Origin of the sequence: Bacillus sp. AFS053548, assembly GCF_002575105.1 — a bacterium.
Taxonomy (GTDB): Bacteria; Bacillota; Bacilli; order Bacillales; family Bacillaceae_G; genus Gottfriedia.
This window is the reverse complement of sequence record NZ_NUHI01000009.1, coordinates 1-94,582: the sequence shown is the minus strand read 5'-3', so window position 1 is coordinate 94,582 and position 94,582 is coordinate 1. Positions and strand designations below refer to the sequence as shown.

The following is a 94,582-nucleotide window of genomic DNA, read 5'->3' as shown; positions in this document are numbered from 1 at the left end:
TTATCAACAGGGTGGCGGACGTGTAGATATTTCGAAAGCATTAGATGCTAACGTCTATAGCAGTCCTGCAGTTGTCAGTATGGGAGTGGGGTTTGCTAATACTCAGCCTATCGTAAAGACATATAAGTATGTCAACCCATCCGACAGTGCTATCACATTGAATCTCGCAATGACAGCCTTGGCAGAGGATTTAACAGCAGCTCCTTCTGGAATGTTTAAACTCAGCCAGTCAGTGGTCACTGTCCCAGCACATGGTAGCAGTGCGATGAATGTAACATTTAATCCAGCACTTGGCGTTAAAAGTGGCGATTATCAAGCAGTGGTTAAAGCTACTTCAAGTGACGGTAAAATCATTAACACGACCATTGGTGCAACAATACAAGATTTAGTTGATTTAAATATTAATGAGATCGATCGCAACGGAAAACCGGCTGGAGGCGATTTAGTGTGGTTCAACCTTGACACGATGGCTGGTAAACAGGTCACTCCTAGTATCAGCGGGATGACCAAATTATCCTTGCAGCCGGGACGTTACGCTGTAATTAGTACACTATACACAAATGACAAGGCCGGAATAGCTCAGAACTATACCCTAGCCTCAGTGCCTATGATCGAGCTAAAGAGTAAGGAGAACCAAGAGATCACGTTTGATGCTCGATTAGCCAAGGAGGTAAAAGTTACAACGCCTAAGGAGTCCGAAAAGCACGCTTGGAAATTCGGAGTCCGCGAGCGGATTGACTCAAACCACGGCGGAGTTGACTACATGAGGAATTTTAATGGCGAAACTCCCGCCTACGTGTTGCCAGTCAAGGCGCCAAATAATGTTGGTCAGTTCGAGTTCAACTTTCATTCTCGTAACTACGCCCCTGCAATCAAGGCAACCTATGATAACAATAAGAACGAGTCGATTCCGCTTGTGCCAGTGACCTTTGCGCATAAGTTGGACGGCGATAAGACACTCCAAGCGGTCAACGTCGGCGTGGCACTGCCTGCGGATCTCAGCGGCATAGACATCCATGGCAAGCTAGCGGTCGTCACCCGCGATTTGAAACAGAATCCGAGAGACCAAGTAAAAGCAGTGATGAATGCTGGCGCAGCGGGAGTGATCGTCGTCAATAACAATGGGGAGAGGTACATTCTAGGTGTATTTACAATTGACAATGTTGTCATCCCGGCCTATACTCTTGGCCAAAACGACGGAGAAGAGCTCCTCAACAGAATCGCCAATGGTCCTACCTGGATCAAGCTGCATGGAATCGCCAGCAGTCCGTACTTGTACAATTATGCGTCGATGATTAATGGCGAAATTCCGGATAACCCTGTCGACGCGGTGACAGAAGAAAACTCTACCGTAGTGAAGGCTCACTACCGCATGCCAAATGGCTGGCTGAAGACTGGCGACTGGGCCGTGGCATTACGTAAGGACGAAGGTGGCTTCGTGGCGGTCTTGGATAAATTTGAGAAACAAACACCGGACCGAGAAGATTGGTACTCCACAGGCAACAAAACCGATATGAAGATTATGAGATGGGCCCATCAGTACTATCCAGACGTTACTGATATTTCACGTAACATGAAGGACGCATATCGCATCTACTCGCCGGGCGACAAGAAAGAAGAGACTTGGATGGGCGCGGCGAACGCTCCATCTGGACCGGAGAATACCTGGGCGTATCGCGAGGGAGACATCTTAAACCTTAACATGAGTGATAACGGTGATAGTGAGCCGGGGCACTACGGCTTGTTTACAAATGGGAAAGACTTGATCACTTGGCGGATGTATCAAGACGGGAAACTCCTTTCTCAGTCATCGGCCCAAAATCATAGTATGTTTGAGGTCAGCTCAAACCCGGCAACCTATAAGATCACGGCGGACACATCGCACCCAGAATGGTTCGGGTTCTCTCTGGCTACAACGACCAGCACAGCTTGGACATTCAAGTCCCAGCGACCAACAGATGGGCAAGAAAACCTTGCGCTATTGTGGCCGAGGTATGACATTGGCCTGGATAATGAAAACAAGGCAAAAGGTGGCATTACTGATCACTTCGATCTATCATTCGTAACTCAATCAGGTGCTACCGCAGACATTAAAGGGGTCGAGGTCGCAGTATCCACTGACGACGGCAGCACTTGGAGCAACACAAAGGTAGATGACAGGAAAGATGGCCATTACAAAGTGTGGGTGAAAAACCCAGCTTCTGGCTACGTTTCGCTTCGCATCAAAGCATGGGACGCTAATGGCAGCCAGATCGAACAAACTATTATTAAGACCTACGCTGTACGCTAACAGTCGCTTTATATAAAAAGCTACTATGTAAATAACCCTTTATTCCATTTGGAATAAAGGGTTATTTTTTTAAACAAATAATATAAAATACTCCTTAAATTTTATCTAATTTACATTTATTTTTAGGGGATTGAACAAAAACTCGTTAGAATTTCTATGGAATTTCTCCCATTTGACAATAACTATAATGTTCGTTAGGTTGATGACTTTATAGATTTTGTATCACAGTACATATTGACTGGTAAAAACTATGTATCTCCTACTCTTAATCCTACACTGACTTCAACTTTGAAAAATACCCCAAAGAGAGCTACTAAATAAAAATATTGAAAAAATATTTTATACTAAATCAACAGTATTTAATAGTAATGTGCAATAATCCCCCAAATTTAGACTCCCTTCATTCATCACTTTTTGACAAAATATGTAACGTAATATTGGCGTTTAATTGAAAAGTCTACATAAAATGCATCTTAACGACAATTTTTTTTAAAAAAACTGATGAGAAAAAGCGAATTTTGAATCATGTATTTAGGATAATTTCCCCAATTTACACGACTCCAAATCTCTTTAATAATTGTAAGTACTTATGTAATTGTAATAAATCAATGAAAATAAATGAATTCTAAATAAATACTTAAAACCGATTAGAATCATTGTTTCGTAATTCATTGCACTACATTTGTAATAAAAAGACAGAGACTTGGAGGAAGAAAATGGGGAAAAAAGCAAACAACAATAGTAAGGTCGTGAAAAGCTTAGCTGTATTTGCTCTATCATCTAGTTTTATTTTAGGTTCACTTGGACATGTATCAAATGTTACCAAAGCAGTTGGAAATACGAATGTTGAAAGTTTACTTGCTAATTTAACACCAGAACAAAGAGCAGCACTCAACCAGATGACTACAAATGAATCAACAGGACTTCAAATTTCTTCAGATACAGATTTAAATTCTACGAAACAAACATCCGTCATTATTGAGTTTGTAAATAAGCCTGTCAAAGTCGCACAAATTGAAGCAAATGTAGAGGGTCAACAATTATCTGAGAAAGATGCATCGAATTTAATTGATCAAGATCATACTACATTCAATACAGATGTCAAACAATTATTAACAGACGACAATAATATAAAAGTAGACTATAAGATTAATCGATCCTATAAAAATGCCTTTAATGGTGTTTCAATGAGTCTGCCAGCTAATCAAATTAAAAACCTATTAAAATCAAAAGTAGTAAAATCAGTTTGGAGCAATACAACTTTTTCGATTGATCCGCCTGCTAGTGATAATGACCAATTAAAAAAGGATGAAGCAAATGTTGCGAATTATACACCGTATGATGGTCTAGATCGTTTACATGCAGAAGGATTTACAGGAAAAGGAATTAAAGTAGGGATAATAGATACAGGAATGGATTACCATCATCCAGACTTAAAGGATGCCTTTAAAGGTGGATATGATTTTGTAGGTAATGATAATGATCCAATGGAGACGACCTACGCTGATTGGAAAAAATCAGGTAAACCTGAAACTAGTAATGGAAGTGCATACTATACAGAACATGGTACACATGTAGCAGGAATTATCGGTGGGCGTGGGGTTGCAGATAGTGAGTTTAAAACCGTTGGAGCGGCACCTGAAGCAGATCTATACTCATATCGAGCGCTTGGACCATACGGTTCTGGATCAACGGAAAACATTATTGCTGCAATTGATCGAGCTGTGAAGGATGGCATGGATGTTATTAATATGTCTCTAGGCAATACACTTAATGATCCATTATATGCAACTTCAATTGCTGTAAACAATGCAGTATTAAGTGGAGTAACAACTGTTGTTGCAGCGGGGAATAGTGGCGATAAAAGTTATACGCTAGGTTCACCAGCTGCTGCAGCTTTAGCACTAACTGTTGGTGCATCATCAATCTCACTTGATATTTATCAATATGCAGGTGTACAAAATGGTATGAATTATTCATTAAGGCAATTGGCAAGAAACTATTCAGATGATTTAACAACATTAAAAGGGAAAACATATCAACTTGTTGATGTTGGACTAGCTAATCCAGCTGATTTCAATGGGAAAGATGTAAACGGAAAAATCGCATTCATAAAACGTGGATCCATTGGATTAATTGACAAAATCAAAAATGCAAAAGCAAAAGGTGCGATTGGAGTCATTATGTATAATGACGAGACAAACGCAGCTGAAGGAGCTATTCAGTCATTCTTAGGTGAATCAGTTGATGCAGTCCCAGCATTTTCAGTATCAAACACAGATGGAAAAGCAATCCTAACAGCTATGAAAGCTGGTCAAACAAGCTTCACGTTTGGTGATTTTACAAAGTTAAAAACAGCTGCGGACGAATTAGCTAGTTTTAGTTCAAGAGGACCTTCTCGTGTTAATTTTGATATTAAACCAGAGGTTGTCGCACCTGGAGTATCAATCCTTTCAACCGTTCCATTTTATATAAATAATAAAACGGTTGATGGATCAAAAGCGGAAGACTACAAGTATGCTTATGAACGCTTATCAGGTACATCGATGGCAACACCTTATGTGGCAGGTGTTTCAGCATTACTATTACAATCCAATAAGAGCCTCCAGCCTGAAGACATTAAATCAATTTTAATGAATACAGCTGATCCACTTTCAAAAAATTATAGTGTATTTGAAATGGGTAGTGGGCGAGTTGATGCATATGAGGCAATTCATTCGAATGTCGAATTTGAAGTAGTGGATAAAACACCTACAATTATCAATGGAAAACAAAAGTTAATCAAAGAATTAACGGGTGGAATCAGTTTTGGTTCATATGGATTTGATGACCAAGATATTTATGATTCACGTAATATTACATTGAAAAATAGAAGTGAAAAAGCAAAAACATTTAGTGTAAATGTTAAATTCCAAACAGGATTAAGAGGTTCTAAAGATGCAGCTCAAAATGGAGTGACCTTAACAGGTCCAACTTCGGTTAAATTAAACGGAATTAGTCAAAAATCAATTAAATTTGACTTGAACATTCCGAAAACAGCCGAAAAAGGAACATATGAGGGATATATCGTCTTTACAAATAATGCAGATCCAACCGAAACGTATCAAATTCCATTTGGCGGACGTGTTATTAATGAAGGGATTGATACACTTACAGTGCGATATCAAATGTATTCTGGTGATACAACGTGGCCAGAAAAAGCCTTTCCATACCAAGGTTATCAATTCTCATTAAAGTCTTTTATGAAGACTTTAGATGTAGTATTACAAGATTCAACAGGTCAAGATATTGGTTTCTTAGGGTCTTATGATCCTCGAACATTGAATGAAAACACAGTTTATGCTAATGCTGCTGGATTCACTGGGGGTTATTATCCGTTGACAGGTGATCCGAAAAATCCGATTAGCAGTGATTATGTTTATGCAAAAACAGGTAACTATAAATTAAAACTGATTGGAACAAATGATCAGGGGAAAGTATTTACAAAAGTAGCGGATTTCATCTTTGAAAAAGACAAACCAACAATGACTTCGAGTTTTGATTCGTTAGATCAAAAAGTTATTGAATATGATGATAGTCAATTCGATTCAAATGGAGAATATTTATATGATTTCAATATTAATGTAAATGACCCAGAAGTGGCTGATGCTAATCGTCTTGGATTTCCAATTGATCAATCAAGCAATGCAGTGGTTTCGTTTTACGATAGTCCACTATCAAATCCAGCTATTAACACTGATAAAAATGGAGATTATAACGATCAAATACTAGTACAAAAAAGGTCTACACCTTTAAAAGTTCAGTTTTATGCTTATGATGCTGCAAGAAACTTCACTTCAGGTTCTTCGTCAATGCTAAGGGTAGCTTTTGTTTCTAATACTTACCCTTACTATTACTTAAAAGCAAATAAACAAGTCGCTTCAACCGGAGATACTATAAATTATTCGATTCGTTCAAATAATATTAAAAACCTAAAAACATCAAAGATTACAATTCCAGTTTTAAAAGACAATGGTGACTTAGCTACAATTAATAATGTTGTTGTAAGTGATGCAGTTAAACAATATGGGGATGCACAAGTATCTGTAACATCAACATCTGATGATGTTTATACGAAATATACAATTACTTTTAATTATTTAGGAAATAAAGCATTGCCAGAAGATATACAATTAGTTAATTTCGATTTAAATACAGCTAAACATTATGCACCAAAGTCAGCTTTCCCTGTCTACTGGTATGGAATGGAAATGGCTGGAACTACAATTGATCAATCAAATGCAGTAACAAATAATGTATATACTTATATGGATAGTGTTAATATGAAAAACACATATTCAAGGATAAAGGGTAACTTGAATTTAGAAGGAACGATGGATCCTTTAACAGGCCAACAGAATTTCGCGTTTGATAATTCCAAAATTGGTGCAAAAGTATCCGTAACGTCATATGATGGTAAAACTGTTTTTGAGGCTACGCCAGAAAAAAATGGAAACTACATTGTAGATGGAATGAAAGTTGATAAAAATGCTTATACACTAAAAGTAGATGCACCAGGTCATTTTACGATGTATAAGACGTTTGTGCTATCAGATGACGCTCGTGGAGAATTAATCGGAGTGGACAGAACTTTTTCCACTCAACCTAAAGCTGGGGATGTAAATAAAGATAATGTAATTGATATAATGGATGCATTATCTCTACAAACTTATTGGGGAACTAATAAATCAGGTGCAGATTTGAACTTCGATGGAGTTGTTGATAAAAAGGATATGAATCTTCTTATTAAGAACTATGGATTACAAAATAGTACAGTTCCAAATCCACCTAAAGCGAAAACTTCATATAAAGGTGCTTCATTGGATACTGTATTAAGTGAGTTAGGATTAAAATAATCCTAATCTAGTTTCTATAATCAAATGAAGAACCATTTTATGGATTAATTCAGTAAATAAATAGTAATTAAATAGGATTTTAGTAGCCTTGGCCCTGTATTTTATTGGGTTAAGGTTTTTTTTATTACTTTTGAAATCAATCGCTCTGGGTTCAAACAGCATCAGTATAGCATCTGATCAGCGATTGATAGGTTGATGAATGACTAAATAAATGTTTCTACATTATTCTTCTTAAACCACTTTTAATAGTGATTGTCCATTTTCATAGAGAGTATATTCTGAATCGAGTGCGATTATTTGGAAAGCGTATCGTTTTTCAGGCGTACATTCGATTCAAAAACCTTCTTATTTTTAATTATATCAATTATGATATTAGTATTTATCATTAAACATAAAGATAATGGACTAATAAAAAATAAAGAAAATACAGCTCAATCATCAACTGAAAATAGAATGAGAGTAAATACATCTTCTGCGAAGATATTAGCTGGTAAAACAATTGTCATTGATGCAGGTCATGGTGGAAGAGATATAGGTGCAAGTGGACAAAACGGAACGAATGAAAATGATGTAACATTAACAATGGCCAAAAATATACAAAATGAGCTAGAGAATCGTACTGACGCTAAAGTTATTTTAACGCGTAATGATGATGTAAAAATATCACTTGAGGATCGAGTGGAAATTGCTGAAGAAAGTAATGCAGACCTATTTGTTAGTATCCATTTTGATGCCTTTTTTACGAATGAAGTCGAAGGTATTACAACTTATTATAATAAAATAGTGGACGAGCCAATAGCTAGATTAATGCATAATCATATTTTTACTAATGGTTTGGATGCACGAGATCGAGGGGGAAGTTTTGGTGATTACTATGTATTAAGAGAAAACCCGAGACCAAGCATCTTACTTGAACTTGGATATATTTCGAATTCAACCGATGAAGCACGAATGAATTCAGAAGAATTTCAAACAAAGACAACAAACTCAATCGTTGATGGGATGGTCGATTATTTAAACTAGAAAAAATCGTAATCAGGACAGAGAAAAATAAAAAGATGGAAAGAAATCAATTAGCACATACGAGGAAAATAATATATGCTATTTTGTTTTTCTAGTAAGTTATGAACGAAAAAGATTAAAATCAAAATCTATTCTAAAATAATTAATCACGATTGTAAATTGACAATATAACTTTTAACTATCTTATTTAGCGAATTCCCCCAAGTTTAAAATGGAATTTTTTTTATTTATATTCTATCCACTTCGAAATTCTACATTTTCTTTTGATTTTCTACATTTTAATACAAAATTCTCGCATGGAACTGGAGCTTTGTTGGTCTATTCTTTAAATAATTATTTCAGTAAAGAAAAATTAACCCCAATTTACAGCAAATATAAGCCTAAGTACAATAAAATCAACAAATTTAATTATTGAGAAAATTCTTAATAATTAAATTTATAACTTGGATTTAGAATGATCAAGTGAACTTCACTAATAGATTGTTCAGTCAATGGGGGAGGAAATATGAAGTATAGAAAAAGATTGTTGAAAAAAATGTCGTATATGGCTGTCTTCGGCCTTGTCATGTCAAACATGAATTTTGTATTTGCTGAGGAAAATAGTCATAAAAATCCATTCACAGCAAAAGAATCCAAACCAAAATCAGGAATATTTGTTACGAATGGTAAAGGTAGCTTAAATTCAGCTAATTTGTCTCAAAAAGATCTGGATGCTTTGAATGAGAAAGGTAAAAAGAGTATTGAGGCTGCAGTTGAAAGGGATAAGAAAAAAAAACTAGCAGATATGGCGAAATTGTCGAACCTAGAAGCGCATAAGCCAGATGAAAAGGTTTCGGTCATTGTTCAGCTTAAAGGTCAAACGGTTTCAGAGTTGACAGCAGCTGATCATGTTGGAGTCAATAAAACGTCTGTGACCAATGCTGCAATTAGTGTTCAAGAAGATATTAAAACGACCAAAAACCAAATCATGAGTGAATTATCAAATAGTAAAACGAAGAGTAGTAATAAACTAGAGTTTAAGCACGAATTTGAAAATATATTTAAAGGGTTTAGTATTGATAATATCAAATTCGAAGATATAGATTATATTAAATCATTACCAGATGTTCAAGCTGTTACATTACAACAAACATTTACACCAGCTGTTAATCAACAGCATGATTTGACAGGAATTAAAAATCTTTGGAATGGTTCTTCTTTAGGAAAACCGATTGGTTATAAAGGAGAAGGGATGGTCATTGCAGTAGTTGATACGGGCGTTGACTATACGCATGAAGCATTCCCAGATCCGAAAGATATGAGTAAAGCAAGAATTAAAAAGGGGAAATTTAAACGTCTAGATGGCACAACTTCACTAAAAGTAGTAGACGGCTACAATTGGGCTGATCAAAATGATGACATCATTCCACGAGTGGAAGATCCAAATAATGCAACAAGCTCACATGGTGTCCACGTGGCAGGAATTGCAGCTGGATCTGGCCCAGTTATACAAGGTGTTGCACCAGAAGCACAAATTATTGCTGAAAAAGTGTTCTCTGATCATCAAGCCGGTGCATTAACAGAAGATATTATTAAAGGAATCGACCATGCTTCTGCATTAGGAGCAGATGTGATTAACATGAGTTTAGGTTCATCTTCTTCTTTCGATACAAGAGACCCTAACGATCCATTAGGAATTGCGATTCGAAATGCAACAGATGAGGGACATGTTGTCGTTGTTGCAGCTGGAAATGCATCTAATGCATACTCAGACCGATCTGGTGGTCTGGGTGAAACAATAAAAATTGGACAAACTCCTGATTTAAATAAGATTGGTAATCCAGGTGTTTATTCAGATTCATTTACAGTTGCAGCTGCAAATAATATTGTATCGAAACATACGTATAAATTTCATACAGACGAAGTTGATAATGATATTTCTGGGCAAGGTCTAGATGACTGGAATTGGCCAGCAGACAAAAACAAAGAGTATACATTAGTTTCGCTAGGAAAAGACAGTAGTGGAAATGAACGTATTGGTGTACCATCAGATTACAATGGTATAGATGTGACTGGTAAAGTTGTTTTAATAAAGCGCGGAACAATAAGTTTTGCAGAAAAAGTAGCAAATGCGAAACAAAAAGGTGCTGCTGGAGTAATCGTTTATAACGGAAGTTCTTCTCAACCAGCACCAGATCCACAAGGATTCGGAACAATTCCATTTTCATTTATTAGTTATGAAGATGGAAAGGCATTAGACGATATACTTTCATGTGGTGGCGGTGATGGCCCTGTTATTGGTCCACTTAGCACATGTGGAGGTGGACCAGTTATTGGACCACTTGATGCAACAACTCAGAAGTCAATCAAGTTTAGAATTAATGATGAGAAAGTAAGCTCTGCATTCGTTGAATCGAACCCAGGACAACCAACGGATTTCACATCTTGGGGGACAACTAGTGATTTATTATTAAAACCAGAAGTAATGGCTCCTGGTCATGCGATTGTATCATCAGTTAGAACTGCTGATACGAATAAACACAATGCTTATGAGAGCGAAGATGGAACTTCTATGGCAGCTCCATACGTAGCTGGTGCAGTTGCAGATGTAATGCAAGCTTTAATTGATAAAGGATATAAACCGGGAACAAGAGCTTTTGCGGGGTTATCGAAGAATTTAATTATGAATACGTCGATTCCAGCAAAAAGAGATTATGTCAATGGTAATAATTCAATTGACCGAAGTGACTATATGACTGAATATCAGCCTAGAAGACAGGGCGCAGGGATGATTCGCCCAGACCTTGCTGTAAAAACACCTGTGGTTGTTACCGGCTCAACTGGTACTGGCAGTATTAGTTTGAAAGAAATAGGCAAAGATACAACATTTACACTAACTGCTTCAAATCTTTCAGATAAAGCTGTAACTTACAAATTAAATGGAACTGTGATGACGGATGTTTTAAAAGACGAGCTTAAGACAAATTCGGATAACATTCGTAGCCGATATTTAGATGATGCAAAATTATTATTTGATTTAAAAGAAATTACAATTCCAGCAAATTCAACTAAGCGAGTAACTGTTACTTTATCTTTAACAGATGCTACAGTAAAAAATACATTTGTTGAGGGCTATATATATTTAACTCCGACAGATTCAAATAACCCAACATTAAACGTTCCATATAATGGTTTTTTCGGGAAATGGGATGAGCCAAAAGTCATCGATACACCAGATACTACAGATGTGTGGACTCAGTCAGGATTTGGGACACAATTAGCAATTCAAACAGGTCCTTTTTATTTTGGGTACGAGGAGGTATTCGGTAAACCACATACACCGGCTCAAATCGCGTTAGGTGACAAGTTTTATGCTTTTGGTCCTGAATTCTCCCCAGTACCTGCGCTTGCTTTACTCCGAAGCGCACGTAACTTGAAAATTGATGTTGTCGATAAAGAACATAATCTTGTGACTCATTTGGCAGATGATGAATGGAATGTCAAAAATGATCCATATTCAGGTGGTTTACCTTCTCAGATTTCAGCAAACTGGGTTTGGTATGCATATAATCAAGGACTACCTGTTCCTGATGGTCAGTATTACTTTGCGGTTACGGCAACAGCGGATGCACCGAATGCTAAACCACAACCGACTGTTTATATACCGATGTATAAGGATTCAACTGCACCAACTTTAAATTTATTAAGATCAGCGGATTATGATGAAAAAACACATCCTGAAGTGACAAATACAGATAGCTATACAGTGCGATGGACGGTGGATGATGGAGATGCTGGTGAAGTTGACGGTAGTGTATATCTAGCCGTGAATGGAAGCGAGCCATTTACTAATTATAAATCTGATGTTAAACAAAATGCAGAAGGGACATATGAATTAAAAGTACCTGGATTAAATGAAGGACTAAACATCATCAATATTGCACCAATCGATAAAGTTGGCAATTTGGGTGAAACTCGTACTGTTATCGTTAATAAAACTAGTAACCATGTTTGGATTGATTTATATTCAGCTACTTTAGGCGACAACGTTCCAAGTATGTACTGGACTGCTAACGTAAAACCTGGAGACAATTTTAGTTTGAATTTTAAAGCAGTTGGACGTACAGGTGCTGTGAAAAAAATTCAAGCGGTCCTTTTAAAAGATTATTCCGATAATAATTCGATTGTAGGAGATCCTATCGATCTTGATCTAAATCAAGTGATGACGGAAAAACCAGCATATGGAGAATACAGTGAGTACTCGATTAAAGGACAATATACCGTTCCGAAAGATTTACCTGCAGGAGAGTATGTTGTGAAGTATGTATGTTTAGCTGAGGGAGAAAAATGGAATGATGCAGAAATTCCAGCAATTGGTATTGAGACATATGTAGATACTGTGGCACCAACGATTTCAGTGAATACGGATAAAATGAAAGCTTTTGTAGAAAAGAGCGGAGATCCAGTTTCTCTAATGTTAAATACGACAGTGAAAGATGAAATAGCAAATTCAAGAGGCTATAAAGTAGAAGTTGCTGTTGATGGTGGAACTAAAAAATCGATGGGAAGTATTACAACTTTTGATAGATCTGAACAAACGTTCCGATATCCAGTTGTGTTAGCAAATGGTGATCACTCAGTCGAACTGACAACTACTGATTATATGGGAAATGCAAGTACAACTACATTTAATGTAAGTGTTACAGCAGATAAAGTAATAGTTAAAAATGGTGAAACAAATACTGAACTTCCGATTGAGGTTGTTCCATATAAAGATGCAAGTAGAAATCCAGAAATAAAACTTCAATACAATAATACTTACCATGTAGAAAGTTTCGATCCATGGGTTGGAGGCTATCTTGTAACGCCTTATGGAAATAATAAAACATGGTCAGCGAATCCGGATTTAGCACCGATTTTATTAGTTGGAAATCAACAAAGAAAAGCGGCAACATCTTATTACCCTAATGCTATACCAGAGTGGGACTTGCCATTAGGAGATGTATATACCTTTAATAGTCCTGTTGGATATAATGATCCGGGCAGTATACCAGAAGGTGAAAGTACATTCCCGGTAACGATGATTGACTATTTAGGTCACGAAACAACGATTCAAGTACCTGTCATCAAAAATCCGTATATACCAAAAGTGCAATTTGATAACGCGATTATTGATTCAACAGGTACTGCAACATTCTTTACTTATGATTCAACATATGATGTAAAAGGGTCGGTAACTGCGGTTGGAATGAATTTCTACGCTGAATGGGCTGACTGGAATCGAAGATATGGGGGAGAAGATAACTTCTTTAAAAATTTATTTGATCCAACGTCAGAATGGAGAAATAGTCCGTATGACGATGGGTTAAACGAAGAAACTGGAGGAAATATCCCAGAAGGATATAACAATGAACCTGGTGTGAAATCATTCAGTATGCCAACGGGTGAGTTAAAACCTGGAGCAAACTTTTTTGAAATAGATGGTGGAAGTACAATTGGTGAGAACCCTAGTCACCCATTTGCAGGGAATCATCCATTAGTTTTCAATGTGGTAGTCTATCGATTGGGAGCAGCAGAGGGTGCAGATCAACCTTTAGCATCAAAAGTAGCGGAACAGTTGAATTGGGACAAAATAAAAGGTGGTAACACAGATCAAACGAACGTGATGACTAATTTAGTGCTACCTTTCGTTGATAAAAATAATCAAGCAGAAATTAGCTGGGAAAGCAGTGATCCGACCATCATCACAAACGATGGGAAGGTATATCGAGCAGATAAAGATACGAATATTACACTTGCAGCTACAGCTACTGTAGGCGGTGCTACTGCTGTTAAGAAGTTTAGCGTGACAGTAAAAGCTAAAAATCCAGAAGACTCATTAGCAGTTGCTGAAGATTCTTCAAGAGTTACTTGGGATGTTATACGAGAAGGAAATACTGACCAAGGTAATATATCACAATCGTTATCATTACCAACTAGAGGATCAAATGGTTCAGTAATTACATGGACTTCTGATGATCAAAAGCATATTACAAATCAAGGTCGCGTGTACCTACCGTTATTTGACGAAGATGATGCACACGTAGAGCTTGTTGCAAAAATCACACGAAACAGCAGTACAATATACAAAACGTTCCATCTAACAGTCCTAAGAGATACACAACACGCAGAACGAACAAAAGTACTACGCGTGTATCAAGGATTAACAACTGACAAATTACTTGGCGAAAACACAAGTGATTTGGACGTGACAAAGGATTTAAACTTCCCGACAACTTTTGGAAATGACGGTGTCGAAATTCGATGGGAATCGGACATGCCAGACGTTATTGCAAATGATGGAAAAGTGACAAGACCTGCTCAAAATCAGTATATTTCAGTATTCGCTTATATTAAATTAGGTGATGCTAGACTTGGAAAAACGTTCTATTTCTTTGTAAGAAGTCAAAATACGAATGATGAACCAGCAGTTTTGGCAGCAAAATCATCAGTCGTTTGGAATTTAATTAAGAACGATAATACAGATCAAAATACTGTAACATCTAACTTGTATTTACCAACAAAAGGGACGAATGACACAACAATTAGTTGGTCTTCAAGTAATCCTTCTTTTATTAAAAATGATGGAACAGTAACAAGACCTAAATTTGAACTTGGTGATCGTCCTGTTACGTTAACTGCAACTATTAAGAAAGGAAATGCGAGCACGACGAGAGAATTTTATCTGACAGTATTAAGACAAAATTATGAAGAACCTCCAGTATCAATAATCAACACAATTGATGACAATGACACAAGTATTTCAGGAACTACGCAAGCGAATGCAGATATTATTGTGAAAAATAAAGAACTTGTAGTAGGCACTGGAAAAACAAAAGCAGATGGAAAATTTTTCATAAAGATTAGCCCACAAAAAGCAGGTACAGTTTTAACCGTATATGTCCAAGGTCAACAAAGTAAATCAGTAATCGTATTAGATCGTACAGCACCTAATGCACCAAGGATTTATCCAGTTGATGACAATGATACATCAATTTCAGGTAGTACCGAAGCAAACGCATCGGTTACGATTAGCGTACAAAATAAAGTACTAGCAACAGGAAAAGCAGATTCAAAAGGGGCATATCGAATTAAAATAAGTAAACAAAAAGCTGGTACTGCATTAATCGCATATGCAAAAGATCAAGCGGGAAATAAAAGCGCAGCATCAAAAGTGACAGTATTAGACCGTACGGCACCTAATGCTCCAAGGATTAATCAGATTGATAACAACGATACATCAATATCAGGTACGAGCGAAGCAAACGCATCTATTATTGTTAAAAATCAAAACAAGATAATTGCAACTGGAAAAGCAGATGCAAAGGGAGCATACCGAATTAAGGTAAGTAAACAAAAAGCAGGCACAATTCTAACAGTCTATGCAAAAGACCTTGCAGGTAATCAGAGCGCTGCATCTAAAACAAAAGTGTTAGATCGTACAGCTCCAAATACACCGGTCATCTCAAGCTTGAGTGTAAGTTCCAAATATGGTGTGGAAATTAAAGGTAAAGCAGAAGCTTATTCAACAATTGTTGTAACAATAGGGAATAAAACTGTTGCAAAAGCAAAAGTATCAAGTAAGGGTACATTTTATGTGAAATTACCAAAACAAAGTAAAGGTACAAAAACTATTACTCTATACGCATTTGATAATGCTGGTAATAAAAGTCATTCTGTAAAACGAACTATAAAAGTTAAGTAAAGGTAGTTCAATGTAATTAAAAAAAAGAAGAAGTCTCAAATGATTCGTATCATTTGAGACTTCTTTTCATTTTATTAGCATTATACAATTTTAGATTGTGAATTAGCTATGAATATGAAGTCGAATCTTAATTTATATAATATTGTAATTCAGATTTAATAAACCGAGTTAAGTGTTCCTCAATTTTTGTAAGAGTTCTATTCTTCGTTTGAATAATGCCAAGCGTTACATTAATTGGTTCATAATTGATAATATCAATTTCAACGATTTTACCTTCCATAACATAAGGGTTACTTTTAGTAGCAAAATCTGGGGCAAATCCAATTGCTATTCCATTTGAGATTAAACGTGATAGTACTTCCGTTTGATTTGATGACAATAAAATATTCAATTTTCCAAAAGTACATTGAAAATTATTGATAAACCATTTAATATAATCGCCATTATATAAGACTACAGTCTGTTGAATGATTTCCTCTGGTGTTATTTTTTTCTTTTTAGCGAAAGGAGAATCACTACTTACATAAACCTTTAATGTTCCCTCAGAGATACTTTCAAATTTTAAATGCTCAATATTTTTAAAAATATCTTCATATATACAGATCAGTCCGATATCAGCTTTATTCTGTTGAACTGATTCAACTGTCAGTTCAGTTATATTTTCTGAAATCTCTATCGTTAAATTTGAATATAAATTCTTAAACTCCATTAATGGTTTCAATAAATAAGTAATAAAAGCAGGTATTGTAGACACTCTGAGATTTCCAGAATGTATATCCAAAATTTTTCTAGCCTCTTCGATCAGCTCTTCATATTTTAACAAAACTTCATTTGCTTTTTTTACAATTTTAGTTCCCTCATATGATTGAACAACCCCATAACGAGTGCGATCGAAAATTTTTATACCTAATTCATCTTCTATTTTTTTAATATCCTGACTAATACCAGATTGACTTATATGAAGATTCTGACCAGCTATAGAAAAAGAGCCCGTTTTAGCAACTTCAGAAAGAATCTTTAGTTTTTGTATGTGCATAGGATGACCACCTTAGTATATAGATTACTATATTAGAAATTCGATTTGAGAATAATAAAATCCTCTAAATTTAGATATTAGTAATTGTGAACCAGGTATTACAAACCTTAATTTTACTAAGTAATTGTGACGTTATACAATTAATTCAGATAATTCTTAATTTTTAAATTTAATTAAAATTCTAAAAAAACTTTCATCTGATTTTATATTCTAAAAATTTTTATGTGTTTTTGCAAGCGTTTTCTTGGTTATAAACAGTCTGTGGAACCAGGTCATTTTAATTTATCTTAATTCATTTAAAAAGGGGAAAGAACATGATCCATGACCTAATATCGTTATACCCTAATGATCTACCATTTTTTCTAAATAAGAGGTAAGGCCAATTCGAAGGAAAAGGTGTTACTATAAATCCTATTTATCTAATAATAATAAAACTATTTTTAGGAGGTTTTTAAATGCAAACGACTGTAAAAGTATTAGAATTTCCGCTTTATATTGATGGTAAATGGACACCAGCAAAAAGTGGTGAAACGTTTAGTGTGAAAAATCCAGCAACTGGAGAAGTAGTCGCTCTGGTAGCTAAAGCTGGAAGAGAAGATACTGAAGCAGCTATAACTTCAGCTCGTAATGCTTTTGATTCAGGAATTTGGTCAAAAAAATCACCAAAAGAAAGAGCTCAGATCTTAGTTAATTTTGGGAATAAGATTGTCGAACATTCTGAAGAACTTGCATTCTTAGAAGCTATTAGCTCAGGTGCAACTGTAAGACGAATTTCAAATTTAGATATTTTATATTTAGTAGATTTACTTCAGCAGACAGCCAAATTTACTATTGAGTATCCATTTGTTGAGTCACTGCCGGTACTGCCTTTTCCAGGACCAAGCAATAATCAAGTATGGCGTGAAGGGATTGGTGTTGTAGCTGCGATTACACCTTGGAATCTTCCAATGCTCTTAGCAATGTGGAAAATTGCACCTGCCCTAGCAATGGGGAATTCTATCGTTATTAAACCAGCTTCAAATACACCTCTTTCTACTTTAAAATTAGCAGAATTAGCTACTGAAGCTGGAATTCCGGCTGGAGTTTTCAATGTTGTTTCTGGACCTGGAGCTACTGTTGGTGAAGTGCTAGCAACTCATCCACATGTAGATAAGGTAGCATTTACGGGATCTACTGAAGTAGGAAGACGGATTATGGAGTTAGCAGCTGGAACAGTTAAAAGAGTCACTCTAGAATTAGGAGGAAAATCACCTTCTATCGTTTTACCAGACGCTGATTTAGATATTACAATTCCAGGTAGCTTATTTGGATTCTGTCTACATTCTGGACAACTTTGCGAATCTGGGACTCGCCTTTTAGTTCATGATTCGATTTATGATGAAATTGTTGATCGCTTAGCAAAATTAGCTTCTTCAATTACAATTGGAAACCAGCTTGATATGGCAAACGGCATGGGGCCAATGGCTTCTCAGCAACAACTTGATACAGTATTGTCCTATGTTGAGACTGGAATTAAAGAAGGTGCTCGTTTAGTTTGCGGAGGTAAACGATTAACGGGTGAAGGCTATGATCATGGCTATTTCATTGAACCTACTATTTTCGCAGATGTAGACAATAAAATGAAAATTGCTCAAGAAGAGATTTTCGGACCTGTACTTTGCGTGATTCGCTACTCAACGATTGAAGAAGCAGTCGAAATTGCGAATGACACAATTTACGGATTAGCAGCCGGTATTTGGTCAAAAGATGTTAATAAAGCACTAAAAATTTCACGTGAATTAAAAGCAGGAACAGTTTGGATCAATGATTGGCACATGTTAAGAAGTGATGCACCATTTGGTGGATATAAACAAAGTGGTTTTGGACGTGAACTTGGTCGTTATGCTTTAGATGAGTACACACAAGTTAAGCATGTTCATTGTTCACTTACTCCGGAATTAAGCCAAAAACCTTGGTATGGCATCTTATTATAAAAAACTAGATTTATAAGCTACTAATATAAAAAAATAAATTAATTCAGTATGACTAATAAAAAACAATAATAGAAAAGAGAAGGCGATCCCATGATAACGTCATTTTTTCAGTTTTCGGTTCGAACAGTTGTAAACAGTGGGGCTGGAGCTCGCTCAATGTTACCAGAAATGATAAAAGGACTTGGTGGTAAGAGAGCAGTTCTTTACGTTGATAAAGGAATAACTCAAGCGGGAATTACAGATAAAATTAAGGAACTATTTGAAGCGATTCCTAGTGCAGTACAGCTAGTAGGAGTTTTTGAGGACATTGAACAGGATGCAAAAGGTGAAATCATAAACCGAGGTGCCAAGTTCTTTAAAGAATGTAATGGAGATTCATTAATTGCTGTTGGTGGAGGTAGTGTTTTAGACACAGTTAAAGCAATTAAATGGATGCTTCATAATAAGGTTCATGATATTCGTGAAGAGCTTCTTGTTGGAAATTTAATGGAATTTTGGCCAGAAGCTCAGTATATTCCAATTCCACACGTTGCAATCGCAACAACAGCTGGAACTGGTGCAGAAGTGTCTCCAATCGCAGTAGTACTTAATGAAAAATTAGGAATTAAAACGAATATCCTAAATACATTCATTAGCCCTGATATGGCGATTTTAGACCCTGAGCTTACATTTGGTTTACCACCAAAAATTACAGCGTTTACAGGATTTGACGCATTAACTCATGCAATTGAGGCTTATTTCTCACCTCAGGCGAATCCAATGACGGATGCATATGCACTTCAAGCGATTCGTATGATTGTAGATAATTTACCTACTGCTGTTCATGAAGGACATAACCTTGCATCACGATCAAATATGTTAATGGCTAGTTCGATGGCAATTTCTGCTTTCAGTCTTTCTGTTAATGCGATTCCTGTACATAATATAGCGCATGTATTTGGAGCAAAATTCGGAATTCCTCATGGACTTGCTAATGCAGTGATATTACCAAATGTTATGGAATCACTTGCACCATATTATTTGAAACGAATTCATGGTTTTGCACAAGCTTTAGGTTTAAAAGATATACCGCAAAAACAAGAAGAGTGCCTTGCAGAAGTTGTTTTATTTATCCGTAATTTACGTGAAAAAGTTGGTCTTCCTAGTACATTTGCTGATTTTGAGGTGAATGTCGATAATATGGGATACATTGTAGCGATGGTTCATAGTGATCCTTGCGGAATATTCTTCAAAATTCCACCTGATGTAATTGCAAAAGTTTCCAATGAAGTTGCAGGTTCTGGCTTAGTAATTTCATAATTTTTATTTATAGTTACCGGGCACCTTCAAAATCTTTGATGGTGCCTCAATTATATTCAAATTTTATGTATAAAGTTGGAAGACATAATAATTCTAATCTATCTCAATTTTTAGTATTACAATTTCATTTAATCTCACTAATTTAGTAAATTACGAGAATGTAGCTCACTAGTAGTTATCAGGAGGAGAAAAATTTTTATGAATTGGAATTTAAATGAAAGTTTAAGAAAAAGTGCAGAAAAATATCCAAATCGAAATGCAATTACATTTGAAAATAAAAATATAACGTATAGTGAATTATATTCACAAGTCGAATGTGTAGCATCTAATTTAGTACATGATGGAATCAGAAAAGGTGATAAAGTAGCCTTGGTATTAGGGAATTGTCCGGAATTTGTCATCGCTTATTATGGAATTCTTCGTGCAGGTGGGGTAGTTGTACCGGTTAACCCAATCTATACGAAAGATGAAATTTCATATATTTTATCGAATAGCCAAGCAAAAGCTGTCATAGCAAATTTTACAATGGAAACGATCATTGATTCTCTTAAATTAGAATTAAAACAGATCGAAATGCTTTACTATGTGGGATCTAATAAAGCTGAATTCAATTGGGAGCAGTTGATTGTAAACAAATCAAAAAACAATGAAAATCCGTTAATTATGGCAGAAGATCTTGCTGTTATTTTATATACTTCTGGAACAACAGGAAGACCAAAAGGAGCTATGCTAAGTCACAGAAATATGGCATCAAATGCAGAGTCAATTGTTAAACTTGTCGAGTTCAAAGAAGATGATCGCATTTTAGCTGTCCTTCCAATGTTCCATGTATTTAGCATGACGGTTTGTATTAATACACCAATTATGAGTGGAGCTAATATCGTAATTGTTCAAAAATTTAATCCTATTGAAGTCATTCATACAATTTTTAATGAGAAAGTGAAATTATTTGCTGGTGTTCCAACGATGTTTAACTTTTTATTACAATTAAAAGATTATTCAGCTGAGTATTTCTCATCTATACGTGTATGTTTATCAGGTGGAGCATCGATGCCAGTTGAATTACTTCAACGATTTGAGGAAAAATATAAGACTATTATTGCTGAAGGATTCGGTCTTTCTGAAACAGCTCCTGTTACGGCATTTAATCCTATAAAAGGAATAAGAAAAATTGGGTCTGTCGGAGTAGATATTCCAGGCGTAATAAATAAGGTTGTCGACAAATTTGGAAATGAAGTTCCAAGAGGCGAAATAGGTGAACTAATTGTCAAAGGTCCAAATGTCATGATTGGATATCTTGGAATGCCTGATGCAACAACTAACGCCATAAAGAATGATTGGTTTTATACTGGTGACTTAGCAAAAATGGATAAAGATGGATATATCTATATTGTTGATCGAATAAAGGACATGATTATTGTAAACGGATACAATGTATATCCAAGAGAAGTAGAGGAAGTTATCTATCAACATCCAGCGATTGTTGAAGTAGCTGTATTAGGAATAACTGATAAAGATTACGGTGAAATCGTAAAGGCTTTCGTTGTATCGAATGATGAAAGTATAACGGAGGACGACATCCTACATTTCTGCAAGGACAAGCTTGCAAAGTACAAGCTACCTAAACAAATAGAATTTAAGAAAGAATTACCTAAGAATAGTACAGGTAAGATTTTAAAAAGAGCTTTAAATGTAGAACAAGTGAAAGTTAATTAGTTTAATAGAGTATTTTCTGATAAAAACTTTTGAATATATATCAATTCATGGAGGTTCTTATGACAAATAACATTTTAACTCAATCAATGCCCGCAACTTCTTTTACAAAAAAGGCAAATTTAGCAGTATATGATTCTCTAAATTTTGATGATAGACAGGACTTCTTAGATGCAAACAGAGGATTTATTGCACCACTAGAAGCAAAGATTATTAAAGACGATTCTGGGGAAGTTGTTTGGGACATTGAACAGTTAAACTATTTAAATAACACTGCTCCTGAGACTGTGAACCCAAGTCTATGGAGAAATGCGCAATTACAGGCTATATCTGGTTTGTTTGAAGTTGTAGAAGGAGTATATCAAGTTCGTGGACAATCATTGGTAACTAACTTTTTTATTGAAGGAAAACAGGGAGTTATTGTCGTTGATGCTTTGGGAAGTAATGAATCAGCTAAAGCCGCTATGGAGTTATATTATAAACATCGACCACAAAAGCCAGTAACAGCCGTTATAATCAGTCAAAGTCATGCTGACCATTTTGGCGGTATTCAAGCCGTACTTAATTATGCTGAAAATCCTAATATTCCGATTATAGTTCCTCAATATTTTACAGAAGAAGCGTTAAGTGAGAATGCACTTTTAGGTACAATCATGGCCCGACGTGCAGAGTATCAGTTTGGAAAAGATTTACCAGACGGTTCAAAAGGCTCTGTATCAGTAGGTATTGGCCCAACAATGGGATCAGGTACTATGAGTTTTCAGTTACCAAATGTTGAAATAGAAAATGAAATCCAATCGATGGAAGTCGATGGTGTAACATTTGAATTTTTATTAACGCCAAATACAGAAGCACCAGCTGAAATGCATTTTTATATTAGGGATTACAAAATATTATTTGTATCAGAGAATGCCAATAAATTGATGCATCAAATTTATACTGTAAGAGGAGCAAAAACTCGAGATGCATTACATTGGGCTAATTCACTGGATAAAACAATCGAATTATTTGAAAATGAAGAGATCGATGCATTACTCATGATTCATGCATGGCCTGTATGGGAGAAAGATAATGCGATCAATCATTTAAAACTGCAACGTGATTTATATAAATATATGCACGATCAGACGGTGCGCTTAGCCAATTATGGTTATACGATGGATGAGATAGCTGAAATAATTAAACTTCCAAAAGAATTGGATACTTACTGGGGAAATCGTGGGTATTATGGAACTTTAAAGCATAATTCAAAGGGTGTTTACAATTATTATTTAGGTTATTATAGTGCTCATCCTTCCGATCTAGATCCATTACCACAAGTTGAATCTGGCCAAAAATATGTAGAATACATGGGTGGAGCAGCAAACATTTTGAGACAAGCAAAAGTTGACTATGAAAAAGGTGAATATCGTTGGGTAGCTCAAGTATTAAAAAATGTCGTAATGGCTGACCCAGAAAATTCAGAAGCTAAAAATTTATTAGCAGATGCATTTGAACAATTAGGGTATCAAGCTGAATCAGCTAATTGGCGCAATATTTATCTTGTTGGAGCATCAGAACTAAGATATGGAATTAATAAAGATAATTCCCCATTAGATGTATCAGGGATCATTAAGAATATGCCAGTCAACGAATTCTTAAAATTAATAGCAGTTAAAATAAACGGTCCAAAAGCAGAGGGTAGAAAAATAACGATAAATGTAACATTATCAGACTCTAACCAGCTATATACATTAAATTTAGAAAATTCTGTTTTGTTTTCTAGAGCAAATAAGTTAGATGACAATGCAGATGTTTCATTAACAATTGATCAATTCGCATTTTATGGAACTTTACTTGGTCTTCTTTCACCTGAACAAGCAGTTGGAGCAGGAAAATTGATTATTTCTGGTGACCAAACAAAATTGAATGAATTTTTATCACTTTTAGATGAGTTCGACCGCTGTATAAATATCGTAACTCCTTAATTAACAGAAAAAATAATGAATGTTACAATAAGCATCTGCTCAATCATGTTCGAAAAAAATAGATTGTGCAGGTGTTTTTCCAAAAGTATGTTTACTCTAAGGATTATCGAAAAAGTATAGATTTGTTGAGAGGCAGGAGTTTGGATGAAAAGTTGGGCGAAATGGATCATTTTATTTTCACTCTTTATTATGGCTATTATTAATTTTGCTGACAAATCAATTTTAGGTTTAGCTGGAATTCATATTACGAAAGATTTGAACTTAACCTCTACCGAGTTTGGTATTTTAGGTAGTAGCTTTTTTTGGTTATTTTCAATATTTGGTATAGTAGGTGGCTCTTTATCGGATCGTATTGGTACTGGAAAATCACTTGCTATTATGTCAATTGTTTGGACAATCGCGCAATCTATGGCATTGTTTGCATCAAGTCTACCGATTCTAATATTGAGTAGAGTATTACTAGGGGCTGGAGAAGGCGCATTTCTTGCAACTGCAATTAGTCATATAAGTAAATGGTTTAAACCAGAATCACGCGGATTTGCGATATCAATCATTAATTTTGGAAATGTCGTTGGGATAGCTGTTACGGCTCCTATTATCGTTTCTCTAATATCAAATTATGGTTGGAAACAATCATTTTTTATTTCTGGTATTTTTAGCTTTGTCTGGTTCATTTGTTGGCTTTGGTTAGGAAGAATGAAACCAACTGTTTCTTTTGAAGAAGAAGTTGGTACGTTGGAAAACAAAAATGAGATTAATAGAAAAGATGTTTGGAAAGCTTTACGATCTCCTATTTTTATATTTACAACTTTAATTGCCTTTATTGCTTATTCATTCATTGTCTTTGGACTTACTTTTAATCCTTCGTATTTAATAAAAGTAAAAGGATTATCTGAACAAAGGTCAGCATCAGTAATTGCTATTTCTGGTTTAATTGGGGCTATTTTAGCAATCTTACTATCTATCATTTCAGATCGTTTATACAAAAAAACACAAAGTTTATGGAAATCGCGGATTTTATTTTCTGCTATTAGTGTTTTGCTAGCAGGGTTTTTGTACTTAATGTATCCACTATTAAATGGTTCGGGTTCAATCATCATCCTCCTTTCGTTAGTAAATACACTGGTAATTACTGTAAACACACTTAGCCCAGCTATTGTAGTTAGTATACTCCCACAGCGAAGAGGAGTTATGACAGGGACTTATTTTGGAATAATGACTTCATCGGGTATTATTACACCAATTATTTTTGGGAAACTTATTCAAAATTCTGGTGCAAATGTAGCAGGGGGATATAGTATCGCAATTTATGGAATGGCAATTGCTATGGTAATTGCAGCGCTATTAATATTCCTTTTCAGAAGCCGAAATCAACAAGTTTCAACAGAAAAGGATAATATGCTAGTGAACCTCTAATGAGAGCCGTATAGAAGAATCCATTACTTCTACTAGAATGGTAGATTTAATTATTGTGAAAATATCCTGATAGACTTTTTTAAAAGGTTATTCAGAAGAAAGATTTAGATACAGAGGTATGAATATGAATAATGCGTTAGAAAAGCAGAAAGAAACAATTGATTCTAAATATATCCAACAGCATTTAGCAAATGAAAGAACTTATCTTGCTTGGGTTAGAACAAGTATAACAATTATGGGGGTTGGTTTTTTAATCACTAATCTTCATTTTTCTACTCTGGCTTCTAATGCAAAATTAGGAGATACATTATCAAAAATAATTGGATTATCCTCGATTATTGTTGGAATTTTTGCTTTAATCATTTCAACGATCAGCTATTTTATCAAGGGAAATGATATTAATAATCAAGCGTTTAAATTTTCAAGGACATTGGTTGTTTATTTATCGGTGGCCTTAGTTCTTATTTTTATTATTTTTGGAGTTTATTATTTAGATGTATGGGGATTGTTTTAAACTCTTCTACATTGATAAGAATTTGCCAAAAATGATCTTCTTTTTGAGGATCATTTTTTGCAGATTTTGATCAAATAAAGAAATGTAACCCGCCTTTAATCTATCTATAAAACTCAGCCATATTCTTTAATACCCTCTTTTGTTGACTCAATAAAAAAATCTCCTGCAGTCAATTATTTAAATGGATGAAAAGTGACCTTTCTCAAATTCTAAATCACGATCAAAGGCATTATTGGTATAGGGATTGCATTATTTGGAATATGGACCTCCATTTTTATCACATAGATGGAATGGAGCAAAGATAAAAGATTTAATTATAACCACTTAAATTTAGAGATGTGAGGTAATAGTTAATGAAGGTATTAGTAGAAAAAAAAGAAAATATCTGTACGATTCAAATCAATCGACCTAATGTTAGGAATGCAGTTGACCGTGAGACAGCACAACAGCTTGCTGAAGCATTTCGTGATTTTGAAAATGATGAATATTTACATGTAGCTGTATTGTATGGAAATGGAGGAACGTTTTGTGCAGGTGCCGATCTTAAAGCTTTCTCATTAGAAGATGGCAATAGTTTGGAGGTAGATATGTCGAAGGATGGTCCGATGGGTCCAAGTCGAATGAACTTATCAAAGCCTGTAATTGCTGCAGTATCAGGTCATGCTGTCGCCGGAGGGTTAGAGTTAGCAATTTGGTGTGATCTCCGAATTGTAGAGAAAGACGCAATATTCGGTGTTTTTTGTCGTCGTTTTGGTGTGCCACTTATAGATGGTGGAACTCAAAGATTACCTCGTTTAATCGGGATGAGCCGTGCTCTGGATTTGATTTTAACTGGTCGACCTGTTGGAGCAGAGGAAGCACTCTTTATGGGGCTTGCAAATCGAATCGTAGAAGTAGGAACTGTGAAAGAAGAAGCTGAAAAACTTGCTGCTCATATTGCTCAATATCCTCAATTATGTATGAAAAATGACAGAAAAGCAGTTTATGAAGGATTTGATCTAGATTTTGAGAAAGCAATGCAGTTAGAGTTCACATTAGGAATGACTGTTGTACAAAGTGGTGAATCAATGAAAGGTGCTAAGCGATTCGTACAAGGGCAAGGCAAACATGGAAAAATTAATAATGGATGAGAAATAGAAAGAACTACATTAATAATGAGACAAATTGAGATCGATTTATCAAATAATTGAAGGAGGGCGATCGAATTGGAAGGAAATGTAGCAATTATTACAGGGGCAGGAAGAGGAATTGGTAGAGCGACAGCAGAAAAATTAGCAAAACAAGGTGTAAAAGTTGTTATATCTGATTTAGATGAGGGTCATGTAGAAATAGTAAGTGCTAAAATTGTTGAATCAGGAGGAGAAGCGATTGTCTTTTCAGGAGATGTAACGGAAAACGAGTTCCCTTCAAAGATTGTAGCAAAGACTATGAATTCTTTTGGACGATTGGATATTTTGGTCAATAATGCAGGATATACATGGGACGGACTTGTTCACAAGATGACGGATGAACAATTTCGAAAAATAATGGAAGTTCATTTAGTTGCACCTTTCCGTCTTATAAGAGAAGCAGCACCTTATATGAGGAATGCAGCAAAAAAAGAGATGGAACAAGGAATTGACCACTACAGAAAAATCATTAATGTATCATCCATTGCTGGATTGACAGGAAATGTTGGACAAGCAAATTATGCATCAGCTAAGGCAGGTCTTTTTGGCTTAACTAAGTCAGTAGCAAAAGAATGGGGACAGTTTAACATCAATTGCAATGCAATCGCTTTTGGTGTAATGGATACTCGGTTGACCCAATCAAAAGAAGAGGGCGAATTCATCAGCGGTATTCCACTTGGCATCCCTAAAAAAGTTCGTGAACAATTAACAGCAATAATTCCCCAGAATCGCCCAGGGACAATTGAAGAAGCTGCAGATTCAATCTATTATCTTGCCTCTCCAATGTCAAATTATGTGAATGGAGCCGTTTTACAAATAAACGGTGGGATTTATATGTAGGATTCTACGAAAATCAAATTATTGCCTTGCAGGTCAGGCTATGTAAACAGTCTAGACTTGTTAAGGTTGCCGGATCAAATCAATTGTTGAACACAAGAATGAAAAAAGCTCAAACTTCTTTGTAAAAAAGGTTTGGGCTTTTTGGATTTATGTTTATTAGTCTATCTTTACAACTAATGTTTTAAACAATCTAGCTATCAGTAGTAAAGTCAAAAAAGAAATAAGAGAAATTGAATATTAATTAAGTAATTTTAGATACTATAAAAGATTGGTATAAAAATGATTTTAGGTGATATATGAATAGCGAAGTACAAAATCTAAGCAAGGGTCTGAATAAAAATATAAAATTGATACAAAAAGGATTACACGAATCACCCGAACTTTTTGTAAGACAAATTCAATTAGACTCAAATGGAGACAATATAGGTGCATTATTGTATATAGATGGAATTGTTAATACGGAGCTAATACGCGAAAGTATAATTGATCCTTTACATAGTATTCGAATCAATGATAAAGATACATTTATGAATACGTTAGCCTGTTATCATATTCGCTCAGAAAACGTCGAGGTGATAACATCAATTTCTTCCTCAATTGAAGGCATTCTTAGTGGCAAAACACTTGTTTTAATTGATGGTTTTGAAAGTGGCATACTTGTTGATACAGCACAATGGGAACAACGATCAGTCGAACAGAGTACGAGACAACGTAATATTCAAGGACCATTGATTTCTTTCTCGGAACAATTGAAAGTGAACTTAAATTTACTTCATAATATAATTCAATCTCCTACATTTATGGTGGAAAAGAAGAAACTTGGAAGGATCGCAAAAACAGATGTAGCGATTGTTTATTTAACTGATCGAGTTGATCAAATTGCTTTGAAAGAAGTACATAATAGAATTGACTCATTACAGGTTGATTATGTACTTGAGTCAAGAGTAGTTGAAATAGCAATAGAAGGAACACAGAAAACGTTTTTTCCGCTGTCTTTTAATACTGAGTTGCCAGATGCTGTAGCTTCCGCTTTGTATGAAGGGAGAATTGCCATTATGGTGAACGGTACCCCATCTGCAACGATTGTGCCTAATTTATTCCTTCAATACTTTCAGCAACCAAGCGACTATTATGTTAAACAATTAAAATTAAGCGTTCGCCTTATAACAATATTAAGTTTTCTGATAACAATTTTGTTACCTGGATTTTATCTTGCATTTGCAAAATTTCATGACAATTTGGTATCGAAAGAAATACATAAAAAGTTTTTTGTAGAAACAGCTACCATTTTTCCTCTGTGGGCTGAAGTATTCTTGCTTATCTTTTTGTTACAAATATTAGGAATTGGTTCATATAAAATCTCAAGGGAAATGATGCTACTTGTTTCATTAATCTCTACAATTACAATCGGTACAACAGCAGTAGATGCAAAGCTAGTTCACCCTCTTAGTCTCATCGTAACGGGGGTAGCTTACCTTACTAGCACCATGCTTACAATAGGAACATTACCGAGTTCCCTTCAACCTATACGCTATATTTTTCTTTTTATAGGAAATTTTTTCGGTTTCACTGGTATGGGGATTGGATTGTTAATATTGATCATACATATGTCTCGTTTACGTTCAGCAGGTGTACCCTATTTAGCACCTTTAATTCCTTTTAATTTTAAAGAATTCAAAGATGTTTTTTATAGAGGAGATTTACGTAAATTAATAAATAGTAAACATAAATATCCTCATGATGATAAATCCTCATAATAGTCTTAAAAACTGGAATAAGTGATATTTTCAAAATATGGAGGTGAGTTGTACTAATTGTTAATTAATTTTTACATACAATTACTACAGAATAACTATGCTTATTTTTTAACTTTCTATTATATTACTAGCATCTAAAATAGCTGGAGACATTAGTGTCAGATTAAAACAACCCTCTGTACTTGGAAAACTTTTGATCGGAATTGTACTTGGTCCTTCTGTATTGGGACTTGTAGATGATACAGATGTATTAAATGAAATTAGTCAAATCGGTGTTATCCTTTTGATGTTCATTGCAGGTCTTGAAACAGATATAGAGGAATTTAAACGTACAGGAAAGGCTTCTACTTTTGTAGGTATAGGTGGAATAATCGTACCATTTTTAATTGGATATTTAGTAGGGATGTTCATAAATTTATCCCCTATTCAATCTAGCTTTTTTGGATTATTACTATCTGCAACGAGTGTAAGTATTTCAGTACAAGTATTAAAGGAAATGAATAAATTAAAAACTCGTGAAGGAGCTACAGTATTAGGTGCAGCTGTAATTGATGATATTTTATTCATAATTGCACTTGCCTTTTTATTAAGTATAGCAGGGTCTGATGGGGATGTGAGTCTATTAAAATTAATACTAAAAAAAGTATTATTTTTTGTAGGATGGAAAGTTGTTCCTTACTTCCTTAAAAAATTTTCTACATTGCGTGTTACTGAGACAGTTATTTCATCGGCATTAATCATTTGTTTTATTTATGCATATATAGCTGGATATACCGGGGTAGCAGCAATTATTGGAGCCTATATTGCTGGTGTTTCAATAAGTGTGACGGAATTTAAACATGAGGTTTTTGAAAAAATTGAGACGATAAGTTATTCACTTTTTGTACCAGTTTTCTTTACATCAATCGGTGTTTCAGCAAGATTTACAGGTATAGTAACGGATTTAGGATTAATTATTATGTTAAGTATTCTTGCAATATTGACAAAATTACTAGGTTCCTCATTAAGAGCAAAATTAAGTGGTTTTACTTGGAGAAATTCTTTAGGAATAGGATCGGCGATGGTATCACGTGGTGAGGTTGCACTAATTATTGCTTCGATTGGATTAGAAAATCAATTGTTAGATCAGTCATTCTTTGCAGTGGTATTAGTGGTGGTTCTTATTACAACACTTGTTACTCCACCTATGATGAAATGGTTTTTTTAGGTTAAAAATAGTCTCTAACTTTAATCAGATTAGATACTTCCTTATAATACGAACGCATTAGTTAGTTGAAGATCAAGAAAGGCTGTTTGCAGCCTTTTTATTATGTTAACTGGCAGTTTAGTTGAACAAAAAAATGATAAATTTGAAATGGAGCATGAAAATATTGAATTCGGATTGTATTCACTAGGTGAACGAATTACTAATGTACAAGGTAATAAAATAATATAAATTTTAATTAACAAACGATACTTTCGTTATTAAACTAGACATAAATCTGAATCAGTTTAAGGAAGCACCCTACCTCCTGATTAATCAGTTACTTAATTATTGCACAAAAATTGCACAGACTTATTAGAAACAATAGAAATAAAAGAATAACAATGAATAAAATTTCATCGACCGCTTGATTTACTGGACTTAACTGAACTAAAATATTCATAAATACTGAATTATACTCGTACTCTGTAATTGACAGGGTAGGGGTCGCTGGTTCAAGTCCAGTTGGGATCATACTCAAACCTCTTGTATATCAAGAGGTTTTTTGTTTTATAACAAAGATGAATTAGTGGAGAAACAGCTAATTGGGGCAGGAAACAATTCTTTGATTGATAAAAAAGTAAAAGGAAATGGGTATTAAGCTAAATGATAGTTTAGTCTTAGTGAATTATTTTACAAAAATTCAATATTTTTTATACTCGGTTTACATTTGTAAAGGTAGTAAATACAAAAAAGAGAAACACCGAGTTATAGTTTCTCTTCTGAATAAGAATAGGTGATATTAAGCAAACAAGTATTGCTCAGTACAATATATTGGATTTAAAGTAAATGTATATAGATATTCGGCCTAATATTAAGCCTATCTACGCTATTTTAAACCAAACTGAGCCTTCGCCATTAGCTTACCATCTTGGAACGTAAAGTTAGCGTTAGCTCCCGTTGATCCTTTACCGTTATATGTATAAAGAATCGTATATCCTGGCTTATCTTTCTCGCCAGCTTCGCTCATTACCTCGCCTTTACCGCCGACAATATCGAATACTTGCTTCGATGTCATACCGTTTTGAATCTTATCGAACTCTGCCTTCGTTATAATAACGGATTTACCCGTAGCTTCATGCGGTAGTGTGCTCTGCGTTTTTTCCGTATCCGAGCAGCCACTAGCGATAATTAATCCGGTAGCTATTGCGGTCCCTAATAAGATACCTCTAATCGTTCTTTTCATTATAAGCCTCCTAAATATTACCATATATCTCATGCTATTCGACTAGTCCCTTAATTATCCTTTTAAATAAAAAAGAACCGATCTCATTGTCGGCTCGTAGTTTCTATTAATCTAACGATATATTGTAAATCGTCAGCTTCTCGTTTCTTAGCGTTATAGATTGCTCGTTGCTCAGCGTACAAATTTTCGTAAATAGCGATGTCTCCGTGCATTTCTTGCGTATGGTGAATAACTTGAGCTTTTCTCATTTGGTCGTTAGTGCCGTCAATTTTCCCAGTCATAAATAATTCACTTATACGCATCTCATTCGAGACTTTCAAAAGCGTTAATTCTTTTTGAAGCTCTATCATTTTACGTTCTTCATCGAAAACCTCCCGATGAATTCTTTCTAAACGTTTGATGTAGTAGTTAACCCGATCTTGCATCCGACACACCTCCGCAGTAATAGGACAAGTACTGTTACCGTGTTCACACTAACAGAATATGCGTCGTTTCGTGGAAAAATGCAGGTCCAACTTAAATTTCGTCGTCCAATTCCCAAATATCTTCGACTTTTAAATTCAAAGTTTTCGCTATTTTCATTGCTATTTTTAACGTTGGGGAATGATCCTCTTTCGATACGATTAAACTCAAAGTACTATTATTAATGCCTACTTTTTCGGCAAATTCAGTTTGTTTTATCTTTCGTTCTGCAAAAATTACCTTCAGTTTATTCTTCAAAATTCTCACCTCAATATATAAATTTTTCAAATCTTTTTGAATTCCTTTAAATAATTTTGAAAGTACAGGCAAGAAATTTGTCGGACGTTAGTATAGTAGATTAAACAATTGATAATCAACCGATAGGCAATTGCTAATCACGCTAATCAATTGTTAAATATACGGAGGTGATCGATATGTTACTTGGTATCGACGCAGGTAATAACGAGGTTAAAGTTGCGACACAATACGGAGTTTACGCATTTAATAGTTGCTTAGGAGATTTTCACGAAAGAAGAATTGAAACGAAATTCCAGGACGAAATGGTAGTCGAATATAACGGAGTAACTTATTTTGCCGGAGAACTAGCGGAGAAGGAGTCGTATTATCCTCGACGTTCAATGGGCGCATCTAAGGCGAAGATAAAGGAAATGCTTATTGGTGAGCACACCGTCAAACTAAACGGCCAGTCTAAGAGGTTTAAAATCGATCAAGTAATAATTGCGCTAGAGGGAGCGTCGAGTTTCTTCGGATGGTTTACAGATACCTCTACATTCCGTATTATCGACTGCGGAAGTGGAGCGGTTAACATTGCAACTATTCGCGATTGGGATCAAGTAGATAAAGAAAGCTTTACGCTAATAACGGATATGACGTAAATACAATACTGAAGCAGTGGAGAGAAAAAGGGTACATCAAAACAAAGGAAAATCAAATGACTTATCTAGTATGGGCTATTTACCATAAAAAGACGAAAAAATATATATGGATTAACTTAGCGCATCCTATATTGAATGAAGTAGATTGAGCCTGCCATTTATAGTATTATTACTACTTCTTACTACCAAATTACAATTTGTTTTACTCGAATAGATTTGTATATTAATGTTCTTACTATTCTTACTACTATTACAATACTTTTGAGAGCAGTATAAATTTTTCAGAGATTGTACAATTCTACAAGTGTATTTAAATATGCAGTAATAAAAGTAAGGGTGGTAAGGAAACAAGGTGAAAAATTAAACTAATATGTTTAACACTCAAATAATTCTGTTACATGTGATTGATAATATAATAATGATTGAATCGTATCTTTTCATTAAGGTGATAAAATACTTAAATTAGTAGATAACCTCTACAAAAAGGAGTGATTATATGAGAATTTTATCACCACAGCATCAAGTATTCGTAGATGAGCATCTAACAATCTTCAACGCTAGTAAATCAGCCGTTAAAGCTGGATTTGCTCCAACATACGCAAATAGGATTGGCTATGAGTTATTACAGCGTGAAGACAACAAATGTGAACTAGACTATGCAATGGAAATGAGATTTGACCAAAACAAGATGGAACGAGAGACTAATCATTAATGAACTTGAAAAAGTGGTATTTGCAGATATAAAGGATTTTGTACGATGGTCGAATAGCTTAGTCATAAAATTTATCATATAGGGATTTAAACTTCAAAATAAAACTTTATCCTTATTCAATTAAAGCATGCATTAGTTGTATAGCATGATCGGCTGAAAAGTCGCTTTTTTATTGAGTTAAATGCAGATTCGTTGAACAAGGGATTCATTGATTCTGGTAAAATTTTACTTAATAATGATGTATTAAAATAGGAGACGAGCCATGAAATCCCCACATATACATTAAGTTGTTTATTATTAGAAAACCGTTGAATTTCACCTAATTCTGCCATCAGTTTATCAGTTGAATTAAAAGTCCTGAATTTCACTTCTGATATTATATAGATTTAGCTCAAAATGTAAAGAGTACTGTTTGGTCGTGTTACCATGGATAACGGTAATCAACATATCTCTTTTTAAACCAACAAGGTTTACGAAAACAGCTAAAATAAAATAAACGTCTAAACATGCATTTACAAATTTTTACGATTTACATTATTGCCGTCATAACTAAATATTACAGCTTTTCCATCCATTCTTGTCTCAATATGAGTCGTTCTTCCCCATAATTGGTATATATATGGTAAAACTTTTTCAAGATATTTAAGATCTAATTCAATTTCTTCAAATGAATGATTTAAATACAATTCACCATTCTTTTGATAGTCTCCATCATTTACAGTAATATAGGGGTATCCTCCATTCGTACGCATATTTACCAATTGATCACGTACATTCACCCAACTTTTATCATTAATCCTATATTCTTTTCCCTGTTTATTAAACAAGTACAAGTCTTTGTTCATAACAAATTCTTTTGATAAATAGTTTCTAATAAAACTAGTATCTGATTCAAGCTCACGTACTTCAAAAATTTTTTCAGTTCCAGAACCAACTTTCACCCCATATTGTTTCATTTCTTCAGATGGATTGTTATATCTTTCTTCAATATCCTCAAACATTTTTAGTCCAAAATAGTAAGGGTTTATACTTGTCTTCGAGGGCTGTAGTACACTTGCATTCAGTTTTGCAAATTCAATTGATTCACCTGATGTTAAATCTAACTCTCTCAAAATACGTTGATGCCAAAGACTAGCCCATCCCTCATTCATAATTTTTGTTTCGAGCTGTGGCCAAAAATAAAGCATTTCCTCTCGTAACATTGTTAAAATGTCTCGTTGCCACTCTTCTAATTCGCGACTAAAATGTTGAATAAATAGTAAAAGATCCTTTTCAGGTTGTGGTGGGAATTTCTTTTTTCGAGGTTTTACAGGAGCAATGTTTTCTTTTTTATTATCTAAATTCCATAAGTCATCATATGGTCCTACTCGAGAAACGGGGGGGATCATATCATCTTCTAATTGCCACGATAATTTATTTCTTACAATTGAAGGGTCAATATGTTCTTGAATAGCTATAACCGCATTCAAAAATTCTTCTACTAGCTTTTTTCCATATTTTTGTTCATATTGATTAATCCTTTCAGCAGTTGCAGACATGCTTTCGACCATATCTCGTTTTGTATTACTAAATCGCAAATTATTTTTAAAGAAATCACTATGAGCGAGTACATGGGCAACGATCAATTTATTTTGAATGAGGCTATTGGTATCAAGTAAAAATGCATAACATGGATTAGAATTAATCACTAATTCATAAATCTTACTTAATCCTAGATCATATTGTAACTTCATTTTATAGAATTTTTTTCCAAAGCTCCAATGAGAATATCTAGTTGGCATTCCGTACGCACCAAACGTGTAAATAATATCGGATGGGCATATTTCATACCTCATTGGAAAATAATCAAGTCCAAATCCTTTGGCAATTTCAGTAATTTCGTCTATTGCATACTCTAATTCACGAAAATTATTTGAGTTCATTATTATTCCCCCTACTATGTGTATTGACAATGTATGAGAATTTTTGACGTTATATACTATGGAGGTTAAATTAATAACTCCTACAAAAAATTTGTAATTTAATTTAATTTACAGGAGAAAACCTCTATTGTGTCGAATTAATCTAATTTAGAAGGGAGTTTGGAAAATGAATAAAGAGAATCTATTAAAGAGCCTTCGACTTGCAACAAGAGGAAATTTCTTTTTAATCAACATTAAAAATCCCTTGGAAAATGATACAAATATGATTGAAAAACTAGCAAAGGAACTAGAACTAGATGGATTAATCAAACTAAAAGAGTGCACGCAGCTTGAAGATTCACTCTTTTTAAGTGGAATACTTAAATATGCATCCAATTAAATTGGATGCTTTTCGACGTTGAACAAATCGAATATATAGATACAAATAATTCAAAAAAACGGACCTATTTTTTTTATAAAAGTAAAGTCCTTTTTAAAATGTCGATCTTAGTCGACTTCAGTTATTCGATGATATTTGTTTATCCATTTTATTTGGGATATAATAATTTAAACCATTTTCTTTACCAAGATCCACGTTATATTTTACCCTTATTCTATTTATGAATAAGGGTTTTTTATATTATAATTTATAAAAAAAGTCAGACTCTACTTAATAGAATCCGACTTCTTTGAGTTAACTATGCTTTTTTAACATTAGTCGCTTGTGGTCCGCGTTGTCCTTGTCCTACTTCAAATGTAACTGCTTGACCTTCATCTAATGATTTGAATCCGTCAATTTGAATTGCTGAGAAGTGAACGAATACATCATCACCATTTTCACGCTCGATGAATCCAAATCCTTTTTCTGCATTAAACCATTTTACTTTACCATGTTCCATTTTTGTTACCTCCTAGTGCGATTTACACACATTGTTATATTTCAATATTAACAATAAATGTTAAGATAATCAAATTACTTAAATAAATATAAAATATCTGTATTTATTCAAAATAGGTTTCTTTCTATCTTAAGGATTTTTATTGGACTATTGCATACGATAGTTGAACAAGATCTTTACTTTAAACGAAAATGGTAATTTCATTTTGATTGTTTATTTATGACCATTTATTATCCCAATATCATTATCTATCCTTTTACAACTATTTTTTTCTATTGAATATTATCTTGATCGTAGGGTAGATAATAAGATAAAAAGGTGTTGTCAGAATGGATTTTCCTACTATTCAAACTAATTTTTGGGGCGCTATAATTGCAGTTCCACTAGTAATGGTGTTATCTCAACTACTAAAAATTAATAAAAAGTATGTAACTTTAATGCCTTAGTATTAGGATTATGCATTTCAGTTTTTATAAGTCATCGACACCATCTTATCGCTGGTATTTTTATGGGGAGGTTTTGTTCTAACTGTAGGATCCTTCTTTTTTTGAAAAACAAAACAATAGCTTGTATCTATACAAGCTATTGTTTTGTTTAATTTATTACATGAACAAATACCTTTGGTGTAATAACACTGATTTTTGTTTCTCGTTTTATTGAATCATTTGCCTTTGCAGATGCATAAGACATAATCGATCTAAACGAGAGAAATAAAGCAAGAATCGCTGATACATAGTATCCACTTGGTGGCAATATAAATGCAACTACAATTGATCAATTCAATATTGAAACAAAAAATGCTTAAAATTATTTTGAAGTACCAACTCTTAAGATGAAGACATCTTCTCTTAATGGTTCAATCCGCTTAGAAGGTACGCTCAATCCTGCTACAAACCAAATGAATTATAAAATTGATCAAACAGCTATAGGTGCCAAAATTACATTAACTTCGAATGAAGGGAAATTGATTAATGTTCCTGTAACATCGCCAAATGGTGGAATTGGAGTGGATGGTTTTAAAGCTGAGAGTAAACCTTAAACATTAACATTTGATGCACCTGGCCATTTTACGAAAAATGTTCAACTAGTTATCTCTGATCAAGTTCGAGGTGAAACTGTAGGTAGAACGGTCCGTTATTTAACACCAATATTGACTGCTGGAGACGCGAATAAAGATAATGTTATCGATGTGTTAGACGCGCTTCAAGTTCTGACGTACTTGAGTACAAATAAAGCATCAGCAGATTTTAACTTTGATAAGATAGTTGATGCAAAAGATATGAATTATGTTGTGAAAAACTTGATTGAGAAACAGTTCAGTTCCAAATGCACCAAAAGCAAAGTCATCATATAAAGGGGGGCACTGGAAAGTATTTTGACTCAGTTAGGATTAGAATAGTATGCGTATGTAAAGCGGGAAAAGTAAGTTGGAGAATATTTTCTATTAAATGATACTTTCTATTAGAAGAGTAATTAATAGTCCAATTAAAAGACCAAATCGTAATAGAATTGTCAGCAATACGAAGTTATATATTAATATTTCATATATTAATTATATGTAAAAAAATAATATTTCATCTTCAAAAACTAAATTTAGTCGTTAGTGATATTTAGAGTTCAATGTTTTAGGTCGGACAACTTTTTGTAAAAATCGGACATGAAAAGCTTCATTATTTGAGAAGAATTTTAAACTCAATAACAATTCACATAGGATCGAAAATGGGAAAAAAAATAACACCCTACCTCATCATCGACCATTTGTATTGCACATAAATTGCACAGACTTATTAGAAACAATAGAAATATAAGAATAACAATGAATAAAATTTCATCGCCCCATTGATTTATTAGACTTAATTGACCTAAAATATACATTAAAACTGAATAATCCTCACACTCTGTAATTGACAGGGTAGGGGTCGCTGGTTCAAGTCCAGTTGGGAACATAAAGATGAGAAGGCTCAAACCTAAGTGTATCAAGGGTTTGGGCCTTTTTTGTTTTCAATTATTTCCATTTTGTGTAGTGAATAGTATACATTGAAACTTCACATTTATACATTTTAAAAAAATTTTTATCAAATCGATTATCCGTTTTTTCTGCATTCTTCATTTGAATGGGAATATATACCAAGTGTGGGGAATCATTCATGTGGTCCAATGAACACCTATTAAAAAACTTTTTGTAAGCAGTTATTGAAACTGCTTACTTTTTTTATTTACAAAAAGGATTACTAAACTTTCATAAACTATGAAAACAGTTTTCATCCGAATATGATAGACAGGTATCAAAACATAGGGATTAAAACATAGAACATCATGCAAGAAAAATGGAACCGCTTTCTACAATTATATGAACAATTGGTAAAATAATGGATTCATTCGAGATTATAAAACTATTTTAGGAGGGTTAAAAATGCAAATTCCAATTAAGAAAACGCTTGATAAAATTCCAGGTGGTCTGATGGTTGTTCCACTTTTTTTAGGAGTATTAACGAATACTTTTTTCCCGCAATTTTTACAAATAGGAAGTTTTACAACGGCATTATTTAGTAAAGAGGCATCATCTACTATTTTGGCATGTTTTATGTTTTTAATTGGTTCACAAATTAATTTCAAATTAGCACCAAAGGCATTAAAAAAAGGTGCAATATTATTAACAGGAAAATTTATAGTGGGTGCAGGTATCGGTTTAACTGTAGCAATGCTTTTTGGGCCAGCCGGGATATTAGGGTTATCACCATTAGCTATCCTAGCAGCGTTATTAAATGCAAATGGTGGATTATATGCATCTCTTGCTTCATCATATGGTGACGAAACTGATGTAGGCGCATATGCTTTATTTTCTTTAAAAGATGGTCCATTTTTCACATTAGTTGCATTAGGTGCATCTGGTCTTGCCTCAATTCCTTTTCAAACACTTATAGGAGTATTAATTCCAATAGTAATAGGAATGATTTTAGGAAATATTGATTCTGATATGAGAAAGTTCCTTGGAAGCAGTAAATTATTATTAATCCCATTCTTCTCATTCCCATTAGGTGCTGGAATGAATCTTTCAACTATTATAAAAGCAGGAGGTCCTGGTATATTACTAGGATTAATAGCTGCATTTACTGGAGTTGGAGCTTATGTACTATTAAAGTTATTTAAAGAAAATCCTATCGTTGGTTTAGCAACTGGGTCAACTGCAGGGAATGCTGTAGCTACACCAGCTGTTGTTGCTGCAGCAGATCCAACTTTAGCTGCAATAGCACCAGGAGCTACTGCGCAAGTTGCAGCAGCATGTGTAATATCTGCAATAGTCTGTCCTATTATTGTTAATTATGTATTTAAAATGTCCGAAAAGAAAAAAGCTAATAAATCAATTGCAAGGGCATCATGACAATAAAGTGAAAATTTTCTGTAATGGCCATCATGCTTCAGAAGCTTTGAAGCCAATTTGAAAAAGAAACAAAGAAAAAGCAGTCAGCGGTTTCACTTTCTGCTTTTTTTAGTTACAAAAAAGGGTTTTTAGTTAAAAAAATAGTAGGATAAGGAAAATTTTATTAACATGGTTTCGGTATTGTCTAAAATAGCTAATTTAAGATAGAAGGAAGGAAACACCATGAATCTACTTGAGAGTGTACCTGAGAATGTTATTATAACTACAATAAAAGGAAAAGAAGTTCTCTCCAATCCTTTTTTGAATAAAGGAACAGCTTTTACGAAAGAGGAAAGGGAAGACCTTGGACTTGAAGGTCTGTTACCGCCACAAGTAATAACCCTTGATGAACAAGTTAATAGGGTCTATGAACAATATTCGATGCGGACGACCAATCTATTCAAAAATGGGCTGCTTTATGATTTATATAACCGTAATGTTGTCTTGTTTTACCGTCTTTTGAAAGAACACCTGGCAGAAATGCTCCCAATCATCTACACTCCGACTGTCGGCGATGCAATCCAAACATACTCCCATAGATACCGTCGCTCAGATGGCTTATATCTTTCCATTGATAATCCTGAGGGTATTGAAAAGGCATTTAATAATCTTGGAAAACCCAGTAATGGTATTGATTTAATTGTAGTGACCGACTCTGAAAGCATTCTTGGTATTGGGGACCAAGGGATAGGCGGTATTAATATTGCGATTGGTAAACTTGCCGTGTACACGGCTGCAGCTGGTATTGATCCAAACCGTGTTCTACCAATCGTGTTGGATGTTGGCACGAACAATGAGGCTTTGATTGCAGATCCTATGTATATCGGCAACAAATTTGCTCGTGTCCGAGGTGATCGTTATGATCAATTCATTGAGTTATTCGTTCAAACTGCAAGAAAGTTCTTTCCAGAGGTTCTGATTCACTGGGAGGACCTTGGCAACGTTAATGCGCGAAAAATCTTGGATAAATATGGTGACAAAATCCTTACCTTCAATGATGACATCCAGGGGACAGGTGCTGTTACTCTTGCTGCTATTATGTCTGCTTTGAAAGTAACTGGAGAATCCATGAAGGACCAGCGCATTGTTGTCTTTGGACCAGGGGCTGCCGGCATCGGTAACGCAGACCAAATGGCAGATGCCATGGTTCTAGAAGGATCGACTAGAGAAGAAGCCTTTGATCGTTTCTGGGCTGTAGACTATCGAGGTCTACTAACAGATGAAACACCAGATGTTTTGCACTTCCAGAAGCCTTATGCAAGAAAGGTGGATGAAGTTAAGGACTGGGATAAGAATGAGAAAGGGATCATTTCATTAATGGAAGTAGTTAAAAGGGTGAAGCCAACAATCTTGATTGGTACTTCTGGACAAGCCGGTGCGTTCACTGAAGAAATTATTAATGAAATGGCCAAGTACGTTGAACGACCTATCATCTTGCCTATGTCCAACCCGACTGCATTGACTGAAGCATTGCCGGAAAACCTGATAAAGTGGACCGATGGCAAGGCTCTAATTGCAACCGGCAGCCCGTTTGCCAATGTAGAATACAAAGGTGTTTCCTATGAAATTGGACAGTCAAATAACGCATTTGTATTCCCAGGTCTAGGTTTGGGGGCGATTGTTGCAAAAGCTGAAGTGATCTCAAAAGGAATGTTTGCAGCTTCTGCTTTTGCAGTTGCAAGTATGGCTGACACCAGTAAACCTGGAGCATCCCTGCTGCCATCTATTGAAAAGCTACATGTAGTCTCAAAATACGTAGCCATTGAAGTAGCCTATGCTGCTAAACACGAAGGAATTGCAAGAGCAGAGATTAAAGATGTTGAAAATGCGATTGAAGATGCAATGTGGAAAGCTGAGTATAAAGAAATTAAGAGTGTCGCTATAGAAGTATAGAAGTCAGTTTTACGTTGACTCCATCTTTACTTCTTTACCGTACCTTGCTTAACGCAAATCGTGGCGGATGAAAATTTACTAATAAGTTGATTAAATATAGAGACTGCAAAGCTCTTCTAGAGAGCATTGCGGTCTCTTAGTATGTAATGGATAAACCTAATTCATACTATAATTAAGCAGATAACTTGGAGGAGATTATGAAAAAGGGCAGATTTAGTTTACAAGCCATCATCATTATTTTTGTATGCCTTGTTGTCGCTTTGTCACTAGGTATAACCGATTTGCTAATCAGTAAGAGAATTACCTCCAGTGTGGAAGAGACACAGAAAGAAAAGGTACTCAATATTGCAAAGATAGTTTCTCTTAACCCGCAAGTGATTGGGTCTCTTGAGGGGAAAACAAATTCGACAGAAATAGAAGTTTTAGCTAATCAAATAAAAGATTTAACGTATGTTAACTTTATTGTCATCATGGATATGAAAGGAATCCGGCTTTCCCATCCAGATCCCAGTGAAGTTGGAAAGAGATTCAGGGGAGGAGATGAAGGACCAGTCCTTCGAGGGAAAGAGTATATATCTATCTCAAAGGGGTTTCTCGGCCCTTCCATGCGGGCATTTACACCAATAAAGAATTCAAAAGGAAAACAAGTCGGCGCTGTTGCGGTAGGGATTTCTTTGGAAAACGTAACGAATGCTGTACATAAAGGTCGGATGGGGATGATAATTGGGACAATAATCGGAATATTAATCGGGGTAACCGGTGCGGTGGTCTTGGCCAAGTTTATCAAAAAAATCCTATTGGGCCTCGAGCCGTTCGCTATTGCTAAACTGCTTGAAGAGCGGAGTTCCATGCTCCAGTCGGTGCGTGAGGGAATTATAGCCATTGACCAAGAAGGAAAAATTACCCTTGTAAATAGGGCTGCCCAAAAGCTTTTTAAAAAAGCTGGCCTAGAAGGGAATCCAAAAGGACTTAAAATAGAAGATTATTTACCTGAGACCCGCTTAACCCGTATTTTGCAGTCTGGAGAAACTGAGGTTGATCAGGAGCAGGATTTGCATGGGGTTACTATTTTGGTAAACAGGGTGCCGGTAGTGGTGGATAATCAACCGGTTGGAGCAATCGCTACATTCCGTGATAAAACGGAAGTTCAGTTATTGGCCGAACAGCTCACAGGTGTGCGCAATTATGCGGATGCCCTCCGTGCCCATGCCCATGAATTCATGAATAAGATGCATGTTATTCTTGGCCTTGTCCGTACAGAACAATACGATACACTTGCGAACTATGTGAGTGAAACGGTTAACCACCGGGAAATGGAAATGGGTTTTGTAACCAAGAATGTCCAGGATCCGGTTCTAGCAGGATTTTTGATTGGCAAGCTAAGCTTTGCAAGAGAATCAGGTGCAACACTATCATTTGATTGCTCCAATAAAATTCCCCAGTCTGTGAACCCAGGAATCACCCAAGAACTCATAACGATTATTGGAAATCTCGTTGATAATGCAATGGAAGCGATAGCAAACAGTCCTGTCAAAAAAGTTGACTTAAAGCTTGATTACGCAGAGGATATTTTAACAATCGAGGTTAAGGATACAGGTATGGGAATGACGAACGCAATACAAAATAAAATATTCGATAAAGGCTTCTCCACGAAAGGAGATAACCGCGGGGTCGGACTATATCTTTTAGCTCAGGGGATTGAAAGACTAGAAGGGGACCTAATCATTTCTTCTAAGCCGGGAAAGGGAACGAATTTTGCGGTGTATATACCTTATAAAGCAGAGGATGAAAAGGCATGATCAATGTAATGATTGTTGAAGATGACCCTATGGTGGCGGAAATCAATAAACAATACCTTTCTAAAATTGGTGGTTTCCGATTGACTACGGTAGCTAATTCAGTTGATGATGCTATCCTTTTACTTGGAAAGGAAGATATACAACTTATACTTCTGGATATTTTTATGCCGGGTAAACAGGGGTTAGAGCTATTGACGTACCTCCGGAAAAATGAACTTGAAGTCGATGTAATCATTATTTCGGCAGCATCGGATCTAGAGCGAATCAAAAAGGCATTAAGGTACGGTGTTGTCGATTATTTAATAAAGCCATTTGAATTTGAAAGGTTCAATGCTGCTCTTGTTAGCTATCAGCAAAAGAGCCGGTTTACTGATAAACTGGAAGCAGTCAGCCAACAAGAGCTCGATAATTATCTTTTACACAGAGATGAAACTGCAATAGTTGAAGAGCTCCCAAAAGGGTTGACTAAGGATACTTTAAAGCAAGTATGGGAAGCAGTTCAGGAATTGAAGGAGGTGCCGTTTTCCACCGAAGAAGTGGCAAATGTTGTTGGCATTTCAAGGGTCTCAGCGAGAAAGTATTTGAACTTCTTGAAAGATTTAGGAATCCTTAATGTCAAGGTTATATATGGGACCATCGGAAGACCTGTTTACCAGCATGAATATAACCAAATTAACGAGTACTTAATAAAAAACTTTCTGTAAGAGGTTTATTCCAAAAGTTTGTAGAAGCCGGTGGTTCTCGCTTATTTAGTTTGCTTAAGTATTAGAAAATAGATTAAATATTAAATAGAATATGGTAGCGTAGGTGCTTATGCCTGCGCTACCATCTTACAGATTAACCGAAGTAAAGGTCAGATGAGCTTTACTTCTAATTAAAAAAGCGCTGATTATATCAGCGCTAAAATTCATAAGTTTTGTTTACTCAGATTTCGCTGAGCAGCCATATAACTTCCAATTATATTTTGATAACCTGGAAGATTACTAGCAAGTAAATTACCAAAACCTTCGACATCGTTGCGCCAATCGCGTTGTAATTCGCACGCTACGCTGAACCAGTTCAAAAGTTGCACACCACTATGTGCCATTCGCGTATTGGCCGCATCTGCAACTTGTTTGCTAAAAGTGCCTGAAGCATCAGTAACAGCAAATACTTCATAACCAGCTTTTATAGCGGAAAGTGCTGGGAAAGCAACGCAAACATCCGTAACTACGCCAGCGATAATAAGTTGTTTTTTTCCAGTCTCTTCGATTGCTTTTACAAAATCGTCATTATCCCATGCATTAATTTGTCCAGGGCGAGCTATTTTTGGCGCGTTAGGAAAAAGATCAACTAATTCTTGCATTAGTGGTCCATTAGGCCCGTTTTCAAAGCTTGTTGTTAAAATAACAGGTAAATCAAAAAACTTAGCAGTGTGAGCAAGAGCCAAAACATTGTTCTTGAATTCATCAACACCATAGTCACGCACTAGACCTGCCATGAGACCAGTTTGATGATCCACTAAAAGAACGACAGCATCATCTTTATTAATACGAGAATAGAGATCAGACATTATGTATTCCTCCTAAAAATTAAGTAATCGATGAAAATATAAAGATGGAATATTATCAAATTTCTTCGTTTGTTACAATCAGTTTCTCAAAAATCAGAAAAAAGTTAGACTGATTTTTAAAATACTTGGTCCTTCTATTAATTTAAAACAGGAGCTTTATCTATCCAATTTATAAATTGTTGTAAATAACGATGAAGATATCGTTTTGTTCGTTCGTCAGTAAGTACTTTATGATCGGAATCAATTTTTTCATGTACTTGGGAAATCAGCATTTTTTGAAATGGAAGAACATGAGCTTGCATTGCTTCTAGTATTTCTCTAATTTGTATTTGAGCATAAACAGTACCTAATCCCCCAGGAGTTGCACCAATTAAACCAACCGGTTTTCTACTAAGAACAGCGGATTCCCGAGGTCTTGATGCCCAGTCCAATGCATTCTTTAATACGCCTGGAATTCCAGAATTGTACTCTGGACTTACAATGATGATACCATCAACGTCCTGTATAGCAGATTTAAATGATGTCACTGTTTCCGGAACACTTGTTTCTAAGTCTTCATTGAATAAAGGTAGCTCATTAATCTCGATCCAACGAAATTGATGGGAATCAGCCATCTCTGTTAATGATTGAGCAATGATTCGATTATAAGAGTTTTTTCGTAAACTACCACAAATAAGACCTATTGTTTTAGCCATATATATCCTCCTTTTGTCAAAATCACCCTAATATTACCATAATATACCAAAATGTAATAAGTGACTTTATACCTAATCTTCAGACTATTTAAATTGTAATCTAATCTATTAATTGATTTGAAATTTTTGGAATAATTTTACAATTTTAATAGAAGGTAATATAATAATCCTATAAACTTTTTGCAAAAAATAGTTTAAATGTTTTAGAGTAAAGAGTTTTTTTGATCAGAGAAGTAAGAATACAGGTTTAATAATGAAAATTCATGGGAGGAAATTTAGATGGCAAAATTTACTGTAGGTAATGAAAATCATGCTCCAATTGAACTTTATTATGAGGACCATGGTTCAGGGAAACCTGTCGTCTTAATACATGGTTGGCCCTTAAGTGGACGCTCTTGGGAATATCAGGTGCCAGCTCTTATTGAAGCAGGTTACAGAGTCATAACATATGATCGTCGAGGCTTTGGAAAATCATCTCAGCCGTGGGAAGGATATGAATATGATACATTTGCTTCTGATTTACATAAACTGTTAGAACATTTAGATCTTCAAAATGTCACACTTGTTGGTTTTTCTATGGGTGGAGGCGAGGTAGCTCGATACATTAGTACGTATGGAACAGATCGTATCGAAAAGGCTGTTTTTGCTGGTGCAGTTCCTCCTTATTTATACAAATCAGAGTATCATCCTGATGGTGCATTAGATGATGCAACAATTGAAGAATTCAAAAGTGGCGTGATTAATGACCGCATTGCATTTCTTGACAAATTTACGAAGGGATTTTTCGCGGCGGGTAATCAAACAGATTTAGTTAGTGAGCCATTCCGTTTATATAATCGAGATATTGCAGCTAGTGCCTCACCTAAGGGAACGCTAGATTGTATAACGGCCTTTAGTAAAACAGATTTTAGAAAGGACTTGGAAAAGTTCAATATACCTACTCTTATTATTCACGGTGACTCTGATGCAACTGTACCTTTTGAGTTAAGTGGAAAACGTACATATGAAGCCATTCCTGGTAGTAAGCTCGCTCTAATTAAGGGTGGTCCGCATGGGTTAAACGCAACTCATCCAAAAGAATTTAATGAAGCGTTACTAACATTTTTAAAAGACTAATTAAAATAGATTTTATATAAACGAAAAGAAGCAGGTCCTCGATTATTAAGGGCTTGTTTTTTAGTTGCAACATTAATCAAATGCCCTGGTACTGAAGGTCTTGTTGATATACTTAAATGTATTAATCAAATTTTTTTGATTAATATATTGCATTTATTTGGTACACTAACATATACTAAGTTCATCAAAAAAAATTGATGAAGGAGAAAGCATATGACTGAGATGACACAACAGTTCCACAAATATGAGCAGAAATTTAAAGCGTTGGCTGACCAGAAGCGTCTAGAAATCATGTATGAGCTTTGCCAAAGAGGTAGTACATGTGTATGCGATTTAACGGAAGAGTTCGATATGACACAATCAAAGCTTTCTTATCATTTGAAAATTTTATTAGACGCAGGGCTCATTGTAAAAGAGACGAAAGGTACATGGAGCTATTATGAATTGAACGATACAGAAGTTAACAGCATACTATCAGAAGAACTTTGTTGTATTTTTCGAAAATCAGATAACGGTAATCGTAACAGTAGTTGTTGCTAATTTTTTTTTGTCATTAAATCAAATTTTTTTGATTTAATAAATATAGGGAGTTATTCTATATGAAATATGTTCATGTGGGAGTTAAATGTAAAAAATTTAGAGGCATCAATCATTTTTTATCAAAAGATATTTGGCTCATTACCAGTGAAAGAAGGATATACGAAATTTTTGTAGAAAATCCTGGGCTGATTTTTACGCTGAATGTTCGTGATTAAGTTAAGGGAAATCAAGTAAACCACTATGGTTTCCAATTTGAAACAACTGAAGAAATTTTAGCTCATAAGAAGAGAATAGAAAAAGAAGGTTTCTGCGCACGTGAAGAAATGGATACAACTTGTTGCTATGGGTACAAGATAAGTTTTGGGTAACAGATCCAGATGGAAATGAGTGGGAGTTCTTCTATACAAAAGCAGATAGTGAAGTCCACAGCATAAAAGATGAAAGCTGTTGTGTAACAACTTCTCCTTCAACGAATCAATGCTGTTAAAAAGTCCATAAGGTTAGATACGAAGAAATTGGAAGGGTATTTAAAGATGTTAAAGTATTATTTTTATCATTAATTCAAAACTGGCTAATTGGTCCATTATTGATGTTTTTATTAGCAATTATTTTTTTAAGAGATTATCCAGAGTATATGGTTGGTTTAATAATGATTGGTTTAGCGAGATGTATTGCTATGGTAATTGTATGGAACGATTTAGCTGATGGAGATCGAGAATATGCTGCCGGATTAGTAGCATTCAACTCAATTTTTCAAATGATATTTTTCTCTGTATATGCATACTTTTTCGTTACAGTTTTACCAAAAGTATTAGGATTAGAAGGAATGGAAATTGATATCACAATGCCAGAAGTTGCAAAATCAGTATTCATTTATTTAGGAATCCCTTTCTTAGCAGGATTATTAACAAGAATAATCCTTGTTAAAGCAAAAGGCAGAGAATGGTATGAAAAAGAATTTATTCCTAAAATTAGTCCATTAACACTAATCGCATTGCTGTTTACAATCATTGTGATGTTCTCATTAAAAGGAGAAGTTATTGTTGAACTTCCTTTAGATGTTGTCCGTATTGCTATCCCTTTATTAATTTATTTCATTATTATGTTCTTTGTATCGTTCTTCTTAGGAAAGAAATCTGGAGCAAGTTATGGGGTATCAACCACATTAGCTTTCACCGCTGGAAGTAATAATTTTGAATTAGCAATTGCAGTTGCAGTTGGAGTTTTTGGAATTAATTCTGGAGCGGCTTTTGCAGCAGTTATTGGCCCACTAGTTGAAGTGCCTGTAATGATTGCATTAATTAATGCAGCATTGTGGTTAAGAAGAAAGTATTTTGCAAAAGAAACAACAAGATAAATTTTAACAAAGGTGGAAAAAACATGGCAGACAATAAAAAAACAATTTACTTCTTATGTACTGGAAACTCCTGCCGTAGCCAAATGGCAGAAGCATGGGGGAAAAAATATTTAGGAAATGAATGGACTGTTTTATCAGCGGGTATTGAAGCTCATGGTGTAAACCCTAATGCAGTTAAAGCGATGGATGAAGTAGGGATCGATATACGTAATCAAACTTCAGATATCATTAAAAATGACATTTTAAACAGTGCGGATTTAGTTGTTACATTATGTGGTCATGCTAATGACGTTTGCCCAGTAACTCCTCCAAATGTAAAACGTGAACATTGGGGATTTGATGATCCTGCTGGTCAAGAGTGGAAAGTATTTCAAAAAGTACGTGATGAAATCGGTGAACGTATTAAGAAATTCGCTGAAACTGAAGAGTAAAATAAAATATCATCATTAAGTTTATTTGTATAAAGTTAAAAGGATACCATAGTATTTTGGTATCCTTTATTTAATTGATTAATAATGACGTGTTTTTTATAAACATCGTTTAGTAAATGAATAAACTAAATAAAATTTTCGATAATAGCTAATGGCTACTTGTTCAGAAAAAATGGTTGGGCATACTTTTTATAATAACTTCATATAACTTCAACGATTGTTATCAAGAGGTTTTTTGTTAGATTGCTATGCACTTTAGTCTTAAAAAAATATTTTTTATTTTTTTAACAGCTTGATAACCTCACTACTTAGTGTTACTATGTAATGGTACTAAGTAATACTGAATATCTGTAATAATAAATAGTTGAAAATGTTTATAAATTTTTTTAAAAAATCCGTTCACATTTTCGCTACCCAGTAATACAATATACTATTACTAAGTAATACTGAATATCAGTCACGCTAGATAGCTGAAAAGAATTCATGTGAAAATTATCAAATGAAATCCTTGCTCCATAGTCTATTTAGATATTTTTTTTATCCAGTACTAAGTGACACTGAATATCTGTATTACTAATTAGCTTGAGAAGTGGTTTTATGTATTCAAAATAGGCCGAAAACTATTTAACCAAATATTAAAGGGGGTGTAAGCAATGGAAAATTTAACAGAAATGCTCAAAGGTTCATTAGAAGGATGTGTACTTGAAATCATAAGTCGTGGTGATACTTACGGCTATGAGATTACTCGACTCTTAAATGATTTAGGTTTTACAGAGGTTGTCGAAGGTACAGTCTACACAATTTTGATCAGGCTGGAAAAGAAAGAATTGGTAAATATTGAGAAAAAACGTTCTGAAATGGGCCCACCTCGAAAGTTTTATTCATTAACGGAAGCTGGTCATGAGGAATTACAGCAATTTTGGAAAAAATGGGATTTTGTTTCATCGAAAATAAATAGCTTAAAAGGGGAGAAGTAATATGAAGAAATTTATAGAGCTAATCATTGGCGATCTAGAAAGCAAGAAGGAATACAAAGCATTTATGAAAAAAGTAAACGCCCTTCCGAAAGATTACGCATTTGTGTTCAAAAAAATTCAAAAATACATGTGGAATTTTGGATATGGATTTGGTGAAGAAATCATTAATTTGTATGAACTGTTTGAAGCAAGTTCAGCAGAAGGCAAGCATGTGCTAGATGTTACCGGTGAAGACGTGGCGGCATTTGCTGACGAATTGATGGCTCTCTCAAAACTAGAAGGAGAATCGGCAAGTATATTAGGAAGGCAAGTAGATATGAAAAAAGACATCGAGAGTAGAGTAGAACAGCAAGTAAAAATATGGACGAATAAAAAATAATGTAGGGGGCTAAATATCATGATAAATTTTATCAAAAAGATACTTGATGACAAAAAAGAATACAAAGAAATGATGGCGCGTGTGGAAGCTTTGCCAGGAAACTACTCAGAAGCCTACAAAACAATCTGCAACTATATGTGGAGTTTTGCCTCTGGAAGTGGCATGGATATGCTGAGAATCCAGTACGATCTCATTGATTTATTTGAAGCTGGTGCGGCAGATGGCAAAGACGTATTAGAAGTGACAGGTGAAGACTTGACAGCATTTGCCAATGGACTTACCGATCAAGCGAAAAGATGGGATGATAAGTTACGCAATAATTTGAACAAAAGCATTCTAGATCGTGTTGGGAAGAAGAAATAAGCGTCTTAAATACCTTTTTGGAATACTAGCTATTCAGTTAGATTTTGAACAATTAAGAAATGATTAATTGTTAGTCAATATAGAAAAAACCAGTTGCAGGCGCTACTACGCAGTGAACGCGCCTTCAACTTCATATATGGGAGGGAAACGATTATGGGTAATACAGCAATTTCAGTGAAAGGGCTTGAAAAATCATATAAAAATGTCCCAGTATTAAAAGGCGTGGAATTTGAAGTAAAGAAAGGCAGTGTCTTCGCTTTACTGGGGTCAAATGGTGCTGGTAAAACAACTATTATTAAAATTTTAACTACTTTACTGCAGGCAGATAAAGGGGAAATTGAAGTTTGTAATGCCAACCTTCAAACGAACCCACAACAAGTACGTGAGAAAATCAGTCTAACCGGACAAAACGTTGCAGTAGATGATATTTTGACAGGGCGTGAAAATCTCGATCTAGTAGCAAAACTTCGCCACTTGCCTAATCGGAAAGAAGCTGTGGAAGAAAGTTTACGCCGCTTTGATTTAATCGAAGCTGGAGATCGAGCTCTTGCTACTTACTCAGGCGGTATGAAACGACGCTTGGATTTAGCAATGACAGTACTCGGGTCACCTGAACTTGTTTTTCTTGATGAGCCTTCTGTTGGACTTGACCCCGAAGCTCGGTTAGCTTTGTGGGAAGTGATTCGAGATATGGCGAAAGCTGGTATTACCGTTTTTCTTACTACCCAATATTTAGAAGAAGCCGAACAACTAGCTGACCGCATTGCGATTTTACATGAAGGAAAGATTCTTGTTCAAGGAACATTAGATGAATTAAAAGCAATTCTTCCACCTAAAAAAGTGGAATACGTGGAAAAACAGCCGAACCTTGAGGAAATTTTCCTCGCTGTTACCGGAAAGAAAGGAGAATTGTAATGAGTGGAAACCATTTTTTCAGTGATACAATTACAATGAGCAGTCGGGTGATGAAGCATTCACTACGAAGTATTGACACAATTATCACAACCATTCTTATGCCGATTATGCTTATGCTTGCTTTTGTCTATATTTTCGGTAGTGCCATGACAATGAATAAAGTAGATTATGTGAATTTTATCGTTCCAGGTGTGTTGCTTATGTGTATTGGAATGGGGATTTCCTATACAGCGGTTCGAGTGAATACTGACATGACTAGAGGAATATTTGATCGATTCCATTCCATGCCAATCGCCAAATCATCCATTTTGGGAGGGCATGTCATCTCAACATTATTATTAAACTTATTATCAGTTGCTGCGGTGATTCTTATTTCTTTTATCATGGGATTTCGTCCTCACGCTGATTTTGTGGAGTGGCTATTAGCAGTTGGTATGTTCCTGCTTACCGTATTTTCTTTCACTTGGATTGCAGTAGCATGTGGTTTAATGTCAAAATCGTATGAAGGTGCAAGCGTGTTCTCTTATCTACTTATGGGCTTAATGTTTGTAAGTTCTGCCTTTGTTCCGACGAATAATATGGGTAGCAAGCTTCGAGCTTTTGCCGAACATCAGCCAATGACACCAATTGCCGAAAGTGTCCGTTCCCTTTTGGCTGGGCAGCCGGATTATGGTGCGATTGTAACAGCGTTGTTCTGGCTAGTTGGAATTGGGATTTTGTTTTATGTGATTTCAATGAAGGTATATAAAAAACGTATGAAATAAAATGGCGAAGTACAGGGTGAGGAGGAATTCTTTCAGTCTGTACTTTTTCTGGGTTTACATTGTATTTATGAAATTAAAAAAGAGAAACCTTAGTTTCTCTAAAAAAATACTTATTACAATTTTTTATAAAAGTCTTTTATTATCGACTTTTTAATCCTTTGAAATACAGTTATTTTTTATTTTTACAATGTGATTCGTACTTTTATTCCTATTATGGAGAAACAAGGTTATGGAAGAATTATTAATATTTCTTCAGAATATGGAGCGATGAGTGAAATGGCATATCCAGAAGTAGGAGCTTATAAGCTATCTAAGCTTGCCCTAAATGGATTGACAAGATTGTTAGCTGCAGAAATCAAAGGAGATATCAATATAAATGCCGTCGATTCGGGATGGGTAAGTACTGATATGGGTGGACTATCTGCACCAAGAACTCCTGAGCAAGCTGCTAAGTCTATTATTTGGTTAGCGACAATTGGAAATGATGGACCAAATGGAGGATTTTTTAGAGATGGAGAAAGCATTGATTGGTAACGATCTATCTCAGAAATGACACATATTGAAAAAGTAGTACATTATTCGATATTCGGAAAATGCACTTCTTTTCAATATATTGCATTCTTCTTCCGCAGATAAACAAAATAAAACATAACACGATTAAATTACTTACCGGAGAAAGGGCATTTACTCTTTATTTTTTAAAAAAAGTGTCAATAAAATTAAATTAATAAAGATTATAAAAACTAAATAAAACAGATTTTGTACTAAATATTTTATATTATAAAAAGCTTGTCCCATATCATCTTTACCAAATGGGTAGGTTGATTCTAATATACTAGGAATCTTTAAACTTCCAATAAGTATAATCAACATTAAAAATAAAAATAAGTAGTTTTTTTCATTTTTAATAAACTCAATAATTATTTATAAGTATACGTTTTTTTATATTCCACTCCATAAGATTTTTTAGCCGTACCTGTCCCTTCTAAACTCCAATAAATTGAGTACCAAGGTATCTTTAGAACATCATATTTTTTAGTCTTAAATACTGGGTATGCTTTTAAAGCCAATTTAGCAACCTTTTTACAATTTACTGTATTAGGGACTGTTACTGAACTTTAAATTGAAACGGATTCACTTTTGGTAACATCCCAACCTAAAGAGGCTGTTAATGCTGAATTACTAGCACCATAGCTAGAACTGATTGTAGTTGCTACACTTTTAGTTTGTGAGATTCCAATCGTTACGCCTGGCTCACCGATTGCAGTGGCAATAGCACTGGATCCTGTAACATCACTACCATTACGAATGTTGTTAACTTTATACATATTAACTCCAAGTCTAGCTTTTGGTTTAATATCATCATAGGGAACATGATCTTCTAATAGTTCAGAAGCATTTAAAAAAATTAAAGATTCTAATTCAGGATTTGCTAAAAATTCATCGATTATAGCTTTCTGCTCGCTATTAGTCATAGAATCATCTACTACTAACAAATATTCTTCCTCATTGTAATTTTTAAAGATATCACAATTATTAAGACTTTCCTCATTTGCAAATACCGGTTTTACAAAACTAAAAGCTAATAGCAGTACCAAAAATGAGTAAAAATATTTTTTCACATACTTTCTCCTTTTTCGATTACTAAAATTTAATTAAATTTTAACAAAATAATATGTTAAAAAATAAAAAAAGTGTGACAATATCTCGAATCTTAAAGGCGATAAAAATATGATAACTATATTACACTTTTTTACTACTTTAGTACGTAAATAAGTAAAACAGATTACAAAAAGTCCAAGAGGTTTTAGAGTAAAGACCTAACGGAGAATTTTTTAGAGATGGAGAAAGAATTGCAATAAGATTGCACCAATAAACTAAAAAAAGTCCACCTAATTTTATAGGTGGACAATTTTTTTAATGTTGTTGTTGTTTTGTTTCAAAGTGAAGTGGTGCTGGAACTAACCAACCTTTTGTTTTCATGATTTGTAGTAGTGCCGCACCATCTTTAAAGTAAACTTGCAGATAAAAAGAAATGTAGACGTTCATATAAAGGTAAAAGGATTTATTGAGGAGTCCAAAAAATCATTACATCAAAATAGAGAATTGAAAAAGTATGAGAAAGATGCATCAAAATTTATGAGCTCAAGAATTTCGAGTAAAATCAGAAGTGAAACTAAAGGGAACTGGTACTATGTTAACTTTGGTTTAATGTTAATTAAATAATTATAAAATTTCATTTTTTCTAATAAATATAACGATGAAAAGCGCTATCTTAACAAAAATGTTTAATTTCCATTATTGACAATCTGTTTACTAGGATTTATGATTCAGTTAATGAAATTACATAACACAAACTTATCGAGAGTGACCGAGGGATCAGGCCCTATGACGTCCGGCAACCTCCTTATTAAGGAACGGTGCCACTTCCTGCAGAATGAAATCATTCTGATAGATAAGTCGAAAACAATTGTTTCCGATGCCTCTTTCTGAATGAAAGAGGCTCTTTTTATTTTCTTATTTAAGTTTAAATGAAAACCCAACTTAACCAATATGAAAACTAGACGATTTGAAAAATAAAGGGGAGAATAGAAATGAAATATGGTTTTTGGTTACCGATTTTTGGAGGCTGGTTACGGAATGTGGATGACGAAAGAATGCCACCAACATTTGAATATGCTAAAGAGGTCATTCAATCAGCTGAAAAATGGGGATACTCGACTACTTTAATTGCTGAATTATATTTAAACGATATTAAAGGTCCAGAGCATGATTCACTTGAAGCTTGGTCAACAGCAGCGGCACTTGCTGCAGTGACGGAAAAAATCGAAATTATGACCGCGATTCGTCCAGGTTTTCATAATCCTGCAGTAACAGCAAAAATGGCCGCAAATATAGATCGAATCAGTAACGGTCGTTTTACCCTAAACGTCGTTTCTGCATGGTGGGCAGAAGAAGCTCGTCAATATGGCGGTATTTTTACAGAACATGATGAGCGTTATGCTCGTACAGAGGAGTTTATTGATGTCCTAAAAGGCTTATGGACAGAAGAAACGTTCAATTATTCTGGAAAATTTTACGACTTAAAGGATACAAGGCTTGCTCCAAAACCTGTACAAAGACCAAACCCTATTCTTTATGCAGGTGGTGAAAGTGATAAAGGTAAGCAAACCATTGTAGAAAAGTGTGACGCATATGTGATGCACGGTGGAACAGTTGAAGAAATTAATCAGAAAGTAACAGATATGAAGGTACGCCGTGAACAAACTGGCAATGCACCTTTAAGTTCTTTCGGTATGGCCGCTTATGTTATTTGTAGAGATACAGAAGAAGAGGCTTTGGCTGAGTTAGAAAAAATTACGACAGTGAAAGATTCTAGCGGTTATGCTGGCTTTAAAGACTTCACGACAAAATCACAATTAGAGCAGCAAATTCAATTACAAGATTACTCAGTTTCAAATCGTGGTCTTAGACCAAATCTAGTAGGGACACCAGAGCAAATTGCAGATCGAATATTTCAATATGAAGAAGCTGGCTTAGACTTATTATTATTGCAATTTTCACCTCAACTAGAGGAAATGAAACGATTTTCAAAGCAAGTTATGCCATTAGTAGAACAAAAACGTAGTTTAATAAAAAACTAGAATGGGGACATAAAAATGAGCAAAGTATATGTAATACATGAAAATAGTGAATGGACAATCCATTTAACAAAAAGATTAGAGGAGCTTGGTGTTCCATTTGAAGAATGGCATTTAGACGAAGGTACAGTAGATTTATCAACAGTACCACCAGAAGGGATTTTTTATAGTCGAATGAGTGCTTCTTCTCATACACGTGATCATCGTTTTGCAGCTGAATTTACTGGGCAAGTATTAGCTTGGCTTGAAGCACATGGCCGTACGGTTTTGAATGGTACCAATGCCCTAAAGCTAGAAGTTAGTAAGGTTTTACAATACTTAGAGCTAGAAAAGTATGGTGTGAAGACTCCTAAAACAATCGCAGCAGTTGGAAAACAAAACATTATTAAAGCAGCTAATAGCTTTGCTGGACAGTCATTTATTACGAAGCATAATCGTGCCGGTAAAGGGTTAGGTGTCCAGTTATTCCATAGTGTTGATGCTTTAAAAGCTTATGTCGATGGACCGACATTTGAAGAACCAGTCGATGGTATTACACTTATTCAACAATACATCAAATCACCTGAAAGCTACATCACTCGTTGCGAGTTTGTTGGCGGAAACTTTGTTTATGCTGTTAAAGTAGATACTTCGGAAGGGTTTGAACTATGCCCAGCTGATGCGTGCCAAATTGGTGATTTATTCTGCCCAGTAGGTGAAGAAGTAGAAGAGAAGCCTAAATTCCAAATTGTTGAAGGTTTTGACGACGAAATTTTAGAGAAATATAAAGAAGTTCTAGTTAAAAATAGTATTCAAGTTGCTGGAATCGAATTTATTAGAAATGCTGAAGGTGTTATTTATACTTATGATATTAATACAAATACCAACTATAACTCAGATGCGGAAGTAATAGCTGGAAAATACGGAATGCTTGAAGTAGCATTATTTTTAAAGAAGACATTGGAAGAAAAATACTCTACAGCAACGGCTTAAGTAGAACTATTTAGAATAACCTTAAAAAGCTCAAACCTAAACATAACAAAGGTTTGGGCTTTTTTGTGGTCAGTTTGTTAAACTTTTTCTGGAACTTAGAGTATTAGGCAATTATTTAAGAGGAATATGCTAACAATCAAAAATAATATATTGATAATATTAGATTGTAAGTTTTAAATTTTGAGGCTAAAAAAGGTCAAATGAATTCGTACCACTTGATTTTTAAAATTCAAAAGGAGGATACAAATGAAAAAGACTTTTTATTTAATGCGACATGGACAAACATTATTTAATAAAAGAAGGAAGATTCAAGGATGGTGTGATTCACCACTTACGGAATTAGGAATTAGACAAGCTGAAACTGCTGCAAAGTATTTTAAAGAAAACAATATTATTTTCGACCAGGCCTATTGTTCAACTTCCGAAAGAGCAAGTGATACGTTAGAAATTGTAACGAATTTACCTTATACAAGATTAAAAGGATTAAAGGAATGGAACTTTGGAACGTTTGAAGGTGAAAGTGAAGATTTAAATCCACCGCTGCCTTATGGTGATTTCTTTGTTACGTTTGGTGGAGAAGACCAAACAGAGTTGCAAGAAAGAATAGCAATTACTTGTCAAAAAATAATGGAAGAAGATAATGAAGTGGTTTTAGCTGTATCCCATGGAGCGGCTTTACGGAATTTCATGAGGGTTTGGGAGCATAGAAGTTCTATTACACAACAAGACCGAATTGGAAATTGTTGCATTTTGAAGTTTGAATATGAGAACAGGGAATTTAAATTAGTAGAGATTATCAATCATAATTTCAGTGATGTAGTCCAGGTATAGTTAGCTTTAAAAAGCTTTTTACTTTTAGATTAATAGAATACATATTTTTGAAAGAGAGGAAATTAAAATGGAATATACTAAGCTTGGTAATACAGGGTTAGAAATATCTAGTCTTTGCCTTGGGTGTTTGGGATTTGGAGATGCAAAGCGTTGGATCCATCCATGGGTCATCGATGAGGAAAGTAGCCGTACCATTATTAAAAAAGCATTAGACTTAGGTATCAACTTTTTTGATACGGCGAATGTCTATTCAGATGGAACTAGTGAGGAATTTGTTGGTAGAGCATTAAAAGATTATGCCAATCGAGATGAAATAGTACTTGCTACGAAGGTTTATTTTCCTATGCACAAAGGTCCTAACGGTTCGGGACTTTCCCGAAAGCATATTATGAGTGAAATTGATAAAAGTCTTAAACGCCTCGGAACAGATTATGTGGATTTATACCAAATCCATCGTTGGGATTATAACACACCAATCGAAGAAACAATGGAGGCACTTCATGATTTAGTGAAGGCTGGTAAGGTAAGATATATTGGTGCTTCAGCAATGTATTCATGGCAATTTTTAAAGGCTTTACATGTTGCAGAGAAAAATGGGTGGACTAGATTTGTATCAATGCAAAATCATCTAAACCTGATATACCGTGAAGAGGAAAGAGAAATGCTCCCTTTATGTAAAGAAGAAAGAATCGGCGTCATTCCATATAGCCCACTTGCATCAGGAAGATTGACGCGTGATTGGTCAAATACAACGCTAAGATCTGAAACTGATGAAATTCAAAAATCTAAATATGGTGCAACTGAAAATACGGATCGTCTTGTTGTGGAGCGTGTTGCAGAGATTGCCGAAAAACATGGAGTAACAAAATCAAACATAGCTCTTGCTTGGTTACTGCAGAAAGAACCAGTTACTGCGCCTATTATTGGTGCTACTAAAATTTCACATCTTGAAGATTCAGTTGGGGCTTTGTCGGTTAAATTAACGGCTAATGAAGTTGCGTATTTGGAAGAGCCTTATGTTCCTCATCCAGTGGTTGGTGCTTTAGGCTCTAATTAATGTTAATTTTAATATTATGAGTTTATCCCCTATTTTCCTTAAGTGTGAAAAGGGGCTTTTTTTTGTTTATTTCACTAGGGCAATTAAGTTAGGGGGCATTTTTTTCCTTTTATAAGATTTATTTGTAGAACACTTCTTAGATCAAATGTTCAAACCTTAACTTTTGCCGTTTCCAAGAAAATGCTTTTGTAAGAGCGCTACTCTAAAAACTATTAAAGTAGGAAATACTCACTAGTTTTTTTGTATCACAGTGATATATGTTGCAATATGCCGAAAAATCCTTCATATTTGTTAAAAAGGAGGTTCGTTATGCGAAGTGATATACAACCGAATGAACGAGCTTTTTCTTCCAAGGAAGTAGCAGAAGAACTGGGTATTGCAACACCTACTGTTCGAAAGTATGGTCAAATCTTAGAGCGCAATGGATATGAGTTCTTGAAAGATGGCGATCGGCGTATATTTGTTCAATCTGATATTAGAGTGCTTATAGCGTTACGCGATTCAGAAAAGCCCCTGGAAGATGCTGCAAAAGACCTCGTATTTCAACAAAAAGAAAGATTAGAAGATTACGATGAAACACAAATTACGATATCCGATACATATGAAAATTTACCACATGACCCAAATCAATTAAAAGAGTTTTTAAGGTTTTTAGTCAGTGAACTCGCAGCTGCACGTGAAATGAATGTTCAACTGAAAAATGATATGACAGAACTTAAAACGGCGGTTTCCAGGCTTCAGCAAGATCATCATGATATAAGTGCAAATATTGGAAATTCATCCAATAAAACTTATACCAAAATTGAAAAATTAGCCGAACAACAAAAAATCCAATACGAGACATTACGGGAACAAGAAAAACAAACAATTGGTTTTTTACAAGAAGAAATACAAAACATACGAGAAGAACAAAGAAAAGAATGGCGATCACAAGATAATTTTAATAAACGTTTAGAAGTTGTGATACAAAAGCCTAGAGAAAAATGGGGATGGCTTTTCTCTTTATTTAGAAAATAAAGGACCTATTAAATTCTTTTTATGCTAATCTTGTACAAATTATATTAAAACTTTTAAAAATGAATACTTTAATAAGTACTTTCTGGTCGATACTTCCATAAGGATGTATCGACTTTTTGTTTCGTATACATTAGCTGTTAAAAATTGCAATTAATTCAAAAATCTTTTTAATCGTAAAAATTCGTATACGATACAAAAAAAGTAACATATAACAGAACCAATGTATCACTATGCGATATTCGATCGTTATTAGATTTTTTCATCTTAGCCACCAGTAGAATGAAAAATCAACTGATATCAGTTAATTTCAGTTTGAAATAATACTTTTGAATAGTAGATTTTATTTTATATCATATCAAAATCTTACAAATTCCCGGGAAATATCTACAAATTTCTTAATGATAAGAAATAATTCTAATTGTGACACTATGTCCGTAATGACTAGTAGTGATATATTAGAAAAACCTCTACATAACAATTAAATTTACTACTTTTCGACGAAGTTTATTTAGTGTTCGAACTTTTTCAATATTGATTACATTATATTGCATTACATTGAAAAGCCCCCAAATAGTACAGGGGGCTTTTGTAGTTTCCAAGTTGGGTTATACTGAGTTCTAATGTCCTGTTTTTTCAAGGAGAATTTTAAAAGCAAATACTAAGTCTTTCCTAATAAGGATAAGGTTTCCTTCTCATTCCGACATTATTAATTTTAACGTCAACACTTACTGTAACTTTTGCTTTTTTAAATGTATCATTCCAATTATCTTCATATTTTTTATAAATTTTTGGATTAACCATGTATAATTTTTCACCAAATCCAAATGCATCTCCACCGAGTTTTTTTACTTCTGATATCCCTTTTTCTATTAATTGTTTTATAACATTTTCAGCGGTTTTTTCGTATTTATTAAGCGTTATTGCTTTATCAAAATTAGCATTACATAATACCTCGTCAATATGGCCAATTGATTTAATTTTTATATTTATTATTGGAATATTATCTTTTATTTTAATTTCCGTCTTTGCTTTTACCCGAGTAAGCTCCATCGAATCATATTCTTTTGTATTACATGGTATTTCTACATTCATTTCGTTGATCAGATTATCAATAATTTGTATTGATTTTGCCGGTGGTCCATCTAACCAACCAACTAATTTTCCATCTCTAAATATCCCTGTGCCATTTATACTATCATAACTAGAATTGACTTTATTAGCATTTTCAAGTGTTTGTGATGTTTCACTTTCATTTTCTAAACTCACGCCATTTATTACGGGTTCCCTTCCCCTACTAGAAATTGCAGAAATTGCCTCACGCATTAATGTTTCTTGGTTTTCACCCAAAAGGGTTGATGTATTTTTAATCTTACCAACAATTGATTTAGCTGATATCCTATCAAGTGGTGCTATATTATTCATTATGATATCTACGCTTTTATTTCTTGCAATAATAACTGGGATATTTACACGAATTTTAGAATCTCTTTCAAATACATCGAAAATATAATTTAGTGATTTTTCTTTTGCTAATGTTTCTCCTACTATGACAAGTGCAACATGAGAATAAATATTTTGTCGAGATCCTTTCTTAGACACATTTCGTACAGCTTCAGTAATAGTTCTACCTTTTTCATCTAACGCAATAACCGGAGTACCTTGAGACCCTGACTGTGTTGCAGTTGCAATTGCACTAGGATTAAAAATTTGAGTGATTACAAGATATTTTTTTTCTTTTGGCAAGTAATCGACTCCCATTGCAACCACAATCGATACTTGATTTAATTCTTTATAATTAGAGCAAGCACCTAAGAGCATACTTACAATAAGAAATGAAATAAAAAATTTCTTTTTCACATTTTATTCTCCAATATATTAGCTTTTTTGTAATTCGTAATTTAAAAAGCAAATTTCAATTCCTATAGGGGTTCATACTACATATTATAATTTTTCCATTTTTTTGTAATTTAATGTACTGTTTTCAACGGTATACTTTTACATAGCCAATTTAAAAAACCCCACTTTTCTGTAATAATTCCATTTTAAAATATCCTCTTTTCATCTAAAATAGCAAGTTTCTAGCATTAATAACCCCCATTGATGATGAAGCTATACATTCAATTGTGGAATTAGTAGTAAAGGATAAAACACCTAGCATAATTAATGGAAAACAAAAACAAATCGATGAATCTACAGGAGGAATGAGCTTTGGTTCATTTGGATTTGATGACGAAGCTATTTCTGAATCAAGGAATATTACGCTAAAAAACAGAAGTGAAAAGAATAAAACATTTAGTAGTAATGTGAAATTGTACCAAAAGCGAAGACCACTTATAAAGGTGCAACGTTAGATCGTATACTGGAACAAGTTGGATATAAGTAAATAAAAAAAAGACAAAATAAAATTTTGGGGGAAAAGGACTCATGGAAAATTTCTGAGTCCTTTTTTTGTACTTTACAAAATAAGATTCATAATTTAAGTAAAAAAAAGGATCTCGATGAGAAAAGCCTCTTTTTAAAAAAAGTAATTGAGTCTAAAATAAATGAATTGAGTAGATTTTAAAATAAAGTAGTTGTTTTTAGATTTAATGAATGGCTAATAGGTTGGTTTAAGCGTGTTTATTCTGTTGGCATGAATTTTGCTTAATGAATAGTAAGAAGAGGAAGTATTTATTTCCGATTTTAAATGGACAGAAATAGGAGGTGTTTTAGGGGTTTAATTTCAAATTCATTTTTACTGTTTAAGAGAGGCACAACTATTATTTTGCTTGTATTCTGCAGGGATTTATTAGAGATTATCAGAAGGTGTACATGTTTACAAAAAATTTATGCTATTTTAGTAGATCTATTTTTTTGCTATGTTTTTTCTGAATATTCTAAAATAAAGGGTGGGGCATTTATGGATTCTAATAATGAAAAAGGTCAGTTACAACGTTCCATGAAGAGTAGGCATTTGTTTATGATTTCACTCGGAGGAGTAATCGGTACAGGTTTATTTTTAGGATCTGGTCTAACGATTAATCAAGCTGGTCCAGGGGGAGCGGTTGTTGCGTATTTATTCGGTGGATTGGTGATGTACCTTGTAATGGTTTGTTTAGGTGAACTATCAATTACAATGCCAGTTACAGGTTCGTTTAAGACTTATGCTACGAAGTACATTGGTCCTGGCACCGGGTTTACAATTGGCTGGATGTATTGGCTTAGTTGGGCAACAACGGTTGGATTAGAGTTTACTGCTGCAGGAATACTGATGCAAAGATGGTTTCCTCATGTACCTGTTTGGATTTGGTGTCTTGTATTTATAGTTCTTTTGTTAGGTTTAAACATTCTTAGTGTAAAAGGTTACGCAGAAGCAGAATTTTGGTTTGCGGGAATTAAAGTATTTGCAGTTATAGCTTTTATACTAATTGGAGCAGCAACTATATTTGGGTTTGGTCATAAAGGTAGTTCAGCACCTTTGTTTACTAATTTTACAAAAGATGGTGGGCTTTTCCCACATGGGTTTTCAGCTATATTTTCAACTATGATGGGAGTAGTATTTGCATTTCAAGGGGCAGAAGTTGTTGGAATTGCAGCTGGTGAAAGTGAAACACCAGAAAAGACTCTTCCTAAAGCAATTCGAAGTATCATTTTTCGTGTCCTGATTTTTTATGTGTTAGCCATTTTAGTATTAGCGGCTTTGATTCCTTGGAGGCACGCCGGAGTAGTAGAAAGTCCATTTGTTGCAGTATTTGATAGTGTAGGTATTCCGTATGCAGCTGATATTATGAATCTAGTTATCTTAACGGCGTTGCTATCTGTAGGTAATTCGGGATTATATGTATGTTCTCGGATGCTTTGGTCACTTTCCAAAAGTGGTATGGCACCTAAAGCTTTAGGGAAAGTAAATTCTCGTGGTGTCCCGTTTAATGCAGTATTGTTTAGTCTACTTTTTGCATTAGTATCATTACTTACAAGTGTAGTATCTGCACAAACAGTTTTTGTCGTTCTGCTGTCTGTAACTGGACTAGCTGGTACATTCAGTTGGATGGCAATTGCCTTGTCGCAATATAATTTTAGAAGACAATTTATTAAAAATGGTGGAAATATTAAGGAATTAAAATACAAAGTTCCACTGTTCCCATTAATACCTATTCTATGTCTAGTTTTATGTGGAATTTCCATCGTATTTATGGCTTTTGATCCTACTCAACGTTCTTCCTTAATAGGTGGTTTAGGCTTCATGGGTGCAAGCTATCTTTATTACTTTTTACGTCATGGGAAAAATAAAGGTAAGATCGGCATTAAGAAGGATCATGGAGATGTACCAACTCATCAGAGTATTTGACCAGTATGTATACAGCTAAGAATCTTACAAAAGTAATCTATTACAAAAGATGATCTTAAAAGGAGGCTATTTAGTATGAATAAACCTTACCTAGTTGTAGAGTGGAATGATAGTGAAACAGATGCAAAAGGTTGGTTAGTAGTACATAACTTTGTCAAAGGGTATGCTGGTGGTGGGACAAGAATGCATCCAACAGTGACAAGGGAAGAAGTCGAACGTTTGGCAGAGGCAATGGCTTATAAATATATGGCTTCAGAAAGTGTGACTACAGGTGGGTGTAAAGCTGGTATTGCTTATGATTATAAAGCCCCTAATGCGTATGACGTATTAAGAAGATTTTTGATTGCGATGATGCCATATGTAGAAGCGGGAGTATCTTTAGGAAGTGATTTAGGTACTAAGTATGAGGATGTATTAAGAGTATTTGATGAATTTAATGTAGGAATACCTTTAACTAAATCGATGAAGGAAGATGTAAGTGTTCAAAATGGAATAAAAAATTTTAATAATCTTCTAGCTTCCAAAATAGATTGTTTCCTTCTAAATGATGCTGTAACAGGCTATGGCGTTGCATTTTGCGCAGATGAAGCATGGAAGTTTAAAGGTGAAAATAAGGTAGCGAAAGTAGTTATTCAAGGATTTGGTTGTGTAGGAGCAAGTTGTGCATTGAAATTATCACAGTTAGGCTATAAAATCGTCGGCATTTCGGATGCAAATCTACTAGTTACGTGTGAAGAGGGGTTAGATGTTCAGAAATTAATTGACCACAAAAACTCACACGGAGAAATGAATCAGGAGTTTTTTGAACAGAACTATGTGGTAAGAAACAACACTGAATGGCTTGATGTAGATTGTGACATCTTAATTCCAGCAGCTTTAGAGGATGTAATTAATGTATCAAACGCTAATAAAGTAAAGGCGAGTTTAATTGTAGAAGCTGCTAATATTCCAATTTCTGCTGAGGGTGATCAAATCATCAAACAAAGAGGGATCGATGTAGTAAATGACTTTGTAGCGAACTTAGGAGCAATTAGATTTTATGATGCAGTTATTTTTGGATTAGTGAAACCTGAACCTAAGGCAGTTATAGATGATATTGAAAGATTAAGCAGAAAGAATACCTTTAACCTATTTACAGAAGCTAAAAAGCAAAAACGATATCAAAGAGATATTGCTTGCGAACTGTTTGAGCCCACAGTTAGAGATTTGATAGAGTGTTAAAAGAAGTTTAATAATACTTAAAACCCACAAAGAAAACAAATTTCTTTGTGGGTTTTTAACATTTATAGGCTATTTCGACAGCCTCTTTTATTTATGAACTAGATTAAATGATTCATTAGTAGCAAATTACTTGAATGAGTTAAAAATGACGGTTTTGAGTGAGTTTTAATTTTATTTTTCACTAATTAGATGCGGAAATACAGCCTACATTTAATAATAATAGGAATTCCAAGTTGGCATGGGTTTTGCATTATAAAGAGTATAACGGAAATGAAGGTCTAATATACCTTGAGTTTTCTAAATACATGCAAAAGCACAGTGTTAACCATTTAAATGCCTAATGGAAACTAGTAGATTAGCGAAAGAAAGATGAAGAGGTGATCAAATTGCCGGGGGCATTACATGGTATCAAAATTATTGATTTAACTAGAGTGCTAGCCGGCCCCTTTTGTACGATGATCCTTGGGGATCTTGGGGCTGAGGTAATCAAAATTGAAAGTATTAGCGGTGGGGATGAGACAAGGGGTTGGGGGCCTCCTTTTGTAGAAGGAGAAAGTGCATATTATTTATGTGCTAACAGAAATAAGCAAGGTATTACGTTGAATTTGAAGGATGAAAAAGGGAAGGAGGTTTTAAAAAAACTTATTTCTGAAGCAGATGTAGTCGTCCAAAACTTTAAACCTGGAACTTTATCAAAACTAGGTTTTTCCTATGAAGAAATGAAAATCATGAAAGAAGATATTATTCTTGCATCGATTAGTGGATTTGGTAGCAGAGGACCTAACTCTTCACTTCCTGGATATGATTATATCATTCAGGCGATGTCTGGTTTAATGAGCATTACCGGAGAGAAAGAAGGCGAACCAACAAAAGTAGGAGTTGCCATTTCAGACGTATTAACGGGGTTATTTACATGTATTGGAATTCTTGCTTCATTACAGCATCGTAATCGTACAGGAGAAGGACAAGAAATTGACATTTCACTATTTGACTCTCAATTAGCTGCTTTAGTAAATGTGGCTAGTAATTATTTATGTAGTGGTGCTATTCCTGAGCGATTAGGAAATTATCATCCTAATATTGTGCCGTATCAAGTATTTTCAGCAAGTGATGGTGAGATGGTGATCGCAGTTGGTAATGATCATCAATTTAATCGATTTGCTTTACTAATTGAAGAACCGATTTTATTAGATGAATTATATAGGACTAATGCTAGTCGATTGCATTATCGAAAACAAATTGATGAAATAATCTCAAATAAGATAAAAACAAAAAGTAAAGATGAGTGGAAAGTTCTCTTAGATAAAATTGGTATTCCAAATGGGCCGATTTATAACGTAAGTGAAGCCCTACAGTCTGAACAAGCTAGATCAAGGGAAATGGTGTTAGAAGTAAATCATCCATTCATAAATGATCTAAAGTTAGTTGGTTCACCATTAAAATTATCAAAAACACCAGTTGAAGTAGTAAGACATCCTCCATTGCATGGAGAACATACTGAAGAAGTGATGAGTAAGCTTGGTTATTCTCAATTAGAAATAGAAGAAATGAAACGAAATAATACAATTTGAGGAGGAAATAAAATGAATTTTTCATTAACAGAAGAACAAAAAAGTGTAAGAAAGGTAGTTAGATCATTTGTAGATCGTGAAATTATTCCATTTATTAAGGAATGGGATGAAAAAGGACATTTTGAAGTAAATATTTTAAAACGACTTTCTGAGTTGGAACTAATGGGCGTATGTATTCCAGAACAATATGGTGGAGTTGGAATGGACTATAATACTTTAGCAATCATATGTGAGGAACTTGAGCGTGGAGATACAGCTTTCCGTACGGCTGTTTCAGTACATACGGGATTAAATAGCATGACATTATTACAATGGGGAACTGAAGAACAAAAGAAAAAGTATCTAGTTCCTCAAGCGCAAGGGAAGAAAATTGGTGCATTTGGGTTAACGGAGCCAAATGCAGGATCTGATGTAGTTGCAATGGCGACGACAGCAGTAAAAGATGGTGACAGTTATATCTTAAACGGATCCAAAACATGGATTTCTTTATGTGATGTAGCTGATCATTTCTTAATCTTTGCAAAAACAAATCATGACTTAAAGCACCACGGAATTTCTTGCTTTATCGTAGACCGTACTTTTGAAGGGGTTTCTACAAAAGCAATTAAAGGGAAAATGGGAATTAGAGCTGGAAACACTGGGGAAGTATTTTTAGATGATGTCAGAGTACCAGCTGAGAACCTATTAGGATTCGAAGGTGAAGGGTTTAAAATTGCAATGTCGGCGCTTGATAATGGAAGGTTTACAGTTGCAGCGGGTGCTTGTGGATTGATTCAGGCATCACTTGAAGCAAGCGTAAAATATTGTCATGAGCGAAAAACCTTTGGTAAAGAAATCGGAAAACATCAATTAGTACAACAAATGATCGCTAAAATGTCTTCAAATCTTGAAATCTCCCGTCTACTAGTCTATAAAGCTGGCTGGTTAAAAAATAGTGGAAAACGTAACACTAGAGAAACATCTCTAGCAAAATGGATTTCTTGTAATGCAGCAAATGAGGCAGCTAATGATGCTGTACAAATTTATGGTGCATATGGATTTTCAAATGAGTTCCCAGTAGAGCGTTATTTAAGAAATTCAAAAGCACCAGTCATTTATGAAGGAACAAGAGAGGTTCATACAATTATGCAGGCTGAATATGACCTAGGTTATAGGGAGGATAAAGTTTTACGAAAAATGCTTCCAGCTTGGCCATTTGAAGAGGTTAACGTAGAAACTGTTAAATCTTAATAAAAAATTGTAGTAGAAAATAGATTGATCGTTAGTGTTTCAATGTAATCGCATAAGAGAAGGGAGTGTTTCGTAATGAAAATTAGCGGTGGAAAAGCAGTAGTCAATGTTATGGCGAAGGAAGGGGTAAATAAAGTTTTTTGTGTACCTGGTGAGAGTTATCTAGGAGTTATGGATGCTTTATATGAACATCCGGAAATTAGCTTGATTTCAACTCGACATGAAGGTGGAGCTTCATTTATGGCGGAAGGGTATGCAAAAGCATCAGGTGAAGTAGGTGTCTGTATGGCAACTCGTGGTGTTGGAGCTTCAAACTTGGCGATTGGAATTCATACTGCCAGCCAAGATTCCACTCCTTTAGTTGCGCTTATTGGACAAGTTGAGCGTCCTTTTAAAGAAAAGGAAGCATTTCAAGAGGTCAATCTTGTAGGGATGTTTAGCCATTTGTGCAAATGGACAGTAGAGATTGACCAAGTAGAACGAATTCCAGAGCTATTACATCGTGCATTTCATATTGCTCGTTCAGGTCGCCCTGGTCCTGTGTTAGTAGCATTACCTCATGACATGCTAGAAGATACAGCCGAAATGGTAGAAATCCCAATCTATCAGTCTCAGCCGGCTCGTCCACATAAAGAGAGTGTTCAACAAGTTGTAGAAATGATTCAAAATGCCAAACGGCCGATTCTTATAGCTGGTGGGGGTGTCATTCGTTCACAAGCTGTTCCTTTATTAGTTAAATTTGCTGAAACAGTACAAATCCCTGTCGTTACTGCATTCCGTCGTTTCGATGCGTTTCCAAATTCACATCCTTGTTATGCAGGATGGCTTGGCTTTGGAACACCAAAGAATTTACTTGAATCAATTGACAATGCCGACCTAGTGATCGCTCTAGGTACAAGATTTTCCCAAGTAGGAACGCAAGATTATTCATTGCTTTCAGGAAAAGGAAAACTGATTCACATTGATATTTCAGAAGATGTATTTGGAAAAGTTTATGCTCCTTCTTTGGCAGTTACAGCTGATGTGAAAGCCTTCTTAGCGGAAGCATTAACAATTGCTTTATCTACTCCATTAAATTCAGATGGAATGCGAGTAGAAAAACTTCATAACGAATATATGAGCTTTTCAAATGCGAAGGAAGATTACACGGATGAATATGTAGATCTGGATGGTTTTATGTATGATATCGTATCGCATTTACCAAAAGATGCGATTATTACGAATGATGCAGGGAACTTCTTTGGCTGGCTTTCTAGATATTATCGCTTTGAGCATGAAAATACATATGTCGGGCCAACATCCGGAGCGATGGGGTATGGATTGCCGGCTGCTATTGGTGCAAAACTCGCTCAGCCGCATAAAACCGTTGTTTCCTTCTCAGGAGATGGGGGTTTCATGATGACGCTTCAGGAAATCGAAACAGCCGTACGTTATAACATTCCTGTCATTTCGATTGTGATAAACAACAATATGTATGGAACAATTCGCACACATCAAGAAAAGCATTTTCCAGATCGAGTAATCGGTACAGAGCTTTCTAATCCAAATTTTGCTGAGTTAGCAGGCTTATTTGGTGCATACGGTCAGAAGGTCGAAAAAAATACTGACTTTGCGCCAGCACTTAAGCGGGCATTATCATCAGGACGTCCAGCTGTTATCGAAGTTGTAACAAATCCGAAGATTTTATCTGCTGGTCAAGATAAGTCAAAAATGAATTTATCTTATAGTAAATAATGGGATCTTTATTTAATTAGTGAAAAAAATCTAATTGGGGGAAACGATATGCGTTATGCAAACTACATTAATGGACAATGGAAACAGCCTACGTTAGGTGAATATCGGGAAAATTACAGTCCTCATAATGGAGAGTCATTAGGAGAATTTCCTTCAAGTACAGAAGAGGATACACGACAAGCTATTCTTGCAGCGAAAACGGCCTTTTTATCATGGAAGAAACTTTCATACCAACAACGAGCTGTATACCTTCAAAAAGCAGCAAATCTATTAAAAGCAAAAGTCCATGAAGTAGGACGTGATTTAACACTAGAAGAAGGGAAAACACTTGCCGAGGGTATTGGAGAAACACAGCGTGCGATTAGCATCCTTGAATATTTTGCAGGAGAAGCAAGACAGCCGGTCGGAGAAGTAATACCTTCAGGTAATACAAATACATTTTTATATACAACTCGAACGCCAATCGGGCCAATTGGATTGATTACGCCTTGGAATTTCCCAATTGCAATACCTGTATGGAAAATGGCTCCTGCACTTGTTTACGGAAATACGGTAGTGATTAAACCAGCGGATATGACACCAAAATCTGTTTATCATGTGATAAAAGCGCTTGATGAGGCTGGTATTCCAGCAGGAGTTGTAAACTGTGTATTTGGTAGAGGGTCTGTCGTTGGAACAGAATTGGTGGAACATCCTTATATTAAAGCAATCTCATTTACAGGATCTAATCAGGTTGGAAATCAGATTCAGCAGAAGGCTACAGCAAAAGGAAAGAAAGTACAAATGGAATTAGGTGGGAAGAATCCACTGATCGTACTTGCCGATGCAGATATTGAAAAAGCAGTTGAAATTGCCGTGAGCGGAGCTTTCAGATCTACTGGTCAAAAGTGTACTGCGACGAGTAGGGTGATTGTTGAAGAGTCGATTTATGAAGCATTCCGTGACCGACTTGTAGAACGAACAAAAACATTAAAAGTTGGAAACCCACTTCATGACGATACATTTGTCGGTCCAGCTGTTTCTCAATCACAACTTGACGGCGTACTTGCCATGATTGAAGCTGGAAAGGACGAGGCAACTCTATTATGCGGTGGAGAAATTCCTGCTGACAAAGAACTAAAAAATGGTTTCTATGTACAGCCCACAATCTTTGAAAATGTCTCCCCGGATGCCCGTATTGCCCGAGAAGAAATATTCGGACCTGTAATAGCACTCTTTAAAGTGAAAAACTATGAGGAAGCAGTAGGGATGGCTAATGATACTGAATATGGTTTAAGTGCAGCAATTTGTACAAACAATTTTACAATTGCACAGCGTTTTGTTGAAGACATTGATGTTGGTCTTGTACATGTAAATAATGAAACAGCAGGATCAGAGCCACAAGTACCTTTTGGTGGCTGCAAAAATTCAAGCACTGGATCCCGCGAACAAGGAAAGACAGCGATAGACTTTTATACACAAGTCAAAACGGTTTATATGGATCAAATGTAATTGGTTAGGTTGAAAATTAAAAGAGGCTGCCTTATAAGTCAGGTTAACTGACGTATGGGCGCCTTTTATTTGTTTGTAAACTATTTGATTACTTTGTGAGGATTATCTACTTGCACATGAACATTTTATGAGGAAGTTAATTACAGTATCTAGCTATTGTACTTCCTCATGAACCCTTTATGAGGAAGTTAATGTCAGTATTTAGCTAGTGTACTTCCTCATGAACCCTCTATGAGTAAGTAAATTACAGTATTTAGCTAGTGTACTTCCTCATGAACCCTCTATGAGTAAGTAAATTACAGTATTTAGCTATATAACATCCTCATGAACCTTTTATGAGGATGTTATATTCATCATCTAGCTTTTTTTATATACGCATGAACCTTCAATGCAAAAATACCCGACTATTTATCGGGTATTTTTAATTTTCACATTTATTTGTAAAAGTCTAATTCACTACAATACTTACGAACTAATCTAGCTGCTTTAGACTGGCTGATTTCTAAATCATCTGCTACTTTTCTTGTATTCCTAAATTTTGTATAGGAATTAATCACTATGTTTCTCTCAACTTCTTCTAGAGAAGTTAGAAGCGAGCAGTCATTTATGTCTTCATTGACCGGACTCTCTTTTTTATTTTCAATTAATAAATCAGTCAAATCTTGCACTTTGATAATGCCATCACTTGTGACGACGAGGCTTTCAAGCATATTTTCTAGCTGTCGAATATTCCCAGGCCATGAATAGTTGTAAAAAGTATTTAAAGCTTCTTCAGAAATGATCGTATTCATTTGGTGTTTTCGATTAAACTCTGAGAGAAAATGGTAGGTTAGTGGAATGATATCTTCTTTTCTTTCACGTAGTGGTGGAATTTTTAAATTTACTACATGAAGGCGATAATATAAGTCTTCTCTAAATTCCTTATTCTGTACCATTTCATATAAGTTTCGATTCGTAGCAGAAAGGATACGAATATTTACTTTTTTAGATTGTTTGCCTCCAACAGGCATAAATTCAAATTCTTGAATAACTTTTAGAAGCTTTGCTTGAACCTTAGGTGAGATATCTCCAATCTCATCTAAAAATACCGTTCCTCCGTCTGCAAGCTCTAAAAGTCCTTGTTTGCCACCTTTTGTTGCTCCTGTAAATGCGCCATCTTTGTATCCAAAAAGTTCTGATTCTAGTAGCTCTTCCGGAATAGTTGCACAGTTTAAAGATAAAAAAGGAGCTTTATTTCGGCTGCTTTTCTGATGGATATATTTTGCAATTACTCCTTTTCCAGTACCAGATTCTCCTTGAATTAATACTGTTGCATCTACTTTAGCAACCTTTTCACATATCTTAACAATATTACTCATTTCCTTGTTATTCGTAATGATATTATTTTTATAAATTGCAGCTTGATCTGCTTCATTTATTTCTTGTTCATCTGGTATGTATAAGTCTTTATAGCTTGCATCTTGTGAAGTGGTGATAATTAGCTCAATTTCCTGCTGATCATTTAATAAAGGGATGGCTGTCGTGATGATTTCCTTGCCAACATAACTGATTTGTTTCATTATGACCGTTTTCTTTTCTTTAAATAAACGTGGGAGAATAAGAGGCTTCCAATATTCTTTTGAAATTAATTCATCGTTTAATTTTCCTACGACGTCTTTTAGTTTGATACCGTAATGTCTTTCACAAGCCTTATTTATATACACGATTCGGGCATCTTTATCAAGTACATAAAATTCATTAGGGGAATTGTCCAATATTTTTTGTAGTATTTCATTACTGAACTCAATTTTTAGTTTGTCATTTGTTGTATTTGGCAAAACGTAACCTCCTCTAAAATCATTTTTAATCTAGCAAAATAGTAAGTTGAGTTAAAATTGACTGAATTGAGTAAATTATAAGATAATTACCTTGATTTGGAAATAGATAAATAGTGGTATCTCCTTATAGTAAAGCGATATCAAAATTGGCATAAATCTTGCTTAAGTTAAAGAATAAAGGATGGAATTTTGTTTTAAATGAAATCCAAATTAAAGGAGGAATCATTATTATGTCTACAAGGGAAACAGCACATACTTTACAAACTTCATTGCCGTATAAAACATATGTAAGCCAAGAGGTATTCGATACAGAAAGAAAAAAGATTTTTAGTAAAAATTGGATCTTCGTAGGTCATACTAGTCAAGTTAAAAACGTCGGTGATTTTTTCACTTTTGAGGTTGCTGGTGAATCTATTTTAGTTACACATGCTAATGATGGGAAAATACGCGCTTTTTATAATATTTGCCCACATCGTGGGACGAAGGTAGAGCAAAGTGAAGCAGGAAATAAAAAAATCCTTCAATGTATTTATCATGGTTGGACCTTTAATTTGGATGGGCATGTAAACCGAGCTCCAAACTTTAAAAATATTGATTTAGGAGAATATAACTGTTTGAAGTCGATCCAATTAGAAGTACAGCGCTCTATGATTTTTGTAAACTTAGATAGAAAAGCCCCGGCATTTTCTGTTGAATATGGAGAGTTATTAAACGAACTAAGTCGTTATTCTTTCTTGGATTCATTACAACTAGTAAAAGAAAATCGTCGTTTGATTAAAGCAAATTGGAAAGCTGTAGTTGATAATTTCTTAGAGTGCGACCATTGTCCAGTTGCACATCCTTCATTCTCGAAAACATTTGATCTATCGAACTACAGCATTGTTCCTTGTGATAAATTCTCTTACCAGTGTTCAAATGTAAAAAACCAAGATGATAGTTTAACACGATTCTATTGGATTTGGCCAAATATGATGATGAGTGTATTTCCTGGAAGTGGAAATATGACGACAACACAACTGATTCCAATTGATGCCAACCAAACGCTTGCCGTATATCGCTATTTCTTTCTGAATGAAGAAATTTCGAAAGAAGAAGAGGAAATGATTAAATTTGTTGATCAAGTCCGAGAAGAAGATTTTGATTTAGTAGAATTATTGCAAACTGGTTTACATTCGAAAGCATTTGAGAATGGTATTTTTTCTCCAACTGAGAACGCGATGCAACACTTCCACGAATTGATTAAAGAAGCAATTGACTTATAATCTAGTTTCTTGAGTATAGTAAACTGATAAATACTCGAGAAGACAGTTTGGAATGAAAAGTGACAATTTGAGTTTTAAAAAGCTAAGTATTAAAATTCATATTGAAAAATTTAGATGAATTAATACTCAGCTTTTCTTTGTTTTTGAAAACGCTTTAATTTTAATTTTTGCTATTAATCTAGAAGTACAAAAAGGGAGGGGATCAATTGAGAAAATTACTTTATGTATTAAGTGCGATACCAGCAATTGGCTCACTTTCAGTAATTAATAAGGTTGAGCCATTTGTTCTTGGAATGCCATTTGTTTTATTTTGGACGATATTATGGGTTTTTCTTACGGCGATCTTTTTATTAATAGTGAATAAACTTGATCCCGCCAATAAAGGGGGCGATCAATAGTGAATGCAGCTTTAATCGTAATTCTTGGCTTTCTAGCTTTATCAATTTGGTTAGGTTTACAAGCACGTAAAGGTAAAGAGATGACTTTTGAGCAATGGTCAATTGGTGGACGAGGTTTTGGTTCTCTTTTTGTTTTCCTATTGCTGGCAGGAGAAATGTTTACGACATTTACTTTTATGGGGGCATCGGGAAGTGCCTATTCTTTTGGAATGCCGGCAGTCTATGCTTTTAATGCCTTCTATTTTATTATAGCTTATTGGCTGTTACCTCCTGTTTGGAAGTATGCAAAAGAAAATAACGTCGTGTCACAATCTGATTTTTATACAAAAAAGTATAATAGTTCAGCACTTGGCGTTCTTGTTTCAGTTATTAGTATTATTTCAATCATTCCATATTTAACAATGCAGTTAAAAGGGTTAGGTATTATTGTTTCGGAGGCTTCTTATGGGAAAATCCCTCAAAGTATTGCTATTACGATTGCTGTCTTTGCGATAACAATTTATGTAACGGTTTCAGGCATTCATGGTTCAGCTTGGACGGCCGTTATTAAAGACTTTTTGATTTTATTTGTTGTAATCTTCTTAGGAATATATTTTCCTGTACATTATTACGGTGGTTTTCAGCCGATGTTTGAGGCAATCCAAACTGCTAAACCTGATTTATTGATTTTTCCAGATAAAGGTTTAAGTGTTTCTTGGTTTATTACAACTAGCATTATGTTAGCACTATCCTTCTATATGTTTCCTCATATGCTTATGGGAGTTTTCTCTTCAAAGAGTTCAAAAGCTCTTCGATGGAATGCTGCATTTATGCCAATCTATCAAATTATTATTGTCTTTTCTTTATTTGTTGGGTTCGCTGCTATTTTAAAAGCTCCAACTTTAAAAGGTGGAGATGTGGATTTAGCTTTATTTAAACTCGCAAAGATTTCATTTGATCCTTGGTTTGTAGGAATTATTGGTGCTTCGGGCGCTTTAGCTGCACTTATACCAAGTTCATTAGTTTTAACCTCTGCAACTACAATCTTATCTAAAAATGTTTACAAGGTTTTGAAACCAAATACAACGGATGATCAGCTTATAAAATTAACTCGGATTCTAGTTCCAATCATTGCACTAGTGACACTTTATTTTACCTTAAATGGTGGAGATACAATTATGACACTGTATATTATGGCGTACAGCTTTATGGCACAATTGTTCCCTGCGTTGTATTTTAGTCTTTGGAAAAAGAATCCAGTAACAGTTCAAGGAGCGTCTGCTGGAATCATCATTGGTGTTGCAGCTGTTACGTATTCCACAATAACTGGCACAACGCTAGCAACTTTGTTTCCATCGTTTCCTCATGTCGTACAAGATATTGACGTTGGTTTAGTTGTAATGGTTATTAATTTTACTGTAACGCTAGTAGTAAGTAGAGTTACAAGAAAACCTAAATTTGTAGTAGAAAAGAACGATCAGATGCTCACTAATTTTTGAGGAAATGTATAACGAATTATTTATATTAGGAGAAAGGAAGTGGTTCAATTATGACTGACTTTAAACACCTATTCTCAAAAGTGACGATTGGAAATACTGAACTTAAAAATAGAATTTTATCGACAGCACATCAAACGAATTATGTAGAAAATGGCATTCCTACTCCTGAAATGACTGCTTATCATGTTGCACGTGCGAAGGGTGGGGCTGGACTTATTATTCTTGAGGCAGCTGCAGTTCACACATCAGGTATGCTAACTTCACATACTATCGCAGGATTTGATGAAAAAGTGGTACCAGCTTATGCAGAAATTGCAAAACAACTTCATCAATATGGCACGAAAGTTTTTAGTCAACTATTTCACGGTGGTAGAGAAGTCGTATCAAGCGATTACCGAAATGCTGCTTGGGCACCGTCTTCAGAACCAAGTTTTCGATTTGGAATAATGCCTAGACCGATGAACATTGATGAAATTAAAGATGTCATAGAGGGATATGCTGATTCAGCTTTATTAACTAAAAAAGCTGGTCTTGACGGAGTAGAAGTTTGTTGCTCTCATGGCTATTTGCCAGCTCAATTTTGGTCTAGCCATACGAACTATCGTACAGACGAATACGGTGGTACCTTTGAGAACCGAATGCGTTTTATCGTCGAAATAGTACAACGCATCTGGGAAAAAGTAGGTGAAGATTTTACCGTAGGAATTCGAATGAGTGCAGACGAAATGACAATGGATGGAACGAAGGTAACAGACGCTGTGAAAATCGTCGAGCATTTAGTTGAAAATGTTCGAGTAGATTTTATAAATGTAACATCTGGTGATTCAAGTACATATGCAGGTTCGACTCATATTGTTCCACCTTCTCCAATCAAACATGCTTATAATACGCCACACTCATTTAAAATTCGGATGGCAGGTGCAGTTCCGGTATTTGTTGGATCGCGAATCATAGACCCTATGGAAGCAGATCGGATCGTTGGTTCAGGAAAAGCGGATGTTGTTGGTATGACCCGAGCTTTAATTGTTGATCCTGAATTACCGAATAAAGCAATGAGAGGGGACCTACATTCAATTGATGCGTGTTTAGGATGTATACAAGCTTGTATTGGTCACTATTCTAAAGGCCTTCCAATTGGATGCGTTCAAAATCCGATGGCTGGTAAAGAAAAAGAATTATTACCGCTTGTCCAAAGTGTAAAAGTAAAACAAAAAGTGCTTGTCATTGGTGCAGGTCCTGCTGGATTACATGCTGCATTAACTGCCGATGGTGAAGGACATGAAGTAATATTAGTTGAACAAAGTGATGAGATTGGCGGATTGCTAAGAAAAATGAGAAAGGCTCCTTTAAGACATGAAGTAGCTGAAACGATGTTAGACAATTATATAAGAAAGCTTTCAAAAAGTAAGATAAATGTCCAACTTGGAAAGAAAATTACGATTGAAAAAATAGCAGAGATAAAACCTGATGTAATTATATGCGCAGTAGGATCTAGACCATACTTTCCACATGTAGAGGGGATAGATGACCCGAGAATCATAACAGTGGATGACCTTTTCAGCGGAAATTCGATCCAGATTGGAAGACGTGTATTGGTTTTTGATTTAATTGGCGATTGGCCAGGAATAGAGGCAGCTATCTACTTAAAGGAAAAAAATCACGACGTTTCCTTGTTTTCCGCAAAGGTTCATATTGGAAAAGAATTACATTCGTATCTTGTAAATGAATATCTAAAAAGACTCTATCAATTAAATGTGGATGTTCGCCCGCATTTTGATTTTGGTGGTATTCAAAATAATCAGGTTAAATTGAGAAATCTTTTTACTCATGAGACTGAATTGATTAACGACTGGGATACGATTGTACTTGCAATGGGACGAGTACCAAATTTTGAGCTTTACGAACAAGTGAAAGGTATGGCACCAGTTGTTCGACAAATCGGGGATTGTTTAGCACCTCGTACAATTGAGGAAGCTACTTATGAAGGCTTGACATCTGCTCTTGAAATAGGAGTTGTTTCTTCTGAGGTGCATGTATAACTGAATTAGACTAAAAAGAACCTAATCAAAAAAAGATTAGGTTTTTTTAGACTGTTGAAAAATGTGTTTATCAACAAGTATCTTAAGTTAGCTGATTGTGGTTAATATCCAATGCAGCCTAGAATGAGTAATATTTTCAACTTCCAGCTAATTGTCTTCCTGTAAATTGCTTACACGTTTAAATTCATTTTTTAATTCATTTATATACTCTTTTTCAGTTGATGATAGCGGAGGATATTCACTACGAACACAACCAACATAAAAAGGACGATGGAAAGGATTAATCAGTTCGATTGCAAAAGCTTCCCCAGATTGGATGAGTGGCTCATTTTGTACGACAAAGTCTGTACCAATTGTTATTGCAATATTTTCTTTGACTGCACTTCTAATACTATCGAGATTATTTGTTGTGAATAAGATCTCGGTTTTGTTTTTTAAAAATTCATCATAATACCATTTTAAATATTGTTCTTCATGAATCACAAACGTCTCGTTTGATAAATCCTTAATCGTTAGCTGTTTACATTCGGCTAGCGTGTGATGTTTACTGACACAAACATTGATATTCACCTCTTGAAATATATCGAATACCAGATCTTTATTATTTTTTAATAGTTCATCATATATCCAAATTAAACCGAAACGTGCATTCTTTTGTCTTACATCATTTAAAATATCTAGCGAGCTTTTACCATTAACTTTAATCTTAGTGTTTGGACTTTCAAATTTAATCAATTTAATTAAACTAACGATATAATGCATTAGTCCTGGTACAGAAGCTATTGTAATCTCTTTTTGGATTTCATTTTTGTTGATTGCTAACTGCTTTAATTTTTCAGCATGGGTTAGCACATAAAGGGATTTTTCAATTAATTTCTCGCCCTCAGGTGTTGGAATCGTTCCTTGTCGTAAACGAGTAAAAATTTTAAATCCGAATTCTTCTTCTAAATTATTTATAGCCTGAGAGATTGCCGAAACAGAAATATGTAGGTTCTTTGCTGACATGGATAGTGATTTAGTTTTCGAAACATCAACAATATATGCTAAATGGTCTAAATTCATTTTTTTGCTCCTTAAGAAATCGTTAACTTTGTTTAAGTATAATTAAATATATTTTAACCTATTTTAATTTTATAATAATTTTCGGGGATGTTTTTTAATGAAATCCTAATAAAATATATAAGGGGAATATAAATGAGGAGAAAGAATCGCACAAATACGAAAGCGTTATCATTTTCATTAGCTTTATCTTTATTAAGTATGTCAGTAGTGAGTACTCCGGCTTATGCAACACCAAAAGAGGCTGAAGCTGTAAATGTGCTTGCAGCTAAGAATAAAGATGAGAAGGACTTAGTAAATTTTCGAATTATGGAAACGACAGATATCCATACAAATTTATTAAACTATGATTACTACAAGGATGCAGCTTATGAAAAAGTTGGATTAGCTAAGACTGCTACTTTAGTAAAGGAAGCTCGAAAAGAAGTTCAAAATAATGTTTTAGTCGATAATGGGGATTTAATACAAGGTACTCCACTCGGAACTTATGAAGCAAAAATTGACCCATTAAAAAAAGAAGAAGTTCATCCTGTATTTAAAGCAATGAACCTAATGGGCTATGATATTGCAACTTTAGGTAATCATGAATTTAATTATGGGTTAGACTTTTTAAACGAAGCATATAATGATGCTGATTTTCCGTACATTAATGCAAACGTTTACGTAGATGATCACGATAATAATCCTAATAATGATCAAAACAAATTTAATCCTTATAAAATTATTAATAAAAAAGTGATCGACGAACAAGGTAAGAAACACGTAATTAAAATCGGCTTCATTGGATTTGTTCCTCCACAAATTAGTGAGTGGGACAAAGCAAATCTTGATGGAAAAGTCATCACTAAAAATATAGTAGAAACAGCTAAAAAATTCATTCCTGAAATGAGAGAAGACGGAGCAGACGTAATTGTTGCGATGACTCATTCAGGATTTAATGCGAATAAAGAAAATACTGAAGACGTAATTTATTCATTAAGTGAAGTACCTGGTATTGATGCAATTACATTCTCTCATACACATAAGGTATTTCCAGCAAAATCAGAGGCTACACTTGATGCATTATTTTTAGGGGCAGATAAAAAGCCATTACCAGGTGTTGATAATTCGAAAGGAACAATCAACGGAGTACCAGCAGTTCAAGCAGGATACGGCGGTGGTTCATTAGGATTAATTGACCTAACACTTAAAAAAGAAAAAGGAAAATGGTCAGTAGTAAATTCTCAGTCTTCAACTAGAGAAATATGGGCTGATGTAAAGGATCCAACTACAGGTAAAACAGTAACAAAAAGTACAGTAGTTCCGGATCAAGAGATCGTAAAGGCTGTTACACCAAATCATGATGCAACAGTTAAGTATGTAAATACACCAATTGGAACAACTACCGATGATATTCATAGTTATTTTTCATTAATACAAGATGATCCATCGATCCAAGTTGTTACAAATGCTCAAAAATGGTTTGTAGAAAAATATATTGCTGAAAAGAAATCAGAATATAAAGAATTACCGATTTTATCAGTAGGAGCTCCATTTAAAGCTGGCCGTAATGGTGTAGCTGAATATACTGAGATTAAAAAAGGCGATCTTACAATAAGAAGTGCAGGCGATCTTTATCTTTATGATAATACGTTAAAAGCAATTAAAGTAAAAGGTTCTGTTGTTAAAGAATGGATTGAAATGACGGCCGGTAAATATAATCAAATTGATCCAAATAAAACAGAAGAACAAGCATTATTAAATCCTGCTTTCCCTGTTTATAACTTTGATGTAATTGACGGTGTTAACTACCAAATTGATGTAACAAAACCAGCAAAGTATGATATAAACGGAAATCTAGTTAATAGTAGTTCAAGTCGAGTAATAAACTTAACTTATAATGGACAACCAATTGATTTAAATCAGGAATTCATCGTTGTAACAAATAACTATCGTGCTGGTGGCGGTGGTAATTTCCCAGGTGTTAAAGGTAGCGAACTTGTAGTAGATTCTGCTGATGAAAATCGTCAAATCTTAATGGATTACATTTCTGAATCGAAAACAATTACACCAACAGCAGATCATAACTGGTCGATTGCTCCAATTAGCGGAAGAGTAAATGTAACGTTTACGACTTCACCAAGAGCGGAAGAATTTATAAAGCCTAATAGTAACATTGCATTTACAAATAAAACTGATAATGCAGGCTTTGGAATTTTTAAATTAGATTTAGGTACAAAAGAAAATATTAAAGTTCAATTATTAGGCTTAAATGATCTTCATGGCCAGCTTGATACGGATACAAAAGTTACGCTTAATGGACAAGAAGTACTAGCAGGAAGCATGGAATACACAGCTGCCGCAATGAAACAACATGAAGCAGAAAATCCAAATACATTACTAGTTCACGCTGGTGACATGATTGGTGGAAGCCCACTGATTTCTGCGTTATTCCAAGATGAACCAACAGTTGAAGTGATGGAAGCAATGGGCTTTGACGTTGGAACAGTAGGTAATCACGAGTTTGATGAAGGCATTGCTGAATTAAAGCGTATGATGAATGGTGGAGAACATCCTAAAGGTACAAAAGGGTATGACGGAATGAACTTTCCAGTGGTTGCTGCCAATGCATATGATTCTGCAACAGGAGAATTAATTACTCAACCATACACAATTAAAGAAGTGGGCGGTAAAAAGATTGGTTTCATCGGAGTAGTAACGCAAGAGACTCCTAATATGATTGTTCGAAAAGGAAATGAAACGCTTGAAATTCGTGATGAAGTTGAAGCAATTAACCATTATACGGATATTCTAAAAAAACAAGGGATTAAAGCAATCGTAGTATTAGCACATAACCCTACTCTTCAAACAGGTAAAGCGGATCTATATGATGCAACTGATATTGCTGAAAAAGTAGATGATGAAGTAGATGTTATTTTTGCTGCTCATAATCATGTATTTAATGATAAAGTAGTTGATAATAAATTAATCGTACAAGCATATTCATATGGTTCTGCATTTTCTGATGTAGATTTAGAATTAGATGCAGTAACAGGTGATATTGTTAAGAAGGAAGCAGAAGTTGTAACAGTTTATCAAAAAGACTATACACCAGACCCAACAGTTTCTGCGATCATGAAAAAATATGAAGATTTAATTATGCCAATTAAAGCTGAGATTGTTGGTGACTCAATGCAAACTTTACCAAAAGGATATCCATCTTCTGATACTTATGGTGATATTGCATTAGGTAACTTAATTGCAGATGGAATGAAAGCTGCAATGAATGCAGACTTCGCAATGATGAACGGTGGAGGAGTTCGATCACCACTTGACGCGGGTCAAGTTACGTTTGGTGATTTATTCGCAATTCAGCCATTTGGAAATGTCTTAAATAAAGTATTGCTTAGTGGACAAGATATTGAGACTGTATTAAATAATCAAATTACCGATAAGGGCTTAGATTTCCATATCGCTGGATTTAAGTATACGTGGGATTCATCAACTAGAAAAGTAGTAGACATCCTTTTACCAAACGGTAGTAAAATTGATCCGAACAAAGAATATTCAGTTGTAGTAAACAACTATATGTACGGAAATGTAAAATATGGTATTGGCGAACGTTCTACTGATTTAGAAGTAGGACCAGAGGACCTTCAAGCAACTGTAGATTATGTAAAATCACTTCCAAGACCTTTCGTTTATGAGGTTGAAGGAAGAATTCAAAAAGTAAATTAACCATTTAATATCGATGAATACTATTTATATATTTAAATAAATTAACAAAAAAATCTCATTCTGATTATGGAATGAGGTTTTTTTATTTAGACGCAATCCATGGTTTTATTTTTTATTTATCAAAGCTAAAAGTTACCAGGTCTTTATATTTGAAAACATGTCACAGACAAATTTAAATAAAATTCGGCACGAATTTTAAATTTTGGGTTTTAATTGTAGATATTAACCCAAGTCATCCTTTATGAAAGAACGAAATTTCGACATACTTAATAATAATTTTATAGAAAATAAAACAAAGTTCTTTGTTAATAGAGCAATAAAAACAATATTTTACATTAAATTTCTATAATGAAAAGTTAAGTAAATCATAAAAATCCCCCAATTTACTCTTTGAAAAGAAGCATATACATTTAAATTGTATTTACTTAGCAGTAAGGAGGGAAAGAAGTAAGAGTAAATGTCTGAATTACAAATTCTGAATATTATAAATATTTGACTAGGTTGTTTCTTTTTCAATACAAAGTTTAAACAATATCTTACTAGGGAGAGTAAAAAGAATGAATAAGAAGTTTATATATAAAGCTTCAGCCCTTACATTGGGGATAGGTTTAGTTTCAAGTAGTTTATCAAATACATATTCTAGTTTTTCGTCTAAAGTACATGCTGCTGAAAAAAGTACGAAAGCAGAACAAATCTTAGCATCTTTAACAAAAGAAGAGCGTGATGCATTGACTAAACTCCAAGTCTCAGAAAATGATGGTTTACATGGCTTTGATGAAAAAGAACTACAAGAGGATAAAGAAATCCCTGTTATCGTTGAGTTTAAGTCTTTGCCTGAAAAAGTTGCACTTCTAGATGCGGCTGTTGAAAGTAAGGAATTGACGGCTTCCGAAGCGGAAGATCAGGTTAGTGAGGAACATGTAACTTTTGAAAATGATTTAGAAAGAATTTTGCCATCAGCAAAAGAAAAAAGTGGCAAAAAGTCTTATAAAATAACGCACTCATTTAAAACAGCTTACAATGGGGTTTCAATGAATCTACCTGCGAACGAAGTAAAGACGCTACTTGAGTCGAATGCAGTAAAAGCTGTTTATAAAAGTGCTACAGTTTCCATTGAACCACCGACGATTTCTGAATCTAGTACCGAAGAAGAGTCTACTAAGAGAATAGAGAGCATTCCATTTTTAGGTGTGGACAAGTTACATAAAGAAGGAATTACAGGTAAAGGTGTAAAAATCGGCGTTATTGACACTGGTATCGATTATCACCATCCGGATTTACAAGATGCTTTTAAAGGTGGATATGATTTTGTAGATAACGATTCTGATCCGATGGAAACTTCATACGACGATTGGATAAAGGCTGGAAGTCCAGTGGACCCAGAAGGTGGTTCAACGTATTATACCGATCATGGTACGCATGTTTCAGGTACGATTGCTGGTCGAGCAAAAAACACGAGCGGTATAGCTGTAAAAGGAATTGCTCCTGATTCGGAATTATATGGCTATCGCGTACTTGGACCATTTGGGACAGGAGGAATTGATGCCATCTTAGCTGGAATAGATCGAGCGGTTTCGGACGGGATGGATGTCATTAATCTTTCGTTAGGTATTGATATTAATGATCCTCAATATCCAACAAGTACAGCGATTAACAATGCGGTTCTTAATGGTGTCACAGCAGTTGTTTCGGTAGGAAATAGTGGACCTAGTTTGTATACACTTGGTTCTCCTGGTGCAGCTACATTGGCATTGACTGTTGGAGCTAGTAGTACACCTATTTCTGTAGCAAAATATACGGGAGTCTTAGAAGGAGTATCAGACAAAGCATATAATTTAAGCAATGTCTACTCAAACTTTATAGCAGATCTCAAATCATTTGATAAACAAACGATGGATATTGTTGATTTAGGAGTTGGATTAGATTCAGACTATAAGAATAAAGATGTAAATGGAAAATGGGTCTTAATCAATACAGGAACGATTGGTACACAAACGAAAGTTACTTATGCAAAAGCACATGGGGCACTAGGGGTAATAGCGTATAATAATATACCAAATGCAGGTCCAGCGAACTTTGTAAGAGAGGATCAAAACTTCTTACCTACATTTAGTATGAGCTATGAACAAGGAATAGATTTTAAAGCACAAGTAGCTGCAGGCCATAACAAATTGACCTTTAAAGATTATACTGAAGGATTTACAGAAGGCGATAAGCTGGCTTATTTCAGTTCTAGCGGACCTTCACGTCAAAATTATGATATAAAACCAGAAATCACAGCGCCAGGAGTAAGTGTTTTATCAAGTGTTCCTGCTTATGATATTTATAAAAATGATCCATCTAATTATCAGTTTGCCTATAATCGTATGTCTGGTACATCTATGGCTGCTCCGCATGTAACAGGAATTTCAGCTTTGTTACTACAGGCGAATCCAAAGCTTCAACCAGGCGATATTAAGACGATTTTGATGAATACAGCTAAACCTTTAGCGGATAAATATAGTGTGTTTGAAGAAGGAGCTGGTCGGGTAGATCCTTATCGTGCCGTGCATACTGGAATGGAAATAAGCGTAGAAGATAGAACGCCTATCATGATAAATGGTAAGACTGTCAATTCAAAAGAGAAAACTGGGGGACTAAGCTACGGTAGTCTTTATGCTGGTGAAGATTCTTCAGTTAAGAAGATGGTAAATTTCCGTAATATTGAAAATAAAACAAAGAATTTTGATATAGCAGTCAACTTTCAAACGGATGCTGCAGGATCACTGGATGCTAGTGCCAATGGGGTAAAATTAGACATTCCAACTGATATTTCAGTTCCAGCTTTGGAATCAACAAAAATCCCTGTTTCAATAAAAGTACCTGCGACAGCAAAAGCAGGTATATATGAAGGTTATTTAATGATCACAAACAAGGACGACAAAAATGAACAATATAGGGTACCATTTAGTGTGCGAACTACTGAAGAAGGAATTGACTCTACAGGTCTTTCTTCAAATGTAATTTCACCGTACCAATTACAAGAGACTGTAAACAGTTCTGCTACGTGGCAGGTTCGATTAAATTTCAAATTAAAATCTCAGATGAAATGGCTAGATTTAGTAGTAGTAGATGGAAAAACTGGCAAGGATATAGGATTTTTAGAATCTATTCCTGCAGACACACTATATGATAATACGAACTATTTTGTAGAAAGAATATTTGAAGGTAAATACTATGCGTTTACCGGTGATCCAGATCATCCGATTTCGTCTAAAGTAAGCTATGCAAAACCTGGATATTACAAAATTAAATTAATTGGTACAAGTGAACGAGATAATATTTCTACTTCTTCAAATGATATATTTGTAGATCCGTATGGTCCTACAATCACAACATCTTTAGATGGAAATGACTCACCAGTTATAAATGAATATCAGCCGGGATTGAAAACAGTTCCTCTTCAAGTCAAAGTTTTAGACAATGAAGTGGATAAAATGGCAGAATCGGGAATGAATAGTAATCAATCGATAAATACATTCAATTATTCTATTAATGGTAGCCGTAATCCTGTACTTCCTGTGGGCACGGATGGCTTAGCAAACTTTAACTTGCCAATTAGTGAAACAACTTCTTTCACGAAATTTACAGTAAATGGATTAGATGGGGCAAAAAATTCGAGTCTTAAGAAAAACTACTATTTTGTAAAAGCCGGAACTCCATACGCGACAATTAAGACTGACAAAACAAATGTAAAAATGGGAGAAACGGTATCTACTACACTTAGCTTAAATAACGTACAAAAGTTAAGAACAGCAGAGTGGACGCTAAGTAATATTGGACAAAGCTTTGAAATTGTAGAAGTAAAGGGAAATGATGCACTTTCAAATTACGGTGGTTACCAGGTAACGGTTTCAACGACAGGTAACACGTCAAAAGTAAAACTAGTTATGGATGGAACGAGCACTGTTAGTGGAAATTTACCTGCTATTAATCTTAAATTAAAAGCGAAGGATACATCATTTGCATTAAGTGCATCGATCAATCCGACACTTTCTTGTACAGATGAATTAGGCAAAACGACTTCTGTCTCTTCTACAGGCATGGATTTCCAAATACAACCAACGTTCTCAGAAATATTTGGGACATTAAGAGGGTATGGAGTATCGTTAACCCCTGATTGGACAAAACTTGGTGCATCAATCCGAATAATCGATGCGGATGGTAATGTGTATGATGGTACATCTAGCATCGCTAGAAGTGGAGAATATCGTATTTCAAAACTTCCAATTACTGATAAACCATTCACTTGGGAAATGAAACTGCCTGGACACTTTACGATGAAGCGCCAGATTCAAATAGGGTTCGAAAAGAATGGTAGCACCTCAGGACAGTTACTAATGTACTACACTGGTATGGCAGGAGTATTCTGGGGTTATGCAGTTGCTGGTGATGTGAATCAAGATAATGTGATCGATATTCTAGATGCTTTATACATTCAAACATATTGGGGCACTTCTAATCGAAATGCAGATATTAATTTTGATGGAAAAGTTGATGCTAGGGATCTTGGATATGTGGAAATGAATTATTTACAACAAAATAAGGATGTAGATAACGCACCATTACCTTTAAAGAAGTTTAAATCAGCTACTTTAGCAAGTGTGAAAAGTGCACTAGGCGTTCAATAATTTTGATTTATTTCGCTACTATACTTCCGCAAGTTTAATGAAAAACCACAAGTGAAAATTTTTCTCTTGTGGTTTTCATTATAAAAGAACGATAATAAACTCTTTCTAGTAAAAAAGTAAGCGTCTCAATCTAGTTCACATTTCCTTTATTTAAAACAGAATATTCATAATATATTGTCAAAAACAGTTTCGTATATTAATATAAACTGTATGCGAATACATATGCCGTTGCCAATTCTTTCCTCATCGGTTGGGATTATGAACGGAATACCTGTTTTGCGGGAGGAAAAAAATTGTACAGTAAAGATACGATCTATCTTATTGGTGATGCAAAGACTTCATCCAATAATCCGATTATGCAAAAATATAATGCTTTTTTTATTGGATTGGTAGTTGATCGGACAAGTCATTTAATTGTTGATGCCGATTGTTCAGCTACAATTTCTTTAACGTCAGCCTTTGTGCAACAACTATTTGTTGGACATTCAATGTTAGATGTGGATAGGGTAATACAAGAAATTAATACACGTTATTTTGGTTCTTCTCAGAAAGCTCTGGCAGTAGCCTTTAAAAATGCAAATATAAAATACACACAAATAATTGAATCTTAAACGCTGCTTTATCTATTTTCGTAGATGAAATCCAGCTATTAGCAGGGGACGTCCCTTTCTAATAGCTGGATTTTTTATTTAATACAAGATTTTTTAGGAAAGGACAAAAACGATGATTATACAATCGATCCAAGTGCAAACAGAAGTTTTCCCTTTAAAAAAGCCATTTAAAACAGCTCTTAGGACAGCTACTGAAATAGAGAACATTTTTGTCTATGTCCAGCTAGAGGATGGGATTGTTGGAGTTGGGGCTGCAGCACCAACATTGGCGATTACAGGAGAATCAAAAGAAAGTATTGAAGCAATTTTAAAGACTGTACTTACGCCACTACTATTAGGAAGAGATATTCGAAATATTAATGAACTCTCTCTAATGATTGAACGCTCTTGTGTGGCAAATACAAGTGCGAAGGCAGCTATGGAAATTGCACTGTATGATGCATTATGTCAACATCTTAATCTTCCACTCTATCAATATCTTGGAGGGCGGACAAATCAATTGAAAAACGATATGACCGTTAGTGTAGGAACAGTGGATGAAATGAGTCATGATGCGATGCAAATTATCAAGGATGGCTTTTCTATTTTGAAAATCAAGGTTGGAAAAGATTGGATGAGGGATATTGAACGAATTATGGCAATCCGTGAAAAAGTCGGTAATGAAGTCACGATCCGAGTAGATGCCAATCAAGGATGGACGCCAAGACAAGCCGTTTCGATTATCCAAGAATTAGAACAGCTGAATTCTAAAATCGAGTTAATTGAGCAACCCGTTCATGCAGGAGATATTAATGGACTAAAATTTGTTAAGCAAAACGTTAATACACCAATCATGGCCGATGAAAGTCTTTTTTCTCCCCAGGATGCAATACGTCTGATTAAAGAGGATGCAGTTGATCTTCTAAATATTAAGTTAATGAAGACAGGGGGAATAAGAAGAGCAATGCAAATTGCAGATATTGCTGAAAGAGCGAATATTCCTTGCATGATTGGCAGTATGATGGAAACTTCGGTCTCAGTACTTGCGGCAGCACATATTGCTACTGCCCATCCAAATATTCGAAAAATCGATTTAGATGCTCCACTTTGGTTAAAGAATCAAGATTTTGATGGAATTGAGTTTATTGGGGATGAAGTGCATTTATCATCCTTACCTGGTTTAGGGCTACACCGAAGATTATCAAAAAGTCTTCGTTAAAATAGGGAGAGGAGTTTTACGATGAAAAAGACAAAAAATTTGATTTTAAGTTTATGTGTTGCAGGTACTTTACTTTCTACAATGACAAGTCAATCATTAGCAACATCACAAGAAGAACTTACTCCAGGTGAGACAGCCTACATCGATGTGTCTGTTTCGACTCAATGGACGACAAACGGTAGGTTCCAAGTTAGAGATATTGATGCGCCATCTTTAAGCAATCCAGTTGATCCGCGTCAATGGTCAGCTAATATGGAAGATACTGAAGTTCGTCGTTGGCTAACAAGTTATCTTGAAACACAAGCAGTATACGGTACAAAAGTAACCATTTTAGAAGAGTCAGGTGACTGGGTTAAAGTTGCCGTAGAAGGTCAACCTACTCCTCGTAACGCACAAGGCTATCCTGGTTGGATGCCAAAAAGACAATTAACAACAGATGATCGATTAGAGAATTATAAGGATAGTCCATTTATTATGGTATCTAGTCAAACAGCTTGGCTGTATGATGGGAAAGCATTAAATCATAAGTTTATGGAAATTAGCTTTAATACTCGCTTACCTGTCGTTAAAGATTTTGGAGACGTTGTAATGGTTGCAACGCCAGATGATGGAAATAAATTTATTAAAAAAGAAGATGTTGCAGTATATCAAAATGAAAATCAGTTCCCTAAGGCAACTCCTGAAAATTTAATTAATACGGCGAAGAAGTTCCTTGGTTTACGTTACTTATGGGCTGGAGTATCGGGATTTGGGTTTGATTGCTCAGGATTTACATATAGCTTATTTAAGTCATATGGTATAACAATTCCACGAGACTCAGGCCCTCAATCTAAGAGCGGTATAGAAGTTAAAAAAGATGAGATTCAACCAGGAGACCTACTATTCTTTGCAAGTAACAACGGATCAGGATCAGTACATCACGTTGCAATGTATATCGGTGATGGTTTAATGATTCAGGCTCCTAATGCTGCTAGAAGTGTTGAAATCATTCCATTAAACACTCCTGGCTATATTGAAGAATTTTCTGGTGCTCGTCGTTATTGGGAAGAATAATTTAGTAGATAGTTTTTTATTGGTATAGAAAAGTTGAAAACCCATGAACAATTGCACTTGTTCATGGGTTTTTATTTTTTCTAGGATGCTAGATTTATTATGCTTTTTCTATGCTGATTACCCAATAAATGAGGTTGTGTTCCAATTGGAAAAAATTGGAGTATGGTAATATTGATTCATTTTGAATAAAGTCTATCACTCTCAACTTGCTTGTCCCATAGGATAGAGGGAAAGAGATGGGATCTCGATCGAGAAATTGCTATTTTCTCGTATTCTATCATTTCTTTCTTATTTTAATAAGAAAGGAGGGATACATGTTGGCTTCCATTCAAAAAAGTGTAGATTCTTCCAGCCTAGCTGAAGTAATCGACCGTATTCTTGACAAAGGGGTGGTTATTGATGCATTTGTAAGGGTATCACTTGTCGGCATTGAGCTTTTAGCAATTGAAGCTCGTGTTGTCATCGCTAGTGTTGATACTTGGTTACGATATGCAGAAGCAGTAGGATTGCTGAAAGACGAAGAAGAAGAAGAGGAAGAAGAAGTGGCGTAAGCAAGTAGGGCCAAGGCTTTATGCTTTGGTCTACTTTTTTAGACAAGGGGGCTATTATGGAAATTATTAAAATACTAGAAGTAGTAAAAACTTTTTTTGGGCAGTATATTCGACCAGTTCATAAAATTACTCACGTCTATAAATCAGACAAAGGTTGGGAACTAACCGTTGAGGTAATTGAAGAAAAAGAATATATGAAAGCTCACGCTAAAGATGAGTTATTAGGAGTTTATTCTGTTTTGCTTAGTGCTGAATTAGAGATTGTATCATTTCAAAGAAAATCATTGCGTGCTAGAAGCGCAATTCTACATGAGTGAGGAGGGAGAGAACTATGGAAAAAAGTTTTATATCGTCTCCTTATTTGAATAGTTTAACAGAAAGAGTACTGTCTTATTTACAATCTGGATTTTCAGTTCATCTTACAGGACCAGCAGGTGTTGGAAAAACTTCACTTGCACTTCATATTGCAAAACAAATAGGTCGACCATCACTCTTAATTCATGGGAATCATGAAATGTCTAATAAGGATTTGCTTGGGAGTTTTAATGGCTTTACAAAGAAAAAAATGATCGATAATTATATTCATTCCGTTTACAAAAAGGAAGAAACAATTAAAGAAACATGGGTTAACGGTCCCTTAATAGAAGCTGCGACCAAAGGATATACATTGATTTATGATGAATTCACTCGATCACATCCAGAAACTAACAACTTATTTTTATCAATTTTGGAAGAGAGGGTGATTCCTCTATATGGGATGAAAAGGAAAGAATCTTTATTGCCAGTGCATCCTAACTTTTCAGTTATTTTTATAAGTAATCCAGAGGAGTATGTTGGGATATTCGAAGCACAAGATGCTCTACTTGATCGAATGATTACGATTCCAATCGAAAAAATGGATTTTGAAACAGAGTGTTCTATCTTATCACAAAAAACTGGATTATCGGAAAAAGAAAGTCTTTATATTGTTAATTTAGTGCAAATTGTCCGTCATCACTGTAGAAAAAATAAACATCAAAGTCTTCGTACTACTATTAAACTTGCCTTGATCGCAAAACAAAATAATATTCCAATTACAATTTATGATCAACAGTTTCAGATCTTATGTACAGATATTTTTTGGTATCACCTCAAACAAGCTGAAAAAGTTCAAACATACTCACAAGCTAAACAATTCATTGTAAAATCTATCAGTTTACAAATGGAGGGAAGTTGAGATGAGTGAAGGTGTTTATCCATTTTGTATCATCCAAACGAATATCGATCCCGATTTTGGTTTCACAAAGTGGGAAGGAAACGAAATTAAACTATATCCAGTCCGATTTAAAGAAATTGTGATGATTGTTGCAGATGTTCCTGATCAGGACTACCTTCCAACTCGTGCAAATTTACTAGCCCATCAAAGTGTGATCTCTTTTGTTATGCAACAGTTTACCGTCATTCCACTGAGTTTTAATAATGTATTTTCCTCTTCAGAAGAGATTCATTTATTACTAGAAAAACTGTGTGACGAACTGCAATCAATCTTTCAGAAAATAAATAATAAAATTGAGGTTGGTTTAAAAATCATTGCACGCAAGGAATGGTTAGAAGAAGAAATACGGATGAATGTAGACATACAAAAACTTAAGGAGAAGGTAAATCAGCAGAAAGAAGCAGCTTTTTATGAAAAGATTAAACTTGGAGAAAAAACAAAAGACTTTTTCTATGCTCTGCACCACAATCTATACAAAGCGATTTATTCACCTCTTTCTACACTTTCGAGTGCCTCTAAATCAAACCCTCCTATATACGAAACAATGCTTCTTAATGCTGCTTTTTTAATTGATCGCGAGCAAGAAGAAATCTTTGATGAAAAAGTTAATGAGCTCTATGAATTATGGAAAGATAAAGTGGAATTCAAATACTCTGGACCATGGCCAGCATATAACTTTATTCAATTAACCATAACGGCAGGAGATAGTTCATGATTTTTAAAGCTTTAGCCTTTCCACTAAAATCAATCATTCTATTAGGTGAAAAAATAAAGGAGGAAGCTGACCGCGTTTTATTTGACTCGAAAACGATTGAGCAACAATTGATCCGTCTACAAATGATGTATGAATTAGGAGAAGTTTCGCAGGACATTTATGAACAACAAGAAGAGGAATTACTTTTGCGATATCAAGTCGCAAAAATGAAAGAACGGGAGGCTAACAACTGTTAATTTAAATTTATAAAAGTTTATAAAAATATCACAATTTGTTCTAAATGCAAAACACTCATTGTGTTTATATAGAATACATGAGGTGAGTAATTTGAAAGTTGATTCGATCGGTGGAACTGAACAAACTCTTAATAATATGAATAAAACATTGATACTTGCAAAAAGAGTAAGATTAAGACCAACTAAAAAACAAAAAACACAATTATGGAAATCAGTGGGAACTGCTAGATGGGCTTATAACTGGGCATTGTCCAAGCAAGAAGAAAGTTATAAAAACGGTGGGAAGTTTATTTATGATGGCCTGTTAAGAAAAGA

At 34.8% G+C, this 94,582-nt stretch carries 73 protein-coding genes, 4 pseudogenes and 1 riboswitch; of the genes and pseudogenes, 63 read left to right on the top strand and 14 right to left on the bottom strand.

The features are described from left to right. The 4 genes from CN946_RS06125 to CN946_RS06110 all read left to right on the top strand — a co-directional run. Nucleotides 1-2,290 (top strand): PA domain-containing protein (locus CN946_RS06125; RefSeq protein WP_141546865.1); only part of this gene is annotated, 2,290 nt, incomplete at its 5' end. 716 nt (nt 2,291-3,006) lie between these two features. Next, a complete protein-coding gene (locus CN946_RS06120; protein WP_098860330.1) occupies nt 3,007-7,185 on the top strand; it encodes a S8 family serine peptidase in 4,179 nt (1,392 codons plus the stop codon). Nucleotides 7,186-7,482: 297 nt separating this feature from the next. Further along, nucleotides 7,483-8,208, top strand: a complete 726-nt coding sequence (locus CN946_RS06115) for an N-acetylmuramoyl-L-alanine amidase family protein (RefSeq protein WP_286133834.1) — start codon at nt 7,483-7,485, stop codon at nt 8,206-8,208. A 505-nt stretch (nt 8,209-8,713) separates the two neighbouring features. Further along, nucleotides 8,714-15,931: an immunoglobulin-like domain-containing protein gene (locus CN946_RS06110; protein WP_098860329.1), complete on the top strand. Its 7,218-nt coding sequence runs from the start codon at nt 8,714-8,716 to the stop codon at nt 15,929-15,931. Nucleotides 15,932-16,058: 127 nt separating this feature from the next. On the opposite strand, the gene CN946_RS06105 is transcribed toward CN946_RS06110, so the two are convergent. Then, entirely contained in the window at nt 16,059-16,967 is a 909-nt protein-coding gene (locus CN946_RS06105; protein ID WP_098860328.1) for a LysR family transcriptional regulator, read from the bottom strand. Between the two features lie 455 nt (nt 16,968-17,422). Here CN946_RS06105 and CN946_RS06100 point away from each other — a divergent pair, with 455 nt between their 5' ends. The 11 genes from CN946_RS06100 to CN946_RS23730 all read left to right on the top strand — a co-directional run bounded on the left by CN946_RS06100 (nt 17,423) and on the right by CN946_RS23730 (nt 31,050). Further along, entirely contained in the window at nt 17,423-18,940 is a 1,518-nt protein-coding gene (locus CN946_RS06100; protein ID WP_098860327.1) for an aldehyde dehydrogenase family protein, read from the top strand. A gap of 90 nt (nt 18,941-19,030) precedes the next feature. Beyond that, entirely contained in the window at nt 19,031-20,239 is a 1,209-nt protein-coding gene (locus tag CN946_RS06095) for an iron-containing alcohol dehydrogenase (RefSeq protein WP_098860326.1), read from the top strand. Between the two features lie 198 nt (nt 20,240-20,437). Next, nucleotides 20,438-21,955 (top strand): long-chain-fatty-acid--CoA ligase, encoded by a 1,518-nt coding sequence (locus tag CN946_RS06090; protein WP_098860325.1) that lies wholly within the window; start codon nt 20,438-20,440, stop codon nt 21,953-21,955. A 59-nt stretch (nt 21,956-22,014) separates the two neighbouring features. After that, on the top strand, nt 22,015-23,919 hold the full coding sequence (locus tag CN946_RS06085) for an alkyl/aryl-sulfatase (protein ID WP_176547223.1): 1,905 nt from the start codon (nt 22,015-22,017) through the stop codon (nt 23,917-23,919). A 144-nt stretch (nt 23,920-24,063) separates the two neighbouring features. Beyond that, a complete protein-coding gene (locus CN946_RS06080; protein ID WP_098860323.1) occupies nt 24,064-25,335 on the top strand; it encodes an MFS transporter in 1,272 nt (423 codons plus the stop codon). Between the two features lie 124 nt (nt 25,336-25,459). After that, nucleotides 25,460-25,849: a YidH family protein gene (locus CN946_RS06075; protein WP_098231907.1), complete on the top strand. Its 390-nt coding sequence runs from the start codon at nt 25,460-25,462 to the stop codon at nt 25,847-25,849. A gap of 353 nt (nt 25,850-26,202) precedes the next feature. Then, on the top strand, nt 26,203-26,979 hold the full coding sequence (locus CN946_RS06070; RefSeq protein ID WP_098860322.1) for a crotonase/enoyl-CoA hydratase family protein: 777 nt from the start codon (nt 26,203-26,205) through the stop codon (nt 26,977-26,979). 75 nt (nt 26,980-27,054) lie between these two features. Further along, a complete protein-coding gene (locus tag CN946_RS06065) occupies nt 27,055-27,858 on the top strand; it encodes an SDR family NAD(P)-dependent oxidoreductase (protein ID WP_286133833.1) in 804 nt (267 codons plus the stop codon). A gap of 296 nt (nt 27,859-28,154) precedes the next feature. Next, the gene (locus CN946_RS06060; protein ID WP_098860320.1) at nt 28,155-29,615 is read left to right on the top strand and encodes a spore germination protein; all 1,461 of its coding nucleotides are present in this window, start codon (nt 28,155-28,157) and stop codon (nt 29,613-29,615) included. 118 nt (nt 29,616-29,733) lie between these two features. After that, a complete protein-coding gene (locus CN946_RS06055) occupies nt 29,734-30,822 on the top strand; it encodes a cation:proton antiporter (RefSeq protein ID WP_286133835.1) in 1,089 nt (362 codons plus the stop codon). A gap of 102 nt (nt 30,823-30,924) precedes the next feature. Continuing rightward, nucleotides 30,925-31,050 carry a hypothetical protein gene (locus CN946_RS23730; RefSeq protein ID WP_286133832.1) on the top strand — a complete coding sequence of 42 codons (126 nt, stop codon included), beginning with the start codon at nt 30,925-30,927 and terminating at the stop codon, nt 31,048-31,050. A gap of 88 nt (nt 31,051-31,138) precedes the next feature. Here CN946_RS23730 and CN946_RS06050 read toward each other — a convergent pair whose 3' ends face one another. The 4 genes from CN946_RS06050 to CN946_RS06035 all read right to left on the bottom strand — a co-directional run bounded on the left by CN946_RS06050 (nt 31,139) and on the right by CN946_RS06035 (nt 32,764). After that, nucleotides 31,139-31,333 (bottom strand): hypothetical protein, encoded by a 195-nt coding sequence (locus CN946_RS06050; RefSeq protein WP_098860319.1) that lies wholly within the window; start codon nt 31,331-31,333, stop codon nt 31,139-31,141. A gap of 354 nt (nt 31,334-31,687) precedes the next feature. Further along, complete coding sequence (locus CN946_RS23725) at nt 31,688-32,044, bottom strand: hypothetical protein (protein WP_286133831.1); 357 nt, start codon at nt 32,042-32,044, stop codon at nt 31,688-31,690. A gap of 83 nt (nt 32,045-32,127) precedes the next feature. Next, a complete protein-coding gene (locus CN946_RS06040; protein WP_098860318.1) occupies nt 32,128-32,469 on the bottom strand; it encodes a hypothetical protein in 342 nt (113 codons plus the stop codon). Between the two features lie 91 nt (nt 32,470-32,560). Further along, entirely contained in the window at nt 32,561-32,764 is a 204-nt protein-coding gene (locus CN946_RS06035; RefSeq protein ID WP_098860317.1) for a helix-turn-helix transcriptional regulator, read from the bottom strand. Nucleotides 32,765-32,940: 176 nt separating this feature from the next. On the opposite strand from CN946_RS06035, the gene CN946_RS06030 reads away from it, so the two are divergent. Further along, entirely contained in the window at nt 32,941-33,402 is a 462-nt protein-coding gene (locus tag CN946_RS06030) for a ParM/StbA family protein (protein ID WP_098860316.1), read from the top strand. A gap of 496 nt (nt 33,403-33,898) precedes the next feature. Further along, complete coding sequence (locus CN946_RS06025; protein ID WP_098860315.1) at nt 33,899-34,114, top strand: terminase small subunit; 216 nt, start codon at nt 33,899-33,901, stop codon at nt 34,112-34,114. Nucleotides 34,115-34,626: 512 nt separating this feature from the next. On the opposite strand, the gene CN946_RS06020 is transcribed toward CN946_RS06025, so the two are convergent. Then, nucleotides 34,627-36,036, bottom strand: a complete 1,410-nt coding sequence (locus CN946_RS06020; RefSeq protein WP_098860314.1) for a SpoVR family protein — start codon at nt 36,034-36,036, stop codon at nt 34,627-34,629. A gap of 166 nt (nt 36,037-36,202) precedes the next feature. Between CN946_RS06020 and CN946_RS06015 the strand changes: the two genes are divergently transcribed. Further along, nucleotides 36,203-36,415, top strand: a complete 213-nt coding sequence (locus CN946_RS06015; RefSeq protein ID WP_098860313.1) for a hypothetical protein — start codon at nt 36,203-36,205, stop codon at nt 36,413-36,415. A 298-nt stretch (nt 36,416-36,713) separates the two neighbouring features. Here CN946_RS06015 and CN946_RS06010 read toward each other — a convergent pair whose 3' ends face one another. Then, nucleotides 36,714-36,914 (bottom strand): cold-shock protein, encoded by a 201-nt coding sequence (locus CN946_RS06010; protein WP_098860312.1) that lies wholly within the window; start codon nt 36,912-36,914, stop codon nt 36,714-36,716. Nucleotides 36,915-37,243: 329 nt separating this feature from the next. Here CN946_RS06010 and CN946_RS23720 point away from each other — a divergent pair. Beyond that, a pseudogene (locus tag CN946_RS23720) lies at nt 37,244-37,512 on the top strand (hypothetical protein). Here CN946_RS23720 and CN946_RS23320 read toward each other — a convergent pair. Further along, the gene (locus tag CN946_RS23320; protein ID WP_176547222.1) at nt 37,509-37,667 is read right to left on the bottom strand and encodes a hypothetical protein; all 159 of its coding nucleotides are present in this window, start codon (nt 37,665-37,667) and stop codon (nt 37,509-37,511) included. The pseudogene CN946_RS23720 and the gene CN946_RS23320 sit on opposite strands and share 4 nt — an antisense overlap. A 79-nt stretch (nt 37,668-37,746) precedes the next feature. Here CN946_RS23320 and CN946_RS06000 point away from each other — a divergent pair, with 79 nt between their 5' ends. From CN946_RS06000 to CN946_RS05975, 6 genes are all read left to right on the top strand, one after another. Then, the gene (locus CN946_RS06000; RefSeq protein ID WP_098860311.1) at nt 37,747-37,953 is read left to right on the top strand and encodes a hypothetical protein; all 207 of its coding nucleotides are present in this window, start codon (nt 37,747-37,749) and stop codon (nt 37,951-37,953) included. Nucleotides 37,954-38,064: 111 nt separating this feature from the next. Next, on the top strand, nt 38,065-38,268 hold the full coding sequence (locus CN946_RS23960; protein WP_098860310.1) for a dockerin type I domain-containing protein: 204 nt from the start codon (nt 38,065-38,067) through the stop codon (nt 38,266-38,268). 1,059 nt (nt 38,269-39,327) lie between these two features. Continuing rightward, the gene (locus CN946_RS05990; RefSeq protein ID WP_098860309.1) at nt 39,328-40,296 is read left to right on the top strand and encodes a 2-keto-3-deoxygluconate permease; all 969 of its coding nucleotides are present in this window, start codon (nt 39,328-39,330) and stop codon (nt 40,294-40,296) included. 222 nt (nt 40,297-40,518) lie between these two features. Continuing rightward, nucleotides 40,519-42,228 (top strand): NAD-dependent malic enzyme, encoded by a 1,710-nt coding sequence (locus CN946_RS05985; protein ID WP_098860308.1) that lies wholly within the window; start codon nt 40,519-40,521, stop codon nt 42,226-42,228. Nucleotides 42,229-42,425: 197 nt separating this feature from the next. Further along, nucleotides 42,426-44,027 (top strand): DcuS/MalK family sensor histidine kinase, encoded by a 1,602-nt coding sequence (gene dcuS, locus CN946_RS05980; protein WP_098860307.1) that lies wholly within the window; start codon nt 42,426-42,428, stop codon nt 44,025-44,027. Further along, a complete protein-coding gene (locus CN946_RS05975; RefSeq protein ID WP_098860306.1) occupies nt 44,024-44,731 on the top strand; it encodes a response regulator in 708 nt (235 codons plus the stop codon). The genes dcuS and CN946_RS05975 overlap by 4 nt, the downstream gene beginning before the upstream one ends. A 203-nt stretch (nt 44,732-44,934) precedes the next feature. Here the strand turns inward: CN946_RS05975 and ycaC are convergent, their stop codons facing one another. Next, nucleotides 44,935-45,579, bottom strand: a complete 645-nt coding sequence (gene ycaC / locus CN946_RS05970) for an isochorismate family cysteine hydrolase YcaC (protein WP_098860305.1) — start codon at nt 45,577-45,579, stop codon at nt 44,935-44,937. A gap of 137 nt (nt 45,580-45,716) precedes the next feature. Then, nucleotides 45,717-46,274, bottom strand: a complete 558-nt coding sequence (locus CN946_RS05965; protein ID WP_098860304.1) for an NADPH-dependent FMN reductase — start codon at nt 46,272-46,274, stop codon at nt 45,717-45,719. Between the two features lie 279 nt (nt 46,275-46,553). Here CN946_RS05965 and CN946_RS05960 point away from each other — a divergent pair, with 279 nt between their 5' ends. The 11 genes and pseudogenes from CN946_RS05960 to CN946_RS05910 form a co-directional block, all read left to right on the top strand. Next, nucleotides 46,554-47,390, top strand: a complete 837-nt coding sequence (locus CN946_RS05960) for an alpha/beta fold hydrolase (RefSeq protein WP_098860303.1) — start codon at nt 46,554-46,556, stop codon at nt 47,388-47,390. 222 nt (nt 47,391-47,612) lie between these two features. Beyond that, nucleotides 47,613-47,930, top strand: coding sequence for an ArsR/SmtB family transcription factor (locus CN946_RS05955; RefSeq protein ID WP_098860331.1), 318 nt, complete (start codon nt 47,613-47,615; stop codon nt 47,928-47,930). A gap of 59 nt (nt 47,931-47,989) precedes the next feature. Next, nucleotides 47,990-48,417, top strand: a pseudogene (locus tag CN946_RS05950) (ArsI/CadI family heavy metal resistance metalloenzyme). A 9-nt stretch (nt 48,418-48,426) separates the two neighbouring features. Next, nucleotides 48,427-49,287 (top strand): annotated as a pseudogene (arsB, locus tag CN946_RS05945) (ACR3 family arsenite efflux transporter); the annotation flags it as partial. A 23-nt stretch (nt 49,288-49,310) separates the two neighbouring features. Then, nucleotides 49,311-49,718 carry an arsenate reductase (thioredoxin) gene (gene arsC / locus CN946_RS05940; RefSeq protein ID WP_098860301.1) on the top strand — a complete coding sequence of 136 codons (408 nt, stop codon included), beginning with the start codon at nt 49,311-49,313 and terminating at the stop codon, nt 49,716-49,718. Between the two features lie 653 nt (nt 49,719-50,371). Beyond that, a complete protein-coding gene (locus CN946_RS05935) occupies nt 50,372-50,695 on the top strand; it encodes a PadR family transcriptional regulator (RefSeq protein ID WP_098231526.1) in 324 nt (107 codons plus the stop codon). 1 nt (nt 50,696) lies between these two features. Continuing rightward, the gene (locus tag CN946_RS05930) at nt 50,697-51,074 is read left to right on the top strand and encodes a DUF1048 domain-containing protein (RefSeq protein WP_098860300.1); all 378 of its coding nucleotides are present in this window, start codon (nt 50,697-50,699) and stop codon (nt 51,072-51,074) included. Between the two features lie 18 nt (nt 51,075-51,092). Continuing rightward, nucleotides 51,093-51,437, top strand: a complete 345-nt coding sequence (locus tag CN946_RS05925; RefSeq protein WP_097976037.1) for a DUF1048 domain-containing protein — start codon at nt 51,093-51,095, stop codon at nt 51,435-51,437. Between the two features lie 153 nt (nt 51,438-51,590). Then, nucleotides 51,591-52,352, top strand: coding sequence for an ABC transporter ATP-binding protein (locus CN946_RS05920; RefSeq protein ID WP_098860299.1), 762 nt, complete (start codon nt 51,591-51,593; stop codon nt 52,350-52,352). Further along, nucleotides 52,352-53,116 carry an ABC transporter permease gene (locus tag CN946_RS05915; RefSeq protein ID WP_098860298.1) on the top strand — a complete coding sequence of 255 codons (765 nt, stop codon included), beginning with the start codon at nt 52,352-52,354 and terminating at the stop codon, nt 53,114-53,116. Before CN946_RS05920 ends, CN946_RS05915 begins: the two co-directional genes overlap by 1 nt. 180 nt (nt 53,117-53,296) lie before the next feature. Then, nucleotides 53,297-53,650 (top strand): annotated as a pseudogene (locus CN946_RS05910) (SDR family NAD(P)-dependent oxidoreductase); the annotation flags it as partial. Nucleotides 53,651-54,234: 584 nt separating this feature from the next. On the opposite strand, the gene CN946_RS05905 reads toward CN946_RS05910, so the two are convergent. Beyond that, nucleotides 54,235-54,612, bottom strand: a complete 378-nt coding sequence (locus CN946_RS05905; protein ID WP_176547221.1) for a hypothetical protein — start codon at nt 54,610-54,612, stop codon at nt 54,235-54,237. Between the two features lie 859 nt (nt 54,613-55,471). Beyond that, a riboswitch (SAM riboswitch) is annotated at nt 55,472-55,578 on the top strand. A 132-nt stretch (nt 55,579-55,710) separates the two neighbouring features. On the opposite strand from CN946_RS05905, the gene CN946_RS05900 reads away from it, so the two are divergent. The 5 genes from CN946_RS05900 (at nt 55,711) to CN946_RS05880 (ending at nt 60,634) form a co-directional block, all read left to right on the top strand. Further along, complete coding sequence (locus tag CN946_RS05900; protein ID WP_098860296.1) at nt 55,711-56,760, top strand: LLM class flavin-dependent oxidoreductase; 1,050 nt, start codon at nt 55,711-55,713, stop codon at nt 56,758-56,760. Between the two features lie 15 nt (nt 56,761-56,775). After that, on the top strand, nt 56,776-57,729 hold the full coding sequence (locus CN946_RS05895) for an ATP-grasp domain-containing protein (protein ID WP_098860295.1): 954 nt from the start codon (nt 56,776-56,778) through the stop codon (nt 57,727-57,729). Between the two features lie 246 nt (nt 57,730-57,975). After that, nucleotides 57,976-58,560 (top strand): histidine phosphatase family protein, encoded by a 585-nt coding sequence (locus CN946_RS05890; RefSeq protein ID WP_098860294.1) that lies wholly within the window; start codon nt 57,976-57,978, stop codon nt 58,558-58,560. Between the two features lie 67 nt (nt 58,561-58,627). Next, on the top strand, nt 58,628-59,617 hold the full coding sequence (locus CN946_RS05885; protein WP_098860293.1) for an aldo/keto reductase: 990 nt from the start codon (nt 58,628-58,630) through the stop codon (nt 59,615-59,617). 309 nt (nt 59,618-59,926) lie between these two features. Beyond that, on the top strand, nt 59,927-60,634 hold the full coding sequence (locus tag CN946_RS05880; protein ID WP_098860292.1) for a coiled-coil domain-containing protein: 708 nt from the start codon (nt 59,927-59,929) through the stop codon (nt 60,632-60,634). Between the two features lie 669 nt (nt 60,635-61,303). Here CN946_RS05880 and CN946_RS05875 read toward each other — a convergent pair. After that, complete coding sequence (locus CN946_RS05875; RefSeq protein ID WP_098860291.1) at nt 61,304-62,491, bottom strand: Ger(x)C family spore germination protein; 1,188 nt, start codon at nt 62,489-62,491, stop codon at nt 61,304-61,306. A 266-nt stretch (nt 62,492-62,757) separates the two neighbouring features. On the opposite strand from CN946_RS05875, the gene CN946_RS05870 reads away from it, so the two are divergent. The 7 genes from CN946_RS05870 (at nt 62,758) to CN946_RS05840 (ending at nt 72,208) form a co-directional block, all read left to right on the top strand. Then, nucleotides 62,758-62,985: a hypothetical protein gene (locus CN946_RS05870; protein WP_098860290.1), complete on the top strand. Its 228-nt coding sequence runs from the start codon at nt 62,758-62,760 to the stop codon at nt 62,983-62,985. A 548-nt stretch (nt 62,986-63,533) separates the two neighbouring features. Next, nucleotides 63,534-64,961, top strand: a complete 1,428-nt coding sequence (locus CN946_RS05865) for an amino acid permease (RefSeq protein WP_098860289.1) — start codon at nt 63,534-63,536, stop codon at nt 64,959-64,961. A gap of 75 nt (nt 64,962-65,036) precedes the next feature. Then, nucleotides 65,037-66,182, top strand: coding sequence for a Glu/Leu/Phe/Val family dehydrogenase (locus tag CN946_RS05860; RefSeq protein ID WP_098860288.1), 1,146 nt, complete (start codon nt 65,037-65,039; stop codon nt 66,180-66,182). Nucleotides 66,183-66,568: 386 nt separating this feature from the next. Then, nucleotides 66,569-67,753 (top strand): CaiB/BaiF CoA transferase family protein, encoded by a 1,185-nt coding sequence (locus CN946_RS05855; protein ID WP_098860287.1) that lies wholly within the window; start codon nt 66,569-66,571, stop codon nt 67,751-67,753. Between the two features lie 12 nt (nt 67,754-67,765). Next, nucleotides 67,766-68,983 carry an acyl-CoA dehydrogenase family protein gene (locus CN946_RS05850; protein ID WP_098860286.1) on the top strand — a complete coding sequence of 406 codons (1,218 nt, stop codon included), beginning with the start codon at nt 67,766-67,768 and terminating at the stop codon, nt 68,981-68,983. A 75-nt stretch (nt 68,984-69,058) separates the two neighbouring features. Then, entirely contained in the window at nt 69,059-70,717 is a 1,659-nt protein-coding gene (locus CN946_RS05845; RefSeq protein WP_098860285.1) for a thiamine pyrophosphate-dependent enzyme, read from the top strand. A gap of 48 nt (nt 70,718-70,765) precedes the next feature. Then, nucleotides 70,766-72,208 (top strand): aldehyde dehydrogenase family protein, encoded by a 1,443-nt coding sequence (locus CN946_RS05840; RefSeq protein ID WP_098860284.1) that lies wholly within the window; start codon nt 70,766-70,768, stop codon nt 72,206-72,208. Between the two features lie 434 nt (nt 72,209-72,642). On the opposite strand, the gene CN946_RS05835 is transcribed toward CN946_RS05840, so the two are convergent. Then, nucleotides 72,643-74,025 (bottom strand): sigma-54 interaction domain-containing protein, encoded by a 1,383-nt coding sequence (locus CN946_RS05835; protein ID WP_098860283.1) that lies wholly within the window; start codon nt 74,023-74,025, stop codon nt 72,643-72,645. A gap of 230 nt (nt 74,026-74,255) precedes the next feature. Between CN946_RS05835 and CN946_RS05830 the strand changes: the two genes are divergently transcribed. The 4 genes from CN946_RS05830 to CN946_RS05815 all read left to right on the top strand — a co-directional run bounded on the left by CN946_RS05830 (nt 74,256) and on the right by CN946_RS05815 (nt 79,202). Further along, nucleotides 74,256-75,287: an aromatic ring-hydroxylating oxygenase subunit alpha gene (locus tag CN946_RS05830; protein WP_098860282.1), complete on the top strand. Its 1,032-nt coding sequence runs from the start codon at nt 74,256-74,258 to the stop codon at nt 75,285-75,287. Nucleotides 75,288-75,493: 206 nt separating this feature from the next. Beyond that, the gene (locus CN946_RS05825; protein WP_098860281.1) at nt 75,494-75,685 is read left to right on the top strand and encodes a DUF3311 domain-containing protein; all 192 of its coding nucleotides are present in this window, start codon (nt 75,494-75,496) and stop codon (nt 75,683-75,685) included. Further along, nucleotides 75,685-77,163, top strand: a complete 1,479-nt coding sequence (locus tag CN946_RS05820; RefSeq protein ID WP_098860280.1) for a sodium:solute symporter family protein — start codon at nt 75,685-75,687, stop codon at nt 77,161-77,163. Before CN946_RS05825 ends, CN946_RS05820 begins: the two co-directional genes overlap by 1 nt. Before the next feature lie 50 nt (nt 77,164-77,213). Beyond that, the gene (locus tag CN946_RS05815; RefSeq protein WP_098860279.1) at nt 77,214-79,202 is read left to right on the top strand and encodes an oxidoreductase; all 1,989 of its coding nucleotides are present in this window, start codon (nt 77,214-77,216) and stop codon (nt 79,200-79,202) included. Between the two features lie 147 nt (nt 79,203-79,349). On the opposite strand, the gene CN946_RS05810 is transcribed toward CN946_RS05815, so the two are convergent. Beyond that, complete coding sequence (locus CN946_RS05810) at nt 79,350-80,264, bottom strand: LysR family transcriptional regulator (protein WP_098860278.1); 915 nt, start codon at nt 80,262-80,264, stop codon at nt 79,350-79,352. Nucleotides 80,265-80,396: 132 nt separating this feature from the next. Here CN946_RS05810 and CN946_RS05805 point away from each other — a divergent pair, with 132 nt between their 5' ends. From CN946_RS05805 to CN946_RS05755, 11 genes are all read left to right on the top strand, one after another. Further along, nucleotides 80,397-83,978 (top strand): bifunctional 2',3'-cyclic-nucleotide 2'-phosphodiesterase/3'-nucleotidase, encoded by a 3,582-nt coding sequence (locus CN946_RS05805; protein WP_098860277.1) that lies wholly within the window; start codon nt 80,397-80,399, stop codon nt 83,976-83,978. 557 nt (nt 83,979-84,535) lie between these two features. After that, nucleotides 84,536-88,648 carry a S8 family serine peptidase gene (locus CN946_RS05800; protein WP_098860276.1) on the top strand — a complete coding sequence of 1,371 codons (4,113 nt, stop codon included), beginning with the start codon at nt 84,536-84,538 and terminating at the stop codon, nt 88,646-88,648. Nucleotides 88,649-88,941: 293 nt separating this feature from the next. Further along, the gene (locus CN946_RS05795; RefSeq protein ID WP_098860275.1) at nt 88,942-89,259 is read left to right on the top strand and encodes a DUF3870 domain-containing protein; all 318 of its coding nucleotides are present in this window, start codon (nt 88,942-88,944) and stop codon (nt 89,257-89,259) included. A gap of 112 nt (nt 89,260-89,371) precedes the next feature. Further along, on the top strand, nt 89,372-90,457 hold the full coding sequence (locus CN946_RS05790; protein WP_098860274.1) for a dipeptide epimerase: 1,086 nt from the start codon (nt 89,372-89,374) through the stop codon (nt 90,455-90,457). Between the two features lie 21 nt (nt 90,458-90,478). After that, a complete protein-coding gene (locus CN946_RS05785) occupies nt 90,479-91,510 on the top strand; it encodes a C40 family peptidase (RefSeq protein ID WP_098860273.1) in 1,032 nt (343 codons plus the stop codon). A gap of 314 nt (nt 91,511-91,824) precedes the next feature. After that, nucleotides 91,825-92,061 (top strand): gas vesicle protein GvpJ, encoded by a 237-nt coding sequence (gvpJ, locus tag CN946_RS05780; RefSeq protein WP_069033480.1) that lies wholly within the window; start codon nt 91,825-91,827, stop codon nt 92,059-92,061. Between the two features lie 56 nt (nt 92,062-92,117). Further along, complete coding sequence (gene gvpO / locus CN946_RS05775; protein WP_098860272.1) at nt 92,118-92,378, top strand: gas vesicle protein GvpO; 261 nt, start codon at nt 92,118-92,120, stop codon at nt 92,376-92,378. A 14-nt stretch (nt 92,379-92,392) separates the two neighbouring features. Then, entirely contained in the window at nt 92,393-93,277 is an 885-nt protein-coding gene (gene gvpN, locus CN946_RS05770) for a gas vesicle protein GvpN (protein ID WP_098860271.1), read from the top strand. Nucleotide 93,278: 1 nt separating this feature from the next. Then, nucleotides 93,279-94,031 carry a GvpL/GvpF family gas vesicle protein gene (locus CN946_RS05765; protein ID WP_098860270.1) on the top strand — a complete coding sequence of 251 codons (753 nt, stop codon included), beginning with the start codon at nt 93,279-93,281 and terminating at the stop codon, nt 94,029-94,031. Further along, the gene (locus CN946_RS05760) at nt 94,028-94,267 is read left to right on the top strand and encodes a gas vesicle protein GvpG (protein WP_098860269.1); all 240 of its coding nucleotides are present in this window, start codon (nt 94,028-94,030) and stop codon (nt 94,265-94,267) included. Before CN946_RS05765 ends, CN946_RS05760 begins: the two co-directional genes overlap by 4 nt. A gap of 148 nt (nt 94,268-94,415) precedes the next feature. Next, the coding region (locus tag CN946_RS05755) for a helix-turn-helix domain-containing protein (RefSeq protein WP_176547224.1) at nt 94,416-94,582 on the top strand (167 nt) is incomplete at its 3' end.

What these genes read in the sequence shown, in the direction of transcription:
- ycaC (WP_098860305.1), bottom strand. Translation starts at nt 45,579, where the DNA reads ATGTCTGATCTCTATTCTCGTATTAATAAAGATGATGCTGTCGTTCTT.
- CN946_RS05935 (WP_098231526.1), top strand. Translation starts at nt 50,372, where the DNA reads ATGGAAAATTTAACAGAAATGCTCAAAGGTTCATTAGAAGGATGTGTA.
- CN946_RS05975 (WP_098860306.1), top strand. Translation starts at nt 44,024, where the DNA reads ATGATCAATGTAATGATTGTTGAAGATGACCCTATGGTGGCGGAAATC.
- CN946_RS05810 (WP_098860278.1), bottom strand. Translation starts at nt 80,264, where the DNA reads ATGAATTTAGACCATTTAGCATATATTGTTGATGTTTCGAAAACTAAA.
- CN946_RS06025 (WP_098860315.1), top strand. Translation starts at nt 33,899, where the DNA reads ATGAGAATTTTATCACCACAGCATCAAGTATTCGTAGATGAGCATCTA.
- CN946_RS06050 (WP_098860319.1), bottom strand. Translation starts at nt 31,333, where the DNA reads ATGATCCCAACTGGACTTGAACCAGCGACCCCTACCCTGTCAATTACA.
- CN946_RS06020 (WP_098860314.1), bottom strand. Translation starts at nt 36,036, where the DNA reads ATGAACTCAAATAATTTTCGTGAATTAGAGTATGCAATAGACGAAATT.
- CN946_RS05885 (WP_098860293.1), top strand. Translation starts at nt 58,628, where the DNA reads ATGGAATATACTAAGCTTGGTAATACAGGGTTAGAAATATCTAGTCTT.
- CN946_RS05915 (WP_098860298.1), top strand. Translation starts at nt 52,352, where the DNA reads ATGAGTGGAAACCATTTTTTCAGTGATACAATTACAATGAGCAGTCGG.
- CN946_RS05960 (WP_098860303.1), top strand. Translation starts at nt 46,554, where the DNA reads ATGGCAAAATTTACTGTAGGTAATGAAAATCATGCTCCAATTGAACTT.
- CN946_RS06010 (WP_098860312.1), bottom strand. Translation starts at nt 36,914, where the DNA reads ATGGAACATGGTAAAGTAAAATGGTTTAATGCAGAAAAAGGATTTGGA.
- CN946_RS06100 (WP_098860327.1), top strand. Translation starts at nt 17,423, where the DNA reads ATGCAAACGACTGTAAAAGTATTAGAATTTCCGCTTTATATTGATGGT.
- CN946_RS05790 (WP_098860274.1), top strand. Translation starts at nt 89,372, where the DNA reads ATGATTATACAATCGATCCAAGTGCAAACAGAAGTTTTCCCTTTAAAA.
- CN946_RS05850 (WP_098860286.1), top strand. Translation starts at nt 67,766, where the DNA reads ATGAATTTTTCATTAACAGAAGAACAAAAAAGTGTAAGAAAGGTAGTT.
- CN946_RS05890 (WP_098860294.1), top strand. Translation starts at nt 57,976, where the DNA reads ATGAAAAAGACTTTTTATTTAATGCGACATGGACAAACATTATTTAAT.
- CN946_RS05965 (WP_098860304.1), bottom strand. Translation starts at nt 46,274, where the DNA reads ATGGCTAAAACAATAGGTCTTATTTGTGGTAGTTTACGAAAAAACTCT.
- CN946_RS05955 (WP_098860331.1), top strand. Translation starts at nt 47,613, where the DNA reads ATGACACAACAGTTCCACAAATATGAGCAGAAATTTAAAGCGTTGGCT.
- CN946_RS06000 (WP_098860311.1), top strand. Translation starts at nt 37,747, where the DNA reads ATGAAGACATCTTCTCTTAATGGTTCAATCCGCTTAGAAGGTACGCTC.
- CN946_RS06085 (WP_176547223.1), top strand. Translation starts at nt 22,015, where the DNA reads ATGACAAATAACATTTTAACTCAATCAATGCCCGCAACTTCTTTTACA.
- CN946_RS05990 (WP_098860309.1), top strand. Translation starts at nt 39,328, where the DNA reads ATGCAAATTCCAATTAAGAAAACGCTTGATAAAATTCCAGGTGGTCTG.
- dcuS (WP_098860307.1), top strand. Translation starts at nt 42,426, where the DNA reads ATGAAAAAGGGCAGATTTAGTTTACAAGCCATCATCATTATTTTTGTA.
- CN946_RS23725 (WP_286133831.1), bottom strand. Translation starts at nt 32,044, where the DNA reads ATGAAAAGAACGATTAGAGGTATCTTATTAGGGACCGCAATAGCTACC.
- CN946_RS05760 (WP_098860269.1), top strand. Translation starts at nt 94,028, where the DNA reads ATGATTTTTAAAGCTTTAGCCTTTCCACTAAAATCAATCATTCTATTA.
- CN946_RS06120 (WP_098860330.1), top strand. Translation starts at nt 3,007, where the DNA reads ATGGGGAAAAAAGCAAACAACAATAGTAAGGTCGTGAAAAGCTTAGCT.
- CN946_RS06080 (WP_098860323.1), top strand. Translation starts at nt 24,064, where the DNA reads ATGAAAAGTTGGGCGAAATGGATCATTTTATTTTCACTCTTTATTATG.
- CN946_RS23730 (WP_286133832.1), top strand. Translation starts at nt 30,925, where the DNA reads ATGTTAACTGGCAGTTTAGTTGAACAAAAAAATGATAAATTTGAAATG.
- CN946_RS05985 (WP_098860308.1), top strand. Translation starts at nt 40,519, where the DNA reads ATGAATCTACTTGAGAGTGTACCTGAGAATGTTATTATAACTACAATA.
- CN946_RS05800 (WP_098860276.1), top strand. Translation starts at nt 84,536, where the DNA reads ATGAATAAGAAGTTTATATATAAAGCTTCAGCCCTTACATTGGGGATA.
- CN946_RS06040 (WP_098860318.1), bottom strand. Translation starts at nt 32,469, where the DNA reads ATGCAAGATCGGGTTAACTACTACATCAAACGTTTAGAAAGAATTCAT.
- CN946_RS05900 (WP_098860296.1), top strand. Translation starts at nt 55,711, where the DNA reads ATGAAATATGGTTTTTGGTTACCGATTTTTGGAGGCTGGTTACGGAAT.
- CN946_RS05815 (WP_098860279.1), top strand. Translation starts at nt 77,214, where the DNA reads ATGACTGACTTTAAACACCTATTCTCAAAAGTGACGATTGGAAATACT.
- CN946_RS06075 (WP_098231907.1), top strand. Translation starts at nt 25,460, where the DNA reads ATGAATAATGCGTTAGAAAAGCAGAAAGAAACAATTGATTCTAAATAT.
- arsC (WP_098860301.1), top strand. Translation starts at nt 49,311, where the DNA reads ATGGCAGACAATAAAAAAACAATTTACTTCTTATGTACTGGAAACTCC.
- CN946_RS05865 (WP_098860289.1), top strand. Translation starts at nt 63,534, where the DNA reads ATGGATTCTAATAATGAAAAAGGTCAGTTACAACGTTCCATGAAGAGT.
- gvpO (WP_098860272.1), top strand. Translation starts at nt 92,118, where the DNA reads ATGGAAATTATTAAAATACTAGAAGTAGTAAAAACTTTTTTTGGGCAG.
- CN946_RS05895 (WP_098860295.1), top strand. Translation starts at nt 56,776, where the DNA reads ATGAGCAAAGTATATGTAATACATGAAAATAGTGAATGGACAATCCAT.
- CN946_RS06105 (WP_098860328.1), bottom strand. Translation starts at nt 16,967, where the DNA reads ATGCACATACAAAAACTAAAGATTCTTTCTGAAGTTGCTAAAACGGGC.
- CN946_RS05765 (WP_098860270.1), top strand. Translation starts at nt 93,279, where the DNA reads ATGAGTGAAGGTGTTTATCCATTTTGTATCATCCAAACGAATATCGAT.
- CN946_RS06110 (WP_098860329.1), top strand. Translation starts at nt 8,714, where the DNA reads ATGAAGTATAGAAAAAGATTGTTGAAAAAAATGTCGTATATGGCTGTC.
- CN946_RS05845 (WP_098860285.1), top strand. Translation starts at nt 69,059, where the DNA reads ATGAAAATTAGCGGTGGAAAAGCAGTAGTCAATGTTATGGCGAAGGAA.
- CN946_RS06070 (WP_098860322.1), top strand. Translation starts at nt 26,203, where the DNA reads ATGAAGGTATTAGTAGAAAAAAAAGAAAATATCTGTACGATTCAAATC.
- CN946_RS06060 (WP_098860320.1), top strand. Translation starts at nt 28,155, where the DNA reads ATGAATAGCGAAGTACAAAATCTAAGCAAGGGTCTGAATAAAAATATA.
- CN946_RS06095 (WP_098860326.1), top strand. Translation starts at nt 19,031, where the DNA reads ATGATAACGTCATTTTTTCAGTTTTCGGTTCGAACAGTTGTAAACAGT.
- gvpN (WP_098860271.1), top strand. Translation starts at nt 92,393, where the DNA reads ATGGAAAAAAGTTTTATATCGTCTCCTTATTTGAATAGTTTAACAGAA.
- CN946_RS06090 (WP_098860325.1), top strand. Translation starts at nt 20,438, where the DNA reads ATGAATTGGAATTTAAATGAAAGTTTAAGAAAAAGTGCAGAAAAATAT.
- CN946_RS06030 (WP_098860316.1), top strand. Translation starts at nt 32,941, where the DNA reads ATGTTACTTGGTATCGACGCAGGTAATAACGAGGTTAAAGTTGCGACA.
- CN946_RS06015 (WP_098860313.1), top strand. Translation starts at nt 36,203, where the DNA reads ATGAATAAAGAGAATCTATTAAAGAGCCTTCGACTTGCAACAAGAGGA.
- CN946_RS05880 (WP_098860292.1), top strand. Translation starts at nt 59,927, where the DNA reads ATGCGAAGTGATATACAACCGAATGAACGAGCTTTTTCTTCCAAGGAA.
- CN946_RS05925 (WP_097976037.1), top strand. Translation starts at nt 51,093, where the DNA reads ATGATAAATTTTATCAAAAAGATACTTGATGACAAAAAAGAATACAAA.
- CN946_RS05930 (WP_098860300.1), top strand. Translation starts at nt 50,697, where the DNA reads ATGAAGAAATTTATAGAGCTAATCATTGGCGATCTAGAAAGCAAGAAG.
- CN946_RS05920 (WP_098860299.1), top strand. Translation starts at nt 51,591, where the DNA reads ATGGGTAATACAGCAATTTCAGTGAAAGGGCTTGAAAAATCATATAAA.
- CN946_RS05785 (WP_098860273.1), top strand. Translation starts at nt 90,479, where the DNA reads ATGAAAAAGACAAAAAATTTGATTTTAAGTTTATGTGTTGCAGGTACT.
- CN946_RS05860 (WP_098860288.1), top strand. Translation starts at nt 65,037, where the DNA reads ATGAATAAACCTTACCTAGTTGTAGAGTGGAATGATAGTGAAACAGAT.
- CN946_RS05805 (WP_098860277.1), top strand. Translation starts at nt 80,397, where the DNA reads ATGAGGAGAAAGAATCGCACAAATACGAAAGCGTTATCATTTTCATTA.
- CN946_RS05840 (WP_098860284.1), top strand. Translation starts at nt 70,766, where the DNA reads ATGCGTTATGCAAACTACATTAATGGACAATGGAAACAGCCTACGTTA.
- CN946_RS05830 (WP_098860282.1), top strand. Translation starts at nt 74,256, where the DNA reads ATGTCTACAAGGGAAACAGCACATACTTTACAAACTTCATTGCCGTAT.
- gvpJ (WP_069033480.1), top strand. Translation starts at nt 91,825, where the DNA reads ATGTTGGCTTCCATTCAAAAAAGTGTAGATTCTTCCAGCCTAGCTGAA.